This window comes from Microbulbifer maximicatervae (SeqCode) (genome assembly GCF_056232625.1).
Genome location: NZ_CP174324.1, coordinates 2,827,852 through 2,943,194 on the forward strand (window position 1 = coordinate 2,827,852; position 115,343 = coordinate 2,943,194).

Genomic DNA, 115,343 nt, shown 5'->3' on the forward strand with positions numbered 1-115,343 from the left:
TTGCTCGGCGATCCAGGAAGCGATAGTGCGATCGAAATCGTCGCCACCGAGAGCGGTATCGCCGCCGGTAGACATGACTTCAAACACACCCCGAGACAGGCGCAGAATAGAGATATCGAAGGTGCCGCCACCGAGGTCATAGACCGCGATCACACCCTCTTCACCTTTATCAAGGCCGTAGGCGACCGCCGCTGCTGTGGGCTCGTTGAGCAGGCGCAGGACTTTCAGGCCCGCCAGTTGGGCGGCGTCTTTGGTCGCTTGGCGCTGGGCATCATCGAAGTAGGCCGGCACAGTGATCACCGCACCATCCAGCTCACCGCCCGCTTTGCCATAGAGCGCTTCGCGGCCGCGCGCGGCCAGTTTTTTCAGGATTTCTGCCGATACCTGCACCGGATTTACCGGTCCGGCTGCAGTTTCAATCGACGGCATACCGCCGCTGCTCTCAGCCAGGCGATAGGGCAACTGCTCACCAAAACTTTTGATATCTGCAACACCTCGCCCCATCAGGCGCTTGATAGAAATCATGGTGTTGTAGGGATCTTCTGCAGCGCACGCGCGGGCTTCAGCGCCCACGGTAATCGCCTCGGCTCCGTAGTGCACCGCTGACGGCAGGATCACTTCACCCTGCTCATCGGCAATGGCCTCTGCCGATCCACTGCGCACGGTCGCTACCAGTGAGTTAGTGGTCCCCAAATCGATACCCACTGCGTGCTTGCGCTGGTGGGGAGCTGGGCTCTGGCCCGGTTCAGAAATCTGCAGTAATGCCATTAGTTATCTCTTCTTTAAGCGGGGCGCGGTACCGTCTGGCCCTCTCAGTCAGTGCTCTCGCAACTAGTCGTTGAAAAGGTCTTCTTCCAGCTCGTCAATTTGCTTCTCAAGCTTGGCCAGGAACTGAAGCTTGCGCAGCGAGCCCTCTGCTGCGCCCAGATCGCCCCCGTCATAAGTTTCGGCAAAGCGCTGTTCCTCACTGGAGATCAGCCCCCGCACCTCAGCACTGAGCTCATCCAGCGCAGCTGCCGGATCGGGCTGCTCGCGCACTTCTTCCAGGCGCTCGCGCAACATCATCTGCTGCATCAGAAATTCAGTATCTTTGGTGGTCTGCTCAGGTGGCACATCTACCCCGGCCAACTTGAGTAGGTAGGCGGCGCGCTGTACCGGGTCGCGCAAAACGGTGTGCGCCTCATTGATCTGAGCCGCCATTTTGATGGCCAACAATTGTTCGCCCTCGGAATGGGAAGCGTATTTATCCGGGTGGAATTCCCGCTGTAACTCCCGGTAGCGGGTCGCCAGGGCACTGCGATCGACCGCGAACGCGGGTTGCAGACCAAAAACTTCGAAATGGTTCAGGTTGGTTGCCATCTGAATATACCTACTGGGGCACAGCCTGGGACGCGGCTGAAGTTGCCGCTTACTGCTGCACGGCCCCCAACTGTCCGAGGAGCCAATAAAAAGGCCGGTATGCGCAGCGCACCCGGCCTTGTGGGGCGAGAGCGAATCAGACGTGGAAACTCTCGCCGCAGCCACACTCATTTTTTACATTGGGATTCGAGAAGGTGAAGCCTTCATTCAGGCCTTCCTTGACGAAATCCAGCTGGGTGCCGTCGAGGTAAACCAGACTCTTGGGGTCCACCACCAACTTGACGCCGTTTTGCTCAAATACCGTATCTTCGGCTTCGAACGAATCGACAAATTCCAGCACATAGGCGAGACCGGAACAGCCGGCCGTTTTGACACCGACACGAATGCCGATTCCCTTGCCTCGCTTGGCCAATTGACTTTGAATGTGGGCCTCAGCGGCCTCGGTCATACTAATAGCCAAAACAACACCTTCGCTATGTTTAGACGCTACATTTGGACGAAAAGTTAACCCGCCGCAGATTCCTTGGCTTCTACAGCGTCATCAGACTCACCGCGCTTTTCACGGATATCGCGAACCGCAGCCTTGATCGCATCTTCAGCGAGAACCGAGCAGTGGATTTTTACCGGCGGCAGCGCCAGCTCCTCTGCAATGGCAGTGTTCTTGATCTGCTCCGCTTCGTCGATCGTCTTGCCTTTCACCCACTCGGTCAGGAGGGAGCTGGAGGCAATGGCGGAACCACAGCCGTAGGTCTTAAACTTGGCGTCTTCGATAACGCCCTCGTCGCTTACCTGAATCTGTAGGCGCATCACGTCACCACAGGCGGGCGCGCCCACCATACCGGTGCCTACATTGTCCGCCTTGTCGTCCATACGTCCAACATTGCGGGGGTGCTCGTAGTGGTCAATTACTTTATCGCTATAGGCCATGACTTTTCTCCTAACTCTTGCGCGCGCTTAGTGAGCGGCCCATTCAATCTTGTTCAGGTCTACGCCGTCTTTGTACATATCCCAAAGCGGTGACAATTCACGTAGTTTCTCCACTGCCTTGCGCACTTCTGCGGCAGCGGTATCGACATCACTCTCGCTGGTAAAACGACCAAAGCTGAAGCGCAGTGAGCTGTGCGCCAGTTCGTCGTTAACACCCAGGGCTCGCAGTACGTAGCTGGGCTCCAGGCTCGCAGAGGTACAGGCGGAACCGGAGGAGATCGCCAGGTCGCGCAGCGACATGATCAGGCTCTCACCTTCTACAAACGCAAAGCTCACGTTCAGGTTGCCCGGAATTCTCTTCTCGGCGGAACCGTTGATATGGACCTCTTCCATATCCTTGATCTGATCCCAGAAACGGTCGCGCAGAGAGCGCAGACGCTCGGCTTCCTGAGCCATTTCTTCTTTGGCAATACCAAAGGCTTCGCCCATACCGACAATCTGGTGAGTCGGCAAGGTACCGGAGCGCATGCCGCGCTCGTGGCCGCCACCGTGCATCTGGGCTTCCAGACGGACGCGGGGCTTGCGGCGTACGTAAAGGGCACCGATACCTTTGGGGCCGTAAATTTTGTGGCCGGAGAAGGACATCAGGTCAACTTTCATTTCCTGAAGGTCGATCGGCAACTTGCCGGCGCTCTGGGCCGCGTCCACATGGAAAATAACTTTGCGCGAGCGACACAGTTCGCCGATTGCAGCGATATCGTTGATCACCCCAATCTCGTTGTTGACGTGCATCAGGCTCACCACAGTGGTGTCCTCACGCATGGCTTCCTCAACCTGCTCCGGATAGACGATGCCGTCTTCACGGGGATTCAGGTAGGTCACTTCAAAACCTTCCCGCTCCAGCTGGCGGCAGGTATCCAAAACCGCTTTGTGCTCAATTTTGGAGGTAATAATGTGCTTGCCGCGACTCTGGTAGAAGTGGGCCGCACCCTTGATACCCAGGTTGTCGGACTCGGTGGCACCGCTGGTCCAGACAATTTCGCGCGGATCGGCGTTGATCAGCTCCGCCACCTGGCGTCGGGCATTCTCCACAGCTTCTTCCGCTTTCCAACCAAACAGGTGGGAGCGGGAGGCCGGATTGCCGAAATTGCCTTCCATCGTCAGCTGCTCTGCCATTTTCTTGGCGACGCGTGGGTCAACCGGACAGGTAGCCGAATAGTCCAGATAGATGGGAAGCTTCATAGTCATACCGTTTCCGCTTAGTAAATCTCTAATATCTGTCTGCTGGCCCGTTTGGGCCCCAATCACAGGCCGCCGAGTACAGCGACCCTCTCTTCCGGCGCCTCGCGCATATCTTGCCGACGCGCAACTTCCTGCACCTCAGCTCGGGAAACCAGGTTGGCCAAGCTGATACTGCTGAGGAAGCTATGAATCTGATCACTCAAGTCTGACCAGAGGTAGTGGGTCAGGCACTGTTCGCCATTGGCGCAATCCGCATTGCCGCCGCAGCTGGTGGCATCTACAGACTCATTGACCGCATCAATGATCTGCGCCACAAAAATCTCTTCACCATCCCGCGCCAGGCGATAGCCACCGCCGGGCCCGCGCACACTGGACACCAGCCCAGAATGCCGCAACCGGGAGAACAGCTGCTCCAGGTAGGACAGCGATATACCCTGGCGCTTGGATATGTCTGCCAGACTGATCGGTCCGCGATCAGCGTGCAACGCCAGGTCCAGCATGGCAGTCACCGCGTAGCGGCCTTTGGTTGTCAAACGCATATCAGCTCCCAACTGATGTACAGCCCTTTTCCGATCGGGGCGCGAGTATGGAATAACCCACTACTGTAGTCAAGTATATAACCCAGCGGGACACTCGGGTACTCAACTAGTCGGGTCGCCCCTTACCACCAGAGCGATGAATGTAATTCTGGATTGAGGTCAACATACCGCGCAGGATACCCAGCTCCATATCATCGGGGCGCACCCGACTATACAGTCGGCGCAGGCGGGTCATTGTCTGACGGGGGTTATCCGGGTCAATAAAGCCCAGCTCGCCCAGCGCCTGTTGCAGGTGATCGAAATACAGCTCCATATCGCTGGCCTTGGCCGGTGGACGATCCCAATCGGTGTAATTCAAAGGCTCACCCTTTTCCGCTTCCAGGGCCGCCATACGCACTTCGTAGGCAAGTACCTGAACAGCAGTCGCCAGGTTAAGGGAGCTGTATTCCGGGTTGGCAGGAATATGCACATGGTAGTTACAGGCCTGTAACTCTTCGTTGGTAAGCCCTCGATCCTCGCGGCCAAACACCAAAGCAACCGGATGAGACGCGGCCTCGGCGACGGTACGCTCTCCACACTGGCGCGGGGTCAGCAGGGGCCAAGGGATTCGGCGCTCGCGAGCGCTGGTGGCCACAACAAGACCACAATCAGCCACGGCTTCTTCCAGGGTATCCACCACAACGGCGCTATCGAGCAGCTCAGCTGCCCCGGCTGCACGCCAAACAGCATTGGCTGCAGGAAATTCCCGAGGCGCTACCAAGTACAGCTGACTCAGGCCCATATTCTTGAGCGCGCGCGCCGCACCACCAATATTTCCGGGGTGTGCGCTGTTAACCAGAACCACGCGCACATTGTCGAGCGCGGCAAGTGGAGTCGTGTCTAAAGGTGACTTGGCCATACTGAAAGTAATAAATCGGTGTCATGGGGGCGCGCGAGTGTAGCAAAAACCAATCGGAATCCCTACAATCGCGTCCGTCGCAGTTAACCTGCGGCCTGCTTTTTAACCCCTTTAACCACTTTGTGCGGAATAGTTATGGAACCCATGCTAAATATTGCCCTGCGCGCGGCGCGTAAGGCAGGAGAACTGATCGAACGGGCCTGGGAGCGCGGCGACCTGATGAAATTCGAAGAAAAGACGCGCAACGATTTCGTTACTGAAGTGGATAAGGCCAGCGAACAGGAGATTATCTATCACCTGCGCAAGGCCTACCCCAAGCACAGCATCCGCGCTGAAGAAAGCGGCCTGCAAGAGGGCGCTGAGCCCGATTACGAGTGGATTATCGACCCTCTCGATGGCACCACCAATTTTATCCACGGAGTCCCACAGTTCGCTGTTTCTATCGCCTGTCGCTATCGCGGCCGCATTGAGCACGCAGTCGTACTGGACCCCATCAAACGCGAAGAATTTACCGCAAGTCGCGGTCGCGGCGCTGCCCTGAATGGCCGCCGTATCCGCGTCTCTTCACGCCAGGGCATGCGCGGCTCTCTGATTGGCACCGGCATTCCCTTCAACGGCCTGCCGCTGGATAACATCGACGCCTACCTGGCCGCCCTAAAAGATATCGCTGGGCAAACTGCGGGAATCCGCCGCCCTGGCGCCGCAGCGCTGGATCTTGCCTATGTTGCTGCCGGGCGATTCGACGGCTTCTGGGAAATGTACCTGAACACCTGGGATATCGCAGCGGGCTCCCTGTTGGTCAAAGAAGCCGGCGGCCTGATCAGCGATTTCCGCGGTGGTGAAGATTACCTGGACTCCGGCCACCTGGTCTGCGCCACTCCGAAAGTATTTAAGCCCCTGGTGAAAATCGTGGGCAAACATATGGGGCACATACGCTAAAAGCCTGAACGGCACTCCGGCAAATAAGATGCCGGGGTGCTGATTCCAAGAGCCCAGCTCACCTCTTCCCCGTCAAACACTCCACCAAAACTCGCGCAAGCTGCGGTCGATCAAAGTTATCCGGCAAAGCGGTTGTCACCCCCGAGGAAGCCTCTCCTCCCATAACCACCAAACAGGTTTTTTGAGTGACTTGATCCTGCTTGAGGATACTTACCAAATCCCCAACCGACATTCCCGGTAAGGTATTGTGAAACAACACTACATCCGGTGCTTGGGTACGCGCCATAAATATGGCCTCAACAACATCTGCGGCCACAGAAAGCTGTACTTGCGGCGCCCCCTGCAAAAGTTTTTCCACCCGAGCCACACTTTCAGGACGGTTATCCACTAGCAGCAATCTACAGTCGGGTAATGTTGACGGGGCATCAACAGAATTTGCAAATGACAGGAAAGACTCCGCTGCATCGACCATTGGGAATTCAACCCAAAATACTGAGCCCTGCCCTTCCTGACTGTCAAAATCGATCCGCCCCCCCATCGCCTCCGCCAGACGCTTGGCAATTGCAAGACCGACACCCGTACCCTCGATATGCCCTTTTTCCTCCCCCAGACGATTAAAGGGCTCAAAAACTTCTTTGCGTCTCTCTGCTGCAATCCCCTTGCCGGTATCCAAAATATTCAGTCTCAACCAGCCATCGGCCTGCGGCGTAAAATTAATAATGACACGGCCATTTTCACGATTGTATTTCACCGCGTTGCCCGCCAGGTTCAATACAACTTGCTTATAGCGCACTGGGTCCGCACAAATATAAGCGGACTCCCAGCCGAGAGGCTCAAACATCAAACTTACGCGACGGGTTTCAGCCAGGGGCTCGAGCAAACGTTTACATTCTGCAACCAAATCGGCCGGACGAATTAATTCCATCGAGGGGCCCAAACGCCTACTGTCGATTCTGGCCAGCTCCAATACATCGCCGACCAAATGCAATAAATGCTGCCCCGCGCGACGAATTTCTGATAAGCGCTGACGCTGGTCTGCGTTGAGACTCTGATCTAATTCGACAATTTGGCTGTAACCTAAAATTGCATTAAGTGGCGTGCGTAATTCATGGCTCAGGCTAAATAATAAATCTGCCCGATGCGCATTTTCCTCCCGCTGCAACTCCAGCTCCCGCTCCATTTGCGAAAGTCTTTCCCGGCTGCGGCTGACGTCTTGTAAAACTCCCAACACCCGCACGGGCTGACCGCGACTATTTAATTGGGCCTTGCCGCGGCAGCGAACCCAAACCACACTGCTATCCGAACGCCAGATGCGAAATTCCACATCGAGCGGTAACCCCTCGCGCACATGATCCCGCATGGACTGCTCAACCCGAGGGAAGTCCTCCGCTAAAATTCGAGCCTTCCACTGCTCCGCGGCTGAAATACCGATACTGCGTATCGGGCTCACTTCGTAACCCAGAATCCCCCAGCAGGCATCATCAAGCACCATTTCATCTGCGCGTAGATCCCACTCCCATAAACCATCGCCAACTCCAGACAGTGTTTGTAAGGGGCGCTCGCCAGGCAGGTTGGATAGGTAGCGCTGGGCCAAAGTTTCAGTGAAGTCAGCGCAACTTCCAATCACAACAAATCCACTGTCATCCTCGAGGTTTATTGCGCGTCCCCGCAATCGTAACCAGCGCAACTGACCGAGACTGTCGTAGGCCCGAAAAGTAGTATCGAAGTGTCCACCTTTGTTAGTAAGACGACGCCGCACAGTGATAATTCGATCCCGCTCATCAGAGTGAACAGAACGCAATTCATCACCCGTCCACAGGGAAGTCAAAGAGAGTTCTGCAGTTTCTGCAAACAGGAGCCAAATTTCACCCTGAGCACGCTGGGCACCGGAATCCGGATGCCACTCCCACAACCCGCAATCTGAATCTAAAAACAAATCTTGCAAACAAGCGGTATGACGAGGCAGGCGAGATGCATCCAAAGAAGATAGCTCATCGCTGGTTGCCAACTGGAACACTGCGCTGGACGGATTTGGGGTTAGTGACTCTGACACACAGGGCTCGACTATCGAAATTAGCTCATTAATTACCTGGCTCATGCATCCTTGCCATAAAAGAGAGCCTCTCTCCCGGGGCCGTCAAATTTGGGAACGCCTTGGGAGACCCTAAACTAAAGCATTATGAGCTTTGCGCAAAGTGCGGGCAAAAAAAAGGCCCCGCAATGCGGGGCCGTAATCAGCGATGATGAGAGAAAACGGGAAGTCACCCAGTGTTAATGGTTTGCCATAACCCTAAGAAACTCTCCCGAAATGCGGGTCCTTTGCCCCGCACATTTACCAATGCAACCCTTATGCCAACTTTTAAGACAGCGTTTTTTAAGGCCTTAGCTTTCATACTCCAGCGCTTCTGTGGAATAGCGAACCAATGCGATCCTTCAGGCAGCCAAAATGCACCAAAACAATGCATTCAAGTGAAAAGCTACGAAGAAAAAGTAAAATCTGGCCAAAAGAAATACTTCCACCCCTCTCTCAAAATAGTCATAGGCAATCCTCAATAAAGGGGGCCTGCTATGAATGCAACTCCTCTAAGTTCCAGCAATCAGCGAAAACGTTTTTGGATTCCCACAATTTTATTTGCCAGCACAGGCTTGTTAGCACTTACCGCAGTACCGATTTATGGATTTGTCTACGGGTACCACTGGTATCAATGGCTTGCATTTGCCATTTTTGGTGCACTTTGCAGCTTTTCTATAGCAGCAGGAAATCACAGGTTGTGGTCACACAAAAGCTACGAAGCCCACTGCTCAATTCGACTTTTATTTATTTTATTCAGTGCGGCAGCCATGCAAAACACCACTTTAAATTGGTGCGCAAGCCATAGATACCATCATCAATTTATCGACGATAACAATCGAGCCCCCTATTCAGCAGGGCGCGGCTTCTGGTTCTCCCATATGGACTGGATGATGCACGAATATCCCAGCAGTTATCTCGATTACAAAAATGTTAAGGATCTTCAAAGGGACAAGTTGGTAATGTGGCAACACAATAACTATGTTCCCATCATTATCGCCATGAACCTTGGCCTACCTATAATCTTGGGGATCATTACTGGAGACGTTCTCGGTATGGTTTTGCTGGCCGGAGTATTGCGCCTTGTGGTTAATCATCACACGACTTTTATGATTAACTCATTTGGGCATTTATGGGGCCGGCGCCCCTATAAGGGATCAATCAGCGCAAGAGATAACGCTTTCCTCAACCTATTTGTATTTGGCGAGGGTTATCACAATTATCACCACACCTTTCAGATAGATTATCGAAGTGGTATTCGCTGGTTCCAGTATGACCCTACCAAATGGTTGATCAAATCATTGAGCCTTGTTGGACTCACCTATAATTTAAGGATTGCGCCACCTATTCAGATCCAAAAAGTAAAGGTAGAGCAGCTTTTCAAACAAGCCAGGGAGAAAATTGAAAAGATTAAAGATAAAGAGAGCTGGCAAGAGATTCTGGAAAGTGAGACTCGTGGATTCGCCAAGTTATTGAAGAACTGGAAATCCCTTCAATTTTTACGCCATGGAGAAAAACATGGTCAGCCACCCAGCGAGTGGGAACTCACTTCGATCCAAACGAAAATCCAAGAACTTGAATATGGACTCAAAATGCAAGGAAAGCGGCTAAAAACTCTAATTGAAAAAATTCGACCAATCGAAGGGGCGACCACCCCCTAACCAGGCAATAAGTATTGCTTTGCAAGATAATAAAATCGATAAACTATTAGCGGACTTTCCTAGTCGCTGGCAAATTTGCGCATGGAAAATGCCACCCGTTCATCCACATTTTTCCTGAACATTTCTTCATCAAATTTTTCGATAAAGCCCAAGCGCTCGCGCAAGCCAACACCATTGGCGATTTGGATTGCCAATCCCGGGCGCGCATTAGCCTCCAATAAGAGGGGGCCACGTTCACGATCCAGGACAATGTCACAGCCTAAATAACCCAGCCCAGTCATTTCGTAACAGCTTGCCGCCAAGCGGACCAACTCGTACCAACCTGGTACCTGCAATGCATCGAAAGGCACTTCAGTATCCGGGTGCTGGTCAATTCGCAACCCGCGCATTACCGCATGACAACTTTTGCCCGTGGCCAGGTCAATACCAACACCTACAGCGCCCTGGTGCAAATTGGCTTTACCATCTGAGGCGTGGGTTGAGCAGCGCAGCATGGCCATCACCGGATAACCGCGAAAAACAATAACCCGCACATCAGGCACACCCTCAACAGAGTAGCGATCGAAGACCGGGTCAAAGTCCACCAGGGCCTCCACCATCACCCTGTCGGGTTTGCCACCGAGACTGTAGAGGCCGCTGTGAATATTGCTCACGTGCCGCAAGATATCCAGCGCATCAATTTCAGCACCGGATATCTTTTTATATTTGTCACCATTGCGACCGGCAATAACGAGAATACCTTTACCACCCGAGCCCCGTGCCGGCTTGATTACAAACTGCCATAGAGGGTCAATCACCTCCATAACTCGCTTGCGGCTGGCAGGGCTTTCAAATGCCTCGATCAACTCGGGCACAGGAATTCCCGCTTTTTTAGCCGCGCGCTTAGTGTTTAGCTTGTCGTCGACGATGGGATATTTTTTGCGGTCGTTATAGCGCGCAATATAGTCAATATTACGCGCGTTCATCCCCAACACCCCCATGCGGCGCAGGGTCAGCGGAGATACCACTCCGCCGCGAACTTTATTGAAGATATGCTTAACTGAAAATTGCAGCATAACGCCCCCTAGCGAACCAGCGGACGGAAACGCATCAACTCACTGAGTCGATATCCGGTGTAGTTGCCCACCACCAGAATAAAGGCCAGCAATACCAACAGTAACTCGGGGAAGTTGAACGTCCAATGCTCAATATAGCGGTTGGTCATTACCCACCAAGCCAGTATCGCCACTAACAAACTGCCCCCGGACTGCACCACCACTTCGTAGGGGCCATCCTCCTCCCACACAATCGACATACGCTCGATAGTCCAGGCAAGGATAATCATCGGGAAGAATGTCACTGTGAGAGCCTGCTCAATGCCCAGCTTATAGCTGACCACACTGATTGCCCCCATTATTATCACCACCGTCACCACGACGGCGGCGATCCTCGACACCAATAGCAAATTGAGCCTACTGAGATAGAACCTCACCCAAAGGCCGAGGATCAGGATCAAAGTAAAAATGGCTAAACCGGTAATCAGCTGGGTTTCGATAAAGGCAATTGCCAGAAGTACCGGCATAAAGGTACCGGAGGTGCGCAGGCCCACAAATACACGCAGCAGCACCACCACCAGGGCCCCCACAGGCACCAGCAGGATCAGCTTGAAAATACTCTGCTGCTCAATGGGCAAACTGTAGATCGAGAAATCCACCAGCGCATCTTTCTCATCCTTGGTGCTGCGCATAGAGACATCGCGAGCTGGGACATCATTGGCAATCACAGAGAAGGTCACTTGGGAGTTACGACCGCCCTCAAGATCCAAAAGACTCTTGCCACCGCGCTGCCAAATAAAGAAATTTTCCGGCACACCAGGCTGGCCACTGCTGGGTTCAAACACGATCCAACGCTTGCCATCATAGACCTCAAGCAGATCTTCTGGAGATAGTCGACGTCGATCATCCTCCAGGTAGAGGCCGCGAATACGGTGGGCGGGGATATCGGCTGTCGCCAGTACAAGCAAAGCGACATCTACAAAAGAGCGGTCGGCGTAATGGCGGAAGATCAGGTTGCGATCCTGATTTTCATCGTCATTCAGTTCGAATAGTAACTGGGTAGTTAGAGATTCCACATCGGAAGAGCGCTCACGGGCCTGTTCAACCAGGGAGTAAATCGCCAAGCGTACCGCTTCTTGCTCACGGGCCCCCAGGAAGGGTTTTTGTATCTCAGTGCTCAGATCCAGAGGCTGCGCCAGCGCAGCACCGGGACGCTGGTAGACATCCAGCTGATAGAAGAGAGATTGGGGGCCTCTTGCGGCCCGGCGAGACCAAATGGCCCGATAGGCATCATCTTCTCTCGCGATATAGAAACCAAAACCGGAGGAACTGAAGGTCTCCCCCAGTATTTCCATATTGCGCTGTTCGCGCGGGAGGGTCAGTGCGGCCTTTACCGGACCGCCATCGGCATCGAAACCCACTTTTGCTTCGATAGTCCACACGGTGCGGTACTCACCCGGCAACAGCGGAAAACCCAACTCAAGGTTTTTATAGGCGGTCAGGCCTGCTCCTACCAATGCGAGTAACGCCGCAATTACATAAACTTGGACACGCGGCGACATTCGCCATTCCCCGTAACTCTGAGGTCCCAATTAGGAACCCAATTGGATAACTGGCCTATTTAACCCCGTCTATTTGGGGTTGGCCCTGGACATTGCGCCGGCTCACATCGACAACAGCGGCATCTTTGAGGAAGTTGCGTCCCAGCAGCATCAATAAATCAGAGCCGCCCTCATCGGTCAGGTTAACTTCGACTTGGTGGGTTATACGCCCAACGGTCAGGTTAAGCTCCACTACCGGCCTGCGCTGATTATCAAAGCCCAGGCGCTCCACTCGAACATGGCGTTTTATCGGCAGCTCTACCGAAACCGGGTCCATTTTGCTCGACTGAACAATCTGGAACCTGATCCAGTCCCTGCCATCCCGCTCGAACGGAGTCAGCTTCCTGACCCGCAGTGTGGAGGTTGGTGAACCTGTATCGACAACGGATTCCAGGATCAGGCCGGGAGGCTCTATGGCCACTTCTTCTACCGATCCCAAAACCAACTTATCTTTGGCAACGGGCACTTCGACTACTTTTTCTACAGTTCGTTCGATTACCCGCTCAACAACCTTCACTTCCGGTTCCGCACAAATCACTTCCGCAGGCTCTGGGCACTGCATCGCAGAATCTGGTGATTCTACCGGTGGTGCATCTTCCGCTGGTTGAGCGGCCCTGTCCCGCCCCGGATACATCAGTGACTCACAACCGGCGAGCACCGAAAGCGTCAACATTAACCACAGAAGGAAAAATCTCTGCATACCGACCAATTACCTCAAGCCCCATTAGCAATGCCATTCGGACCGCTACAAACGCGCGGTGTTCGCTTATCTGACGGAGAAATTGCTCCCCGCCTCAGGCAAAAGGTCGATATTAGCTCATGAGCGCGGCCACTGCACAGCGATGTCCGCCGAGTCGCGGGACTCAACACTAACAATGTGACATGCCGCCCAGAGTGATTGGGAGCACCGGGCTCAGGGAATCAGAAGCCGGTTAGCCCTGCTGCAGGCGCTGATCGATAGTCTCCAAAATAGCCAGCAATGCCGCAGCATCATCCCGCCCCTTGAAGAACTCCTCGGCAACCGGAGCAATACCACACTGGCCCGGTAGGGGCATCTCCCCTTCAATCAGGACCTGCATACGCGGCAAAAAAATAAATTGAAGCCACTGGGGCAAGGTCAAAGTATCCACACAAAATGGCTCAGTGCTGGCCAGGGCTTCTGCGGGTGGCGCATTATCCTGCCAAACCTGCAGGCCGCGCAGTTCGGATTCAAGGAACAGGAGCTGATCAGCGATTTCAGAATAAATAGGTTGCATAACTCATAGAACCTTCACATTTACAGCCGTGATAATACGCAATAGCCACCTGCCCAATCTGAGTAACAGCGCAAATACGACTAAAGATTTTCTAAATTTTTCGATTAAAGGGCGGCAGTGAATTGAGTATTGCCTGACCATAGCGACGGGTAACCACCCGGCGATCCAGCAAAGTGACTGTGCCGCTGTCCCCTTCTGCCCGCAGTAAGCGCCCGCAGGCCTGCACCAATTTTAGGGCTGCATCCGGCACTGTGATTTGCATAAACGGATTGCCGCCCTTAGCTTCAATCCACTCCGCCAGCGCTGCCTCAATCGGGTCATCGGGCACCGCGAAAGGCAGTTTCGCAATAACGACGTGGCGGCAGTAATCCCCTGGCAGGTCCAACCCCTCGGCAAAACTCGCAAGCCCGAACAGGATACTGCTGCCGCCGCCATCGATAATCTCACGGTGGCTATCCAGCAACTGCTGGCGGGATTGCTGCCCCTGCATCAGGATTCGGTTGCGCCAGGTACCAGGGAGCGCCTCGTAAACCGTCTCCATCTGGCGCCGGGAGGAAAACAGTACCAGAGCGCCACCCTCCCCTTTCAGCAGGTCTGGCAACGCATCGATAATGGCGTCTGTGTGTTGCTCTGCATTGCCCGCATCCACAGCTTCCGGGGGCACTTGCAGTGTTGCACGGGAAAAGTCGAAAGGACTCGGCACCACCTGATAACTGGCATTGTCCGGAGTACCGGCACGCATTTGCAAACGATCAAATTTCCCCAAAGCTGTGAGTGTGGCCGAAGTCAGTACCGCGCCGTAACAGCGGCGCCACAAGCTGTACTCCAGGGTTTTGCCTGCAAGTATCGGTGAGCTGCAAACCTCAAAATCTGTGGAGCCGCCCCAGTCCACCAGGGTGACCCAGCGCGCCTGGGGCAATGCGCCATCAGCATCGGCACGGGCGTAATTCGCCCACAACAGAAGGTTGGCCTCAGCGCGCCCATGCCAACTGCCCAACTGGGGGTACCAGCGCTCCAGATCTGCCAGGGGTACCGGCGAGTGGCCGTCCTCCATCATGCGTTGGGCGGTCTGCAACATCTTGCTGAGCAGGCTTTCCAACTCATCAAAGTCTTCCCGCAGCTTTTCCGCCAGCTGCGACATGGAATCGGGGATTACCCCACCTTCAAAGCGATGGCGGATGGTATTGCCCCGCTCATCTTCAAATTCACACAGCTCTTCAATCAGCGGCCACATCTGCTCCAACCCCTGCTTGGCAGAGGTGAGAACCGCCGGCAGCTGCTCGCCGCAGCGGTCGATCTGGGCGCCGTCACCAATCTCACCCAGCATCTGCCCCAGGGCCTTATTGGTTTGATCCAACCAACCGGTGGAAGCCCCTACGCGACTGTGGTGAGAGAAATGATTGAGAGCCTTTTCCGGTAGATGGTGGGCTTCATCAAGTACATAGATAGTCTCTTCCGGGGGCGGAAGAATCGCGCCACCACCCAGGGCCAGGTCCGCCAGCAACAGGTCGTGGTTAGCAACGATCACCTGTGTCTTGCCCAAGCTCTCTCGCGCTCGGAAGAAGCTGCAATTGGTGACATGGGGGCAGCGGCGGCCACTGCACTGGCGATGGTCAGTGGTAACCCGACTCCAATCATCCGTCTCGATCGTATCCGGCCAGTTATCCCGATCGCCATCCCAGGTACCCGATGTCAGGCTATCCGTCATCTTCTGGTAGAGAGCGACACTCTCCGCTTCCACCTGCGGGAGTTCATCTTCATAGAGACCAAGGGAAAGGCCGGTGCCGGAGGTAGAAAAGCTGGACAAGAGTTGATCCAACTTGGATAGGCAGAGATAGCGACCACGGCCCTTCGCCAGGGCAAACTCAAATTTGAGCCCGCTGTGACGAGCAACTTCTGGCAGGTCCTTGTGGATAATCTGTTCCTGCAGGGCCACCGTGGCGGTGGATATCACCAGGGTCTTGTCCTGGGCTTGGGCCAGGGGAATAGAGGCGAGAAGGTAAGCAACGGTTTTACCGGTGCCCGTACCCGCTTCAACTACACAGATATGCTCACCATCAGTCTTGTCGCTATCGCGCTCACCACTGGCATTCTGGGTGATGGAACCCAGTGAGCGGGCAATGGCGGCTACCATCAGCTTCTGCCCATAGCGGGCTTTCAGCCCTCGACCGGACAGGAATTGGCTATAGGCGCCCTGAATGGCGCTTTTGTGTTTTTCGTTGAGCACGGGGGTGAGGTCTATTCGCTAAGTGGCTGGCGCAGGGGGCGCTATTATCCACTAAGCGCCCTCTCCCCACCAGCTTCTGAACTCAGCGGGCCTTACTCATAGGCGAGGCGAGATACCACGGGATTGGCGTAGGCCTGAATAGCCTTGTCGCGCCAGCGCTCATCGACCCGAGCCATGCGCGCTTCAAACTTCTCCCGCTCTTCTTTATGTGCAGCGGGGTCCCAGGCTTTAGCCGGATATCCCACCGGTAATTGCGGAACCTCACCGTAAACCATCTCGTAGGCAATCATATTGGATGGATGCAATGTGTAGTTGCCGATAACTTGGCGATCTATTTCTTCAGCCAGGCTGTTTACATCGTTAAAATCACCTTCAATCGGCGTGCCGAAGGCGGCATGTACACGGCCTTTGTGACCGACAATGCCCTTACCAATCGAGGCCAAGTCCTCGTTTTTACCCTTCTTGTACTCGTCCTTGTGCTCGGTAACGTAAATTTCCTTGGCCTTCTGTGCATCACAGGGGTCCCATTCGTAGGAAATAGACACCGGAACAATGTGCAACTTGCGCCAAAAATCGGCAAAGGGCGTTTCCCGGTCCTTAGTCATGGCGAACATGGCGCAGAGTGCTGGATTGGTGCGATCCAGGCCATCTTTGGCGCGCCCGGAACGCTGTGCGATCCACACATGCTCGTTATCGTTGACGATGGAGTGATAGATGTAATTGGACAACTGGGTTGCTGCCTGCAGCTTTTCCCGACGACTGCCAGAACTGCGCACCACGGTGAAGCACTTGTTCAACTTCATCAGGTCGCTGGCAAACTGCTTGCTGAGCAGGTTGTCTCCAATCGCAATGCGGGAGGTCTCATGCCCTTCGCGGAACATCGCCTGAATCATCAGCGCCGGGTCCATAGCGATGTCGCGGTGATTGCTGACAAACAGGCAGGCGCGATCCCTGGGCAGGGTGTCCAGACCAGAAATGCTCAGGCCGGAGGTGGTGCGCTTGATCACCTTCTCCATATATTTGCCGACAATCTCTTGAAGATCCCGCACATTGCGAACATTGCGCAGTTCAAAGCGCAGAAACTGACGTACCAACCAGGCGACGGCGCCCTCCAGCTGAGCCAGTTTGGGGACAAGGAAATGCGCCGCTGCGTGGGACATTTCCGGGTCGGCAATTAGCCTTTTGATAACCTCGCGCACTTCATCATCGCGATAGGGGCGCATATCCTCGAATTGAGAGGGGTCTAACTCACTTGCTCTCATGAAATACTACCTGTCGGGCCTGCCTCAGACGGCCCGCACTTATTTATTTTGCGGCTGGATCAGCCGGGACTACTGGGCGCAGAACATACCGGAAGCGTCGACGAACTGCCAGCACTGGACCCGACCAGATAGTTGACCCCAGTGATAAATCCGGTTTCGACGACCAAGTCAACGCCAAAATACAGCGATGCTGCGATGATACAAAGTGGACTTCACCGCCCCAAGCTATGAGAATAAGGCTATTAACCGCCGCCGACGGCAAAACAACGATAACGAATACGGCGCTAGCCACGCAGTCAAGCAGGAGTTCACCTTGTCTCAATCCAACCCCAGCTCAGAGCCGCGCGCTCCCAGCTTAACGGACGCCCTGATCCCTCTCGGGATTCTCGTCGCCCTGTTGTCACTATCCGTATATTTCTACGGTGCAGACTCCTCCTACGGTCCCAATCAAATAGCGCTACTGCTCTGTGCCTGCGTTGTGGCCCTAATGGGGATGAAGAACGGACACAGCTGGAACGACATGGAAGGTGGGATGCTCCATGGCATTGGCCTGGTATTTGGCGCTATTCTGATCCTGCTGTCTGTAGGTGCACTTATCGGTAGCTGGATCCTGGCCGGCACAGTGCCTTCAATGATCTATTACGGCGTGCAGATTCTATCGCCACAGTGGTTCTACGCCGCCAGCTGTATTATTTGTGCCGTAGTAGGACTGAGTATTGGCTCCAGCTGGACCACAGCGGGCACCTTAGGTGTGGCACTGATGGGAATTGCCGGCGCTCTGGGCCTATCCCTTGAGGTCACTGCCGGAGCCGTAATCTCTGGCGCCTACTTCGGCGATAAGATGTCTCCGCTATCTGACACTACCAACGTGGCCGCAGCGGTAACATCCAATGATCTGTTCCAGCATATTCGCCATATGATGTCCACAGCGATCCCGGCCTTCGCGATCGCCCTGGCGGTTTTCGCTTTCCTGGGTTTTACCTCTGAAGCCAGTTCTGCCTCCGCAACTGATATCGAATCATTGCTCACCGCGCTTAGCAGTGAGTTCAAAATTTCCCTGGTTAGCCTGCTGCCTTTGATCTTGTTGCTAGCAATGGCTTGGCGCAAAGTCCCCGCTTTCCCAACATTGATCATCGGCTCCCTGGTTGGCTGTGCCATCGCACTGATTTTCGAACCGGAAGCCGCCCGTCGACTCGGTGGTGGTGAAGGTGCTTTAGCTCCCCTGAAGGGCGCTTGGTACAGTCTGTTCGACGGCTATAAGTCCACTTCCACCAACGAGAACGTGGCTGCATTGCTGTCCAAAGGTGGTATGAGCAGCATGCTCAACACCGTATGGCTGATCACCTCCGCCATGGCCTTCGGCGGCGCTATGGAGCGGGCCGGATTCCTACAGGTCATCGTCCAGGGAGTTTTGTCACTGGTTAAAACAGTGGGCGGCCTGGTAACTGCCACCGTCTTCACCTGCTTTGGAATGAATCTGGCCGCAGGCGATCAGTACATGGCGATTATTATTCCGGGCCGTATGTTCCGCGAAGCCTTCAAGGAAAAGGGCTTACACGGGCTTAACTTGTCTCGTACCCTCGAGGATTCCGGCACCATCACCTCTGTGCTGATTCCCTGGAATACTTGTGGTGCCTTTATGGCGGCAACGCTGGGTATTGCTACCTGGGAGTATTTACCTTTTGCCCTATTCAATATTATCTGCCCTCTGTTGGCGATCGCCTATGGCTGGCTGCACTTTAAACAGAAGCCCATTTCTGTAGCGGCTACGGCATCTTAAGGAAATAGACAAAACCCCTATGAGTGAAAGCGGTACCCTAAGCGCCCTGATCGAGCAGGCTGACTTCAAATTGCGCTGGTTCGATCTGGGCCGGCGCTTGCAGTCGGTTTCGAAATCCACTGCGGCATCCTTCGAAGCAGGTCTGGCTCCCTGGCCACACCCATACTTGCGCCAGGCCTGGACGGGCCTGCTGCTGCAACCAGCCGAAGGCGGTGAACCCATCGTCTGGTTCCTGCGCTTTCCGCTGGACGAGCAGGGCAAGCTGCAACTTCAAGCCCGAGATGGATTACTTCGCGCTCTGGCACAGGAACTCAAGCAGGGACCCGCTTCTGAATCTGCTGCGCAGCTGGACCAGCTGCTGCAGCAAAGTGGCTTGCTGTTTACCCCATCAACTGAGCGGCAGGCAGCATTTCACTCCCAAACAGCGCTTCTGCTGGGCCGCCAGCCCAGCGAACATTACGAGCCTGTCCTGCGCTATTTTGGCGACCCGGAAAATCACCGCTGGGACAACCTTGCGCTGCAAGGGATTGCCGACTTGGCCGTGCGCTGGGAAAAAGAAAGCACTTTGCTAATGCGCCAGATTGGAAAAGTCGCGGCTCCGGTTTTTATTAACATTTGCCATTGCCTGGAAAACCAGCCGGTCGACCACCGTCTTGCAGCAGCCATTATTGAGCGAGCAGAGCAAGAACTGACCGCAAACACGCCGGATATCTCGGTGGCCGCTGCTGCTATCAGGGGTATCTCTCACTCACCAGCCACAGGATTGCGACAGGCATTTATACAGTCACTTTTGGCTGAAGATGCCAGCAACCGGAATAAAGAAGTCCTGGCCGCAATAGGCAGTCGCTGCGTCCAAGATTTGGAAGGACAAGAATTGGCCGCACAGTGGGTTGGCAAGCTGGCCGATGCCGCTGACCAGCAGACTTTTAACTTACTGCTTTCCGATTTAATGTTCATTCCGAAAGTGCGAATCGCCCTATTGAGTGCTCTCCGTGACCCGGCAAGAAAAGAAAGTCTCGCAGTAGCCTTTGGCAATTTTTTGCACGGACCCAAACCGACACACTGAAGGCCTAAAGATAACGCCTCAGCTGGTGCTCCCTCACCCATTAAAGCTACTTTCACGAGTGAGAATTTTTAACAGAAAAACTCTTACTCGTGAAACCATTTTCTTTGCATCGCAAAAAAACTCCCCAATCCATCAAGCGGCATTGTCAGCCACAATAATAATTCTTAGAGTCTGCCTCAAAACTGGCGCGATCAGTTTCAGCGCGTAGATTAAACAACCGAAATTCACCATAAAAAACGGTCAGCACAAATCACATTTTTTAAAAAACCCCTTATTTAAGTAGTTTTTTAAAATAAATTGGCGCACCTCTTTTCATAACTTGATCATTGACAGACATTTAAACCCAACGCCTATTACACTCAAATAGGCGGTACCTTTGTAGAACAGATTTTACAAAGCTGACCAACAGGTGACGTTTTATTGGCTATGCTAATGGCTAACATCAACGGAAAGGAGTTAGGGGATGAATTTCACTCCAGCCAAGTACTTAATTGGAATTATCAGTGCACTGGTTCTTGCAGGTTGCTGTAGCCCTCCGGCACCTCCAGCTTACTGCCCACCCGGCGCTGAACAAATTCCTCTATCCATGGCTTGTCCTGCAGATGCCGACTGCTGGATGGCTTCCGACAGAGTGCGCTGCATGAAGGTGGTCAAGTAAAATCTTTTTCTTGCCCGACAGCGTGGTGATTCATACTAAATGAAGTTTTGACCAAATCACCGCTGACAGACACCCGATTTACAAAGCCTTATTTAGTATGGATCACCACAAAATGCCGCTCTAACGAGCGGCATTTGTCTTTCCCCACACAGTTCCTTATCTCGAAACATTCCCTGTAATAGACTGTGATGCCCGCGGCGCTGGCCCGGCAAAGAAAATGCCGTTAGCATTGCCGCCCAGAAATAATAAATAAAATTTGATTTGTGTACGTTTTAGCCAAGTGGCAATAAAAAGGCTCAGAAGAGAACAAACCGAATACCATGACTAGTGAAACCCTGGCTTTAAGCCGTGTAGCGGCAATCTCACGGTTGAAGTCCCATTTTGACCAACATAAGTGGTCCTTGAGAGAGCTGTTTGCAACGGATCCCCAAAGGACAGATAAGTTCAGCTCAGACGCAGCCGGAATCTATCTGGATTACAGTAAGAACCACTTGCGTGAAGACACCCTTAAGTTGCTGTTGGAATATGCAGAAGAGCAGGGTCTGAACAACCAAATTACTGCGCTAGTGAACGGGGCCATTGTCAACAATACCGAACACCGCCCTGCCCTGCACACCGCACTGCGATTTCAGGGGCAACCGAAAACTGAACAAGAGCGGGCGGTAAAAGATTGCCGCGAGCAAATGAAACAGTTTGCCGAATCGGTGCACAACCATAGCTGGCGCAGCTTCTCAGATAAGCCGATCCGCCATATCGTGAATATCGGTATCGGTGGTTCCGACCTGGGTCCACGCGTGGCGGTAGAGGCCCTCAGTCCTTGGCACAAGGACTCTATCGATGTGCACTTTGTAGCAAATATCGATGGCGCAGACCTTAGCGACACCTTGGCTGGTATCGATGCGGAAGAAACCCTTTTTGTAATTGCTTCCAAGTCCTTTTCCACCTTGGAAACCCGTGAAAATGCGCTGTCCGCACGCCGTTGGATGTTATCTGCCGGTTGCGATGAGTCGCAGTTGGCCAAACACTTTGTTGCAGTGAGCAGTAATATTACTGCTGCTCAGGATTTCGGAATTGCTCCTGAAAACATTTTCCCAATGTGGGATTGGGTGGGTGGTCGCTACTCACTCTGGTCTGCTATCGGCCTGCCTATTGTTCTCGCTTGTGGCTATGAAGTTTTTGAACAGCTTCTGCAAGGCGCCAATGCAATGGACCAGCACTTCGCCACTACTCCATTGGAATCCAATCTACCCGTACTGATGGCGTTGACCCACTTCTGGTACCGCCAGTGCTGGCATACGACCAGCCACGTCGTACTGCCCTACGCGCAGCGCCTGGCCCGATTCCCCGCCTGGTTACAGCAGCTGGATATGGAGAGCCTGGGTAAAAGTGTCGACAAGGACGGGCAGGCGCTGGGCTACCCCAGTGGCAGCGTTATCTGGGGCAGTGAGGGTACGAATGGCCAACACTCTTTCCACCAATTATTGCACCAGGGAACCGACCTTATTCCAGCAGACTTTATCGCAGTCAAGGAACCGACGTCTAAACTCCTCGAACAGCACCGCTGGCTGCAGGCCTGTTGTATTAGCCAGAGCCAGGCGCTACTGCGAGGCAAAAGCCTGCATGAGGCCCGCCAGGAACTGGAAGAAGCTGGTCACACTCATCGTGAGGCCCACGCCCTAGCCCCACATAAAGTAATCCCTGGTAATCGCTCCAGCAACACCCTGATCCTGGAAAAGTTAGATCCTTTCCACCTGGGCTCGCTCCTGGCACTGTACGAGCACAAGGTCTACGTTGGCGGCTGCCTGCTGGGGATCAACCCCTTTGATCAGTGGGGCGTCGAACTTGGTAAGCAGTTGAGTTCAAAAATCCATAAGGCTGCCAAGGGTGAAATTCCTCAGGATGACTGGGATAGTTCAACCCGCAGCCTGATGAAAAAGCTGCTCTAAACTCTACAAAAAAGGCCGCACTAATTAGTGCGGCCTTTTTTGATCTTTGTTAAGGACATCGTTAACTGGATGCAGAGCCCCGCTTCAGCATTGGCTCAATTAGATCCAGTGGCAACGGAAATACAATTGTAGAGCTGTTATTTGCGCCGGCAATATCAATCATGGTTTGCATATAGCGCAAAGTAATCGCGTTGGCATTTTTCGATAATTGATTCGCTGCCTCAGTCAGCTTTAAAGCCGCCTGCGCCTCCCCCTCTGCGTGTATAACTTTAGCCCGCCGCGCGCGCTCCGCCTCTGCCTGCTGTGCGATAGCCCGCACCATACTTTCATCAAGATCGATATGTTTAATCTCTACATTAGTAACTTTTACACCCCAGGCATCTGTTTGCTCATCGAGTATTTTTTGGATATCTACATTTAGCTTGTCCCGCTCACATAACATCTCATCCAGCTCGTGCTTACCCAGTACCGACCGCAATGTAGTTTGCGCTAACTGGCTTACAGCCTCGTGATAAAATTCCACATTAATAATTGCAGACTGTGGATTAATCACCCGGTAATAAACCACTGCGTTGACTTTAACTGAGACATTATCCCTGCTGATAACATCCTGGGTGGGTACGTCCATAACCACAGTGCGCAGATCCACGCGCTCCATAGTTTGAACAATGGGAATGATTATAATCAGTCCTGGCCCCTTCACTGTTTGGAAACGCCCCAGGAAAAATACCACCGCGCGCTCATACTCCCGCAAAATACGAATGGCATACATCAGCAGCAATATAAGTGCGACTACCAGTATCCCAAAAAAATAACTGAGCATCATTGGACTCTCCTTATTCCCACCTTAACTGTTGAGCACTTTCATTAGCTCAACTGATTGCCCTACCTATTCCACCTCTACCCGTAAAACCATACCGTGTTGGGCCACTACTCTAACTTTCTGACCCACCTTCAGAGGCTGGTTGCAGGTCGCCTGCCAAATCTCTCCATCGAGATGCACCAAGATCTCTGCGTCTTTAACTTCGCTTACCACCGCAGAGCGTCCCACAAAAGCCTGGTCTGCCGGGACTTTCGGCTGGCGTAAACTGCGTCCAACAGCGGTCAGTAGCATCAATAAAAAGACACCACTTACACCGGCAATAGCCCCAATCAGCTGTTTGGAAACCTGCATTCCCGGCACATCACTATCAATAAGCATTACAGAGCCAATCACCAATGCAATAATTCCACCGATCCCCAGGGCGCCGAAACTCGGCATAAAAACCTCTGCCACAATCAGCAATGCGCCAACAATAATTAATGCAAGACCAGCGTAATTAATCGGTAAAACTTGCAAGGCATAAAATGCCAGTAACAGGCAGATAACACCAACAATCCCGGGAACAAAAGCACCGGGGCTATACCCCTCAAAAATAAGCCCGTAAATACCCACCAATAACAAAATATAGGCCACTTGAGGATTGGTAATCAGGGCCAGCAATTCATTGCGCCAATCCGGCTCGTAACTTTCACTTTGCAGCTCGGCAATATTTTCAGGAATCGTATAATCACCGATATCGAGTAATACTTTTCGACCAGCAACCTGGCGCAATAAATCGTCATCATTATCCGCAACAATATCGATAACATTCATTTTTAACGCTTCCGGAGCCGTCAGGGTCGCGGCCTCGCGTACAGCTTTTTCCGCCCAGTCTGCATTGCGCCCATGGCGCTGTGCCAAACCCCGGATAAACGCGACTGAGTCATTAACGACTTTGCGCTCCATGGCCGTTCCCGCAAGCGGTTTTTCTTTTTCTCCATCCTCACCGTCTTCCGCCTTTTCTTTTTTCTCCTCCTCCTGCTTTCCCCCCGGCATAGGTGTGCCCTGAGGTCCGCCAATCTGCACTGGCGTAGCCGCTCCCAAGGTGGTAGCAGGAGCCATAGCGGCGATCTGGCTGGCATAGAGAATATAAGTTCCCGCACTCGCAGCGCGCGCGCCGGAGGGGTAAACGTAGGTGGCAATAGGGATAGGAGACGCAAGGATATGCTGGATGATATCCCGCGAGGCCGCATCCAACCCCCCAGGGGTATCCAGATGCAGAATCACCAACTCTGCGCCCTGGTCCACAGCTTCCTGCGTAGCCCGCTTGAAATAATCAGTCGTCGCGGGACCTATGGCGCCATCAATTTTGAGTATGGCTACATGGGGAAAGGGCTCTTCCTGGGCGGCACTTTTGCACACAAAAAGGCTGAGCAGCAGCGCCAGGAAAACCAGGCTGCGAAAGAACAAAACGGGCGAATTCTGCTTCGACATGCATCCATCCCTGATGCGACATCTGGCTCAACGCCAATATTTGGATATTGAGTGCCACAGCGAACAAGCAAAATCACTTTAGCATTCACGACACCCTAAACCGGAAACAAAAAACCCCGGCTAATTCCATCAGATTAACAGAATTAGCTGGGGCCTTGTTTATTTCCACCGGGATTTACGCCCAGTTGAGTAGTTTTATACCCGATTGCGTCGGCTATACCAGTTCACATCGCGGGAATATTTATCTACCTGATTCTCAACACCCAGCAACATGGCAAACAGAGCCATACGCACCAGCAAGCCATTGTCGGTCTGGCGGAAAATCGCCAGGCTCGGATGTTCATTTAGGTCGGTATCCAGTTCATTCGCCTCTGCCCGTGAATCCCGTGGCAGGGGGTGCATAATTACCGTGTTAGGCTCTGCGTGGCGGGTAAAAATAGCCTTATTCAGGCGGAAGCGCCCACGGTAGCGGTTGGCCTCTTCCTGAGAGGCGAAACGCTCCTCCTGGATACGGGTGGAGTAAACAATATCCACATGGGAGATAGAGGATTCCAGCTGATCGGTAACCGTCACCTCGTGCCCGGCCCCGCGCAGCATCTCCACAATCATTTCCGGCATCGCCAGTTCCGGTGGAGAAACCAGGGTAATCTGCACCTTGCCAAACAAACACAGCAGTTTGCACAGGGAGTGCACCGTGCGGCCGTGCTTGAGGTCGCCGATCATGGCGATACGAAAATCATCCAGGGTGCGACCGTGCGCAGCCAGTTCCTTGCGAATGGTGTAGAGGTCCAACAGTGCCTGGGTGGGGTGTTCATTGGCGCCGTCGCCGCCGTTGACCACCGGCACACGACTCGCTTCAGCAAACTCAGCCACCGACCCTTCTTTTGGGTGGCGCATACAAATCACGTCGCTATAGCCCGATAGCACTCGGGCGGTGTCGTAAAGGGATTCGCCCTTTGCCATAGCGCTGGCAGTAATTCCTACCGTTTCACGTACAGTACCGCCCAACAGATTAAAGGCGGCTCCAAAACTCAGGCGAGTACGGGTGCTCGGCTCCATAAACATATTGCCGAGAATCGCCCCTTCCAATACACGCGTTACCTTTTCACGCTGTGCATAGGGGGTCATGGCGTCAGCTACATCAAATACGCGCTCTATGTCGGCGCGCTCAAATTGGCTGACCGACAGAATATTGGCTCCGATAAAGTCCATGGTTACTCCAGTGGTTGCGCCTTGTGGGCGCCGGGTATTCGCGAGCGGCATTCTACTCGGGCACCAGGAAAGAGCCCAGTGGAAGAACAGCCGCTGACGTGATTCGACACATTAGGCGAGTAAGCTATCGCCCCAGTTCTCCAGCTCTGTAATCAGGGAAATGCGCTCCGGGTGCTGCACCCGCAGCTCAGACAGCTGGCGGAAGTAATCTTCCAGGGTGATTGAGGCCCCGGCAGTAGCGTCAGTTAAGCGCTGGAAACACCAGATCTGCCAGCGCTGGTGCTCTTCCTCAGACAGGGTCTCGGGGAAATTGCGCGCCCGCATACGGAATAGCAGCTCGGGTAGGCGCTTATCGGTGAAAGGCACTTCACCCGCCAAAGCTTCCGGACCTCGGGCCGCCAGTCCACGGTGCAGTTCACGGCAGATATCGCGGTCAGAGTCGCTGAGGAATCCACCGTAAAGGTCCGCTTCCACATCTCTCTCAGGGAATTCCCGATCCAGGAATACGTTGTGCAGCTTTTCCGTCAAATCGATATCTTTGAGCTTCTGCCAGTTCGCCTCACAGGTTGTGCGATCGATACCCAGCTCTGCGGCGCGCTTGTCATCCAGCATATTTGCGGGCGCCAATACCGGGCACTTGTTCAAATGCACCAGTTTCAGCCCTACCGGCAACTCGCCCTCACCCAGCTTGTCGCGAGAGGTGTACAGGCGCTCTCGCAGAGTGTCTGCATCCAGGTTGAGTAACGGCTCGGGGTCCATTGCCAGGTTGGCAACAATAACCGCATTGCGATTAACCGGGTGACTGGCCAAGGGCATCACATAGGTCAAGTGACCATGGTTAGCAGAGACCTTGCCGGAAATATGCAATAGCGGGCGGCGCTCGCGCATATCGATCATCTTGGCGGCTTCCTGCTTTCGGCGCAGGCGGAACACATAATCGTACAGCTTTGGTTGCTGTTTGCGGATCAGCCTCGCCATATCAATGGTGGCGTGCACATCCGACAGCGCATCGTGGGCGCCCTCGTGGGAGATCCCATTAGCAGCGGTCAATTCTTCCAGGCGGAAGGACGGCGCACCGTCCTCACGGGTGGGCCACTGGATTCCCTCTGGGCGCAGGGCGTAGGTGAGGCGCACCATATCAATAATGTCCCAACGGCTGTTGCCGGAGCGCCATTCCCGTTCATAGGGGTCGAGCAGATTGCGATAAAGGGTGTAGCGAGTTACCTCGTCATCAAAACGCAAACTGTTGTAGCCCACCCCACAGGTGCCCGGCGCACCCAGTTCGGCGAGGATGTGCTGGATAAACTCTATTTCCGGCACTCCATTGGCCAGGGCTTTCTGCGGGCTAATGCCAGTCACCAGGCTCGCCATCGGCTGTGGCAGGCAATCCACTGAAGGGCGACAGTAAATCATCAATGGCTCGCCGACGATATTCAGTTCTTCGTCGGTCCTGATGCCGGCAAACTGCGCCGGCTTGTCGGCACCCGGGTCTGTACCCCAGGTTTCATAATCGTGCCAATAAAGTGTGGTAGAACTCACGGTACCTCCATAATTTGGCGGCATCATACCACCGAGAACCTCTTCGTCTGGACACCCAAGTCGAGATTTCGAGCACTCCGGACCAACTCCTTTGCCAACGCTGGTTGCAAAGCCGCCACCGCCCATTAAAATTCGGCGTTTCCACGAATTTAAGACAGCACTTCACTCTATGAATATTCGCCAGCTCCTCACCGACAAATTCCAGGCCGCCATGCTCGCCGCCGGTATCCCCGAAGAATGCGGCCCGATTGTGGCACCTGCGAAGAAAGCCGGATTTGGCGACTACCAGGCCAATGGCGCTATGGGCGCTGCCAAGCATATGGGCACCAACCCGCGCGAGCTGGCTGGCAAGATCCTTGAGCAGCTGGATAAAGGCGATATGATCGAAAAGGTCGAGATCGCAGGCCCCGGTTTCTTGAATATTCACTTGAGCGAACAGTGGCTGAGCCAGCAGCTATTGGCCGCCCAAGGCGACAAGCGCCTGAATATCGCCTCGGCTGAAGAGCCCAAGACCGTAGTCATCGACTATTCCCACCCCAACCTGGCCAAGGAAATGCACGTAGGCCACCTGCGCACCACCATTATCGGTGATGCCCTGGCACGCCTGTTGGAGTTCCAAGGTCACAAGGTAGTTCGCCAAAATCATATGGGCGACTGGGGCACCCAATTCGGCATGTTGCTGGCACACCTTTCCGACAAGCTGGCAGACAGTGATGCAGAAGTGGCACTGGCCGACCTGGAAGTCTTCTATCGCGAAGCCAAGGTTCGCTTTGATGATGAAGAAGGCTTTGCCGATCGCGCCCGTGAATACGTTGTAAAACTGCAAGGCGGAGATGAGCAGTGCCTGAAACTGTGGAAGCAGTTTATTGATATCTCTATCAGCCACTGCGAAGAAATCTACTCCAAGCTGAATGTCACCCTCAAACAGGAAGACGTTTACGCTGAAAGCCAGTACAACGATGATCTTCCGGTGCTGGTAAAAGAGCTGCTGGATAATGGAATCGCTGTTGAAGACCAGGGCGCGATCGTTGTTTTCCTTGAAGAGATGGCCGATAAGGAAGGCAACCCCAGCCCGATGATTATCCAGAAGAAAGGCGGCGGCTACCTGTATGCCACCACCGACTTGGCCGCTATCCGCTACCGCGCCAACCAACTCAGTGCCGACCGTATCCTATATGTTGTTGATGCTCGCCAATCCCTGCACCTACAACAGGCCTTTGTCGCCTCGCGCAAAGCGAGCTTCCTGCCGGAGTCGGTTTCTCTAGAGCATTGCGCTTTTGGCACCATGATGGGCGACGATGGCAAACCATTTAAAACCCGCACCGGCGGCACCGTAAAACTGGCAGCCCTCCTGGATGAAGCAGTAGAGCGTGCAGAGAAACTGGTGGCTGAGAAAAACCCGGAGCTGGATGCAAAAACCTGTACAGAAATCGCGCGCAAGGTGGGCATCGGCGCGGTGAAATATGCGGACCTAAGCAAGACCCGCACTAACGATTATATCTTCAGCTGGGAATCCATGCTGAGCTTTGAGGGCAATACCGCCCCCTACCTACAGTATGCTTACACCCGCGTACGCAGTATTTTTCGTAAAGCTGGTATTGAGCCGAGCGAGCTCAAGGGCGATATCCAACTGGAAAGCCCGCAGGAACGCGCCCTGGCAATTAAACTAAACCAATTTGGCGAAGTACTGGACCAGGTAGCCAAAGATACCTTCCCGCACGTACTCTGCACCTACTTGTACGAACTGGCCAGTGCCTATATGAGCTTCTACGAAGCCTGCCCAGTATTGAAAGAAGGCGTAAGTGAACAGCAGAAGCACAGCCGCCTGCAATTATGTAATCTAGTGGCCAGCACTATCGCTACTGGCCTCGATCTGCTTGGCATTGAAGTGATGGAGCAGATGTAAATTGCTCCAGCCCGGTATCACCTTCTGTAACTTTTCAGATAGGCAAACCGGGCAGCACCCGGGTAGGCGGCCTTCAGTTGTGGCCTACCCAACCATCCTGCACCATCTTTTATCCCACTCAGGCCACACGTTTCCCGCCAGCCTGACAAAAGGAAATCACCCGTGAAAATACTGATTACCGGCGCCTCCGGCCTATTGGGGCGCAGTGTATTTAAACAGCTTTCCAGCAATCCGGTTTTTTCTGTTACCGGTACCGCCTTTTCCCGCGCGGGAGAAAATTTAATTCGCCTGGACTTGTCCGATAGCGAAGCGGTGAAGACCTGCCTGCAACAGGTTAATCCCGATATTGTCATTCACTGCGCCGCCGAGCGCTGGCCTGATCGCTGCGCCGACAGCCCCGACACCGCCTGGCAGCTCAATGTCAGCAGCACGGAATTCCTGGCGAAATACTGTAACGAAAATGATACACAATTAGTGTATATCAGCACCGACTATGTTTTTGATGGCAGCACTCCGCCCTACAAAGCTGATGACAATCCCAACCCGGTTAACTTCTATGGCCGCAGTAAATTGGCAGGGGAAGAGGCCGTACTGAATAACGGCAATCACTGGGTTTTGAGGTTACCCTGGTTATTCGGGCCCGTTGCCTATCTGGAGGAATCCGGCATCACCGCCCTACTGGATACTTTGCGCGAGCAAAAGCCAGTCACGTTGGATCACTGGGCTATTCGTTTTCCCACCAGTGTGGAGGAAGTAGCCGAAGTATTGGAGCAATGCCTGCTAAAAATTCGTAGTGGTATGAATTTTGAAGGCATTTACCAGTGGAGTGGCGATACGGCCTGCACACGCTTCGAACTCGCACACATTATTGCCAAGGCTTGCAACCTAAATGCCGAACACCTGAGCGCTGAAAGTGAACCCAATTTTACAGTGCCACGCCCTTACAATTGCCAGCTGGATAAATCAAAACTGACAGGTATGGGAATTAATGGTAGTGAACCCCTGGAGCAACAGCTATTACGAAATTTAAAGCCATTTATTGAGGGCTGATTTAAATATCTTTCAGACAAAGCGCTACAGGGAAGTATCGCTGCCGGCCATGTTCCGGCTCACACCTGTTAATACCGTTAACTCATACAACAAACGGTGCTACAAGGTGGCAATCGAGTAGATCAGGGAGGAGCTATTGGATTGCCGAGTAAAACCACTCGAATATTTAGGGAAGGATAAATGAAATTAAAACACTGGTTCTCTGCAGGAGCTCTGGTACTGGGCAGCCTAACCACATTGGCTTCTTGCAATGCGGATAGCGGACTTCACAGCAAGAAACCACACCAGGCCATCAAGACCGAAAACGCCCAACCCATTATCTGGATTGGCGACTTCAATAACTTTGACGATGCCGTAGCACTGATGCTAATCGCCAAAGACCCACGCTATACCCTGGAACTGGCTGTCGTTGAGGACTCTTTCAATACCGTAGCGCACGGGGCCAACACTGTTTACAACATCCTCGAATGGCTGGGAAATAATGATACCCAGGTTATTCGCGGAGCCTATTTTGCCACAGAGGAAGTCGCCTACGGCGCAAACGGCAAAGCTTCAGTATCTCCGGTAAATGACGATAAGGCCGTTCTCGGCAGAGAAGACTATCAACTACCCAACTCCTCCGATTTCTCCACCGGTACCTGGAACCTGGAGCGCCGCAACGCCATGGGTATCAATCTCTACGGCCAGTATGTACCCGGCCCCTGGCGTGACAACGGCTCTACCTTATATGGAACTGACCACTTAATCCCGCGCGCAAAACAGGAGCACTACCGCTACCAAGGTAACAATGGTGTCTCCTTCAGTTTTGAGCTGGCCGAAGACATTATCCTGGAAACGATGGATAACCTGGAGCAACGCCCAGTAGTTTTCAATACCGGCAAACTCACCACCCTGGCCCGGGTACTTGGCAAAGCCAACGAAGAGCAGCTGGCTAAAATTGACCGCGTTATTATGATGGGCGGTGGCTTTGAGAATTATGAGCCGTTTACCGAGAATCACGAAGCAGCCTGCTTTGGCGATAAATCTAGAAATCTGGGCGGCAATATTTTCTCCCACCCCAGCTTCGGCTGTGACAGCGACTTCAGTACCCATCAGGAATTCAATATTCTGCTCGACCCACTGAGCGCACAATGGGCCTTCGACGCCCTGAGTAAAAATAATATTGAAACCTATCTGGTTCCGACCAACTCAACCGATATGGCCAAAGTACAAGGCAGCACCATCGAAGCCCTCGCAGAGCGCCGCGCAACTCCGGAAGCCTGCTACACCTCCCAACTCCTCAGTTCCATTCGTGAATTTGAGGGTGGGGATTTCCAAGGTAATGGTGACTTCGCCATGGATGCCGTTATTCGCCTGTGGGACATTATTGCTGCCTTGGTACTGTTGGAGCCCGAAACTTTAGATATGGATTTCGTACCCGGATTTATCGAAGTAGACCAGTTAAATGCCGGACTGGCTGACAGTATGACTCCTTATGATCCCATCACCTTCGACCCAACTGTGGGGAAAACCACCCTTGCTGAAAATGGCGAGGGCTTGCCAGTAAATGTGGTTATGGGCATCAACCACGATGCCGCCCGTACTGCGATGATTGAGCGCCTGCGTGATCGTTTTAATGCAGCCCGGAAGGGAGCTAGGTGTCGAGCTAAACAGCATTAACAAAGAGACTGTTAGTGCATAGGAACCTTTTGACTACTCTGTATTGCTCTTGTGGACTATTCAGAGGGTTCCTAAACCCATCAAAGCGTCTATAGCCAACCTGTTCCACTTTCGAGGCCATTTAAACTCCCAGATGACCCCTTTCGTCAAATCCACCCCACCCTGTGTAGAACAAAATCGCCTCAGCCAAAATATCACAGGATTTAACCCACTTTTTGCGCCCAAATTTAGCAGTTTCCTCGATTAAATCCCGCAGATTGCCCCTACTCTCCCCGGTTGCTAAGATGCGCGCCTGCCGCTATGGCCCGGCTTCCCCTTTGGTTTCGTATTGCGACACTGGGGCTGCCAGCAAACCGATTCTCCCAAGCGTTACCCTCGCCTATCCGCAACGCGGAGGCCCGAGGCTTTCCACAGGAAAAGCGGTACTGAGGCCAGGTGCTATTTTTAACCGCGAGCGCACCGCGACGACTCCCTGCGACTACAGGAACGAAGTTTATGACCCAACCATCGCTGCAGCAGTTGGAACAACACGACGCCTTTATCCATCGCCATATTGGCCCCGATGCCAAACAGGTAGAGGCCATGCTGGAAACGCTCGGAGTTGCCAGCCTCGAAGAGCTGATCGAGAAAACCGTGCCCGAAGCCATTCGCAAGACCGATGAGCTGGATCTGGCCGATGCGATCAATGAAGTTGAGGCCCTCGCAGAGCTGAAAGATATCGCGGCGCGCAACAAGATCTACCGCACCTTTATTGGTATGGGTTACCACGACACCATTACCCCCAATGTGATCCTGCGCAACGTGCTGGAGAATCCGGGTTGGTACACCGCCTATACCCCTTACCAACCGGAAATTGCCCAGGGCCGCCTGGAAGGCCTGCTGAACTTCCAACAGATGATTATGGACCTCACCGGTATGGAATTGGCCAACGCCTCCATGCTGGATGAAGGTACCGCAGCAGCTGAAGCCATGGCCATGTGTAAGCGCCAGGTCAAACGCAACAAATCCAACGTCTACTTTGTAGATCGGGACTGCCACCCGCAGACCATCGCCGTAGTTAAGACCCGCGCCGAGCACTTCGGCTTCGAAGTAGTTGTAGGCGATGTGGAAAAAGATATCCCCGCCGAGCTGTTCGGTGCCCTGCTGCAATACCCCGGCAGCACCGGCCGCGTACGTGACCTAACTGACATTATTGCCAAAGTACACGAAGCCAACGCCCTGGTAACCGTGGCCGCTGATCTAATGAGCCTGGTAGCCCTGCGAGCACCGGGTGATATGGGCGCAGACGTAGTTGTTGGCTGTAACCAACGCTTCGGCATCCCCATGGGCTACGGTGGTCCCCACGCCGGTTTCTTCGCCTTCCGCGAAGCATACAAACGCTCCGCACCGGGTCGTATTATCGGTGTTTCCGTAGACAGCAAAGGCAAGCGTGCCCTGCGCATGGCCATGCAAACCCGCGAACAGCACATTCGCCGCGAGAAAGCCAACTCCAACATCTGTACTTCCCAGGTGCTGTTAGCGGTAATGAGCGCTTTCTATGCGATTTACCACGGCCCTGAAGGCCTGAAAACCATCGCTGCCCGCATCCAGCGCCTGGCAGACATTCTCGCTTCCGCCCTGCAGCAGGAAGGCTTTAACCTAGCCCACGAAAGCTGGTTCGATACCCTGAATATCACCGTTGGCGCCAAGCAGGAAGAGATTTACCAGCGCTCCCTGGCCGCTGAGATCAACCTGCGTAAAATTGGTGAAGACGCCCTGGGCGTGAGCCTGAGTGAGACCGCCACCCTGCAGGATGTGTCCGACCTGATCAATGCCTTTATCGGCACCGAACACAGCATCGATCTGCATACTCTGGACAGCGAAATTGCCAGCAAGGGCTCTCTGGGTGTACCCGCCGCCTTAGCGCGCGATACTAAATTCTTGACCCATCCGGTGTTCAACACCTACCACTCCGAGACCGAGATGCTGCGCTACCTCAAGTCTCTGGAAGCCAAGGATATCGCCCTGAATCATTCCATGATTCCCCTGGGCTCCTGCACCATGAAGTTGAATGCCACAGCCGAGATGATCCCGGTCACCTGGCCCGAGTTCGGCAAGCTGCACCCCTTCGCACCAGTAGATCAAGCGGAAGGCTACGCGGAAATGTTCAGCCAGCTACAGCAAATGCTGTCCGCCTGCACCGGTTACGATGCGGTGAGCCTGCAGCCCAACGCCGGTTCCCAAGGTGAATACGCAGGCCTGGTTGCTATCAAGAAGTACTTCGAAGCGAAGGGCGAAACCCAGCGCGACATCTGCCTGATTCCCGCCTCTGCCCACGGCACCAACCCGGCATCCGCCATGATGGTGAGCATGAAAGTGGTTGTGGTTGCCTGTGATGATAAAGGCAATGTGGATATCGAAGACCTAAAAGCCAAAATCGAAGAGCACGGCGACCGCGTTGCCGCACTGATGGTCACCTACCCGTCCACCCACGGGGTGTTCGAGGAAGGTATCCGCGAAGTTTGCGATCTGGTTCACCAGGCTGGCGGCCAGGTTTATATCGACGGTGCCAACATGAACGCCTTGATCGGCGTCGCAGCTCCGGGCCAGTTCGGTGGTGACGTATCCCACCTGAACCTGCACAAAACTTTTTGTATTCCTCACGGTGGCGGCGGCCCCGGTATGGGTCCGATTGCTGTTGGCGAGCATCTGAAGCCCTACCTGGCAGCCCACCCGGTGACTGAAGTACCGGAAACCAAGCTGGATAATGGCACCATATCCGCCGCTCCCTGGGGCTCCGCCAGCATCCTGCCGATCAGCTGGATGTATATCCGTATGATGGGTAAGCAGGGCATGAAGCAGGCTACCGAAATGGCAATCCTGAACGCCAACTACGTAGCCAAGAAGCTGGGTGAGCACTACTCCCTACTCTACACCGGCACCAATGGCTTTGTTGCCCACGAATGCCTGGTTGACTTGCGCCCCCTCAAGGAAGCCAGCGGTATCACTGAAGAGGATATCGCCAAGCGTTTGATGGACTTTGGCTTCCACTCCCCCACCATGTCCTTCCCGGTAGCCGGCACCCTGATGATCGAGCCTACCGAAAGTGAATCCAAAGGTGAGCTGGATCGCTTTATCGAGGCTATGGCAACAATTCGCCAAGAAGTGGAAGATGTCACCAGCGGTAAATACACCCCTGAAGACAACCCGCTGCACAATGCACCTCACACCCTTGAGGACGTGATGAGCGATGAGTGGACCCACAGCTACTCCCGTGATATCGCTGCGCGCCCGGCGGCGTGGTTAAAAGAGCACAAGGTGTGGCCCGCTGCTAACCGTATCGACAACGTATACGGCGACCGCAACCTGATCTGCTCCTGCCCCCCTATTGAGAGCTACGCTGAGTAAAATCAGACACTCTCAGGAAGGATTAAAAGCGGGCTTTATGCCCGCTTTTTTATTCGACCCACAATACTTTTATCGAACTGGCACAAACTCTCACTTCCTGTATAGCTACGTATTTGCAACCATCACCTTTCAACAATATTATTCTGCGTTAACTTAGTTAAAAATCCTCACATAAGCGGCGCCTTACATCAAAGAAACGGTATTAGAAAGTTTTGGAAAAAATTTAGCCAAACTTTCTAATCGCCCCAAGCTTTCAACATCGGAGGTGAAAGTGACCATTAAAGTCTTAAAAGAAATATTAATTGCTAAGGGAAAAGCAGACTCTTACTCTGACGGTCAAACACCCATAGATCTATGGAGAGCTCTGAACAAAAAATCAGACCAAGGTGTCTTCGACTTTATAGAAAAAGGTTTCATTCTGTCTAACGGACGTCCTAGACCAGCAGATATCACCATAGAATACCGCGATGGGACAGAGTGGGTTTGCATAAAAGATCGCCCCAGGGGACTCAGCACTTTTGATAAACTAGGCTTACCAAAAGGCAAAAACTGGGAATACTACAAAATTCCTGCAGGGACAGTTTTGCCAGAAGGAATTGCAATTGTAAAAGATGAATATAACACCAGATTTGAGGCAACACACTATACGATAGCCCCAGCCTACGACATGCCTCTGAATCAATTTAAGAATAAGTTAAAAATACTAGAGAAATCCTTAATTAAGGAAGCTATATAATGGAAGTACCTAATACCTGGGCACCACTACTAATTTCTGCTGTTAGAGATGCCGTTTTGTATCAAGAAAGCCTTTTAAGAAGTGAGACCATAGGCGACAAAACAGATTATGAGGAGCACCACTTACAGCTGACACAATTCCTAGAGTTCCTTAAAGAGGAATATAAAGTAATTGAAAAAGAAACAGGCATACCCCTAGAAAAACTATTATGAAGCTTTCCTTCAGGGTGGCGTCGAACCACCCTGAAGCATATTAAGCTGGACAAATATATTCATACCACTCCCAGCCTATAACTGTATAGGATATCCCCATACAATAGCAGTTAAATAAACATTCCTGCCTGTACTGAGTAATTAGCTTTAGCACATCCCCGCTTCAGCAAGTCACACAAGATTCCACGGGGATTTTTTACTACTTAAGGCAATTCGGGACCGCTGAAGTACCTGGCCATATTGTAGAAAGGTAACTGCTAGAATCTTTAGTCACATTAAATATCATAGTGCCGCCACCAAGGTTATTATTTTCGTTACAGGAGGCCAAAGCACTTGCAGTAGATGCACCATTCATAACAGTGGAAGCTCCAACACCTAGCTTAGACTTATCAACACCCAGATTGATATACTTCTGGATTCTTGAGGTACAACTTGAGCCCAACCAATAGCTCATCTCCCAGCCATAAGTTAGTTGATCGCCCAGTTTCTTGCCATTCCATTCAGCCTGAAAAGCATCGGTATCACTCCAGAGTGCTTTGGAAATGATTTTATTCGGCATTTTCTCTCGCAATGCACTAGTCACTTTTACCAGGGAATCAGAATAGGTTTGGCTGCACTGTGAGTACTCATCATCAATATCAATACCATCCAGACCATATTGATCCACTGCATCTTTCAACTGCTGAGCAAAGTCATCAGCGGATTGCTCATCGGCAAAACAAGACCAACCTGCATTTTGGTGATTTCCGAGAACGCTGAGCACCACTTTCGTACCCTTGTCTTGCAAGTCTTGTACTGTACTCAAATTGTTATTGAGCAAGTCTGACACTTGGTCATTAAAATGCAGTACAGCTTTCTGACCATCGTAATTAATATTTGCCGCGAAGATCACAGCTATATCAAACAACTGGCTGCCATCGCTCTCTGTAAAGCAGCCTGCATTGCCCAGGTTATTACTATTAACTTCTACGTAAGCAACTTTAGGCGCTGACGCACTTTCCTGAGGAGTATCAGATTTACACAGAGTTGAGCCCAGCTCACGGATTTCATTCTTACGTGAACCACACCCATACCCGCTGCCATCCATGGAGGCATTATCGGCAAGATTTGCAATTTCCCAGTCCCCCAGGACGGAACACAGCTCATCCTTATAGATTTGAGCCTCAAGATAGGTGACCGGGCTTGCATCAGATGCACAGCTGCTTCCACTAACAACATGAGGCGCTGAAGGTTCGGATTTACACAATGTCATGGATAATTGGCGACTTTCATTACTCGTCAATTGGCAATTATTTCCCAGATGTTCTATTGAGGACCCGTCTGATAAACCAACCAAATCACCATTACTGAGAAGATCACAAAATTCATTAGGATAATTAAGCGCTTCAGAATAGCTTACTGTTGTAGTGTCCGAGGGACAGTCATCCGAATTGACCACTTCAATATCTGCGTATGCACCAGTCTGAAATAAAATGGTGGCACAAGCAGCCTGCATTGCTCTACGTGTCGATTGTTTCATATTTATGCTCATTTTTATTATGTAGTTATGTAAATTCTGTAATCTAATATCGATAATCAAAAAAAATGGTGTAGAGCTTACACTCTACACCCAATACTACGATCAACGAGGTATTAGAATTTATAGTTTGCACCAATATATAGTCTGCGCCCAGAGTAATTGTTGTATGTCATCCGATTTTTCTGTTTCCAATATCCCTCCGCCACTTCTTCAGTTAAATTAATAATAGAGGCAGAGATATTAAAGTTATCAGTGAAAGTATAAGTTGCATTCAGATCCAACTGTCCGTAGTCCTTATCGTATTCCGCATACCCACGATGCAAACTTGTAACCCTGTCATCCACCCAGTTATAGGAGGCACGAATACCAAAATTTTCAGCCTCATAAAATGCAGATAAATTATATTGGTATCTCGCAGTACCCGGTATCTCAGCTTCGATTGATTCATTAGCAAGAATGATGGTGGAAGTGCCGGTATCGGTAAATGTATAGTTGGCCATGAGACCGAAGCCACTTTCGAAAGCATGCTGGGCAAACAACTCCACCCCTCTAGAAGTTGCGTTTCCTCCCCCTATCTGCCCCTTCATTTCCACTTCAATAGGGCCATTACAACAATCGTGCTCACGTTCAACAATTTCAGTTACTGGAATTGGCAGATTATCAATATCTTTGTCAAATAAAGTTACACCTAATGCAGAACCGTCGGCGTAATACCACTCTAGGCCCAGGTCGAACTGCTTGGAGATCATTGCCTCCAGATCCGTATTCGCAAAGAAGCCACTTCCTCGCCCCGTCCACTCATCCGGAGAAACAATATGAACTGGAGGACCATAAGTTTCGGCCTGCCCCAGATAAGCATAACTTACCCTTGACATGGCTTTAGAGGCTGCAAGTCGCACTACTAGATCATCAGTTAAATCCCAAGCAATATTCAAGCTTGGTAAAAATTCTTTAGTAGTATTACTGCGTGAGTTAGCAATAACTTCATCCGATTCCATTCCGGAAATATCATCATATGTTTCTGTAGATAATTTTGTGCTGACATAGCGAACCCCCAAATTACCACGGAAGTCTCGCCACATAAAATCTGCTTGGGCATAGGTTGAGAATATTTCCTCATCAATCGTATAAGTACCAGATAGCACTGGCACAACAGTGAGATTGAAGTTTCCACTCACATAGTCCATTAAAGCATCGGTATCAAATGCCAAGTAATCAATTGCACCTGTATTACCAGCGCTATTATCGACTAGCTCATCACTAATTAAAGTAGAAGTATTTGGGTGATAATCAGGATTGTGGAACCATTGATCGCCAGGTAACCAACCTCGGTAACCGCCATTATTATCTATTTCGTCATCCCATCGATAGATATCTCTATAGGATCTAGCCTCATGATCTCTATACTTTGTACCCACATAAAACTTATTAACAAATCCCCAGTTAGTATCAAATGCAAAATCTAGCTGGTAGTAACTCTCTTCATCGCTATTTTCCGTAGCATCTGAGCCAAACCAGTCATAATAGGGATAAGCTTCAGTATCTTTAGTGAGATCTGTGGAAACTTCATAACTCGGCTTACCATCTGCAATTGACCAAAGCCAGCTATCCACGGAACCATAACGAGCATCCATATTAGCGTATGTGAGTTCAGAAGTTCCCCCCTCTGCTTCTGTATGCCCAACATTTATAGCAGCGGTATAAAAATCACCTTCATAGATAACTTCAAAATCAAAGGTATTAGATTCCGATTCACCCTTGCGGGTATAACCGGTCAGCTGAGGAGACATCAAACCACGGTATACGTCTACACCGCCATTAACATCTCCATCACCCCAGTTATTTTCATTAAGGTCACCATTGTCATTAAATCCATAGGTGACGACTGTATCTCCATCCACTTTAATGCCATAGTATGCATCATCATGATCATTCCATTCCGCAAATGTCAGGCTTTGAGTATTAGTGGCATAGCCAAGCTTGGAACCAAAATAAGCAAAACCAATCTCCAGGTGTTCAGTAGCGCGCCACTGCACGGCAAGCTGGTATCCATCACGGGTTCGGTCTTCCTTAGAGTTGTGAATACTTACCTGAGTAGGCGCCCACACATCGTTGTAAACTTCATCTGTGGTCTGATCAACAAGGGCCGGCAAATCTGCATGTTCGTCAGTATCTGAGTGCAAGCGCCAGCCACTTGCATAATTGGTAACTCCAGTTACGCTACGGTCCTGGTTGGTGTACCCCACTAAAATACCAAAAGTTTCATTTTCATTTTTCCAGGAGTAGAAAGCGTTATATTGTGGTTCCCATTCTTCAGTAGTATCTGAGTAAGTTGCCTCTGTGCCAATTACCCCTTCTTCAGTATCTAAGTCAAGAGGTTTGTGGCTGTGGAGGATAACGGTACCACCAACACCGCCTTCATCAATTCTTGCCTCGGGACTTTTATAAATCTCTGCCCTACTGATCATAGTGGAGGGAAGTAATAAGTAGTTAAAATTTCTAGAGGGGGCTCCACTACCTGAAGTAGCAATATAATTTCCATTTAGCTGCGTAAGAGTCCACTCAGAGCTGGTTCCCCGAATACTGACCGTGCTACCTTCTCCACCACTACGATCAATAGTTACACCTGGTACACGCTGGAGAGAATCTGCAACATTCTTGTCTGGGAACTTACCAATATCTTCTGCAGTAATGGCATCCACTACGGCAAGCGAATCTCTTTTGATTTCAAGATTTCTGGTAGCACTCTCAAGAATTCCAATTACTTGAACTTCTTCAATTCTCTCATCAGAATCAAAAATATCTTCCGCGACCGTCATACTGCTAACAACCAGCGAGATAGCAGTAACCATAGACTTCTGCGTGAAACCTCTGCTCCAGGTATTAACCCTTTTTCGGTTATTCTTCTTCATTATTTTCATAGCATCCCAACTTTCTATTTTTTCTCTCACCGGTTCAAAAAAATCCAGCCCTTTTCAAAAGTCTGGCGTAAAACTGTCAGAGGACCCTAAACCCCGAAAAGACAGTTCATTTGTTGAGGAATAAAACCCTAAAAAAAAACCTTGATGAAGAGGTAATCAATACTGGGATACTAATGAAACAAAATCGGCGTTTTAGATTTTCAAGAAAAAATAAGCAGTCTCGGAAAGCCAAAAACGAATCGACTAACTAGCTGTTTTAAGGGAGGAGATCCTAAGACAAACTTGAGTCTAGAATTTTCGGAAATGAATGAAATGGGCAGCTGTCAACTCACCGGATGAAGTTGACGTAATACTCTCTCTAAAGTTGCTGAGAAGACTCAGCTTGATTGGTGTTTATATATTGGACTGCACTTCACTGCGATAATTTGCTGGAAGCTGTCCGAACATACCTTTGAAGTGTCTACTGAAGTAACTATGAGATGTAAAGCCAACCCGATAAGCAATTTCAGATATTGGCCTTTGTGTTTCCACTAGCATACGACGAGAGTTCTCTAACCTGACTTCTCGAACGAATTGCATGGGTGTTTTATCTAGATATTTTTTGAAACGGCGCTCTAATGCACTAACCGATAAACTCGCGACCTCTGCCAAATCTTCAACCGCAATTGGCTGACTATAGTTATTTTTTATATATTCAACTGGCCTTTTAAGTTTATCCATTCTAGAAAGAGTCTTAACCGTCTCTTTAAGGTCTCGAGCTACGCCATAGGTCCCGATGATTTCTCCATTGGCACTCTTTAATGGGCGCTTTGATGTCGTAAACCAAACTAACTCACCTGTTTTACCAATATTTAATTCCAGCCGATCTGTAATCGTCTCTCCTAACATCACCCTTTTATCATCCCGTATATAGTTTTTAGCGAGATAAGAGGGGGAGAAATCCATATCGGAACGGCCAACTACCTGATGTAATGACCTGCATCCGACATGCTCAATAAATTCCCGGTTACAATGCACCACGTAGCCGGATTCATCTTTTACCCAGAAAATAATATCTGATATTAGATCAAAAACCGCAATAATCTGCTGGGTAGACACCATTTCCAATATTGATTCAGACTTCATTATTATTATCTACAATAGCTGGTAAAGAGTCCCTGCCTCTTTACATCGGCTTGAATTACTGCGCAGGTCCAGCAAGCAGAAAAGACACTAAAAAGCGCCTTCTCGGCACTCTCCCCGCACCTCACCACCATATGCGGAAATAACCCGTTCAATTTCAAAATAGCCACGCTCACAGAAACCGGTTTCCAACATCTTTTGTTCGAGAGCCCAATCTAAATAACGCTCTACTCGGTCACTTGAACGGCCTCCCAAACCGATAGTATCCCGCTGCATTCGACGTTGAGAACTAGGCTGGTTTGAAACTGGGGGAGGAAGATCCTGCCGATCCTTCTCAAGAGTAAATGTAAAACGCTTAGCTCCGTTTTGAGCAATCTCAGTTACAAACGACTCTTTCATTCCGGGAATCGGCTTGTTACTGGAACAGGCACCGAGAAAAATAGGTAACGCTAGGCCAGCAGCAATAAGTAAGCGGGCCTGAAAACTACCAATATTTTTATTATTCACACAAAATCCTCTCTAAATACCAACCTGCTTTATTACATCGAGCGCAAAGTTGGTACTATTTAGGGCCTTACTATTTAAATACCACTGTTTTATTTCCGTGTATAAACACGCGTTCCTGCAACACTAGTTGCAGCGCTCGAGTCAAAACCAATTTTTCAACATCCCTACCTGCATCCGCCATGGTTTCTGCAGAATAGGCATGATCCACATGTATTACATCCTGTTCAATGATCGGCCCTTCATCCAGATCATCGGTAACAAAGTGCGCTGTGGCTCCAATAATTTTTACTCCACGCTCATAGGCCTGCTGATAGGGCTTGGCCCCAATAAATGCAGGAAGGAAAGAATGGTGGATGTTGATAATGCGCCCACTATAGCGAGCAACAAAATCAGGGGTTAGCACGCGCATATACTTGGCCAGCACCAAATAATCAGGGCTGTACTCATCCACTAAGGTGGCCACTTGCTGCTCGTGGGCCCCGCGCTCCACCCCCTCAGCAGATATACAGTGGAAAGGAATATCAAACTTCTGTACCAGCCCCTCCAGATCCGGGTGATTGCCGATAACAGCCGCGATCTCCACATCCATAGCGCTGGAATAGCACTTCATCAGGATATCACCCAGGCAGTGGGGCTCGCGGGTAACCATCAGCACCAGGCGCTTCTTGCGCTCTATGGATACCAAGCGACGCTCTGCGCCCTGGGGCAGTGTCATATCCAGATCTTCCAGGAAGGTGGCATCGTTAAAGATACCCTCCAGGGCAGTGCGCATAAAGAAGCGCCCCTCAACCCGGTCGACAAACTCATCATTCTTGATGATGTTCAGCTGGTGCTTGTAGCAAATATTGGTGATCTTTGCGATCAGGCCCTTATCATCGGGGCAGTCGGTCAGTAGTATCTTCTTTTCCATGGTCAAATTTCAGGCCAAATATCCAGAGTCCAGACTATACACTATGCCGACTTTACGATTCAGCGATTCATTCCGGGGAGAACATGGATAAAAACCTTTACGCCGATCATATAGCCACCCTGTGCCGCCGCTACGACGAAATCCTCGAGAAGAGCGGGTTTGATACCCTCAACGTATTCAGTGGCGCTCCCAGAGTGCAATTCCTGGACGATAACTATTACCCGTTTAAGGTGAATCCCCACTTTAAAGCGCTGGTTCCCATTACCGACAACCCCCACAGCTGGGTTATCTATCAGCGCGGACAAAAGCCAAAGCTTTTGTTCTACCGTCCAGTAGACTTTTGGCACTATGTACCGCCGGCACCGCAGACCTTCTGGAGCGATTTCTACGATATCGAGCTACTGAGCAAGCCGGCCGATGCCCGGGCGTTCCTGAGCCCGGAGAATGCCGCTTTTATCGGTGAGAGCGACAAGCTGCAAGGCTGGTTACTGGGGGAGGAAAATCCTGAGCTTCTGATCAACCGCTTGCACTGGGCCCGCGCTTATAAAACGCCTTATGAGGTCGCCTGCCTGCGTGAAGCGAACCGCATTGCGGTCAATGGGCACCGCGCCGCCGAACAGGCTTTCCGCAGTGGCGCCAGTGAATTTGAGATCAATCAAGCCTACCTGGGCGCTGCTGGCCAGGGCGAGAACCGTATGCCCTACGGCAACATTGTTGCCCTGAATGAGCATGCCGCAATCCTGCACTACACTCACCTATCTACTGAGCGCCTGCCTGAGCCGCAACTGAAAAGCTTCCTGATCGATGCGGGCGCTGACTGCAATGGCTACTGCTCTGATATCACTCGCACCTACGCCTATGCCGATAATGAGTTCGCAGAGCTGGTAGCGGCTATGGATGAAAAGCAGTTGCAGCTGGTAGACGGCCTCAAACCTGGCCTGCCTTACCCAGAACTACATCGCCACTGTCACTTAAACGTGGGAGAGCTGTTGGCCCAATTTGGCATAATCAAAACCTCTGCCGAGAATGCCGTGGAATCCGGATTAACTCGCCCCTTCCTGCCACATGGCCTGGGTCACTTCCTCGGCCTCCAGGTACACGATGTCGGCGGTCACCAGGCCGGCCCCGATGGAGGCACGACACCCCCACCAGCCGAGTACCCGTTCCTGCGTACCAGCCGAACTATCGAGGAGAACCAGGTATTTACCATCGAACCTGGACTCTACTTTATCGATAGCCTATTGGGAGAGCTAAAAGACTCAGACCTCGCTGCCGAGGTTAACTGGGATAAGGTCGACAGCTTCCGCCCCTACGGCGGCGTGCGTATTGAAGACAATATTGTCGTACACGCAACCGGCAACGAAAACCTTTCTCGCACCCCTTAGTTCATAGACTAAAGCAATATTGTGAGAGTGCTTACAAGTCAGCGCTCTCGCAATACCTTTACCTTACTCCGAAAGTTAAAACATTAAAGAACGCCCTACCGCTCCCGCTTTTCCTCTCGCCGCTTGCGCCCCTAAGCTGCTTGCCCCCTCACCGAAAAAAAGCCAAAGTCCATCACCGGTATTACAACAAGAAAAGGGACAGTTCATGAGAAAAAAAACACTGGCAACGCTTATCGCAGCCACAGTTCTAGCCGCAGCCAATAGCGCTTATGCAAAATCAATCGAGTATATTTTTTACGATAAAGAGGGCATTGCTGGCTCTGAAGTTATTCATCAGGATGGAACAAAGGTATCTGGTGAATTAAAGCTCGGCTGGAATAACCGTCGCCTAAACCTCAAGGAGAGCTTCACTATCGGTGAGGCGGCAATGCCCGAGCAATTATCCATTGAAGGGATCAGCCCATTTGGTGCTCCAGTCAGCGAAGAATTTTCCCTGGAAAATGGTGTCGCTCGCTGGAAAGGTTCCGATGAACATGGCAGCGCAAAAACTTCCGAAGCCCAATTTTATATTCCCAAGAACAGCACCCTTGCTGTACAGGCGCAATTGGTAAAAGCACTGATTGCCGATGCAGATCAAAATATTGATTTACTGCCGCAAGGAAAAGCACGCCTCCATAAGCTTGATAAAGTAACCCTGCAACAAGGCGAGAAAAAGAAAACGGTTCACCTTTACGGCGTAAGCGGCCTGGGCTTTACCCCAGATCTGGCCTGGTATGATGACAATGGGGATTTATTTGCCTCCGATGAGGGGGGATGGTTCGCCATCCTGCGCAAAGGCTGGGATAAATCTCACCTCGAAGAACTGAAAACCCGGCAAGTCGCAGCCGCAGACCAGTATCTGCAAAGTATTGCCAAGAAACATACCCACACATCAACCCAACCCATCCTGATCAGCAACGTCAACCTGGTTGATGTTGAATCTGGCAAACTGCAGAAAAAGCAGCATGTGCTGATCAAAGATGGAAAGATCGCAAAAATTAGTAAAAAACCGATCAAAGCCAACGGGGCAACCACCATTGATGCCCGTAACCATACGCTGATCCCCGGCCTCTGGGATATGCACGCCCACTTATCCCCTACCGATGGTGTTCTGAATATGGCTGCTGGCATTGTTAATGTTCGCGACATCGGTAATACCCATGAAAGTATCATGCGTATTGAAGGCATGTTTGAGTCAGAGCAAATCATTGGCGGCGACCTTTTCCGTGCGGGCTTTATGGACCGGGAAAGCGAAAATGCCATGCGAATGGGCAAGACTGCGGACAGCCTGGAAGAAGCCAAGGATATTGTCGAGTGGTATGCCGATCGCGGCTATCAGCAAATTAAAACTTACAGCTCGATGGAGCCCGAGTGGATCGCTCCCTTAGCCAAGCATATCCACGAAAATGGTATGCGTTTGTCCGGTCATATTCCTGCATTTATGACCGCCGAAGAAGCAGTGGACGCGGGCTTTGATGAAATTCAGCATATCAATATGCTGTTCCTGAATTTTATGGGCAAGATAGATACCCGTAAAAGACTGCGCTTTACAGAAATCGGGGAGCACGCCCACGAGCTGGATCTGGATAGCAAAGAAGTGGCTACTTTCCTGGATAAGCTAGCCAAAAAAGGCACTGTCGTAGACGCAACCACCACCGTATTCAGTTCGATGTTACTGCGCCAGCCGGGCAAAGTAGATCCCGAATTTGCCGATATTACCGACCACCTTCCAGTGAATATCCAGCGCGCCTTTGTTGGGGCCGAACTGGATGTGAAGCCGGAACACAGGGATGACTACGACCTTTCAGCGGAAGCCCTGCTGGCCATGATGCTTAAGTTACACGAGCACAAGGTCACTATGGTCGCGGGCTCCGATGGCATCCCCGGATTTACCCTGTTACGTGAACTGGAGCTCTATGCCAAAGCCGGTATTCCGAATATTGATGTGCTGCGCACAGCCACACTGGTACCAGCACAAGTTATGGGGGCCGACGAGTACACTGGCAGTATTGCGGTGGGAAAAAATGCAGACCTGGTTTTACTGGAGGGAAATCCCCTCGAGGATATCACTGCGTTACGTCGCACTGCACTGGTACTCGAGGGGCAGAATATGTATCGCCCGGATGAGCTTTACACTGCCTTGGGTATTAAACCTTTCCACCCTTCAGTGCCATTTGAATTAAATAACACTACTACAGTAGCCACCAAGTCCCAGTAAGCAAAAAAACAGAAGCGGAAAAAACAGAAAAGAAAAAACCGGCAATCCAAATGATTGCCGGTTTTTTTATTTATAAATTAACTAGGCCAGTTCTGTGCGCACAGTGCGCGCCGCTTCTACCATATTCAGCAAGGATGAACCCACTTCGGCCCAGTTACGGGTTTTAAGGCCGCAGTCTGGATTTACCCAAAGTCGCTCAACCGGCACCACCTGTGCAATTTTCTTAAGTCGCTCAACCAGCTCCCTCCTTTCCGGCACATTGGGAGAGTGAATATCGTAAATGCCAGGTCCAATTTCATTGGGGTAACCACCGGCCTTGTCGGCAAACGCGCTGAGTAGGCGCAAATCGGAGCGAGCTGATTCAATAGTAATTACATCCGCATCAAGGGAAACAATGGCATCCATAATTGCATTGAAATTGCTGTAACACATATGAGTGTGGATCTGGGTTTCCGCTTTTACTTCGCTACAGGTGTAGCGGAAACACCCTACCGCCCAGGCAAAATAATCCTGGTGCTCAGACTCTCGAAGGGGAACCCCCTCACGCAAAGCCGGTTCATCAATCTGGATAATCCCGATACCGGCCGCCTCAAGATCCAACACCTCCTCCCGCAATGCCTTGGCAATTTGCAGACAGCTCTCACTGCGGTGGATGTCCTCCCTCGGGAAGGACCAGTTGAGAATTGTGACCGGGCCGGTGAGCATACCTTTTACCGGCTTATTAGTTAAGCTCTGGGCATAGCCACTCCACTCTACTGTCATAGCGTTAGGTCGGGAGATATCACCAAAAATTATCGGGGGTTTCACACAGCGAGAGCCATAACTTTGCACCCAGCCATTACCGGTGTGTACAAAACCATCCAGTTGCTCCCCGAAATATTCCACCATATCGTTGCGCTCAGCCTCACCATGCACCAGTACATCCAGACCGAGTATTTCTTGACGACGGATAGCTTCGGCAATTTCAGCGCGTAGATGTTCTAAATAATCCGCTTCAGAAATTTCGCTATTGCGGTACTTGCGGCGCACACCGCGCAAAAGATCCGTCTGTGGGAATGAGCCTATTGTGGTGGTGGGCAGCAGTGGTAATTTCCAACGCTTGGCCTGTACTAAAGAGCGATCCTTAAAGCACTGTTGACGCCAGGTATCCCGTAATTGATCAGCAATGGAGCCCTCGGCTACACCACTCTCTCCGCCTGAGACAGGGATCTCTGTGTCCTCATTGAGCAGCTGCTGTAATTGAGCCAACTCCTGAAGTTTCTGGCGGCTGTAAGCGAGTTTCTGTTTTTGCTCACTGGGCAGCTTGACCTCCGTTTCCAGATCCACAGGGCTGTGGAGCAGGGAGCAACTGGCTGATAGCCACAGGCGATCTCCAAACTGTTTCGCCAAAGGCTGCAAAGTGCCCTGCCAGCGGTTGAGGTCTGCTCGCCACACATTGCGCCCATTAATCACACCCGCAGACAGAACCTTGTTCTTACCTGCCAGCTGGGCCGCAGCTTCAAGTTCTTCAGGTGCGCGTACACAGTCAATGTGTACCCCGGACACCGGGAGGGAAAATACCAGCTCCAAATTCTCGCGCAAAGGTGAGAAATAGGTAGCCAGCAGTGTATTCACCCCCGGGGCTACTGCCGCAATCTGCTGGTAGGTGCTATCAAAAGCCCCACGCCATTCATCCGGCAGATCCAGGCCTAGTATGGGTTCATCCAACTGCACCCATTCAACTCCGAGGTCAACGAGCTGAGACAGCAACTCGGCATAGCAAGGCAGGAGTTTTGGCACTAAATCCAGAGGGCTATCCACACCCCGCCCCAGCCATAGGTAAGTGAGTGGCCCGATAACCACCGGCTTGGCTTTGTAGCCCAGGGATTGGGCTTCCCGTACCTCGTCAAGTAACCACTCACTATCTAGGGAGAAGGCTTGATCATTAGAGAACTCAGGCACCAGATAGTGATAATTGGTGTCGAACCACTTGGTCATGGCACTGGCCGCTACCGGCTGTCCCGATGGAGCGCGACCACGGGCCAAGCGGAAGTACTGGTCCAGCTTGTTTTCTGCCACTCCCTCTGCAAAACGCTGACCGACCACACCAAACATCAAGGAGTGATTCAGAACCTGGTCATACCAGGCGAAATCCCCCACAGCTACACGGCTCAAGCCGGCCTCACTTTGGGCCTGCCAGTTACTACGGCGTATCTCTGTGCCCACTTGCAGCAACTGCTGCTGGGGCCTATCACCGCGCCAATAGGCTTCTTGCGCTTTCTTTAGTTCGCGATTGGCTCCGATACGCGGATAGCCGAGGATATGTGTTTGCACCATGGCCGCCTTCCCAAGCTCTTTCCTGTGAGGGGAACAAAGTTGCCCCGTTGAAAAATACCCCGCAGCTGCGATCTCGGTAACGGCCGCATTAGCGAGAGTCCTGACTTGATTGTGTGCGTACAGTACTGTTCAATCAATTTCATATTTTTTGCAAATAACATGAATAATTTTAATGATGATTGAATTGCGCCATTTGCGTGCGCTGAGTGTTTTGCGTGAAACAGGCAGCCTGGTACGCGCAGCGGAGCGCCTTCACCTGACCCAGTCGGCTCTTTCGCACTTATTTCGCGAAATGGAGGACCGGCTCGGCCAAGAACTGTTCAAACGCAAATCCCGACCTCTGCGATTTACCAGTGCCGGTCTGAGGCTGCTGCAATTGGGCGACGACATACTGCCCCAGGTAGCTATAGCACAGCGGGACCTGTCCCGGCTGGCATCGGGGCAAGCGGGCAGGCTTAATATCGCTATCGAGTGCCACAGCTGCTACCAGTGGCTGATGCCCGCACTGAATACCTATCGGGACGGCTGGCCAGAAGTGGAACTGGACCTGTGCAGCGGCTTCCACTTCGCTCCCCTGCCCGCACTGGTGCGCGGCGATCTGGACCTGGTTGTCACCTCCAACCCGGACCCGAACCTCAAAGGCCTGCACTACGAGCCGCTGTTCAGCTTTGAAATGTGCCTTGCCATAAGCCGCAAACACCCACTGGCGCAGGAGAGCAAACGGCGCTGGGTAGAACCGCAGGAGTTAGCTGGTGAAGTCCAGATTACCTACCCGGTTGAACGAGAGCGGCTGGATATCTTCCAGCACTTCCTCGACCCCGCTGGAATTGAACCTGCAGAAGTTCGAACCGCAGAACTGACCGTGATGATGGTTCAGTTAGTAGCCAGCGGCCGAGGGGTTTGCGCCCTCCCCACTTGGGCGCTACACGAGTACCTGCAAAAGGGGTTTGTTTCCCAACTCCAGCTGGGTAAAGAGGGCCTTTGGAGCACTCTCTATGCGGCAGTGCGGGAAGATATGCTCGAGCAACCTTATCTCACAGACTTCCTCAAAACCGCACGGGATGCCAGCTTTGCCAATCTGCAAGGTGTGAGAGCGGCCAAAACCAGCCCCAGTGTGGCAGAACCTGCCTAACCACTTACAAAAGTTAACTGGGCGGCTTAAGCCTTTGCGGAAATAATGACTTATTCAACCTCAGCACAATTATCAAACAAACTGAATATTTTCAGATCAAACAAATCAATGGTTTGGTCTGGCCGGAGAGGCCGGTAAAATCACACAAATAACTATACGGCAGTGGCCTGTACCCGGCCAAATGCCTGGACTTTGTAGGAGACCCTCTATGTCAAACCCGGTTGAACGTTGGAACTCAGTGAGTAAAGGACTGCACTGGCTTTTTGTAATCCTGCTGCTCTCTGTGTGGGGAGCAGTTGAACTGCATGAGTTTTACGAGCGCGGCGACCCCATGCGCGGCTGGTTTATGCAGCTGCACTTCTCCCTGGGAGTCGGTGTCCTGATGCTTTTGGCCCTTCGCCTCTACTGGCGTGCGCGTCACAAGCGCCCACAGATCGAAGGCAAGAAGTGGCAGAAGGCACTGTCCAGCCTGACCCATGGTGGGCTCTACCTGTTGATTCTGGCTATGCCGGTATCCGGCATCGTGATGCGCCAACTGTTTGGGCGCGATACCGAGTTTTTTGGCCTATTTGCCGTTCCCAACCTGTTCGCCAAAAACCCGGACCTGGGCAAGCAAATCGCTTTCCTGCACAAAGATGTAATGTGGCCCGCCCTTCTCGTACTGGTTGGACTGCATATCGCCGCAGCCCTGTGGCACCACTTTATTGCCCGCGATAACACACTCACCCGTATGCTGCCACAGCGCTAATTCAAGTCAGGGAAGAAATAGAAGAAAGGAAACTGAATGGGAGAGCGCAGGCCTGCGCTCTCCCGGAATAAACCTGCTAAAACAGGTGCGACTTACTCGTCGTTATTGCCGCGCTTGGCTTTGGGCTTGCCTTTGGGCTTGAACTTAGGCTTACCCTTGGGCTTCCCTTTCGGTTTCACCGCCGCTTCATCGAAGCGGGTGATTTTCATCGGCTTACCGGAAACACGCACCTTCTTCAGGTGTTGAAACACTTCTTTCGGCATTCCCTGAGGCAGATCTACCGTGGTGAAATCGTTGTAGATTTCGATACGGCCAATATAGGAGCTGTCCAGATCCACCTCATTGGCAATAGCGCCAACAATGCTGCCGGGACGCACGCCCTGCTCGCGGCCGATCTCAATACGGAAGCGCTCCAGCCCTTCATCGGGCGGCGGCAGCTTGCGATCTTTTTCGAAGCTTTCCTTCTTGCGACGGCGGCCACCATCAAAGTCATCATCGCGCTCGCGACGCTCTTTGCGCGGTCTCTGCTCTTTCTCTTGAATCAGCAGGGGCTGATCACCTTGGGCCATTGCAGCCAGCGCGGCGGCAACATCCAGTGGATCAACCTCATTCTGCGCCAGGAATTCCTCAACCAGCTGGCGATAGGGCGCCAGATCAGTTTGGCCTTCCAGGGTCGCGGTGATGCGCTCGCGGAAGCGCTGCATACGGGCACTGTTAACCGCATCTGCGCTGGGCAAATCTAGTTTTTCGATCGGCTTCTTGGTCGCTTTCTCGATGACTCGCAACATACGACGCTCGCGGGGCGCCACAAACAGGATCGCATCGCCTTCGCGACCGGCGCGGCCGGTACGACCGATACGGTGAATATAAGCTTCGGTATCGTAGGGGATATCGTAGTTAATCACGTGGCTGATACGCTTCACGTCCAGTCCGCGAGCCGCAACATCGGTGGCTACAACAATATCGAGCTTGCCATTTTTCAGCTTGTCGATCACGGCTTCGCGCAGGTTCTGCGCCATATCACCGTTCAGGGCGGCACTGGCAAAGCCTCTGGCGGCCAACTTATCTGCCAGTTCCACGGTGCTGTTTTTGGTGCGCACGAAGATAATCGTGGCGTCCACCGGCTCCGCTTCAAGAATACGGGTCAGTGCATCCAGTTTGTGCAGGCCGCCAACCGGCCAGTAGCGCTGGCGAATGGTTTCCGCAGTCTCAGTCTTAACACGGATTTTTACTTCAACCGGCTCATCCAGATGCTCGCGGGCGATGCGGGCAATCTCTTTTGGCATAGTGGCGGAGAACAGCGCAATCTGGCGCTCTTCAGGAATCTGCTCCAATACCCACTGCACATCATCGATAAAGCCCATGCGCAGCATTTCATCCGCCTCATCCAGCACCAGGGTGCGCAGATTGGACAGATCCAGGGAGCCGCGACGCATATGGTCCATCACCCGTCCGGGGGTACCTACCACCAGCTGAACGCCACGCTTCAACTGCTGTATCTGGCCGCGGTAGTCCGCGCCACCATAGATAGGCGCAACGTGGAAACCTTTCAACTTGGATGCGTAAGACTGGCAGGCTTCAGCCACCTGAATAGCCAGTTCGCGGGTCGGTGCCAGCACCAGTGCCTGAGGGCGACGATCCTTCAGGTCCAGCTGGGAGAGTAGCGGCAGCGCAAAGGCTGCGGTCTTGCCAGTGCCGGTCTGGGCCTGGCCTAGCACATCCCGCCCCTCCAGCAGGGACGGAATAGTTTGTGCCTGGATCGGGGAGGGAGTCTCATAGCCGAGCTTTTCGATGGCGCTGAGAATTTCAGACGGCAGACCCAACTGGTCGAAGCCGGCCGCTTTAGGGGTATCGGTCATTTCGGAATTCACTTGAAGCCAAAGTCCCTATCGCGGGACCGGAGCGGTGGGTAAAAGGCCGCGCAGTCTAACAGGTTAGACGATCCAGATCAGCCTGTTTTTTAAACAAGCTGTGATGAAGCGTGCGAGCAGAATGAAATACCTGAAATGGGAAGGGAAAGAACGCAAAATCCCTAATTTCTAGTCCACGTCCATGTAAAAGGATTAACCCACACTATTTCCGCTTTTGATAGAGAGCTTGGCCTGGGGGCTACCCTCAGCAGCAGATTCTATGCGTTCAACCACCCCTTCAATAGTGGCGCCAACCGCCTTGGAGAAGCTACCGTCTAGTTGAGTTTGCTCATATAAATAAGTATGAAAGCGTCTGAAAAAAGCAATATCTACGCTCTCAGGCTCAGCCCAGAAGCTGGATAGTTTACCTTGATGAGTCAGGCCAGGAATGTCATATAGCGCACGCCCAAGTACTTTCGTGGGTACCTTATGAAGAAGGGCAGAGATACCGACGGTACTATTAATTGTAACTACCCCACGAGCATGATCGAGAAGGGTGGGCAAGTGCAGATCATGACAATACATAACTCGTCCCTGGATACTATAGCGAGCTTCTAAGCTATCAATCAGCTTCTGGTAATGACAAAACCCACGATCCATCGGGTGATGCTTTAAAACGATCACCGCGTCCTTTGGCGCGTTCTTGGCAAATGACTTCAATACTCGATCAATGGCATTTTCAATTGAGAGAAGGTCCGAGTGCTGTCTTAATTGAAAATCATCTCGAGTCTGTAAGGGAAATAAGAAAAAACGCCGGCTTAGCTTTCCCGTAAGCTTAGGCGTCAAACTGCGCTCTGTTACTTTATAAAGCCCTTTTCGTGCAAAGCTCTTCAACCAACAAACGCCTTCGGCTTTCCAATCTCGATTTCTATGATGGTGATATGCCTGAAATTCGGAACGCGCGAGGCGCATCGCTGCGTAGTAACCCATAGCGAAGCAAGCACGATGCCAGAATGTTTGCCCTACTGGTAACCCACAAGGTCTGCTCTGGACCGGTTCATACTTTTCGATCTCCTCGCGCGTCCAGTCGATTTGAGAGAAAGCATTAACTCCCCCCCATTCCAACGTAACAAAATCTGGACGCAAATACCCCTCTTCAAATACCCCAAAAGCAACACCCAAAGATTCACAAACACTTCGAGCTTGAGAGTGATAGCGACGACAGTCACCATAAACAAATACAGCTTCTGCATTATGTTTTAGCAAATAGGACTTAAAGAAGGGTGACCAATCACTTTCGCTTCCCGTGAAATCAATCTGAAAATCAGCCCAAGCAAAATAGCGATCGCCGCCATTGAAATTAATTTTATGCGTAGTTATGCCTTGATGTGAGAGTCTCTTTGCCAGCTTCGCAAAGAACGGGCCATGAGGCCCCTGTAAAAAGACTGCCACAGACATTATTCAACCTACCCCTAAATCTTGCTATTTAGCGCTTAGAAATTGAGCACATATATATAACGGGTCAAACAAAAACCATTCCCATGTCGCACATTAGCCACTTCAGTCATTGACACATCACTATATGTCACTCTGTGGCTCAATAGGCCTAACAGGAAATTGATCAACTAAACGAACAAGAACAGGTATTGGAGTACCAACTGGCGCAAAATTCTACCAAATAGAACAATAATCTTCTACAGTTGTTAACTTCTTCCTAATCTCAGAAACTGGTAGTGACAAAAACCTCCCGCACCAGAGAAGCATAGAGTATAAACAGGGAGTACCTTTCTCTGTTTAGAGCACTAAGTTCATTTTTTTGAAGCTTCAGAAGCCATTTTATCAGAACAAAAATTTTACTTTACATCGGTACCCATCATAAACGAAGCTGGCGAACTTGCCATCAAAAAAGTTTGCGGCCAAGTCGGAATTTTAGTTGGATGGCCAGCCATTTCAACTGACCAGATCACAATTCATCCACCAATCAAGAGGTCATACTAAGGCCTAACTAACATCATACCAGTCAACCCCAAAACATTATTTATTAAGTAAAGGCGTTTCCCACTGGCAATAACTACCAAAGACCTACGCGATATATTTAGAGGCAAGCGCAAACAAAATAGCAAGATTAATCCACAGCTTCCGCGCACTGAGAACGAGCTAAGCGACCATAATAATTTCGCTGCTCTCCACTATTAATCTTGCCTTTATCCAGCCGTTTTAAGGCCACTTTCCATACTGTTTCGAATGCTTTAGCTGCGCTGTTAGGGAAAGGGGTAAATAATGGATTAAAGGGGTTATCTCTAGCCTGCATCCACACCGTCATACGCTTCGACTTTTGGAGCGCCTCACCGCGACAGTGAAAACCGTACACATTACCAATCACTAAAGTATTCGCAGGAACAGATAGCTTTTTCACTTCATATCCCATTTTTTTCAGATCTTTGTCATTGACCCGAAAAGACCCATCCCAATAACGTCCAGATGGCCGTTCGTTGCCCTTTTTACAAGCCTCTAGACTCTCTCTATACTCCCACTTCAACCTTTTCCAGGATAGCTTGTGAGAACCTGGTACATAGACGTAAGCTCCATTATTATCACTCGTCTCATCAATATATAACCACCCTTTAACACACGGGTGAAAGGTATCCGCATGTAAGTCGCGTTGAGGGTCTGGCCGGGGATTCACATTCTCATGGTTGCAGAGGTTTTCTATATAGAATAAAGGCGGCCGATTCTTCGATGAGCAGTACCGCATCAAGCGATTCAATAGCTGATTTTCAACTAGCCGCTTAAATTCTGGAGCTCTTTTTCGCTCCTCGTAATCCATAAATATCCTCTGGGTTACAGTCGTACCTTCAATTATTTCCCTAACAGGCCCCTCGAACTGATCAAGCTCATTAACCAACTGTAAAAACTGCTTATTATCGAGAAAATTTTTCTTTAAAATATAACCATTCTCAATAAATTCTCTTCGGTATTCCGAAGGAACTATTGGAGAAAGGAGAAATAATCGGAACCGAAATAGAGCATGAGTAACTACAACCCTAAGGACATGTAACCCGAAAAAATTCAGCCAGAAACTCCCAATAATAGGATTGTTCTTAAAGCTTTTCCCCCAGCTCACCAATTCAAAAAGCCACTTTGGTATTTTCCAAACTAATCCAATTAATTGCCTTAGCATTACCACTCCCTAAACATATACATTTAAATCCATATTTTCTATATGGCAATATAATTATATTTTCTTACCGGCTAAACTAAATCCCCATCAACATATCTATTAGTAGCGGAGAAATTTTTCTCTATACCAGAAAAAAAGTTTAAATAAAAAATTTTTATTTTTATTTTTATATAAAGAACGCCTATTTTGCAGCAGTTTAACTGTACTCTCTGCATCAATATAGTCTCCTGTTGTAGCATCAGCATACACAGGATAAAGCAGTAACGTACCTGCAATTAATTCATTTAAAGTTAGCTTACGACGCCTTCTCTTTTTAAAAACATCAAAATCAGCCTCATTACTTCTTGAGATAGAGAGTAATGTATCGTGCGTTAAACCCCACCCAGAATAAAAAGGCAAGCCATAGGTCACAACCTTGACTTTTCGAAGTAAAGCTTCGAAACCTGCCAAGGAACTCAAAGTATGTACTTCGTCAACCTGATCCAACAACATAGAGATATCCCCATCAGCAACAAGTAAATCATAAAATTGCTGTGACTCCTGAGGTACCTCTCCTAAACGAGCACCAGCAACCACATCAGGGTGTGGTTTATAAATAATAAATGCATCTGGGTTATCTCTCCATACATTCTCTAAAAGAGAAAGATTACTCTTTATTTCAGGCGATCCATAAGCAATTGAGGCATCACTTTCTACTTGCCCGGGTACCAAAATAATTTTCTTATCGGTAGGCAAGGAAAGGTTTACTGAACCTTGAATATTATACTTTGTTACTCTACTTTTAATCAGTAAAGAGTGCAGTTTTTTTGCTCTGTTAAGAATTTCATCACTAAAATTAGTATTACTTAAAATCACTTCAAGATCACTTGGTGATCTAGCATCAAAATAAATACCTCGGGAATCGAATACTAAAGAAATCGGAGCAACCAAGTCAGCACCTAGTCCAGCTGAACGTATAAACCCATCTTCAACCTTCCAAAAGTGAGCATTTACTTCCTCAACCCTTTCCCGCAAAGAACCCATTGTTCGGCTAGCCCAAACAAAAACGTTAATTCCCTCTGAGCGCAAATTTATTGGGTGTTTACCTTTAACAAAAGAAACATTTTCTACCCCGCCAAGGAAGCTGGGAATAAATTTCTTTTTCCAGGGCGAAAACCCAACACCTAGCCATTCACCTTGAAATCTAAGCCATTGCCGCTTTTGCTCTGCAATTAAAGCAACAGTGTCTTCGAATTCACACTTCTCGCCAGTATATGGGTTTATATATCGACAGTAACGTAGATAGGCTGCGCAAAATAACTCTAACAGAGATCTGCCGGCATTGCGTCGTGTTATATTCTGCCTGTCTTGGGTCAACCCCCAACCTGAATAAAAGGGAATACCAAAACAGTGTACCTGTTTCCCCGCAATTAGGGCGTCGAATCCAAGCTGACTAGTGACTACGTAAACTTTTTCAACATAATCAAAAACAGCCCAGGGTGAGATATTCTCTGAAATAATCTTACAGCCTTTTTTAGAGGCCATATCTAACAAAAAACCCTTTTTCTCTCCAGCTATAACATCTGGATGTATTTTGACACATATCTCTGCTTCAGGGTTATCTTCAATAGCACTCTCCAACATTTCCCTGAAATGTAATTCCGAAGCCTGACCAGCTCTAATAGAGACATCGCCAAAAGTTTGATCTACAACTAAAACCCTTTTCACGTTAGTTGACCAACCTAAGGGTTTATCTATCGATTGATTATACTTACAAAGCCGATTGGTCCGTAAGAGTCTCACTCCTCTCTTCGCTCGCTCCAGTTCTTCTGAAGTGAAATCAGCCTCTGCTATCAATGTCTCCAGATCGCTAGGACAGGAGGCATCATAATAGATCCCAGTTCTATCAACTATCAAACTATGTGGAACCGCCCCATTAACCCCCAGGCCCAATGAACGTAAAAAACCATCTTCTATACACACAAAGGGAAGTCCCGCCTTTAAGGCGATTCTTTTTGCTTTCTTCGAAGTTGGCTTAAGCCCCCAGCCAATCATATAATTTACATGATTAGAGGGCTTGAAGGTCACATACTGGCTACGGGCATCCAGCAAGCTTTCTAGAATCGGGTGCTTCCGCAAACCTAAAGAACAGTGACCGACTACAGACATTTTCGTGCCTCAGTCAACATATTCTCTCGCAATACATGATCCTCTGCTAAAGAAAGAATTCCATCTATCCATTGCGAACGATTCATGGGTAAAAGTAAACCATTTTCACCGTGACGAATTACTTTTCCGTAAATATCACCTGCAGCGTAAATGCCTACAGCGCCAGCTTGAGTAATATCAAAGAATTTTGTGTGAGACCTTGCTCTATTAAAAGGCGTGTCTAATAAAGGGGCTAGACCTATAGTTCTATGCTGGCTCCTCATGGCAGTTAAGTAAGTCGGCCATTTCATAGGGTGTAGAACCTGTACCCTGGGAAGGTGGTTAAAAAGTCGATTTACCTTTGAATCCCCAATTATTTCGAAAGTAAGCTTTGAGTTTATTGCCATAACCTCATTAATAATCGGTCGCAGCCATAAAATATCGTGCTTATGTGATGCGGAGCCATGATAAAAAATATTGATATTTCTTGATTCATCCCCCACCAGGGGTTTCGCACACAATTTTACAGGTGCCCAGAAGCTATACTTCTTTTTTAAGTACGTACTTGATACTAAAAGCTGAGAGTTAATTGACTTTAGCCAGCTCTGCTTTGACCAACTAAGGCGATAAATTTTACTCTGATACCGTAAAGGCATATCTGAAAATGCCCGCCAGTCAAACAAATCATCATCAATAAAAATACAAACCCTACCAATTTTATCGATATTTTTATTAACAAATGACTTCCAACGGCCATTAACATATCTTATAAATACTATATTACAATTCAGTACTTTTTCTTCCGATGGGAGGTTATCTAAAGACACACGCTCCCAGCTAACGCCCGCTTCCGTTAGAAACGGAAGAATAAAATAATCTGAGGAGGGGTTTGCCCCCTCCTCAACAATTAGCCAGTGGCCAGATAAGTCCAAACCTAACTCCAAACGCCTCAAATATAAAAAGGAAATACAATTGGTAATAGAAAAAGAACTGTAAATGAATAAACAATAGTTAAAGGTAATCCAGCCTTTAGGAAATCTTTTAAGTGATAACCCCCAAGGTTTTGGACAATTAAATTTGTTTGATAACCAAATGGGGTCAGAAAACTTGCACTAGCTCCATATGCAACAGCCATAACAAATGGCAACCAGCTAACACCGAAACTCTCCGACAAACTCCATGCTAATGGAAATGTAAGGGCTGCCGCCGCAGTATTAGTCATTAACTCAGTTAGTATTAATGTTAACAAAAAAACTCCAATCAAGCCTGCATATGGACCCATACCCTCGAGTAAAATACGTATTCTTAGCGCTAAAAGATCAGCAAGCCCACTAGCAGAAAAAGCTTCAGCTAAAACTAATGCACTAGCTATAATAATCCATATTTGAAAAGGAAAACGCCGCTGTAACTCAGAAGTGGTTACAACATTTAAGAAAATCATTACTCCAAGCAGGACGACTAAACCTTTTAAAAGAGAGAAAATACCTACCGCAGATGCACATATTACAGCAGCAAAACCAAGTCCAAGTAACCAGCTATCTCTGCGTGATAATTGGCGCTGAATATTCGTACCACTAATCACATAGAAATTCTTGTCAATATTTCGATGATGTTTAAAATCAGGTCCAACTGCCAATAGCAGCATATCACCCGCTCTTAATTGCATTTCACCTAGCTTACCAGACAACCTGTCTCCACCTCGCCGCATAGCAACGACAGCAGAATCAAAGCGGGTTCGAAACTGACAGCTCTTAAGCGATTCACCAATTATACTTGAACTGGGAGTAAGCACTACCTCGGTTAGATCCATGTGAAGGGCTGCGTCATCTAGAGCAAATAACTTCAATCCTGGAATTTTTTGCAATCTAGTGAGGTCCCGTATGTCTCCACTAAAAATTAGCTTATCTCCACTACGCACTATTTCCGTCGGAGCAACTGGGCTGATATTTTGATCTCCGCGTACAATCTCGATAAGGTATAATGTTTCTAATTCCCGCAGCCTATTTTCTTCGACACTCAGCCCATCTAGTGGTGAATCAGGTATAACCTCAGCTTCCAACAAATACTGTGCAACTTCATCCTCCGGAATATTTCCAGAGGGTAATAGTCGAGAGCAAACTATAATTGTTGTTAAGCCGGCAACTACAGCCCCCACTCCAATAGGAAAAAAGCTAAAAAATTCCAGTGAGGGCAGGCCTCTATCTAAAACAAAGCTATTTACAATTAAGTTAGTAGAGGTCCCGATCAAAGTTAGCGTGCCGCCTAAGATCGCAGCGTAAGATAAAGGTAATAAGAGCTTTCCCGCTGGGTGATTTCGTTGCATCTTTACACTCGATGCGAGCGCCGCCACAACAGCTGTATTGTTCAGAAAAGCAGAACTTATCGCAGTAGCACTTAGCAACTTACTAAGTGAGAGCCTAAACGGTCCACTTATCAGTCCATCTGATACAACTCGCAGCCAACTCGCCTTCTCCAACCCAATTGAAGCCAACAATAGCAGTACAAGAGTAATCAACCCAGTATTAGTCAGCTTCTGTAAGGCAATGTCAGGAGGAACAATACCAAAAAGGAAAATAACACCAGCCGCAGCTGAAAAAATTATAGATGGGCCAATACGTGAAAAAATAAGAGATAATAAGACAGTGCCAAAAGTAAAGGCAACAAAAGTTTGATCGAGAGTCATACGATTAGTTTGCCAGTAAAAATTGTAGAATATTTATCCCTATAACCTACCCACAACAAATTAACAAATACTATTACGCGTTGGCTGAGAATTGTGAAAGGCAATACATAGGTTAATAGCCCCTTATATAAAACTAGGTTACACGTGATAAGCTGTAACTTTATGAGGCTCATTGCTGGGCCTGAATACAACTGGGATTTTATCATATTAAAGCTAGCTTACCGAACCAATGGCGCAGAATTTCTCTCATATAAACCAAGAGAAAAATCCTCTCTTACATGAGTCAAAAACGGGCTATATGCCGGATCAACTTCTAAATCAGATACCCAATGATTACGAAGGTATTTGGCCTCTTTATTGAATCGACTTCGCTTTTCTTTAGTATTATCCATTCCGCGACTAATTGACTCATGATGGTATAACTTAGCCCAAGGAGTCCAAAGATTACGATATCCGGCATCCTGAACTTTCAGACATAAATCTACATCATTAAAAGCAACCTTTAGATCCTCTTCGTTCAATCCTCCAACCTCATTGAAGACCGGCTTCCTTATCAAAAGACATGCAGCTGTAACAGCAGAAAAATTCTGTGTGCAAACTAGCCTATCCATATAACCATTACTACCGCTATCGTAGAATTTATGTGCATGTCCCGCTAAACCACCTAGTCCAACTACAACACCGGCATGTTGTATACGGCCATCGTCATAATAAAGCTTAGCCCCTACACATCCAATGTCTGGACGAAGTACGTGTCCTATCATTTCTGAAAGCCAGTTGGAATTTATTACTTCAATATCATTATTTATTAATCCAATTATTTGACCCCGAGCATGTTTAACCCCAAAATTATTAATTGCAGAATAATTAAATGGAGCATCGTAGCGTAAAACTCTAACATTCGCCCTGGATTTCAACTGTTCGAAATATTCTAAAGTTTCAGCTTCTTTACTTTGATTATCCAAGATAATAATTTCGTAATTGCTATACGAAGTTTTATTAAGAATACTATCAATACACACTCTGAGTATTGGCAGCATATCCCTAGTTGGTATCAAAAGAGATACCAGTGGGTTTTCAGGAGGAACTGGCCAACATAGTTGTAAAGATTTTTCATTCTTCTGAATCTTTACTGGTGAAAGACTTGAACTCCTCAAATAAATAGATAAATGCCTTTCACATGCAGTCAAGTAGCCTGCACTATCAACTTGATCTTTAGCTGTAGAGTGGAATAGTACACGCGAAATATGGGAGACCAAAATATCATTTATTCCAATCTTATGGATCGCCGCAAGTATTAGCGCATAATCTAAAGCCTCATCAACAAACATGTTTGCCAACGCATTTGAATCCAAAACACCTGGAGAGTAAAGAACACAGCTGCCAATATAATTTTTAGACAAAAATAAATCGATATTCCAAGCCGGTTTAAAATGTGGGTTTTTCCTCCTTCCACTATCAGTGATACAATCATTATCGGAATAGAAAATGTGCGATTGGGGACTTTCTGTAATAGCTTGGAAAAAACTATCAATGGCTCGATCAGCCAACTGGGTACCAGGAAAAACAGTTAAACAATAAGATTGTGTCGTTACCTTATTTTCAGAAAAACCTAGATTCAGGTGAATTCGTATATCGTCCAAATACTTTTCTAACTTATCAACAATGACCTGATCAATTTTTCCTGTGTTTAGTATCTGCAAGTTCCATCCACTTACATTTTGATTCAATATCGAATTAATTGACGCTTCTATTGAACTCCAACTATCCCGGTCTCGCAAAGGCATTATTATATCAATTATTAAGTTTCCATTTTTTGGTATATCTTCATATCTATAAAGAGAAGGTTCCAAATTTTTTACCCAGCTTAGGTAGGAGGAATCAAACTTACCTGGTTGAAAGCTTCCATTGTATTTATTCCATAGCTGGCAAATTCCTGGAGGAATATTCAAGAAGCGTTTTGACAGTCTGGATCTCATCCTGTCCAACGCAAAAAATTTTGAAACTCTAACTAGATTAAACTTAATAATATTAAAATTACAGCATGGAGAACCCAATGAAAAACTCAAGCTTTCCCCACCCCTTGGAAACCAAATTAATCTTTTTGTTAATCTCCCTGAACGTAAAGGGAATGTCATATGGGTAGCTTTACGAGAACCGAAGTGATTCAATGAAAAAGAAGTATCAAGATAGCTTTGATCGGCTTCGATTAGAAGCTCAACCATATACCACGAACTTTTATTTATTTCAGCAGATATATCGAAATAGGACTCAGTAGAAGAAACTATACCACTTACAGTACAATCACTATTTAAGCATAAAGATAGATCGCCCATAGGGATAAGCCTAGGGCGAAGGTCATATTTTGATAAGTGTGGCACACCCGCCAATAACAATTTGCCTGAGTATTTACTGCTCATGAAAATTTAAACCGCTATTAAAGTACATCTATCTCATGTCGAGTTTTTTATAAAATAAACTCACACAATTGCCGTAGTTATTTATGTTGTCATATACATGGCAATATGCTTATTATAACACTCTATACCAGACTCGGAAGTCAGGTCAAGCCAGCTTTCTTAGCTTTAGTGAATTTTTAGCTAAAAATAAACATAAAGCGGTGAGACTTCAATAATATAATAATTTTTAATTGTTATATTTGTAACGGGCTACCTCTATGGATTGTTTGAAATTCAAGCAGAATTGTAAATTAAGTGTTTTAATAAATCTCAAGCTTGTATATCGAACAACTAAGCTGATGCCTAGGCATAGTATTGTAGAGAAATAGATTGCTATATATTATTTAGCCTAAAAATAACTTTTAAAATAACAATTTAACCAACAATCACTTAAATAATTACTTCAACAGTCACCTTACAAAAAACAAACCAAAGCTCACTGAAGTCGGTGTAACAGAAAGGAGCTAGCGCGGGAAGGTTCGAGCTTAAAATATCCCTTAGATATTAGTCGAGCTATTTATAGAGCAGCTCTGGAAATTACTACATTTTTAATATCTAGCATCAATTTCCCCCTCCCAAAAAACCTACTTCCTCAAAGCTTTTTTATTCATCTAGCATTAAAAAACTGGAAATAAACTTTAGATGGCTACTAATAGACACCTTATAACTATTTAAAACAACCAAGAGGGAACTCTATATGCCCCACATAAAATCGGGGCATAAACTCAACACTTAGCTATTTTTATATTCAGAATTTAAATAGTCAGTGAATTTATGAAACTTCTTGCCGTTAAATAAATCACCAACCAATCTCGATTCTGCTTCTAAAAACTCATCGCCCAATATACGATCATAGTGATAAGTAAACTCCGTAAATGGCCCAGGACGAGGAGTAAATTCATTAAAAATTGGTCCTCTATCAGATTTCATGAAATCTATTCTGACAAAAGGGGCCGGAATTTCCAAACTCAAATCACTCACGAGCTTAAGTACACTAGCGTCAATACCCAAGTCTGAAAAATTAACATCCTCAACTATAGATTTGTTCTTTCTTGGTTCGACTTGATTCCCTTGGGTCGTCCACCATGAGTTTACTGTTACTGGGAATCTATTAACATTAAGAATAAGTGCGATTTTCCCATAAAAGCAATAAAACTTTAAATCTGTAGATATAGATTTCTTTTCACTATCTCCAAGAATTAGCTCTTCAACTATCCATTTATCTGAAGAAACAACCCCCTTTTTAAGAAGGCCTTCCATTCGATGTCTCATATCCTTTTTACAGGTCAATTTTTCCGATGACTGAGCCTCAATAATACAGTCATCTGCATATACTAGGAACACACCTCTCGAGCCAGCCCCATTCTTTGGCTTAATTGCAATCCCAGATAAATCAGGCAAAGTCTCAACAGAGAATACATCGCTAAAAATTTTTGGCCTAGATATGCCTAAAGAGTCTATAAATCTATATGATCTGATTTTATCATTCAGAAACCACTCAAATGATGACGACTTATCAAGTTGCTTCTGCCGTGTTCTAAGTGATATCAAGCCCCTGAAGGACGAAATGTTGTTTAGGGTGCCAAGTTTCTTTGCATTTACTACAGCTTCAGCAGGTACCCTTTCAGCAAAGCTATGCTCAGAGATCGCCTTAAGTAAACTGTTCTTGGAATCAGGAAATTCCTGAATAATATTTCTATATTGTGCTTTTATTTTTTTTTCTAGTTTTTCAAAACTATCTTTCTGGGAGGTAACCAGTTTTTCAAACTCTAAAATCTTTCCGGCTTTAGAGTCAGGAGAAATTTCATCTTTCATAAAGTGTCAACAAGTAATATTTATGCTTACTACGCGTCTAAGTGTACAGATTAGTAGATTGCTAAATTTAACACATAGACATTTTTTTAATTCTATCACCTATTCAGCTAGAATACAAAATACCACTACAGATAAATACGTAGAATAAATGCAAACCACTTCATAGTTTAAAAATTATATTAAAGAATTAAAAAAATCAATTATTCTAATTAGCTTAGTATTCAAGGTAATATCCACATGTCGAGTTAAGTTAGTTGACTCCTCTCGCTCACTTAAAGAGAGTTTCTCGCATATTTGATTTGACAGGTTATATTGACTTGATGGTGGTTGAATAACAAAGCGACCATTAGTTTGCGCTACCATATAATCAGGTTCAACTGCCTTTAGGGCAGCCTCATCAATATTTCCAGCGGAATGTATAAAAATGATATTTTGAAATATTCTAAACAAATAATTAAACATAGAATATGTTGATGAGGAACCAAAAATAAGGCAATACTTATTATATATCGCTTTATTGTTATGTATAATAATTACTCTTCCATTATTTGAAAGCTTGTTATCATATATTACTGATCTCCTATAATTGACATTTTTAATCAACCATTCTTCCGCTGCAATAGGTGGGATGATTTTATTCCCTAAATCGCCAATACAGTTCTTGGGCCTATATTTATCTGTAGAAAAAATATTCACTATTGTGTTTAAGTCCAAATCGAACCTATGAGACAAGGCTATTGTGGTTTCTTTAGCACCGTGATGGGACCAGTGTGTATCAGTAATTCTGAACGATCTCTGTTCAGAGTTTTTCAGGGCAGCTAGGGGGTATAGGATAGTTTCTATACTTTCATCTAATTTAAGTATTTGTTCGATTGGTGTTTTGCTGCCTTTCTCAATGGGGTAAAATTCAGGTACAACTGCCTCCTTTGCTGGGGCAATTAACAGGGTGGCCTGGCAGCTATATTTTACTTTTAAGTCATTTAATCTTAATAAATAAGATTTCCACTCTTCCAACTGTTTGCTATTTAGCAAAAATTTACCGCTATACTGATCGACACTTCTATTTGTGTCATTATCCAAGAATAGCCAATTATCCTTACCTTTCAAAACTTTAAGGCTGGTATTAATTTCCACCTGAGCAACATCAAACTCCTGCCCACCATAAATAAAACCTAGCCGATAATCACTACTGTTTATATTAATGTCAGCTTTAAATCCACATTTTAATTGCGGGTGTTTTTTTGACTCTTGTTTTAATATTTTTTTTATCACATCCTTTCTATTGCTATTCAAATGAAGATTTTTCGATTCATTTTTAGATTTAATATATGGAAATATATTTTCTCCAGATAATGAGACGACCCAGCCTTGAAGTAACATTTCAGTAGGGTTTGTTGCATTAATACTTAGCTTGTCATTATCTTTGGGGAAATCTAAACACCAACGAATATTACGCGGAAGCTTAACTATAAGATGTTTAACTCTGATCGTATACAACTGTAAGTTCTCAATCTGTCATTTTTAGTGTTGATTTAAAATTCTGTGACTCTGCACAAGTAAAAAGTTCAGAAAAAACATTGTGAAATAATTTTTTTGCGGCTGACGAGCTATAGTGTTGTTCGGCCATTTCAATACCGCGAGCACCCATTTTCTCTTTAAGTGGTCGGTCTGAGAATAACTGTAATATTCTTTTAGACACTAAATGATAGTTGCCAAGCTCCACTAAAAACCCGTTATATTCATTAACGATCAATTCGGGAATAGCCCCCCATGAATATCCGATTACTGGAATTCCTGATGACATACCTTCTAAAACTGTTCTACCAAAAGACTCTTTAAAGTGTGATAAATTTAGCAAGATATCAACTTCTTTATACATAGCATGAGCCCCATCTTCGTAATCAATAAATTTTAGCGCCGTAACTCCTTCAGCCTTTACACTTTCTTTCAAGGTTCTTATATATTCATTATGTGGGCCGGCAAGGATAAAATCTATTGGGTAATTACGCAACAATTTAGAAAGTTCAAAGAAATCATAAATTCCTTTCTTTGGCAAGTTGCTACTTATAAGTCCAACTGTAAATCTACCGCCATCTCTCAAAGATCTATTGCTTAAAGGCGGCTTATTTTCTCTGCTAATGAAATTCGGAATTACACGAGACTTTGGGCTGTCAATCCATCTATTAACCAGCTGAGAATTTGCTATTATCAAATCGGACGACTGGATAACTGTTTCTCTAATATAATCAGATGATGCACATAATAAATCACATAAATCTCTGTCCGATTCAGGGTATTCGCGTACGTGGGTTATCGTTTTAATACCGCAATATTTTGCTGCCAATCCTGCCAAGTCAACAGTACATGTGTTTGTATAGCACGCATCTACTTTAAAATCTTTAATTATATTGACAAAATTGCTGTGACCCACTTCACACGCTTTCACTCCAGCTTTCCACCAAAGGTACGGAAAAATAAATAAATAGGAGCAAAATTTCTTTATTGTATTTATGTAAGGTATGTTACATCCACTAGGCAGGGTCACTAAAATATTGAAGTTTAGTGAGTAAAGGATACTTAGTACATCTATGAGGCTCCTTTCGGCACCAAAGAGCTGTGCGCCGGCCTGATGTCCACAAATAAGAAGTGTTTGATTTTTATCAGAGAAAGATATATTTCCTCTTAACTTAACGGTGCCCGTATAATCAATATTAGATTTCTCAGTGAGAAACCTATAAATTAGCTCTTTTTTACTTAGCGGGCTATTCTGATGCAATAAAGAATAACCTGAGACACTAAACGTTGGGCTTGGATCTTTACCTAATTCACAACCTGTGTTCCAGAAATGCTCAAAGAGGTCAATCTTTGAATCAATTAAACTTGGGTTTGCTTTGGCGTACCAATTAGGATTGAAAATTCCTGATTGCTTAACTAAATCTATAGGTTGTACATTATCTACAGTTTTTTGTTCTGAAAGAATTTGCTTAGGGGCAATAAACTTTCTCTTAGTTTGATCACTTTTTATATACAGATCGCAATTTTTGCTAGCCTCCTTATGCCAATTTTGTGCTGAATCTATATACCATTTTCTGATTCCATAAATACTACTAGAAATATGAGTCGAACTAGTTTGGGTGAGTGAATTTGGATGAGTTCTACCAAAAGATAATGGGCAACTAGGTAAAACTTCAACAATTGCATTTTCACCATATGCAGCTATAATTCTGTAATAATATTCCGTATCAGCGTTAATTTTTACAGCATCCCAGAAACCAATTCGATCTACAACAGCTCTCCGAAACATTAGAGAAGATACATTTCGATGCACTAAACTGCCATCGATTCTCCAGCTATCAAAAAATAAATCTTCACTACATCTACTCCAAGAAGAAACGCTGGCTACAGCATCTCTATTTTTTTGTAGAGCTAAAGCCTGCCTTTCAATTTTTTGGGGATGCGACCAGTCATCGCTGTCATGTATTGTAATCAGATCTCCTTGGGCGATTTTAAGCCCAATATTTCTCGATAAGTAGGTCCCTATGTTTATCTCATTAGTAATTATAACCAACGACATTTTACTGAGCTTTTTGACGTGAGAATCAAGCTCATGTAAATACTCATAGGTTCCATCATTACTCCCATCATCTACAATGATAATCTCAATGTTTGCCCATGTCTGACGCAAAAGACAATTAATAGCTGTAGGTAGTTGCCCAATTGAGTTGTACGTAGGTACTATTACTGAAACTTTGACAGGATTAAAATTATAAGCTGTTTTGTCTACAATACCTTCTAAGCAATCTATTGTTGCAGATTTCTCATGGTGAGACTGAAGTGTAAGTAAATTATTCTGTTTAAGGAGAGCGTTAAGAATATTAATTTTTTTTGCTTCATGTTTTTTTGAAAAACAGTTTGCCAGAAGCAGGTATTTATCTACACCCAAGTCATTTGGAATAATAGATTTCTTAAGTAGCCCTTCAGCTATTGAAGCTCTACCCTGTTTAATAAGGAAGTTAAGATAGAATATATATGCATCTTTATTGATGGAAAAGAAATAGTTATTCTCCGATAAGGGATGTAGATATTTGGCGACTTTACTTGCGTTTGCACTAAATGAAAACCATCGCACTAGACTCCAACTAGCGTAACATCTCTCATATTGGTTTGGATTGCTTGGTAAGGCTAGTTTTTGTAGTTCCGGAACTGCAACCTCCTCACAACCACGCCAGAGATGATAGTCCAAGAAAGAGCTTCTATTTTGACATGGAGTTCTGCCTTCGTTGCGGCCATACTTTACATAGTGCTGCCAAGGATCTATTCCTGCTCTTTTCACATCTGGATAGTTGGTTATATACCAATTTGAATCGAAAATGTCCTTTTCTGAGTCCAGTATGTATCCCTCTCTTCTGATGAAATTTTTCACAAAAGATAAAAGTAAAGTATAATTTTTTTTCAGAGAAAGAGAAAACAAAAGAACCTCTTTAATTTTTACTCAATTTAACATCCGCAGATTTACACCTGCTTGTAATTATTTAAGAAGTGGATGAGCGGATTTATACCCTGCTCTTTTACCTCGGGATGTTTCTCAAGGTAAGACGCAATATTAAAATTAGGACTGGGATCCCTACCTTCAAACCCCCCATATTTAAGGAAATGCAGCGCCGGGTTCTTTCTTAGAGAGCGGTTCGCATACACGTCAGGATTTTTCGAAAGGTACCATGAAGCATCGAAATATCCAGAACTCAAAATAGAATACACTTCTCTTTTTGAATAATCTATTTTCCTTATTATAGCCTTAAGACGCCGAAGGTTTAGCGCCGATTTTTTCTGCACGGCACTTGTATTGTTGTTAAGATTGCTAATTGGAGTTGTAACCAAAGCCTTACTTTGATTCGCCCCATCTGCGTTATCTGAAGGCTTTAAATTCCTATATGATTCAAGCTCTTGTGTAAGAAATGCAATTTCTTTGAACCTCTCATTAAGCTGCGCCTCTACTTTACATAGTTTATGCATGAGAGAATTATTTTCGAAAAGTAAATCTTTATATTTATGTCTCTCTTTACTTAATTGTCGCTTTAAAGAGGACACATTATCATTGCCTTTCACAATGTCACTTTTCTTAACACTTAACATTTTCACCCCTTTATTTAAAGACATTTATCGATATTAATGTTTTCATAATGGATTTCGGGCGGCACTCCAAAAACCTCCTCCGAAACCCTATAACATTTTTCTTTCAACTCATTTTTTAGATTTTCGTCAGAAAAAATTATGCCCTTCTCTTCTACCGAAAATTCTGGGTAGGCATCTAGTTTATTTGCAAGTAGAGTCGGGGAGCATGCTAGATAAAACTTGCTAGCAACTTTGTCTCCAAAAACAATTGGAAACGCTTTGCCCTCTGATATTAATTTAAAATATCCATCACTAAGCCTGTATTGTTTCTCATTAAACATCGGCCAGTGGAATAGAGCCAGCCTATAACCTTTCTCATAGAGTTTTTCACAGGCCTGTATGAGATCATGATCTTGATTTTTGCTTGAAAAATCAGAAATAATGATAAAATCATATTTTTGTAATTCATGAGCTTTCCTTAGCATTCCTTTAGGAATACTAACTGCCCTTACAGTTTCATTTTCAGCTTCTGAAAGTAAATTTTGAGATTCTCTATGCTTCCATGCACAAATTTCTCTATATATATGTCGTAGCCCATAATAGACAGTTTTAACATGGGTCGCCTTTGTCCTGGTTAAAGAGCCCTCGTCGTCAAGTGCTAAAGCTAGCGGCACATTTGGACAAACTTTCTCGATTGAATCTTTGCCATAGGCTTGCTCCACTCTCCAAATATATTCAGTATCAGCGCCTATACGTACTTCATCCCAAGAGCCCAATTCTTGGTAAACCGAACTTCTAAACATAAATGAAGAGTGACTCCAATGGATGAGGTGGTCACTGGGCCGCCAGTTTTGAGTGAAATTTAGATTTTGGTGACACCTAATCCAATGAGCAATCACTCCTTTAAGGCGTGGAGAATTGTTTAATGCTTTAACCTGAATTTCAATTTTTTGAGGGTGCGACCAGTCATCAGAATCGTGCGTAGTAATGTAATCTCCCGTCGCATACTTCAATCCTATATTACGGGCGGCATAGGCGCCTCCATTTTTCTCAGCACGGATAGCTTTTACGCGACTATCTTTCTTTTCATATTCAGCAGCAATTTGATATGTATCATCTGGACTGCAGTCATCCACTACGATTATTTCGATATTCGTCCAAGTCTGATTGAGGAGCGATTCGATTGCCACATTAATTCTATCGGCCGCAGAATAAGCAGGGATAATGATAGAAACTTTTTTCGCGCTGTCGTTAATGACTGAAGGTTGAGCTTTCTTTCCTACAATATTAGTGAAGGTAAGAGGAGCATTCCTGTTTATTAACTCAATTCCTGAAAAACCGTTATCTTCATAAATCGAATTTAATATTTTTATTCTCTTTTTATCGTTACCTATATAGCCATTCATCAAGAAAAATTTGGCATCGCTATCATGAGGATTAACTTTTAGAAAGCTCTTCAAGAGCCTTATAGTTTTCTGCGGCTTCCCAAACCTTTGTAAACAAACTGAATTTAATAGGACTCTAGCTTTGTCTAATTTTTTGAATGGCAATAGCTGAGCCATTTGGTCGGCTAATTCTTTTGCTTTACTATCTTCCCCTATGAAAGAGTACCACCGGGCAGACTGCCAGGCAGCTTCGTACCTCTCGTAAAGGTCTTCAGTTTCATCTTGTCGAATTGAATTTAATTCCTCTAAGGCACTAGTTGAGTGCCCTCCCCATAAATTATGGGACATAACTTCAACTTTGCCGCGCCTCGCTCTCCGGCCCTCTTTCTTCCCATATAAAACAAAGTGGAGGAGAGGGTTAATCCCGCTCTCCTTCACATCAGGGTACCTATCCAAATAGTAAGAAGTATCGAAATTTTTTCCAGGATTACGCCCCATCTTTGCACCATAAATAATATAGTGCATTGCTGGATCCATCCCAAGAATGGCCACATCAGGGTAGCTTTTCAAATACCAGTTTTTATGTAAATGCTTTGACTTTTTTAACAGTATTGCCTGACTTCTCAGATTCATAACTAACTTACTACCGTTGATACCATTATATTTGAAATTTAACTTTAGTCTTTTCCAAACAAATCGCGAGTATATATTTTCTCAAGAACATCTTTTAAATCATCGGTAATACGATTAGCAAGGATTACATCGCATCTAGCTTTAAAATCTTCTAAGTCATTCACTACTTCCGAGTGAAAAAATTCTTTATCTGATAAGACAGGCTCATAAACTACTACTTCGATTCCTTTTGCTTTAATCCTCTTCATTACACCTTGCATCGCGCTAGCCCGGAAGTTATCTGAGCCTGCTTTCATGATTAACCTATAAACCCCAACTACTTTTGGATTTCTTTTTACAATGCTATCAGCAATAAAGTCTTTGCGTGTTACATTAGCATCGACTATCGCTTGTATCATATTGTTGGGGACGTCTTGATAGTTTGCGAGAAGTTGTTTTGTATCTTTCGGCAAGCAATATCCACCATAGCCAAAAGATGGGTTATGGTAATGCGTACCGATTCTAGGATCGAGGCCTACGCCTTCAATAATTTGGCGAGAATTCAAATCATGTGTTTCTGCATAGGAGTCTAATTCATTAAAATAAGCTACACGCATTGCAAGATATGTGTTTGAGAAAAGCTTTATTGCTTCAGCTTCAGTACTATCAGTAAATAAGGTAGGGATATCACGTTTATTAGCTCCCTCTTGCAGTAAGCCAGCAAATTTTTCCGCTCTTTCTGATCGCTCGCCTACAATTATTCTAGAAGGATTTAAATTGTCATATAGTGCTTTGCCTTCTCGTAAGAATTCTGGTGAAAATATAATATTTTCAACTTTTAGGAAGTCTTTTACTTTCTGCGTGTACCCAACAGGCACCGTTGACTTTATAACCATCACAGCCTGTGGGTTCAACTCCATTACATCCTTGATAACAGACTCAACACTTTTTGTGTTAAAGTAATTCGTTTCTGGATCATAGTCAGTTGGTGTGGCAATTACTACGAAATCAGCACCTTCGTACGCTTCATGCTTATCAAGCGTTGCTCGAAAATTCAACTCTCTATTACCAAGGAACTCTTGAACTTCAGCGTCAACAATTGGCGACTGCTTGTTATTAAGCTTTTCTATTTTGCTCGCATCGATATCTAACGCTACTACTTCATTGTGTTGAGACAGCAATAAAGCATTTGAAAGCCCTACATAGCCAGTACCTGCAACTGCAATCTTCATGTGCAACAAACTCCTACACCCAAAATTTATTAAATAAATATTATTACGTTTTAAATTTAGAATTTAATTAAGAAGTAAGGCGACTCCACCATGCTTCATTATCCAAATACCACTGCACTGTTTTTTTAATACCTGTATCAAAACTTTCTTTCGGCTTCAGCCCAAGCTCAACTATGGCTTTTTCAGGGTTTATTGCATAACGCCTGTCATGTCCAGGTCTATCAGCAACGTACTGTATTAATTCCTCTGACTTTCCTTCTGCGACTTTAGTAGCATTCGGAAATTTTTCAGAAAATTCATTACGGCTTAAAAAGAGTTCATTTAAGGTTCTACAGATTAAATGGACAATATCAATATTCGTCCATTCGTTCATACCACCAATGTTGTAACATTCACCTATACGACCTTGCCTTATTACCTTATCAATACCGCGTACATGGTCTTCAACATATAGCCAATCTCGGATTTGTTTACCGTCACCATATATCGGTAGTGGTAAATTACGTAAAACATTGGTGATTACTAAAGGAATCAATTTCTCGGGAAAATGATAGGGTCCGTAATTATTGGAGCAGTTACTTGTAGTAATTTTCATGCCATATGTATGATGGTACGCACGAACCAAGTGATCTGATGCCGCTTTACTTGCTGAATAGGGGCTATTCGGAGCATAGGCCGTTAATTCACTAAAGGGTTTATCACTTTGGGAAAGCGAACCATATACTTCATCTGTGGATACATGATGAAAATGGTGATTTTCCGTATTGTACTTCTCGTCTAGCCAAACTTTTTTTGCAGCTTTAAGTAAGCTATAGGTGCCAATTACATTCGTTTCAAGAAAAGCATCAGGACTGTCGATTGATCGATCTACATGACTTTCAGCTGCAAAATGCACCACCGTATCAACAGCATATTCCCTAAGTATATCTTCTACTAATTGTGTATTGCAGATATCTCCATGCAAAAAACGGAAGTTATCTCGCCCCTGAACTGGCTTAAGATTTTCTTGATTACCCGCATAAGTTAGTGCATCCAGGACGATTACAGTATCCTTTGGATAATTATTCATCCAGTAATGTACGAAGTTGGCTCCAATAAACCCAGCTCCACCAGTTACTAATACGCTTCTCACGTTTCTTTACACCTAAAAATCTATATTTAAGATTTATGAAATTCAGTTGGAGCTTCTATAGCTTTGAAGCTAAAGCCAATTTCAATGAACTCTTCCAGCCTCTAAGGTTAACTCCCAAGTCACTCATTAAGCGCGCTTTATCTAACACGCTATACTTGGGTCTTTTTGCTGGTGTAGGGTAATCTTCTGTAGGTATAGCAATTATTTCCGCACGATTTAAGCTTGAAATCAGTCCAGTTTTAAGAGCTTCCTCTTGTATTGCACAGGCAAACTCATACCAGCTAGCTTCCCCAAGATCTGAACAATGATAAATACCTCTTAAACTGGGTCTTTTTATTAAAGCAAATATCACTTCTACTAAAGTTCCGGTCCAGGTGGGCGTTCCTATTTGATCGGAAACTATCCGTAACTGATCGTTTTCTTTCAGCAGTTTCAAAATTGTATTTAAAAAATTCCTACCATAGGCCCCATACAACCAAGATGTCCTGAGTATTATTGACTCTGGCAATACCGCCTGAATTGCTCTTTCTGCCTCTCCTTTAGTTTGGCCATACGCATTAACAGGATTTATACTGTCAGTTTCCTTATATGGACTTGAGCTCTTGCCATCAAAAACAAAATCTGTGGAGATATGAAACAGGCGAGCACCGTACTCTTTCGATGCCAAGGCTACATTTTTAGCCCCTGTCGCGTTAGTTAAGTAAGCAAGGCTATAATTCTCTTCTGCTTTATCAACCAGAGTGTAGGCAGCCGCATTGATAACCACCTCGGGCCCAATTTTTTCAAAAGCGCTAAGCACCTTTTCTTGATCTGAGATATCCAGGTTATCGCGGGACAAGCAAAAGATTTCAAATTCTGGTGGACACATGACTTTCAATGCATGCCCCAGTTGTCCATTTTTCCCTGTTACTAAAATTTTCATAGATGTTAACTTTAACCACCTTTACCATCTACTGTGTGGTTATGTAGCTTACCGATCAATTAATATATTGTTTTAAAGCCAGAATTTACTTCTGTGTACCGAACTTTTAACAAAGTTTATAGCTGAATCTTTACTTCTAAGAGAAATATACCGAGTCACGGAAACACTTCCCTTTACGATCCTTGTCCGACAACTGCGGTTTTTGTCCTTTAGTAATTGGCCACTTAATATTTAAATCAGGGTCATTCCAAATAATCGAATGCTCGAAACTCGGTGCATAATAATTTGTGCACTTATAGCTCACCTCTGCTGATTCACTCATTACATAGAAGCCATGGGCAAACCCTTCAGGAATCCATAATTGTTTTTTATTTTCTGCTGAGAGGCAAACCCCCACCCACTTACCGAAGGATTCAGAATTTTGGCGTAGGTCAACTGCAACATCAAAAATTTCACCACACGTGACTTTTACCAACTTCCCTTGAGCTTGCTCAGTTTGATAATGTAATCCGCGTAAAATGCCATGGCATGATTTACTGTAATTGTCTTGTACAAATTTTCGATCCGCACAAGATTCTCTAAAAATATCTTGACGAAAGGATTCGTAAAAGAAACCACGCTCATCACCGTGTACTTTTGGCTCTATAATTTTTACATCTGGAATAGCGCTTTCAGTAATATTCATACAACTTTACCCTTACGACCCTTCGAAAAGAAGAAGTAGCGTCTAAATTAAAACCTGCCACTTTATGAGGCGGTCTGTCATTTATTCGACCTAGAAGCTCTCACTATAACGACGTTTGTTAAGCAAGGAACCTTCGCCGCTCTCTAGAAGAAGCTGCATTAAATACTTTCCATAGCCACTTTTCATTAGTGGGGCTGCTTGTTTCTCAAGGTCTTCTGCTGAAATAAATCCTTTGCGATACGCTACTTCTTCTGGACAGGCAATTTTTTGTCCCTGTCTTCTTTCAATTGTCTGAACAAAGTGTGCGGCATCAAGTAAATTATCGTGTGTTCCAGTATCAAGCCAAGCACTCCCACGCCCTAACAGGCCGACTTCCAATTGCCCTTTGTCTAAATATATTTTGTTGATATCTGTAATCTCAAGTTCCCCTCTGAAACTTGGTTTAATCTCCCGGGCAAAATCACAAACTTGATTGTCATAAAAATACAAGCCTGTCACTGCATAATTTGATTTAGGAGCTTGAGGTTTCTCCTCTAGGCTCATGACCTTGCCATCTGTATCAAACTCAACAACGCCATAGGCCTCGGGTTCGGCTACTCGATAGCCAAATACAGTCGCTCCCTTTTCCTTCTTACTCGCATTTTGTAATACTTTTGTGAAATTCTGGGCATAAAAAATATTATCTCCCAAAACTAAAGCGCTGCTACCATTGCCAATATGCGAGCGCCCAATTAAGAATGCTTGTGCCAGACCATCTGGCGATGGTTGCACTGCATAAGAAATATTTATACCCCATTGAGAACCATCTTCCAGAAGCTGCTGGTAAAGATGCTGTTCGCTAGGCGTGGTGATTATCAGGATGTCTTTAATATCTGCCAGCATTAAGGTTGTTAGCGGGTAATAAATCATCGGTTTATCATAAACAGGCATAAGCTGTTTACTAACACTTTTGGTCAGAGGGTAAAGACGTGTACCAGTACCACCTGCGAGTATTATCCCTTTTCTGCTTGACATTTCATTAGTAGGCATTAAGGCCTATCCTCGATTTTGCACCTTGTATATCCCCGTCACACAATCTTAGAGGATAGAAATATCGAAAAGGCTGCTGGTCATAAAACCAACAACCTTATCCAAAATTATTCGATGCGTATGGTTACATATTATGGGAGCAAACTGTATTACACGCACCTACACCATGATACGTGCCTTGGTCCATTTCCTGGCGAAACATGAAATAGACCAAAGTCAAGCTTGCCTGTTAGAAAGATAAGACTGCCGCAGCTCCGACAGCGATTCGATAAAGTATTTCGGTAATATCCTTGGTTACCTGTAACTCACTAGACTGGATTTTTGGCATGACCATAATTTCATCGCCTGGACGCAGCCTATCGCCTAGCCTATTGTCAAAATCGCTGCTTTTAATACGGCTAATTGTGCCGTCAAGGTGCAAAATGACAAGTTCTTTACGATTTGCGTTGTTGGCAAATCCTCCTCCCAATTCTATATAGTCTTCCAGTGTATTTTTCTTGTTGTACACCAAAGATGTAGGAAAAATCACCTCACCCACAATAGAAACAGTAGAAGAGCGGAGCGGCACAATAAGCTCATCTCCATCCTCTAGTAGCAGCTCTGCTGCATTCGGGTTGTTGGCTATAACCACTTGCCCCTTCGGTTCTGCTTTTCGTGCTTGCTTTATGAAATTCTGTATCATGACCGCACTATCTTTCTGCGCGGATTTTTCTAAATCAGTATTTGGCTGGCGAGTGAGTACTTCCATCTGTAGAGCATCTAATGACCGCTCTAAAGCAGCCTTCTGTCTTTCAGCGACACTCTTCCTGTAGAGCTGAATAGAGTCAGTATCAGCATTTTCACGGAACTTTAACTGTTCCGTAAGTTCTTCCAGGGTTGCTCCATAAGGTAATATGTAAGTAGCAGGACCATTCAACTCGCCTGATACACGCACTGAGATGGACTCAATATCATTATCGCGTACCAACTCAACTTGGGCTCCAGGGAAGAGGCGAGTAGTCATCGCTTCGGCCAATGGGGAATAACTAGCCTGCTGAAGCCCATCTACTATTTGAGTGATCCTGGCAAAGTTAGCCTGGGAGTCAGGCTTTGTAATTAGGAGTATTTCTCCAAGTTGGGTATATGGTCCCAGAAATTCAATCTGGGCAGACTGTTGAACAGCCCCCTCAATGGTAATTGAGCTATTTCGCGCCCCAACCACTACGACATCTCCATTGCGAAGCTGTAGCGCCGGCATAATACCATCGACCAAGAAGTGATAGAGGTTCACATTCTCTACCAACTCCCCTTGCCTCATAACCTTAATATTTACAAAGCTTCCACTTTCGGGGTCGATACCGCCAGCACTATCTAGATAATATAAGATAGAGTCAGAACTAAACCCGTTGTAAAGGCCAGGATTGTTTACAAATCCTGTCACGAAGACCTTTACAGGCTGGCTGGCTTCAAGGTTCGCATAGGCCTGCACGTTATTCTTAAAAACACGCTTCACATGCCGCAGAACAAAAGCATTAAGGTCTCCGTTTTTTTCCCCTGCAACATGAACCGGTCCCACTTCAGGAATAAATATGTTCCCTTTTGGGTCCACAGGTAAGGTAGCACTGAAACTATAGGCCCCCCAAAGCTGCAGATTTACTTGATCACCAATAGTAATCCGATAATCTGGGTTAAAGCCAACGAAAGGCTGATCCTTAAACCCTCCCTGAAAAAGTGATTGTCCAAAAACCGGTGCACTTACCTCTGGCAGTTCGATATTCTCAACATCATCTATGAGTTGAGTTTCAAGTGCCACTACCGGAGCACAAGTGAGGGAAGCCAATAAGGCAAGGCCCAAGCCAACTCTTTTAATTTTCCCTTTGATCATTTGCACTAATCTTTTCAAGTAAGTAAAAATAAATGTAGGCACTTCGAAGAGCTATAGAAAGCTCGATTCAAAGCAAAGCTTCATATTCTATGATCGCGAATACTTGCTATCAGCATCCTGCCAATTCCATACAGCAACAGTAAAACAATAGCGAAACTCGCTAAGTTATAGAGTTTATGTGGATACTCTGCCTCTTCAGCAATCGATGGACGCGTAACTACCATCAGGTGTTTCAGTTTGCCTGAGGCCTCCATCCGTGCAGTCTCTAATGCCTTAAGAGAGGCAGCATACGCATCAGTTGCAAATTGAAGATCGAGTTCTAAGTTCTGAAAGTGGGCCCCCAAACTATTCAGGCGCTGCTCACCTTCGCCATCTGCAATTCCTACTAAGCGGACTTTCTCTATTTCAATTTGACTCTCCAAAGCCCCGATTTCCGCTTGCATAGAAACAACTTGAGATGAATCAGAGTTGAGATAAGTCTTTGCAGCAGTTAGCTTTGCTCGTTTTTCGGCCAACTGGGCCTCTAAGCCTTGTATAATGCTGCTGATACCGCCAATTATTTCATCTGGACTTACCACATTATTTCGATTTTGAAAATCAAGAATTTCTTGCTTAGCGCTACGCAACTTACTCTGAGCAAGTTCGACCTCACTTTCCACAAATGAAACTTGCTTGTCCGCCAATTGGTTACTTATGGCGTTGACAAAATCTTCAGATTTTTGTGTTACTGTTTCAACAAGAACCTGTGCAAACTCAGCATCAAATGCTTGCATCTCGATCGTAATAATCCCAGTTACTTCATCGTAACTAGCTCCAATATGCTCTCGGTAATACTCTAAATACTCTTCTTGAGTTGCATCGGATGCTAGACGCGAAAAAATATCAAATTCCTCCTTTTGATAATACTTCGCAAGCTCCAACTCCTCATCCAAGTATTTAGCCATGTCAAGGGACTGAATATAGTTCACCACCAAAAAGGAGTCCTGGTTGTCAGAACTCATTCCAGGCATAAGAAAGCCCAATGCAGGAGATGTAGCTTGGGAGGAGGAGCTATCTTTTACAATTAGCTGTGTGTTACTTACGTAGCGCTCAGAAACTCCAAATAGATAGTAAGCACTTAATATAAATAATGGCACAACAACTATGGCTGAAAATCCCCAGCTCTTTTGGCTTTTAATTTCTTTTACTTTTCCTCTTAGTGTTCCATCTCGACCAACGAGCCTTAAGAGAGCGCTACTTAACTTTTGAAAAAAACCCATCTTGCCCCTTCTCTGACATCCTGCCCTTTAGAGAGCAATTTTTGTTGATTTAGCCACAGATCCCTCAGCACTAGCTGCTGGTTTGCCCTTTGGTTCTTTGCCTTCGTACTTTTCAATGGCCTCTTCTACTGTATCAAAAATCGTCAACCCACCATTTTCTAAGTAAATACCGACATCACAGTTTTTCTTTAGCAGCCCCATAGAATGGGCCACAATAATAAAAGTTGAGATTTTTCGCTTTTCCGCAATAATCTCTTGACATTTTTTCCTAAAATGAGCATCACCTACAGACATAACTTCATCGACGAGGTAAGTGTCAAACTCAATAGCAGTACTCAATCCAAAGGCAAGCCGGGAACGCATGCCGGAGGAATAGCTTCTGACAGGTGCATCAAAGTAGTTTCCTATCTCAGCAAAATCTTGGACACGGTCCATTACTTTTCGCTGCCCCGCACCCCAAATACCATGTATACCGCAAATAAATGCAACATTTTCACGGCCTGATAGACTCCTCTGAAAACCTCCAGCAAGTCCCATAGGCCAAGAAATCCGTTGGTCCGTCACAACTCGCCCCGAGTCGGGGTAGTCAATCCCCCCCATTATTCGCAGCAGCGTTGACTTACCGGCACCATTTCGTCCGAGTATCCCAATATTAGCGCCCTCCGGGAGAGTTGCCGTCACCTCCCGAAAAAGTACCTTACGGCCATGGGGGGTTCGATAAGACTTAGTAAGTTTTTCTAACCTGATCACCGGCTACTCACCAAGTCACGCCAATTGGCTCTATAAGTGAGCAAGCCAAAAGCAAGTGTAAATATCGCAATAAATGCCAAGTATACGAGGTTACCAAACATGCCGTGGTACTCGGCATACAGACCTTCTCTTGTAAGCTCAATCACGTGTAAGAGCGGATTCCAAACCAAGTAGCCATGGTACTCTTTAGGTATTTGTTCAAGTGAAAAAAATACGCCGGACAGGAAATACAGTGGCCTCACCACTAGCGGGGACAACTTGGCCACTTCAGGCAACTTCACCCCGACCACACATACAGCCAGACTTAAACCAAAACAGAAACAAAAGAACAGAACGTTTACAGCCACTAGCAATAGGAAATTGTTAAATGGAGCTGAAACCCCAAACCAAGCCAAGACAAAAAGCAAAGTAACCATTGAAGCTAAGTAAATTGCAAGCTCCAGCAAAACTCTCGTGAGGACCGCATCAAATGGCCTAAGCTGCCGATAATTAAATAACCCTTTATTAGTTTCAACAGCAGCCAACCCTTTGTTGAAGCAATGACTGAAGTACAAAAAAGGGGCAATCCCGGCTAACATGAAAAGAGGCGTTGGTACTCCAGGATAGAATTCACGCCCGGCCAGACTGAATACAGCTACTAACACCATAATATGCAGCGCCGGCTCAAGCAGCACCCAGGCATATCCAAGTCGCCACTTGCCAAAGCGAGTTTTCATTTCTCGCATCATCAGTGCATGAATGACATCACGCTGAATCTGCCAGATCGTGCGTTGAACTGTAGGGCCCATATCGGTGTTATTCTTCAGTAAATGTGAAACCGTCTCACTAAAAACGGAAAAAGATCAAAGATAATTCAACTTCTAGGAAATTTCTTCATCTGCAGGCTCGCCAAAAGGGTATTTTCTTCAAAACTACCCTATGGGGTCTTTATGAGTAACGTAAATCTACACGTTTATAGCCAAGATTCCCAATAACTCCAATTTTACACTTAGATTTCGCGGCATCCTACCCCAACTACTCGACAGTAGTCAGCCACAACCAATTACGCGTCATTACGCAACCGAATACGTTAAATGAAAACTGGCGACTAGTAAGATATACCTCTCAAGTTCTTCTCAATATCTACCCGCTGTCATCAACTGACAACCCTGAAACCTTTGCAGTTCACGCTGCTCTTAATTTGGCAAGGGCTATTTCTGGAAAGGAAACCTCTTAGAAATATGCCAGCGCAATAGGGTAAAAGTTGGAAGGTATCGCACTTATTCCTTGATTTCTGTGCCGCCACTTGTCAATGGAGTGTAACCCATTGAATTGTATGCAAAAAAAAAGAGCTTTTACAACGGTTTATAGCTCGTGGGTTTTTATCTACAAACACTATAAACAGCTGCACTTTGCAACTTCATTTTCTAGAACCGACCTGGACCCACCCAACAGGATGCCTACCATCATGCAATTGAACGCAATTCAACCACCCCGCTCAAATTTTAACCTTAACCGTCAGACCAATCATCTCCTCAAGGAAAGACATTTGATCCTCAACCATGGCTAAACTGAAACTGGTAAGCTCCGTTCTACGCCAACAAATCGGAAAGCCACGTGTCAAAACTCAAATCGGTATGAGCGCAGCAGGTACCGTCATCTCCTGCCCATCGAGGCTCAGGCCTGAGAGAACACTTTCAAGAAGGTTCTCAGTAAGCACCTGACTACGCACAGATCTATATTTGGACCTGTATAAAAAACAACCACCCAGATAACCTCTCAGTCGTAAATCAACAAACGACTAGCTTTAAGGCTCAGCCTTCCAAATTTTCAAACCACCTATAGCATCGGACAACTTTATGTCTTCTTTTATGCCGGATGAGTTTAGAGGCCAATCAGGAAGATCAGGGCAATCCGTGTCAAAGTAAAAGCGTAGTAAGCGTTTAAATCTCTACTCCCTCAAATCACTTTTAACTGAACAATTCCTTCCAGCAGGGGGAGACTACTCGCTTCTCAATTACAACCACCGGAGCCCGGGAAAATACGAGTCACAAGACGCAGCAACCCATAGTGTCCACATCTAATGCAAATCTATCGCAGCACCAGGCTAACTGCCTAATTGACAACACTCCTATTAACGCATACTAGTTGAAATTATCTCTTCCCACCTCTCTTACTTCTTTAATACTGAAAAGAAAACGGTTAAAAGATTAACTCACCACTAAAAACTTTAATTTACTAACTCCCTCTAGCTTAAGCTTCAAGCAAAAGTGCCAACGCTTCTGACGATTTAGTCGGTACAATTTGAGTTACTTCATAGCTAGCCAACCCTTCACGATAAAATGGATCCTGTACAAGTATCTCATCTAGAATTGAACGACTACTCACTGTTACCAAAATAATACCACCCGTACGAGGTTCCTTTCGGCCAGAGAGCTGGAAGTGTCCAAGCTTGTAATGCTTATTAAGAAATTCAATGTGCTCAGGAATAAACTTATCCACTTCCTGAATGGGTTTAATATAGGTTAAAGATACTAAGAACAAAGCAGATACCTCTTACTCAACATTAAAAAATCTCCCCTCATAGAAAATCAAAAGATCATTTGTCTAACCGCCAGAGGCAAGCACCACAAGAAACAATAGAGTACCTCTTTGAACCCTAGCTTACCTTACCTGACACCTACAGATCAGCGACAAATAGGGACAAAAAACGTAGGTTTAAAACCTAAAGCTGAGGATAAAACTATCAGCCGCTCAAAGCACCAACTACTAACCCCATCCAAGTCTCATGCAGAACAATCCAACCTATAATACGTTTCGACAGTGCTTAGGTTGAGACCCTAGCAAAAGGGAAGCACAGCATTTCAAATGCACTAAACTAAGATTTCACAGTTAAGGTTTCGATATCTTTACCAGTTACAGCTATAACCTGGTTGTTACTAAAAGGATAAATATTTATCTCACTTGAGAAACTGGAGATAATATGCTCGGCCGCACCTTTAAAAGGCTCATTCCCATAGTGAGGTAGAGGGTAGAAGTCCACTATGTTTAACCCCTCGCAAGAGCCCAACTTTTTTGCAGCATCAGGATTATCCATCGCCTGGATATACGCAATATTTGGCGACAGGATCACAGTGCCTGCTGACTCACCGATATAAGATTTACCAAGTCTAATTTGCTCCAGCAGGATTTTGTCGGCCCCACTTCGCCTAAGCTCCTGAAGTAAAAAATAGGTGTTACCACCGGTTATATAGACATATTCGTTATTTTGAAGCTTAAGTTCTATTTCAGCAGTATTTGCAGTAGAAACATCTAATTCATCTACGATAAGACCTAATTCCTCCAATGCTTTCTTAGCATCTTCCACATAAAAAGTTATCTCTTCGGGAAGGCTTGCAGTCGGGATAAATGTAACTCGCTTTCCCCCAAGACTGCTGTCGTAATCCCTAATTACATTAGCAACCTCAGCAAAATATGAAGTCAAGAATAGCTTGGCCATATAGTTTAATCCGTTAAAGTAATAACCTAATTAATTGCTTCGTATGGACATCATCTACCCACGACTAAAATAGGTCAAGTTACACTATCGAATATGACTGAAAAGGCCAACACTCACCAAAGCGTGACCCCACCTAGATACCAGATAGAGCTAGCTTTGCACATCACGCTGCGCGGTATATGAAATGGCGAGCGGAGAATGACCCACGCTTACCCAGCAAGGCCAGCTGGCGCAATCGCTGTAACGCACTCAGACGATTTGGCGAAGACTTCGAAGTGATCCCCATTCACAAAGCCAAACTGGCTGATATACGCAAGTGGTGGGAATCCCTCACCTATCACCAGCAACATGCGCGCCGCGCAGAGCTTAATAAATTCTTTAATTTTCTAATGGCCGAGGGATTATGCAAACTAGAAAGCAATCCTTTTACCACAGCTGATGACCGACCGCGCCTGCTGGAAAAAGGAAAGCCCACAAAGAAACGTCAACGCTTAACCCTGGAAGCTTACTGGAGCATCTATGAAAAGGCCGGCGAGTTAGGCTATGAAGCGCTACAGGTTGCTATGGGTATCAGCATGCTAACCACTATGCGCCGCGCTGATATTTGCGAGCTGAACTTTGAGAAACAACTGCAAGGTGACCATCTACGCAAGACAATTAATAAATCTGAAGCGCAAAGGGATAGCCTTGCCGCCAGCCATTTAAGTTTCAATTTAAAAACCCACCAGCAACTTGGCAAACTTATATACCGCGCAAGAGAACTCAGCCTAAGAAATTACCGCTGCCCCTATATACTGAGCCACACACCCAAGCAACGGCGCACAGGAAAAATTAAAGAGCATGTTTGCCAGGTAATCCCCGACCGGTTGAGCGATATGTTTACCGAGGCCCGCGATGCTACCGGACTCTATATCGGCCTACCCAGAAACCAAACTCCACCCAGCTTCCATGAAGTACGCAGCCTTGCCTCAGACCGGTTTAAGCGAATGGGGTATGACGTGAAGTCGGTGCAACAATTGATGGCGCATACTGATGAAAGGGTTACTCAATCTTATCAGGCGGGGCATGGTATTGATTATGAAGAGATTAGTATTTACCTGGATGAAAGGGCTATAGGTAGGACGTTTTGAAATAGATAAAACCAGCATTTAAATTAAAGGAATTTCCAGCCTTCCACTTCTATCAAATTTCACGATTCCAAATATTAAAAATTTAAATTTACACATGAATGCAACATCTCACCTGAAAAAGTACTTTTAACTTATTCTACGAAAAAAACTGTAAAGCTCACACAGCCCACCTATAAAACTATATACTCAACTCAAAACCATCAAATCTTTTGTTTTCTATCCCGAAGGAATGATTTGTTCGCCTTTTTGGCGTTAATGATTATAGGCATTTCTTTTACATCAAAAGTTATATCTGATAAATGATATGCATTTGCTAATACATCCGAATAGCCTGCCCCCCAAAGATACATTTTCACCCCATAAAGAGTTGGCGTCACATAGAAACCTTCATCGGCTGACTCTCCAATAAAGCTAAAAATCTCCTTGGAGCCATATAAACCACAATCTGCAATCAACCCTTTTCGTTGAAGCGCACTTAATGAGTCTGCCAAGACACTAATTGGACTTTCCTTTTCATTAACTTCAAGGGCATCAATAATTTCCGAAAGTGGGATATACGTTCCAAAATATAAAGATGGAATCCCATCCTGCAAATGGGTTTGATCTCCACTAAAAGCTTTTCTTATTGCCGTATAAAATAGGTAGTGCAGCCTTAAGTCATATGAAGTTAGCGACCTAATATCCGCTAGCAAACTCAACCCTCTTTCATTTGCTATGCGGCCAGACCTTGAGGCAGCAAGAACTCCCCCCAAATATTCAGTTACGAACTCATCTTCATTAAAAGATGCATCATCAATCACTGCTTTAAGCAATCTAGGCGTAACTTCTCCCGGCTCATCAACGCGAGGCCCTAATTTCTTATGAGCATTTTGAAACACACCTTCAATGTTAAAGTCACATTTTTCAACAAGACCCCTTGTCTTTTCACCAAGGTATTCTGCTGTTGGCCCTAACATCTTATTCAAAACATCCTTAGATGCGTAAATTGCTAAGGATGTCACTATTCCAGTCGCCGGCTCCATATTTTACCTCATAACCTTATGTAAAATCACACACATATGCCCCTAGCGACTACCCCTCTCAGACTTATATTTACCTGCCAACTTGATCAAATTTAATTTCGAATACCTTTCCTCTGTTTTAACAGGGTATGTCGAGTACACATAATCAACGAACTCATTAAAATGCATAGATTGAGTTTTTTTAATTACTGCATTTAAGATTTCTCTTTCATGATCCTCAAGGCCAAGATCTTCTTTATCGCCATTGTATGAAATTACATACTTTGATGTTCCATACATAGTGCTTTGATGTTCAACCTTAAATCCAGATGTGCTCTGTGCCATATCAACAACATCATCAACATATGGACCGTAATGGTTAAAAACCCACTCAATATCGGTTAACTGCTTACTCTCCAATAGCGCTGAGAACCAATCAGCAAGGTAAACCATTTTAGTAAGTCTAGCTTTGGTTATTTCCAATTTGTGGGGATATTCTAAGCATAAATAAGCTATTATTCTCTGTAGCTTCTTCATTTTATATCCTTCATCATTTCAAGAAAATCATCTTCAACAGCAACACTTTTACCTTCTCGCTTAATATTAATTTCCTTATCATACATTAAGCCATCTCGAACAAACTTTGAAAGTTGCCCCTGATACTCTTTACAATAATCATCAATTTTTATCTGTAGATCCCTCTCGAAGAAGCCAACCTCCGTTCCTTCGAAAAGAATAACCCCTATGTGAACATCCGCATCTATAATTGCTTTCGCATAATATCTGCAGCTTTTCATCGTTAAAGATTTAATTTTTTCTTTGTCATAGCCGTATTTTTCGTAATGATATTTCACATATTCACTATAAGAAGTAGAGCCGGGGCATTTATCCTCAAGATGGCTTTCAAACTCCCATGCTTTACTTATTACCCCTTGATTTAATGGGAACTTTTGCCTATGTACTTTTGAGTAGGTTGGATTTCTAGAATACCTTTCTAAAAGATAAAATTCTTCATCATGCTCATAGTAAATCGTAACTCTAGAATTACTATCAAGATTTAGGTGTTTTGACATACCTTTTAGCCAAGTTTGTACCAGCTCACCGTGCAACTCTATTACTCTCGACTTACTCTCTTGCAATTCTTCTTGAACAGAATTCAGTGCAGATTTGGTGTCATCTAGCATCCTACTTTCAGCACTTAATTTTAATATCTGTTTACTTTGACGATCTTGGTCTAAGTACGTTCCCCTCGCCCCAATTAAAAGTAAAACTGAACCAGATATGAAAGCTGCGTAAGGATTCCATAAAATTAGCTTAAGACCTGTCAAGAAGTCTTTAGCCAACCTCAAATCATTTAAAAAAGTGGAGTCTCCGACAAATGCGCCGCCAACTGTTAACAATATAGTACCTATGGCTGCACATATGATAAAAAAACCTTTCCCAACCCCTTCTCCAAAGTTTTTGAAAAAGTCTGAATCTCCACTAAAACCAAATTTTTCGAACAAAAACATACTCCCTTACCTGTTCAAACATACAGTATAATAGCTCAAGTACTCAAGCCCTACTGGCAAGCCTTACCAGTTAACTTCAAGGAAACCCCCTTGTACCAGCTGGCTCTGCTACTCCAAAATTAAGTCTTTCAGGTAATAAAATACCAGTAATATGAATGAAGCCGTTAGCCCTAAGTAGTACATCTATTATTAAGTAGATATTCAGCTGCCTAATAATACACCAGCACCCTTGGCAATAAAGATAATGTGCGAGGCCCATTAGATATCAATGTAATGGTACTTTTCGCTAGCAGGTTAATAAAGTTACTTTTGTGCTCTTCCATAAAAGAACGGATGACAAGCAGGCATAACACTAATCAAGACGAAATTCGAGAATGCCAAACTCTAAGAAAAATGCGCTGAAAAGAGACAATTCAGGTAAAAAAAAAGGGCCGCTAAGGCCCTTTTTTCATCCCCGCAAGTTTTTGTGCGGGTTTTTGTGCAGTTTTTGTGCACCTTGCAGAAGTCAATTTCTCTTCTTCTACAACCCCTTGAAGTACAAGGGGAATTTGGTGGAGCTAAGCGGGATCGAACCGCTGACCTCAACACTGCCAGTGTTGCGCTCTCCCAGCTGAGCTATAGCCCCAAATTTTGTTGCTTGACGTTTCCGTCGAAAGCGGGGCGCATTTTAGCAAGGTTTAGGCGCCTGTCAACAGAAAAAAATAACTTTTTAATCAATTAGTTAGCTGCTGACACCACAGGCCCCCGGAGGCTGCCGCTTCCAGGGGCTCACCAACGCGAATCAGCCTTACTTGAGTCCAGCGTACTCTTTTTCCCAGCGCTTCAGCACCTTCTTCCCGGCACCGCCCAATACGTCGATCGCCTGGCGCAGGCGGGCGCGGCTGAGGTCGGGGCCCAGGAGCACCATGGCTTCCATCACGGAGAAGGACGCAGTGGTGCCGCTGATGGCGACAAACAGTGGGGCGTTAAAGTCTTTCAGCTTGATTTCCATGGCTGTGGACAGGGCCTTCACTGCCTGGAAGATACTGTCCTTGTCCCAGGCGCGCAGGGCTTCCAAGCGCCACAGGGTAAATTGAAGCAGCTTCTTCTGGTCATCCAGGGGCAGCTTGTTACCGTTGAAGCTGTCTTCGGTCAGGGGCAATTTGCCAGAGGCGAGGAAGCTAACCAGCGGAGCAAAGTCACCGAAGGTTTCCATGCGCTCTTTCGCCTGGGGCAGAACCTTAAGCAGGTTGTCGCGGTTAAACATCCACTCGGTCAGGCGATCGGCGAGTTGCTCGTTTTCCAGTTCGCGAATCCACAGGCCGTTCAACCAGGACAGTTTCTCTACATCGAATACCGGGCCGCCCAGGGAGACACGTTGAATATCGAAATGCTCCAGCATCTCTTCGAGAGAAAACTTCTCGCGCTCATCCGGCATGGACCAACCCATACGGCCGAGGTAGTTAAGCAGTGCTTCGGGCATAAAGCCGGCGCGCTGGTAATACAGGATAGAGGTGGGGTTCTTGCGCTTGGAAAGCTTGGTCTTGTCCGGGTTGCGCAACAGCGGCAGGTGGCAGAGCACCGGCATTTCCCAACCGAAGTATTCGTACAGCAGTTTGTGCTTAGGTGCGGAGTTGATCCACTCCTCACCGCGAAGAACATGGGTGATCTCCATCAGGTGATCATCCACCACATTCGCCAAGTGGTAAGTGGGCATACCATCGGACTTGAGCAGAATTTGTGCGTCTACCTGGGCCCAATCAATTTCAATAGTACCGCGCAGCAGATCTTCCACCACACAAGTACCGCTCTCAGGCACATTCATACGCACTACATAAGGTGCTCCGGCAGCGCGACGCTTTTCAACTTCCTCTTCCGGCAGAGCCAGGTCACTGGGCTTCAGTGAAGTACGCCCCGCTTCGCGCAATCCTTCACGGAGTTGCTCCAGTTCTTCCGCCGTACGGTAGCAGTGGAAGGCGTGCCCTTTTTGTACCAGCTCATCGCAGTAAGTTTTGTAGATATCGCCGCGCTCACTCTGGCGATAGGGGCCGTGAGGGCCGCCGACATCCGGTCCTTCCTGCCAATCCAGCCCGAGCCAACGCAGGCTGTCGAGAATGGCTTTCTCCGATTCCGGGGTACTGCGCTGCTGGTCGGTGTCTTCAATACGCAATACAAACTGGCCGCCTTGGGCGCGGGCAAAGCACTGGTTGAAGAGGGCAATATAGGCTGTACCAACGTGGGGATCACCGGTTGGAGACGGTGCGATTCGGGTTCTTACGGTCATGATAAACCTGATTGATAAATGGAGGACTCGTTAAACCGCAGGATTATAGCGCTGGCCAGCCTCTTGGCACAGGCGGGGTTTTCTCCTCAATAAGAATATTTACGCGCCATAACTTCATTATTGTGAGCTAATGACGTGACATACATCACGAAAAAAGTATTATTGCCGCCATAAAGAAGGAATGGCTTGACTAACGTATTACCCCAAATTCTGCAGGGGTTTCCGCGAGCAGCTTCTCCCTAAGAACGATAAATTAATCGCTCAGGATGGCATACCATGCAAAAAAATGTAGTTCGCACACTGTTTTCTGCTATTGCAGCAGGTACCCTTTTCAGCATTTCTGCCGCTTCAATGGCCGCTACTGATAGTGCAAGCAGTGATATCACCCTCTCTTTCACACCCACTATTGAGATCACTCGTGTAGACAACCTCACGATTACCGATCCCACTTTGGGTACCGATGCCGTAGGCACCGAAGATTTCTGTGTGGGCGGCCTCGGGTTCTCCACCTACAGCATTACTTTCGACAGTAATGACGGTGAGAATGACACGGAATTTACCCTGACCGACGGCACCAACAACGTGCCCTACAGTGTTGGTTTTGATAACAGCACCTCCGGTACTTTTACTACTGTTATCGAGGGCGATGCGCTGACAGGCCAAACCCGGAATATCGCTTCCTGCGGCTCCAGCGATAACGCGCGCTTCCAAATCACTGTGGCCAACAGCGCTTGGGAAACTGCAACTGTGCTAAATGGCACCACCTATACCGATACCCTGCTGATCACTGTCGCCTCCGAGTAACAGTAAAGAGTGGCTGGCCCTGCCAGCCATAGCTCAATATGGCAGGACGTCATCTGGGGCGCCTTGCACTGGCTTTGTGTCTGGTGCAAGCCTCCTGCCCCGATACCCTTGCAGCGACCGCAGCGACTTTCCTACTGGAAACCTCTGCTCCTGAAGGGTTTGATGATCTCACCGAACCCCAGCAACTCGTGGTGGATCTCTACTACGGCGGCCGGGAAATTGGTGCTGCGCAAGTCACAATAGATCCGCGCTTTGTTCGCTTTGACTCCCCGTCTGAGGTACTCGAACTGTTGCCCGAAGTTCGCGATACCGAGCGGATTCTCTCCATCCTCGAACGACCGCAAATAAGAAACAGTCACCATGTATGCCGCTCAAACCGGCAGATTGGCTGTGGCTACTTAATGCCATCGGAGTTTGCCGTTATTTACGATGAGCAGTTCTACCGGCTGGATCTTTTTTTCTCACAAGAGCTGTTGCCGCAACAAGCAGCAATCAATGATCCTTATTTGCCGGAAGCGAGTTCTGACTTCTCTATCGTGCAAAACCTGAGCGGTTCCTGGAGTGGGGTTGAAAGTGATTGGGGCCCGGACAGCTATAGCGCTGCATTAAATGGCAACACCATAGTGAGCTTTGGTGAGAGCGCTCTGCATTCACAATGGTCTGCGGCCTCAGAGCAGGACAGCCGGATCCATAGCCTGTATTGGAGTCGGGATTTTCGGGGGCAAGCCTATTCGGCCGGCCTTTTACAACCCCAGGGTGGCTTTGGCTATTTCCGGCCCCAGGAAGCGATCTATGGCGTAGAGCTACGCACTTCCCAGCGCACCCGAACCGATATCAGTTATCAACAGGGAGCGCCGGTTGAAATAAATATGCCGGTGCGCGGTAGAGTCGAGGTATATCGGGATGAACGACTTATCCACACCGAACTACTGGAGGCCGGCAACCGCCTGTTAAACACCTCTACCCTACCCCACGGCGCCTACGATATTGAGGTGCGCACCTACGATGAAGCGGGGCGGGTATTAAGCCGGCATATCGAATTCTTTGCCAAGGATTCGCTATTGCCAGCCCCAGGCGAGTGGTTTTGGAGCTTGCAGGCAGGTTTGCCCACCCGCAGTTTTTGGGACGACACTCTGCCGGACCAATACGACGATGGAATTATTACGGCCTCTATCGCACGCCGTTTAACGACCGGATTGGGTCTTTTTGTTTCTGGTGCCGCAACCGAGGAGCAGCAATTGTTGGAAGTCGGCGGTCGCTGGATTGGCGAAGGCGTTGAAGTCTCCCCAAGCTTGGTGACATCCGGTGATGGACGCAGTGGATACCGATTGCAGGCATTACTTAAAATGCCCTACGGGACTTTTAGTGCAGTAAAAACCGAGCTGGATGCCAATAAAACGCCGTTCAATAACGATAAATATACATTGCTGCCGGGCAGCTATTCCCAAACAAGTCTGAGTTTGCGCACAGCAGTATTGGGCGGACAGCTATCCCTAAGATTCAGCGAGCGGGACCAAAACCAACTCCCCGGCAGTATCGACAACGGCGATTCACTGAGCAGTGCCCAGAAGTTAAAAACCCTGGAGTTCCGCCACCCCATTTTTAAGAGCACCCGCTGGCTCGGCAACGCCACTCTGTCCCACAGTGATGCAGACGGCGATCAATACACCAGTCTGGAATTCCAGTTCCGAATGCGCTCCAAACACTGGCAACACACCGCTAATCTCTATAGCGACAACAGCGAACAAAGCACTAGCAGCGAGCGATTTGCACTACAAAGCCGCTGGTACGACCGGGATTTATGGGCGGCTGAATTTGAACAGCAGCTTTCTATGGAAGCATCCCCTGAAGCCAATTACCTGGAGGCCCGTACGCATTTAGCGGGACATCACGGATATTTGAATACTGCAGTTGGGCTTTACGATGATGATGAAGGCCGTGCGATCAACTACCTCGGAGGGTTCAGCACCAACCTAATTGCCACAAAAAATTCCCTCAATTGGGGCGGTGAGCAAAATCTCCAGAGCGCAGTTATCGTAAATATCGAAGGCAGTGAAGATAAAGATTTTGAAGTTTTGGTTAATGGCAGCCGCCGTGGATACGCCAAAGGCGGCACAACGTCAGTGATTAATTTACCGGCTTATCGCAGTTACGACCTTTCCCTCCGGCCCCTGGAAGAGGGCTTTTTCGATTACCGGGAAACCTCCGAAACCATTACCCTGTATCCGGGCAATGTGGGCGCCAGCAGCTACCAAATACTGCCACAAATCCTGGTACTGGGCCGATTAACCAGCCTTGGCCAGGGGCTGGCAAATACAGAAGTAATCATTGGCGAACACTCAGCGAAAACTGACCAATACGGCGTTTTCCAAATGGAATTCCACGGTGAACATAACACCATCCTAAATACAGAAGTTCGCTGGGGAAATTGTAAAGCCTCAATCGAGGCCACTTCATCAGGTGATAGCTGGCTCAACCTGGGAACCATAGAAGAGTCAGAGGCCAAATGCCAGACTGGGCAAATAGCAGAGGTAAGCCGTGTCCATAACTAAGAAGCTGCAAAAACTTGGCCTAGTCTCTGCGCTGTTGATTCCGCTATTTAATATACCAGTACAAGCCCAGGTAAATTGCTCCAGCAATGACGATTTGCGAGTTTGTGGCTTGGAAGATTCACACACTATTGATTACGAATCAGAACCTAAAGAAATTCAGTTCACTACCCGAAGCCTGCTGGGAAGCTGGACCCTACGCTACGATGTAGAAGTGAGTCCGCTCAGTGGATCTACTTTCGCACTATTTGCGGACAGTGGTGAACAGCTGGATATTGATATTTCATTTCGAGCCAATAACGGCACCACGGAAACACTCAGTCCAGGAACTCAGTCCGCTACTTTTGCCGGCACCAGCGACGATGCAGATACTTATTTAGTGATCGAGCTGGACAGCAGCCAAATACCCTCTTCCAGCCGCTACTCCGCCAGCTTTGAGATGACACTGAATAATTATTTTATTATTTGGACTGCCGGCACCGAAACAGTTCAGTTTGACATTGTGCTGGACGTAGAGCCAAACATCGCCATTCGCAATCTGGGCGATATAGACCTCAGCAACAGTGGCACCCTGTTTGGACAGGCCATTGAGGGCAGTGAGGACTTTTGTGTTGGCGGTATAGGATTTAGCGGTTACACAGTAAACCTGTCCAGCGCCAATGGCAGCACCGGGGGATCAGGCAGTAGTGCCTATGAATTGGGGGGAAACAGTGAACAAATCCCCTACAGCGTTGCCTTCTCAGACAACCTGGCTGCAACTTCAGGCATTTCCCCGGATAGCCTTGGCGATATCTCCGGCAGTTTTAGCCGAACTTCGGATGAAAACTGCCTTTCTGATAATGCGCGAATTTATATTTCCATTGCGCCCTCAGACTGGGAAAACGCGGGCGAACCTCTCTACACCGATGTACTCACAGTAACGGTGAGCAGCCAGTGAGCTAAATACAAAATAATCCTTTAATCCGCCCAGCCTGCTATAGGCAAGCAACCAATTCTAATTAGCCACTAAGAGGAAAACGAACCCGCTCACTCTGCTGCCCTCGCAGTAAAACTTCCAGCTCGCCGCCAACGGGTTTACCCGTTACTTCGATACTGGTGCCAGCGTATAACCGACCGGTGGCCTCAAGTTTTTCACACTTCTCTTCAGTCACACAATGACGTACTTCCACGACTTCTACATTAATATTGCCACTATTCGTGAGTCGGTAATGATCCCCTTCAGCCACTAAATCAATTTTATAAGCTCCGCCTTTTGGCTGCACAAATACCAATGCCTGATAAGCTACAAGGATTTTTAGTGCCGTTCTGTCACTCTTGATATCACCTACAACAGGTTTAAAAGTCACCCGGTAGACTTTTTCCTCTTCAAGATCTCTATCTAAGGCCATTAAGCGAAAGCGCTTTCTCTCTCCGGGAGCCAGGACAGCTCTTGCGGGGCTGACAAGGAGTTTAAATTCATCGGGATTTATCACCCTGACTCGACTCTCATTATCATGGCCGGGGTTATCCACACGGAATATTTCAGTTTGGATATATAGCGTCTCATTATCTGGATTGCTGACGAGAACATCATCCCGGGCGCTGGGAGTATCTTCCAGGTAAAGGACAATTTTATCCACAGACATAGCTGCCATTACTGGCTGGACGACAAAGAATAGCAGTGAAAGCAGTACTTTTTTCATAAAGAGCGGGTACTCTTAGAACTTCTTATAGTAAGCGCAATATCGGGCTGTTTTATCCACAAGTCAAATCGGAACCTAATGAGCCTCCCTTAAATCAACATCACCAGCCCCGCTAGTAAATAAGAGGCAATACTGATTTGCCCTACACCGCCTGAAAAGTAAAACACTGCCAACGTAATAGATCATCCTGACGGGACATACCGCTAGCTAACTTAGTGGCGCGCTATCCATATGGGCAGTATGCAATCGATTCAGCATCATCACTATGTAAAAACCCCAGCCCTCCATTGATAGCCCTCTGGTCCCATATTTCCTCCCCGTGAACCTTGCAACAGCGGTGGCACCGTCTATTTTTCCTGTATGACCCGGCTCCAGCCAGGGTCCGGTTCATCTCTGGGCAAAGGCCAAATTACGCCCAATTCCAGACGACAATAACACCCGCTTTTCGGACCAGATTCACATGTTAATTGCTCATCGCGGCGACAAGACCCGCCAACCAGAGAATACGATTGCCGCTTTCGAGGCGGCCCATAATCTGGGGGCCTGCGCTATTCAGTGCGATATCCGTTTCAGCGCCGACGGCACCCCCTGGTGCTTCCACGAGGATAGCCTGCACATCCCCGGCAATGACCAGTCCCAGGTCTTCCACTCCCTTAGGGACTCACAGTTACACCACCAGTCGATCAATCGCTTTATCGAGCTGGTGGACTGGGCCAGCTGCCATCGCCACCTGGATTGGTTTATCGGTATCTCACCTGCCAATATCGCCGCCACTGGATTTGTCACCGCCGTTAAAAAGTTAATGGAGCTGATGCGCAGTGAGAATGAGTCATTCGCTCTACTCACCGCAGACTGCCGCAGCCTCAGAGCCGCCCGCAATATGGGCTGGCATCGGGTTGCCCTTGAGATCAATAGTGTCTCCCGGTGCCTATCTGCCGACATTGTTACTTTGGCGCCAGAATATCTACTAATTCGCGACAGCCAGGTTGAATGTGACGAATTGCCCCCAGGCCCCTGGCAATGGGTTGTCTATGAAATCAACTCGACAGAAGAGGCAGTACTCTGGCGCAAGCGCGGTGCTCACCATATTCTCACCGGCAACTTGCCGCTGCTGATGCGCTCCCGGGAAGCGAGTGATGTCTACGGATTTTGATGTCTTGGTAGTCGGCGCAGGTATACAGGGAGCAGGAGCCGCTGAGGTTCTGGCCACAAATCACTATTCCGTGGTGATACTCGAACAGCTGGGTATCGCCGCCGCCACTTCCTCTCGCTCCTCCAAACTCATTCACGGCGGCTTGCGTTACCTGGAGAGCGGCCAGTTCCGTTTGGTCTACGAGTGCCTGCGGGAGAGAAAGTGGCTACTGGATAACAAGCCTGAACTCGTGAGAATGGTCCCTTTTTATATCCCTATCTACCAGCACAGCAGGAGACCGGCCTGGCTGGTCCGCTTGGGGTTGAGCCTCTACAGCCTGTTGTCGGGAATAAACAACAGCGATTCCCGCTTTCGAAAAGTCCCTAAATCCCAATGGGACAGCTTGCCGGGTCTGAATCGGGAAGGCCTGAAGGCTGTATTTCGCTACTACGATGCACAAACCGACGATGCCGCTTTAACCCGTGACGTTGTGGCTTCGGCAGTCGCTCAAGGCGCTCAAATAATTTGCCCTGGCAGTTTGGTAGGCGCTGAAGTCACCCGCGACCATGTCCGGATTGATTATGTAGCAAACGGCAAGCTCAACACCCTGCGCACCCGTGCACTGGTCAATTGCAGTGGCCCCTGGGTAGCCAATACCAATGCTCGCTGTACGCCCCCAGTAGATATTCCACCTATCGACTTGGTTGCAGGCACCCATATCTTGTTGCCTCTATCACTGGGCGACAAAATCTACTACGTCGAAGCTGATGACGGACGCGCAATTTTTGTAATGCCCTGGCAAGACAAAACCCTGGTAGGGACCACAGAGCGGCCCTATTTCGGCGATCCTCGCGACGTAACACCGACTCTCGAAGAAGAGAGCTATCTCTTACAGGCCGTACAGAAATATTTTGCGCAAGCCCGAGGGCTGAACGGCGAGGACATTTGTGAGAGTTATGCGGGGCTGCGAGTACTCCCTGAAATGGAGAAGAGCCCCTTCGCGCGATCCCGGGAGTCCATTATTTGCTGCGATGACGATAAGAAGCCACGGATGTTGGCCGTAGCAGGCGGCAAATTGACCAGCTACCGCGCTACTGCCCGCAAGATACTGAAAAAACTGGAGCCCACCCTCCAGGCTGGTCGATCGATTGCTACAAAAAATACCCCGACCAAAACAGAAGATAGTTCCTCCGAGAGAGAGCGAAATATTTAAATACATTTTGAATGTGCAGTTTAATTTTTCGACTTCAAGTCACTTTAATATCAACCCAAAATAGTCATCTGACAAATAAATTATCTCTTCACCTTTTTACCGTAAATGTGCCCAACCAAATAGAAAGCGAACGGTATAATCAAATAGCTAATAATCGGTACTATAATCGCCACAGCAGTAATTACTTGTAACAATTTATGATCTGGCAAAATTAGGGCTAAGCTGTCGGGAATAAAATAAACCAAAGGAATCAGGGATAAAAAAGTAATTAATGTAGCAAAATGCTTATTGTGATGAACCATAGATATACTCCCGCCCTCCCGTAAAAATGAGAGGGGCTTTGAATTACTTTTGGTTTGCTGCAGTAAGGTAGCTGTTATATACCCATCGATAGGTCGTGTGTTGAGCTAATATGCCCCCAAGCTCCGTGCCGTGATCACTTCGCCAATCATCCATCATCTCAGCCAACACGGATGACCAGGTAGCAACTTTAACCCCCGCCTGCGTCATACGATGCATAGCAGCTTGTGTCACTGTACTATTCCAAGTACCAGAAGCATCCACTACGGCATATACATCATACCCTTCGGCTACAGCAGAGATAGCGGGAAACATCAAGCAGACATCCGTAACGATGCCAGCCATAATTATTTTTTTACGCCCGGTTGCCTCAATAGCTCGCTTAAACTCCGGACTTTTCCACGCGTTTATCTCACCTTCACGCTCAATTATTTCACTGCCCAAGATGGTTGTTATCTCTGGCATAATAGGACCATTAGGGCCTTCAGGCATACTCGCGGTAACAACAGTGGGTAAACCTACTGCTTTCGCAAGATTTGCCAATCCCTTTATGTTCTCCGTCATCAGATGCGGATCCAGATCCCGACAACTCACCAATAATCCCGTTTGATGATCAATTAATGCCAACACAGAATTGTCTTTAGTTAAGGTCTCTGAAAACTTATTCACGGTGCCACCTACTTATTTAATGTTTTAACTTTCTAATAACAATTGCACTTGTATTAACATCTGCAATTAACTTACCGCTATAACTCCTAATTAAATCTCCATCCTTCACGTTTTCTTTTTGCCCAGATTCAGAAAAGACTCCCCAGCCTTTAGTTAGGTAAACCAGAGTTTCACCATTAAATGAAATTTGCTCAGCTGCATTTAAATTGGCGATCTCGATAATCGTACTGTTATCAAAGGTCACTGTTTGATCATCGCGGCCCCCATAAACCCGGGTGACCTTATTTGGGCTGGGCATGTAATACTTGTAGCCTGCGGCTTGACCAGAGACAGTTGGTAAGACCCATAACTGGATCATTCGATTTTTTTTACTATCCGGGTTCACCTCGTTGTGCGTAAACCCCTGGCCTCCAGCTCGCTGGACTTGCACTCCTCCTTTATCTAAACCTTTTCCATGCTCTAAAGATCCCTCATGTTGTATTCGTCCATCCACCATGACCGAAATCACATCTATCTCACGGTGAGGGTGCATGCCTGTTTCGCCTTTCGGGTTGAAGCGGGCATCGGCCAGATATACAAAATTATCGAGCCCTTCAGAGGTATGTGGATGTTTGTGTGGACCGAATACCTGGCTATCCGTGACCAACCTGTGCTCGGTAAGCCCAGCAAAACCGCCAAGTGGTAGTGAGTCACGCTTGAGGATTTTCATGATATGCCTCCAAAATATGTAAGCGATGGAGGTATCTTAGGTACAACTTATTGTTTTATATATACCAAAATCAGAATATAACTATCTCATTTTCAACAACAATAGATTTCTATGAGCCAAGATCTCAAAGAGATGATGGTGCTTTTAGCCGTGATGGAAGCAGGTAGCTTTATCCAAGCCGCAAATCGCCTGGCTATACCAAAAGCCAACCTAAGTAAGAAAGTCGCCCACCTGGAGGGTCAGCTATCAGTCAGGCTCTCAAAGTTTAAAGGAGATGGGTAGGAAGTATTTAAATCACTGTCTGCATATTGAAGAAGAGGTGATATTGGCCGAAGGGGAAGTGTCTGAAATCCTGCAGGTTCATTACCGACCCAGCTCACCTTAAAATATGAAACTCCTACGAAAATTAAAGGTTAGGAGAATCATCGAAAGTTATTTAATTAGCGCCCTGGTAAGATCCTCACCATAATTTCGCAGTATGAAATAGGTGCTTGAGAAAATATAAATCTAAATTTTTCGGATGACTTCTAAATTATTAATCAAGGCACTGTTGACAATCTATTGCAAAATTAGAGCGTGGGATGAAAGATCATTTATGCACCACGTCCATAAAATAGAATCAAGATTGCTTAAATCTTTGCGTTTATCGGGGCTCTACCTGAGATATTTAAACAAAGAAAACTATGTAATATCTGGCCGCAAGAATAGCGGACGAAAAAATGTTATTTCTAAGCAATTAAACTTCTGACTTTCCACTACGGAAAGTTAAGTTAAAAAAGAAGCTGCTATTTAATAACGCCATACAGAGTCCATGCTCTCAATAAACTGCTGGCAAGATAATACTCTGACCTTACCCCAGTTACTCACCACTTAGGCGAGCCTATTAGCGCTAAGTATTCACCAAAAGAGGCCCCGGTTCTGGAGCTTCACTACCAGCCCAGCAAGCATACGTTGCCCAGCGGGACAGCTGTCAGCCCCATGCAACCGGTACAACTGTTGGGCACAATAAATGCTCAAGAGGTCAAAATACCCTCATCCAGATACATTTCCACATGGGGTCTACGTTTTACATCCCATATAATGGCGGGCTACTCTGTTTTTATTAGTCTGTTACACCGTAGTTTATGTCCGATTTTAGCCCCCATCGCTTTTGTACCGCTCCGCTTCTCGATTGGAGCGACCGCCATTGCCGCTATATGTGGCGCCTATTGAGCAAGCATGCACGCCTGTATTCGGAAATGGTGACCACTGGGGCAATACTGCATGGTGACCAACAGCGACATTTGCAATTTGATGCAGCTGAACAACCTGTCGCCCTGCAGTTAGGGGGCAGTGACCCTCAAGAACTGGCTGAATGCGCCCGTATCGCCGAGGAGTGGGGCTATAGCGAAATCAACCTTAACTGTGGCTGCCCCAGTGACCGAGTCCAGTCCGGGCGCTTTGGCGCCTGCCTTATGGCGGAACCGGATGTGGTAGCCGCAGGGCTCACTGCCATGCGTGAAGCAGTATCTATTCCGGTTACCGTCAAGCACCGTATCGGCATCGACGATATGGAAGACTACCCAGGCCTGACCCGCTTCGTGGAGGCCCAGGCCAATGCCGGTGTGGATACCTTTATCGTCCACGCGCGCAAAGCGTGGCTAAAGGGGCTAAGCCCCAAGGAAAACCGTGAAATTCCTCCGCTCAATTACGACATGGTTTACCAGTTGAAGAAGGATTACCCCCAACTACAAATTGTTATTAATGGGGGGATCAATTCAATTGAGGAATGCCAGCAACATTTAAGCCACGTGGATGGTGTTATGCTGGGGCGCGCGGCTTACCAAACCCCGACAATCCTGGCCCAGGTGGACAGCCAATTATTTGGCGGTGAGACCGGCCCGGATGCCATCCAGGTGGTAGAGCAGATGCTGCCCTATATCGAGCAGGAAATGCAGCGTGGACAGCGCTTGAATTATATCACCCGGCATATGCTCGGGTTATTCCAGGGGCTTCCTGGTGCTCGGCGCTTCCGCCGCCATTTGAGCGAAAATGCCCACAAGCCGGGGGCGGGTCCCGAGGTGCTTGAACAGGCACTGGCCCAGGTCACCCAAGCCGCTTAGACCGCTTTCAATATGTAGACCAGTGAATAATTAAGGGAGGAACCATGAACAAGTTGGAGCAAGTCAAACAGCGCAGCCAGGTTGTAGCAGATACGGGAGACATTGAAGCGATTCGCCGATATTGTCCTCAAGATGCAACAACCAATCCCTCCCTACTGTTTAAGGCCGCCCAGCTCCCTCAGTACGACAACCATATCGCCGAGGCACTCCAGTGGGCCGAGAGCCACCAGGGAGGCTCAAGCCCAGAAAACATTGCGCGGCTGGCCGCCATCAAACTGGCTGTCAGCATCGGCACGGAAATCTTGCAGTTGGTGCCCGGAGTGGTATCCACCGAGGTCGATGCTCGCCTCTCCTTTGATACCCGCGCTACTATTGATTACGCACGCCACCTGATCACCCTCTATGAACGCGCAGGTATTGCCAAAGAGCGGGTATTGATCAAGATCGCGTCGACATGGGAAGGCATTGCCGCCGCATCAGTACTGGAGCGCGAGGGAATCCACTGCAACCTGACCTTGTTGTTCAGTCAATCCCAGGCGATTGCCTGTGCCGAAGCCGGGGTAACTCTGATCTCCCCCTTCGTCGGTCGAATCCTCGATTGGCATATCGCCAACAGCGGCCGCGAGTCATTCCCTGCGGAAGAGGACCCGGGCGTAATCTCGGTGCGCAATATCTATGAGTACTACAAGTCCCGAGACTACAAAACCATTGTGATGGGCGCCAGCTTCCGCAATACCGGGGAGATCGAGGCCCTGGCTGGTTGCGATCGACTAACAATCAGCCCTCAGCTATTACAGGCCCTGGAGGACAGTGAGGCACCTCTCGCTGCTGGCCTGCCACCGGTATCCGCAACCAAATCCCGGCCGACACAGGATCTGGCTGAAGCCGAATTCCGCTTTCAATTGAATAGCGATGCCATGGCCACTGAAAAGCTTGCCGACGGCATCCGGAACTTCGTGAAGGATCAGGAACGTTTAGAGCTATTGTTACAGAACCGAGTAAAGGGACAGCAGGAAATTCATGCTGCAACAAATCCGTAAACTGTTTGAGCAGATAGGAAATAGCGTTGATGTTGAAGCACGTGATGAAAAAGATGTGCGGATGATCAGCGCTGCGCTGTTAGTCGAGGTCGCCACTGTCGATCAAAAGCTCGATGAGTGTGAGCGTGAAACGCTCACACAACTCCTATGCCAGCACTACTCTCTCGACCAGACTAGTGCCACAGAAATAGTCAGTGAAGCTATTAGCCAACGGGACAGAGCCACATCCCTGTTCGAGTTCACCCAGGCGGTGAATGAACAGTTCAGCGAGAGAGATAAATACCTGCTGATTTTGCAGATGTGGCAGGTAGCTTTTTCAGATGATGTTATCGAGGCTTTCGAGGAGCACCTGATTCGCAGGGTGGCAGAGCTAATTTATCTGCCACACGGACTCTTCACCAAGGCACGCGCCGAAGCGAGGGATATGAAGCGTTGCTAAGAAAGGGAGATTTCCAGGACTCGGGATTAGGAGAGAATAAGCGCTAGTGATAATGCGCCGAAGATTTGGCAACCGGGGAACATTCTCGCTCCAGGGTATGTACCAAGTCGCGAAAAGTCTCGGCGTTTTGCTCGTTCATGCTCATCAATACCCGGTGAGCTTCCAGCACCTTTTCCCGCGCAGCACATTCGTCGGGGCTATTACATACCAAAGGCGTGGTGGGTACGCTCATATCGTGGACCGTATCGCTGATTTCAACCAACGAATCAAAGCCCATAGCGTCCAATAGATGGCGGATACCTTTACCCGCAGAGAATACCAGCGGCTTATCACAGCCCCGCTCCAGAGCGCGAATAGCAATCTTCGCCATCAGGCCGAGGGTCGTACTATCAACACCTTCTGCACCACCGAGATCAAATGCCACTCCGGCAAAATCACCCCGTGCAAACATGTTGTCGATAAAGCTATCAAATGAGGTACAAAGGTTGAGACGAACATCACCTACTAACTTGATGACGTAGATGCCCTGGTGGGCCCCAACCATAATTTGCCCGGACTGCATAACAACCCCTGGCTCACCCGAATACACCTTTTGATAGAAGTGCAGGCGGATGGCAAAAGTTCACTGGTAGAGAACACAATAGCATTTGACGTTTTTGGCGCCTAGTGCAATTTTGTGCATAAAGTGGGCGGAGCTTACTCCTGACTATGCAGACTGACAAGTGCGATAAAGCACAAAATTCGACTTCATAGTCGAAGACTATCGATAGAAGTTTTAGGCATTATTGGCGGCCTAAAGTGAGAATCGTAATATCGTCCGGAAGGGCACCAAAAGTATCCATTTTTAGAGACTGACAGAGCCTGTCGAGTTCTCCCCCACTCTCTGAAATAGCCTGCAAAAGCTGGGCCTCTTTATCGAGCAGATCGCCCTGTAATAATTCAAGTACACCGTCGGAACAAGCGACCAGGCGCCAAGCGGGCGGCAGCTCAGCACGCATCACTTGCCAATCACCCCGTTCAAAAATACCCAGGGGACGCCCTTTTCCCGGCAACCAGTCTGCACCCGCCTCACTAACCAGAGCCGGCATAGGTATTTGCCCGGCGACGGCATAGTGCAATTGCTGAGCACTACTATCCACAACCCCGACAAACATACTGGCGTGCTTGCCCAATTTTGTGGATAACAACTCGCCATTGACCAAATTAAGGACATCCAACAAGTCATCACTGAGGGAGTCCAGCTGGGCAAATAAGGGGCGCTCCCGCAAGCGATGCATAATACTGTGCTTAATCAGGGCAGTAACCAGCGCAGAAGAGACACCATGGCCCGACACATCGACCAGGTAAAAGGCTACAAAGCGCTCACCGAACAAGCCGTAATCAACAAAATCACCACTCAGGTACAGGGAGGGAACCAGCCGGTAGGATGCTTCCACACCGCTGGGGTAGTGATAGGGGGTACGGGGAAGTAAATGCTGTTGCAGTAAACGGCCAGCTTCCTGGTCTCTGCGCAGCAGCTCGACATGATCCCGCAGTTCACTGTTGCGACGCTCCAAGGTCACTTTATATTCGCGATTCTGCTTCGCCAGGTTTTCTTCACCGCTGATACGGCAGATCATACGATCAATAGCCGCTGCTTCTTCCAGGGGTTTAACCAAGTAGTCTTTGGCTCCAAGGCGCATCGCTTGGAGTACATCATCGGCAGCACTGTCTGAGGCAATAATTACTGCAGCCACTTCTGGGGCTATGCGCTTTATCCGCCGCAACACTTCCAGCCCACTCATATCCGGCAAATAGCGATCAATCAATACGATATGGAAAGCACCGGGGCTGAACTGGCCGATGCCATCTTCCCCGTTGTTGGCAACACTTACCTGGAAGCCAAAACGCGAAAGCGCCCCTCGCAAAAAATTGCGGGAGCGCTCATCGTCGGTAAGCACCAGGCTACTGGGGCCGGCCATATAAAGGCTCTAAAAAGTTATCTGCCCTAGGTGACAAATCAGTAGTCGGAAGCCTCTTCCACTTCACCCTGATCAATTGCCTCTGCGGCCTCTTCTTCGGTTTGAACATCCATTTCACCATCGACAATCAAATAGTCGCGGCGCTGCAGGTAAGCATCCCGCAAGAGTACATAGCGATCACCATGTAACAGGGACTCCGCTTGCAGCAGGCTGGCACGGCTCTGAATGATATCTGTACCCTTCAATGCATATTTGGTCGCGTCGTCATTTACATAGGTCAAGGGGTTGGTGTAGTAATCCACGACCCTGGCAGGGGTATCCCGTACAGTGGACGGACCCAGTAGCGGTAAAACCAGGTAGGGGCCAGAAGGGACTCCCCAAACAGCCAAGGTCTGGCCAAAGTCCTCGCCATCACCCTGCTCGAGACCCATATGCTGGGCAACATCCAGAATACCGGCAATACCCACCGTAGAATTCACCAGGAAACGACCGGCGTCATTGCCCGCTTGGCCCCATTTACCCTGCAGAACATCATTAAAGGTATTGGTAACTTCGCGCAGGTTGTCGAAAAAGTTGCTGACACCGTGCTGCACGAAAATCGGAGTAATTTGGCGATAGCTGACAGCGGCGGGCTTCAACACATAGCGATCTGCGCCATCGTTGAAGGAGAATATGGCCCGATTAAAACCTTCCCAGGGGTCGCGAAGTGATAAATCTTCGCCCTCGGCACCACCAAATTCATCGGCAGGATCAAAGCCGTACTCATCCTCGAGAGACAGGCCCCCGTCATCGGCACTGGCATCCTCTGCTCCGCTGGTATCTACCGCAGCCGGGTTTTGAGCTACACCACCAAACGGATCTTGTTGCGCTAGCGCCCCTACTGGAGTAACAGCTATCAGAGTTGCCATTAACCAGGGCGATAAAGTTTTGCTTCCAAGCACAACCCTGCTCCTCTTATATCAAACTAATGAGACCAAGGATTCTAACGCCCTAGTAATTCGTAAGCTACCCTCGGCAGCATAGCAGCTGGGATTTGCCAAAGATAAAGGAGTTTCAGGCAATCACAGGCTAAGCCTTTAAACCGGCAATAACCCCTTTATTCAGTAGTTTTTCTAATAAATCGGCACCAAAATCAAATAAGGAGTCACGACTAATATTGGGTAATTCCTGAGCCATCTGTTCCAATATTTGTAAGCCGGTGTAATCGCCCGCAGAGACCAACTGCAACAATCTGGCGGTGACGGCATTGATCTCCATAAAATTCACTTTGTCGGAATGATCCCGGTAAACGAAAAGGAACGTCGGTACCTCCGGCGGCTCTTGGGGCTGAAAATCCGGCCCCAGGCGATGCACTGGGTAGCGGTAGCTGAGGCTCCAGACAAGAGGGGAAACTACAGGAACTTGCTGTAAAACATCCCCCTCTATCGCCAGCCCTTCCGGTAATTCCACATCACTGACATCTAAAGCCAACTCTACCCACTCGTAGTGGGCAAGTTCCAACAAAAAGGGAGGATCTTGTGGTTGTTCTCCCCGTTCGTTCTGTAAATATGAGAGAAACTCTTCACTGATCTGCAAAAAATACGGGCTAACGGATGTGTGTTTGTGGACAAAATCACGCACCATTTGATGCCAGTCTTCGTCGCTATAAAGACTGCGCAATACCGGGAATCCACTGGCAACAAAGGACTCAATATTGTTGTAAATCAAATCTCGATAAATAGCGACACGCCGGTCCTCAATTTCTGCCGGCGGCGCAACTTGATCCGGTGCGCGCAAATGGGCAGCAAAGTCCCGCTGCACACTTTTGAATGTCTCGGGCTTATCGACGACTGAGGACATAATTCTCTTCCACCTGGTGACTGGCCTGAATGGTTTTAATATGTCCTACTTCTTCGAGTAATTTGGGAATCGGCGGAATATTAAAATCCCGCTCAAGTAGCGTCGGCATCACACCGTGAATATCGTAGGCGCGATCCAGAAGTTCCCACACAGGATCAATAACCGGTGCACCATGGGTGTCCACCTTTAAATCCTCTGCCTCATCATAGTGCCCGGCAATATGTACGTAGCGAATTCTTTCAGTAGGTAGTGCAGATAGAAAGTCCAGCGCATCGTAGCGATGGTTAATCGAGTTTACATAAATATTGTTCACGTCCAGAAGCAAATCACAATCGGCCTCTTCCAGCACCGCATTTAAAAAAGCCAGTTCAGTCATCTCCTGGCCCGGCGCCGCATAGTAGGAGACATTCTCCATTGCAATCCGTTCTTCCAGTGCGTCCTGGACCATACGGATTCGCTCGGCAACATACATCACCGCTTCTTGCGTAAAGGGAATGGGCAATAAATCGTACAGATGGCCGTGATCTGAGCAATAACTCAAGTGCTCACTGTAACCGTGAATATTGTGTTGCTTGATAAATTTTTTAATGGCTGCAACCAATTCCATATCCAATGGTTCTGGTGCACCAATCGAGAGAGATAAACCGTGAAGTAAAAAAGGAAAACGCTCTGTATATTCCTTAAACCAGCGCCCATAGCGACCGCCAACACCAATCCAGTTCTCAGGTGCTACCTCCAGAAAATCTACGGCATCTGTATCAAGGTTTTCACCCATCATTGAGCGGCGCAATCCAAACCCAGCGCCTTCTACGGAAAACTCGCGCAACACTTTCAGGTCTCACTATTTTCAGCGATCAATAAAAAACAGGGTGGATCGCTAAAGCGTATCCACCCTCTTTGAGTACAACGAAAAATTACCCGCCACACTTACCTTCGCCGCACTTACCTTCTTTTTTCTTGCCTTCGCCGCACTTACCTTCGCCGCACTTGCCTTCTTTTTTCTTACCTTCGCCGCACTTGCCTTCGCCGCACTTACCCTCTTTCTTTTTATCATCACCATCGTGATCAGCCAGCGCCACGTTGTAGCCTGAGCTCAGGTCTGCTGCGGCAAAGGGGTTAGCATTGCTGTTGGCAGCAGATACATTCATAGCGGCAGTGGCGATAAACGCTGCGCCAACTGCGGCGGCTACAGGGGAAAGGTGCTTCTTGTTCATAGTGAATCTCCTAACTAGGTGTCCTTAGCAATAAAAAGTACAAGAGACTTTTTTCCACTCCGCAGAAGTATAATGCTGCGAAACAAAAATCAGTCATTGAATAGAACCCGCCACAAAATAACCGGTATCAAGGGGTCATTCTGGGCTCCAGGCCTGCTTTCAGTACTTCTGTCGGGCTCTCCATCAAATTCTTACACTTGATCAAAATTTTTTTTGTGATCTCTTTTCCATAGAGAAAATCAACCAAGCAAACCTTTCCCATCAATTCCTGCCCATGACTTGCTTAAGCGCTTGGATGACACCGGCATCAGGGTTTTTAGAGTCTGCGCGAATAAGGAAACACGAAATTCCTCCAACATCCAGCGAAACTCACGCAATTCTGCCTCTGCAGAGAGTTCTCTGGGTGAATATTTCTCCACTTGCGCCAAGTAAGGCTCCGCCGCCTTCTGGTATTCAACTTGCAGTTTTCGGTCACGGTTAGGGTCGAGAGCGGCCTTTTCCAAGCGCATTGCGATCGCCTTCAGATAGCGGCCGTACTGGCGCAGCCATGACAGCGGAGTATCAAACAGGCAGCCTCGGTAGAAGAGCCCAGCCAGTTGCTGCTGGATATCCCCCACCGCCATTGCGACCGCCAGGTTTTTCTGCTGTTTGATTTGTTTGCGCAGTGGCACCAGCTGAGCCAGGGCCTTGACCAACAGATCACCAATCTCTTGGGCCACCCCCACCAAGTCACCGTCATTTCCCAAAGCGGCCAGGAATTCAGCTTCGGTGCGCGGCAACTCCTCTTTGGGCCAGAAAACTTCGCGCACGGCTGCCATCAGGATGTCGTCAGCTACCTCCTCACGGCGCCCCAGATCCGCTGCAGAAAGCCCCAGCTCCTTACCTCGCAACAGCTCTTTGCGCAGATACTTCACCTTCTCCGGCAAGTGCAACAGAGCCAAACGACAAATACCGGCGCGAGTAAGCCTGCGAGCCTCACTGGGGTTATCCAGTAGCTTCAGGGAAACACTGTCTTTTCCTTCAACCAGCGCGGGGTAAGCCCGCACCTTGAGCCCACCCTGGTTGAGGGTGTGGGTCTCTGGAAGATTACCGAAGTCCCAGCGGGAAATACCCTCCCGCTCAAAACTGTCGCCAGCTGTTGCCAGCCCCTGCTGTACCCGATCCCGGTAGCGCGCCTGCAATAGGGCCAAATCCCGATCTTGATCCAGCAATTTACCGGCTTCATCCATCACCTGGATATTGAAACGGTAATAATCTTCCAGGGCCTGTTCCGCAGACTCCCACACCTCATCTGGCAGCTGCTGTGCTGTCTGGCGCTTCAGCTCCAGAGCCAACGACTGCCACAACGGAGTATTGTCTGCACGCAGTCGGGGCAAAGCCTTATCTATCGCAGCCGGCACTGGCACAAAATACTTGCGCCACTGCTTGGGCAGGGCTTTTACCAAAGCGATGCACTTGTCCCGCAAGATGCCCGGCACCAACCAGGAGAGGCGAGCTGCCGGCACCTGGTGCAGCGCTGCAACCGGCACCTGGATACTGACGCCATCATCCACACTGCCAGGCTCAAAGTGATAGCTGAGCGGATAGACAATACCGCTCGCCTGCAACTCATTGGGGAATTGGGCCTCTCCCACATGATCGGCACTCTGCTGCATCAATAAGTCGCGGGGAATAAACAGCAGCTGTGTATCGCTGGATTCCGCTTTCTTGCGCCAGTGCTCAAATCCAGCCAGGTTGACGATATCCGCCGGGATACGCTCATCAAAGAAACGGTACACCACTTCATCATCCACCAGAATATCCCGGCGACGGGATTTGGCTTCCAGCTCTTCCAGGGACTTCAACAGGTCGAGATAGTGCTTATAAAATCGGCCCTTACCGCGATAGCGTTGCTCCACCAGCGCCTGGCGAATAAACACTTCCCGAGAAGTTTGCGGGTCCAGTTTGCCGTAGGGAATTCGGCGTTTTTCCACCAGCACCAAACCGTAAAGGGAGACCTTCTCAAAGGCCATCACCTGCCCGGAGCGCGCGTCAAAATGGGGTTCAAAATAATTGCGCTTAACCAGGTGCTGCGCGGCGGCCAATATCCACTCGGGCTCGACCTTGGCTACGGTATGGGCGAACAAGCGGCTGGTCTCCAGTAACTGGGCAGACACCACCCAGCGGGGAGGTTTTTTAAATTGGCCAGAGCCTGGGAAAATATGGAAACGACGATTGCGGCAGCCGTTAAACTCCTTGTTTTCATCCCGCGCGCCAATATTGCCCAGCAATCCCACCACGATGGCTCGGTGTATCGCTTCGTATTCCGCCGGCTCTTTGTTTTCTTTAACTTCGAGATCGCGACAAGCTACGCGCAACTGATGGTGGATATCTCTCCACTCACGCATACGCAGCCAGGACAGGAAGTTTTTCTGGCACCACTTGCGCAACTGATTTTGACTCAGTTCCTGACGCTGGACTTCAAAGGCATCCCACAGCTGAACGAAGGATAAAAAATCCGATTGTTCATGCTGCCACTGGCGATGCTTTTCATCCGCAGCCTGGCGTTTTTCTGCCGGGCGCTCGCGCGGGTCCTGCACGGCCAGAGCGGCGACAATAATCAAGAGCTCCCGCGCACTGCCATTCTCTGCCCCCGCCAATAACATACGGCTCAGGCGCGGGTCTAAAGGCAACCTAGATAGGGATCGCCCCAATTTAGTGACCCGGCCCTGCTCATCTACCGCCTGTAATTCCTGCAGCAATTTATAGCCGTCATTAATCAGTCGTGGGTCCGGCGGATCGACAAATGGAAACTCGCGGATATCACCGATACGCAACTGCAACATTTGCAGAATGACTGCGGCCAGATTCGTACGCAAAATTTCCGCATCAGTAAATTCCGGGCGCTGCTCAAAATCCCGCTCTTCATACAAGCGCACACAAACACCGGCGCTGACACGGCCACAGCGACCGGCACGCTGGTTGGCGCTGGCCTGGGAAACCGGCTCTATAGGCAGCCGCTGAATTTTACTGCGATAGCTGTAGCGGCTCACTCGTGCAGTACCCGGGTCGATCACATAACGGATACCGGGCACCGTAATAGAGGTCTCCGCCACATTGGTAGCGAGTACGATGCGGCGGCCTTTATGGCCATGGAAAACTTTGGCTTGCTCCGCAAGGCTCAAGCGTGCATACAGGGGCAGGACTTCCAATTGCGCTATCTGCGCATCCCGCAAAGCCTTGGCGCACTCGCGGATTTCCCGCTCGCCGCTCATAAATACCAGGATATCCCCACCGCGCCGACTGCTGGACTTTTCCTCGTGCAGCAACTCCTCCACAGCAGTGACCACCTGCTCGTTGAGATCTGCATCCGTATCCGCTGCGGGGCGATAGTGAACTTCCACCGGGTAAGTACGACCGGAAACCTCGATAATCGGCGCATCGCCAAAGTGCCGGGAAAATTTTTCTAGGTCGATGGTGGCCGAGGTAATTATCAGTTTCAGGTCAGGGCGCTTGGGCAGTATGGTTTTCAAATAGCCCAACAGAAAATCAATATTAAGGCTGCGCTCATGGGCCTCATCGATGATCAACGTATCGTATTTATTTAACAGGGGATCGCGCTGAATTTCAGCCAGCAGGATACCGTCTGTCATCAGTTTGACGTGGGTATGCTCGGTGCTGTGGTCGGTAAAGCGCACCTGGTAACCGACGGACTCTCCCAGGGGCTGCCCCAGCTCCTCAGCAATTCGATTGGCTACAGTGCGCGCGGCAATCCTGCGCGGCTGGGTGTGGCCGATCTGGCCATAAATTCCCCGGCCCAGTGACAGGCAAATTTTTGGCAACTGAGTGGTTTTACCAGAACCGGTTTCACCGGCAATCACTACAACCTGATTTTTCTCGATCTGCTCGGCGATTTCCTCCCGCCGCGCTACCACTGGCAACGACTCCGGCCACTGCACTTCCGGCAACTTGCGCCGGCGCTCCTCCACCAGGGTCTCAGACGCTTGGAGCTGTTGCTCCAATTGGGCCAACATGCGATCTACCGGCTTGCCCTCTTTCTGGCGCCGGCGCACATTTTTGACAGTCCTGCGCAACCCATAGCGGTCACGCCCCATGGTCGCGGAGATTCGGGCCTGCAGCGCCCCCAGTACTTTTTCTGCTTCGGTGTGACTCATAATTCGTACAGCAATGGCAAACGCGGGATTATACCCCCTGAGCACCGCAGGGCTATCAAACCTTATTGTGGCGCTCATCTATACTGGTGCGAATAGCACTTCTTCTGAGGGGCACGGCCTTTACTGCTGGTGCAATTCCTCAGGGTCATACCTTGCGAGCAGTACTATGCAAGAGATCAAGCCCAAGCCCCCCGCCAGCGCAGGCCAGCTATTTGGCCACCCCAAAGGACTCTTCCTGTTGTTTGGTACTGAGATGTGGGAACGTCTCAGCTACTACGGCATGCGTGGTATTTTTGTCTTCTACCTGACCTCTACAGCGACTGCCGCAGTCTTCGGCTGGGAACAACTGACCGATACCGAATTGCAATCCAAAGCCCTCAGCTACCTGGGCTGGTATGCAATGCTGGTCTACCTAACCCCCATTATTGGCGGTTGGATGGCAGATAATCGCTGGGGCCAGCGCCGCTGTATTATGTTCGGCGGCACCTTGATGATGCTGGGGCAGTTCGCCCTGGGATTCCCCCACGGTTGGCTGCCAAATGGCAGCCAAATTTATATGCTATGGATCGGGTTGGCATTGCTGATTATCGGCAACGGTTTCTTCAAGCCAAATATCTCTACCATGGTCGGGGACCTTTACGAGGAAGGTGACCACCGCCGGGATACCGCCTTTACCATTTTTTATATGGGCATCAACCTGGGCTCTATCCTCGGTTACCTACTGGTGGGCTGGATTGGGGAAAAGGTGGATTACCAGCTGGCCTTTATCGTCGCTGGCCTTGGCATGTTAGCCGGCCTAATCCTGCAGATGACCCAAGCCAAGCGCTACCTGGGAGAAATCGGTGTAGAACCTTCTGCGCACCTGGAACTGAAAGACAAGAAAGATGAGGACGTCGATAAGCGCCGCCCGTTGACTCAGGAAGAGCGCGACCGCATCAAAGTTATTTTGGTGCTGGGTGTGTTTATCGTGATTTTTTGGGCCGGCTTTGAGCAGGCTGCCGGCTCAATGAACTTATTCGCCAAATATCGAACCGACCTGAATGTACTGGGGTGGGAAATTCCCGCCAGTTGGCTGCAGATGGTAAACCCTCTGTTTATTATTATCCTCGCGCCAATTATGGCCAGTATCTGGGTAGGCATGGGGGATCGGGAACCTAGCTCACCGGCCAAATTCAGTTTGGGGCTGGTTTTTCTCGGCGTGGGTTTCTTATCCATGTGCGGTGCCGCCCTGCAAATTGGCGATTCAGAGACCATTAAAGCGAGTATTTGGTGGCTGGTATTTGCCTATATTTTCCACACCATTGGCGAACTTTGCCTATCGCCAATTGGGCTCTCTGTCGTAACTAAATTATCTCCGCTGCGCTATTTATCCCTGATGATGGGGCTTTGGTTTGCCTTTATTGGTATTGCCAACAAAGGAGCCGCAGAGATCGGTAAACTCGTCGGTGTATCCGGTCCACTCGCAACCTTTGGCGGAGTAGCCCTGGCCGCTATTATTGCCGGAATTATCCTGTACTTTATTCGCGAGAAACTGGTGGACTGGATGCACGGTGCAGAAGAGGTTCATGTAAAGGTGGGCGAAACCACCAAGGAGGAACTGAGCATCACCGCCGATCACGACGGTGTACCGCCGAAGCATTTTAGCGGTAATGACAAATAAGGGAGCCAACCCATAAAAGGCGTATTTTGCGAGCACGGACCTCGCTCTTTAACGTTATCAGATTCCGGACCGCTAACAGGCGTACGTTTAGCGGTCAAAGATCTCTTTCAATTGAAAGGGGAGAAAAATACGGCAGGCAGCCCCGAGTGGTTCAATACTCACCCTCCTGCCAATAAAACCGCACTTAGCTTGCAGAAATTACTGGAGGCCGGCTCAACCTTTACTGGGTTTACTCACCTTGATGAACTCGCCTACAGCATGCAGGGGAGTAATTTACACTACGGTTCTGCCGACAACCCTAAACTGCCCGGCTATTTTTGTGGGGGTTCCTCTATGGGATCGGCCGCCGCCGTGGCCTCAGGAACAGCCGATATTGGCTTAGGCACCGACACCGGCGGATCGGTGAGGGTACCTGCAAGCTATTGTGGTTTATTCGGCATTCGAACCAGTCACTCACTTATTCCTACCGACGGTGTTATCGGTTTAGCACCCTGCTTTGATACTGTCGGTTGGTTTAGTCAAACTCCTTCATTACTTGTAGACGTCGGCAAAATTCTAATCCCGTCACAGCATTTATCCGCAAATAAAGTAACCCGCCTGGTTACTTGCCCCGAGATCAGTCAACTGGCAGATACGCCTATTCAATCAGCAATCCAGGAATTTATTCCTACATTAAATAATCAATTTTCTATCTGCGAGATTAAACACCTGTCTGACATTGAATTACTGGGCGAGCTGGCGGATGTATTCAGAATTTTGCAGGGCCGCGCCATCGCCAATACTCACGGAGACTGGTTGCGAAAATACCGGCCGGTATTTTCAGAGGACATAGCCACAAGAATTACTATGGCCCTATCAATTACCGATGATGAGATATCCTGGGCCAACGAAAAACGACAACAGTGGTGCAAGTTGATGGAAACATTACTACCGGACAACAGTAGCGTTTTACTAGTACCAACCACCCCCACAACCGCAATTAAGAAAGGGACCGATAGTGAATCCAGAAAATTACAAACAAATCGCCAGCGACTATTGGGTTTAACCGCTATTGCAGGGCTTTGGGGCGCCCCCCAGTGTCATCTGCCGTTGTTTTCTATCGTAGAAAATGGGATT

At 48.0% G+C, this 115,343-nt stretch carries 89 protein-coding genes and 1 tRNA gene (2 of these 90 only partly in view); 28 read left to right on the top strand and 62 right to left on the bottom strand.

The genetic code is table 11. From position 1 onward, the window contains the following. The 7 genes from hscA to trmJ all read right to left on the bottom strand — a co-directional run. A protein-coding gene (gene hscA / locus ACJJI6_RS12370; protein ID WP_444895048.1) for a Fe-S protein assembly chaperone HscA crosses the window boundary here: on the bottom strand, positions 1-768 show its beginning. Its footprint begins 1,104 nt before the window's first position; only the first 768 of its 1,872 coding nucleotides appear in the window; its start codon is at positions 766-768; its stop codon lies beyond the left edge, outside the window. Positions 769-831: 63 nt separating this feature from the next. Beyond that, positions 832-1,359 (bottom strand): co-chaperone HscB, encoded by a 528-nt coding sequence (gene hscB, locus ACJJI6_RS12375; protein WP_444926852.1) that lies wholly within the window; start codon positions 1,357-1,359, stop codon positions 832-834. Positions 1,360-1,495: 136 nt separating this feature from the next. After that, complete coding sequence (gene iscA / locus ACJJI6_RS12380) at positions 1,496-1,807, bottom strand: iron-sulfur cluster assembly protein IscA (protein ID WP_444895049.1); 312 nt, start codon at positions 1,805-1,807, stop codon at positions 1,496-1,498. Between the two features lie 56 nt (positions 1,808-1,863). Continuing rightward, positions 1,864-2,286: a Fe-S cluster assembly scaffold IscU gene (iscU, locus tag ACJJI6_RS12385; protein WP_108731985.1), complete on the bottom strand. Its 423-nt coding sequence runs from the start codon at positions 2,284-2,286 to the stop codon at positions 1,864-1,866. 27 nt (positions 2,287-2,313) lie between these two features. Then, complete coding sequence (locus tag ACJJI6_RS12390; protein WP_444894792.1) at positions 2,314-3,528, bottom strand: IscS subfamily cysteine desulfurase; 1,215 nt, start codon at positions 3,526-3,528, stop codon at positions 2,314-2,316. 62 nt (positions 3,529-3,590) lie between these two features. Next, positions 3,591-4,067 (bottom strand): Fe-S cluster assembly transcriptional regulator IscR, encoded by a 477-nt coding sequence (gene iscR / locus ACJJI6_RS12395; RefSeq protein ID WP_282934079.1) that lies wholly within the window; start codon positions 4,065-4,067, stop codon positions 3,591-3,593. 106 nt (positions 4,068-4,173) lie between these two features. Next, a complete protein-coding gene (gene trmJ / locus ACJJI6_RS12400) occupies positions 4,174-4,965 on the bottom strand; it encodes a tRNA (cytosine(32)/uridine(32)-2'-O)-methyltransferase TrmJ (RefSeq protein WP_475708656.1) in 792 nt (263 codons plus the stop codon). A 135-nt stretch (positions 4,966-5,100) separates the two neighbouring features. Here trmJ and ACJJI6_RS12405 point away from each other — a divergent pair, with 135 nt between their 5' ends. Next, a complete protein-coding gene (locus ACJJI6_RS12405) occupies positions 5,101-5,904 on the top strand; it encodes an inositol monophosphatase family protein (protein WP_282934081.1) in 804 nt (267 codons plus the stop codon). Between the two features lie 58 nt (positions 5,905-5,962). Here ACJJI6_RS12405 and ACJJI6_RS12410 read toward each other — a convergent pair whose 3' ends face one another. Beyond that, positions 5,963-8,002: an ATP-binding protein gene (locus tag ACJJI6_RS12410; protein WP_475708657.1), complete on the bottom strand. Its 2,040-nt coding sequence runs from the start codon at positions 8,000-8,002 to the stop codon at positions 5,963-5,965. 470 nt (positions 8,003-8,472) lie between these two features. Between ACJJI6_RS12410 and ACJJI6_RS12415 the strand changes: the two genes are divergently transcribed. Beyond that, a complete protein-coding gene (locus ACJJI6_RS12415; RefSeq protein WP_475710650.1) occupies positions 8,473-9,636 on the top strand; it encodes an acyl-CoA desaturase in 1,164 nt (387 codons plus the stop codon). 59 nt (positions 9,637-9,695) lie between these two features. Here the strand turns inward: ACJJI6_RS12415 and ACJJI6_RS12420 are convergent, their stop codons facing one another. From ACJJI6_RS12420 to ACJJI6_RS12445, 6 genes are all read right to left on the bottom strand, one after another. Further along, entirely contained in the window at positions 9,696-10,691 is a 996-nt protein-coding gene (locus ACJJI6_RS12420; RefSeq protein ID WP_444892899.1) for an alpha-L-glutamate ligase-like protein, read from the bottom strand. A gap of 8 nt (positions 10,692-10,699) precedes the next feature. After that, positions 10,700-12,232 (bottom strand): inactive transglutaminase family protein, encoded by a 1,533-nt coding sequence (locus tag ACJJI6_RS12425; protein WP_108731979.1) that lies wholly within the window; start codon positions 12,230-12,232, stop codon positions 10,700-10,702. A 55-nt stretch (positions 12,233-12,287) separates the two neighbouring features. Continuing rightward, complete coding sequence (locus ACJJI6_RS12430; protein WP_475710653.1) at positions 12,288-12,971, bottom strand: ATP-dependent zinc protease family protein; 684 nt, start codon at positions 12,969-12,971, stop codon at positions 12,288-12,290. A 232-nt stretch (positions 12,972-13,203) separates the two neighbouring features. Continuing rightward, positions 13,204-13,527, bottom strand: coding sequence for a YqcC family protein (locus ACJJI6_RS12435; RefSeq protein ID WP_475710654.1), 324 nt, complete (start codon positions 13,525-13,527; stop codon positions 13,204-13,206). A gap of 91 nt (positions 13,528-13,618) precedes the next feature. Then, on the bottom strand, positions 13,619-15,754 hold the full coding sequence (gene dinG / locus ACJJI6_RS12440; protein ID WP_444926845.1) for an ATP-dependent DNA helicase DinG: 2,136 nt from the start codon (positions 15,752-15,754) through the stop codon (positions 13,619-13,621). Positions 15,755-15,846: 92 nt separating this feature from the next. Continuing rightward, positions 15,847-17,016: a 1-acyl-sn-glycerol-3-phosphate acyltransferase gene (locus tag ACJJI6_RS12445; RefSeq protein ID WP_413664551.1), complete on the bottom strand. Its 1,170-nt coding sequence runs from the start codon at positions 17,014-17,016 to the stop codon at positions 15,847-15,849. A gap of 313 nt (positions 17,017-17,329) precedes the next feature. Here ACJJI6_RS12445 and nhaC point away from each other — a divergent pair, with 313 nt between their 5' ends. The 4 genes from nhaC to pgi all read left to right on the top strand — a co-directional run bounded on the left by nhaC (position 17,330) and on the right by pgi (position 22,466). Next, a complete protein-coding gene (nhaC, locus tag ACJJI6_RS12450) occupies positions 17,330-18,796 on the top strand; it encodes a Na+/H+ antiporter NhaC (protein WP_413665846.1) in 1,467 nt (488 codons plus the stop codon). 19 nt (positions 18,797-18,815) lie between these two features. After that, on the top strand, positions 18,816-19,862 hold the full coding sequence (locus ACJJI6_RS12455; RefSeq protein ID WP_475708661.1) for a DUF3549 family protein: 1,047 nt from the start codon (positions 18,816-18,818) through the stop codon (positions 19,860-19,862). A gap of 463 nt (positions 19,863-20,325) precedes the next feature. Next, positions 20,326-20,520: a hypothetical protein gene (locus tag ACJJI6_RS12460; RefSeq protein WP_157533369.1), complete on the top strand. Its 195-nt coding sequence runs from the start codon at positions 20,326-20,328 to the stop codon at positions 20,518-20,520. 320 nt (positions 20,521-20,840) lie between these two features. After that, a complete protein-coding gene (gene pgi, locus ACJJI6_RS12465) occupies positions 20,841-22,466 on the top strand; it encodes a glucose-6-phosphate isomerase (RefSeq protein WP_444956842.1) in 1,626 nt (541 codons plus the stop codon). Between the two features lie 61 nt (positions 22,467-22,527). Here pgi and ACJJI6_RS12470 read toward each other — a convergent pair whose 3' ends face one another. The 4 genes from ACJJI6_RS12470 to sbcB all read right to left on the bottom strand — a co-directional run bounded on the left by ACJJI6_RS12470 (position 22,528) and on the right by sbcB (position 27,537). Continuing rightward, complete coding sequence (locus tag ACJJI6_RS12470; RefSeq protein WP_413664548.1) at positions 22,528-23,292, bottom strand: slipin family protein; 765 nt, start codon at positions 23,290-23,292, stop codon at positions 22,528-22,530. A gap of 63 nt (positions 23,293-23,355) precedes the next feature. Continuing rightward, on the bottom strand, positions 23,356-24,762 hold the full coding sequence (locus ACJJI6_RS12475) for an NfeD family protein (RefSeq protein WP_475710655.1): 1,407 nt from the start codon (positions 24,760-24,762) through the stop codon (positions 23,356-23,358). A gap of 195 nt (positions 24,763-24,957) precedes the next feature. Next, the gene (locus ACJJI6_RS12480; protein WP_413664546.1) at positions 24,958-25,974 is read right to left on the bottom strand and encodes an aspartate carbamoyltransferase; all 1,017 of its coding nucleotides are present in this window, start codon (positions 25,972-25,974) and stop codon (positions 24,958-24,960) included. A gap of 111 nt (positions 25,975-26,085) precedes the next feature. Beyond that, positions 26,086-27,537, bottom strand: a complete 1,452-nt coding sequence (gene sbcB, locus ACJJI6_RS12485) for an exodeoxyribonuclease I (RefSeq protein WP_475713452.1) — start codon at positions 27,535-27,537, stop codon at positions 26,086-26,088. Positions 27,538-27,682: 145 nt separating this feature from the next. On the opposite strand from sbcB, the gene argS reads away from it, so the two are divergent. The 6 genes from argS (at position 27,683) to ACJJI6_RS12515 (ending at position 36,463) form a co-directional block, all read left to right on the top strand. Then, complete coding sequence (gene argS / locus ACJJI6_RS12490; RefSeq protein WP_475710656.1) at positions 27,683-29,419, top strand: arginine--tRNA ligase; 1,737 nt, start codon at positions 27,683-27,685, stop codon at positions 29,417-29,419. 162 nt (positions 29,420-29,581) lie between these two features. Next, the gene (locus tag ACJJI6_RS12495) at positions 29,582-30,469 is read left to right on the top strand and encodes a dTDP-4-dehydrorhamnose reductase family protein (RefSeq protein ID WP_475710658.1); all 888 of its coding nucleotides are present in this window, start codon (positions 29,582-29,584) and stop codon (positions 30,467-30,469) included. 180 nt (positions 30,470-30,649) lie between these two features. Continuing rightward, on the top strand, positions 30,650-32,128 hold the full coding sequence (locus tag ACJJI6_RS12500; RefSeq protein ID WP_475710659.1) for a nucleoside hydrolase: 1,479 nt from the start codon (positions 30,650-30,652) through the stop codon (positions 32,126-32,128). Between the two features lie 495 nt (positions 32,129-32,623). Then, positions 32,624-35,515 carry an aminomethyl-transferring glycine dehydrogenase gene (gene gcvP, locus ACJJI6_RS12505; RefSeq protein WP_475710660.1) on the top strand — a complete coding sequence of 964 codons (2,892 nt, stop codon included), beginning with the start codon at positions 32,624-32,626 and terminating at the stop codon, positions 35,513-35,515. A gap of 271 nt (positions 35,516-35,786) precedes the next feature. Beyond that, entirely contained in the window at positions 35,787-36,251 is a 465-nt protein-coding gene (locus tag ACJJI6_RS12510) for a Tse2 family ADP-ribosyltransferase toxin (RefSeq protein WP_445363381.1), read from the top strand. Continuing rightward, complete coding sequence (locus tag ACJJI6_RS12515) at positions 36,251-36,463, top strand: hypothetical protein (RefSeq protein WP_282934107.1); 213 nt, start codon at positions 36,251-36,253, stop codon at positions 36,461-36,463. Before ACJJI6_RS12510 ends, ACJJI6_RS12515 begins: the two co-directional genes overlap by 1 nt. 199 nt (positions 36,464-36,662) lie before the next feature. Here ACJJI6_RS12515 and ACJJI6_RS12520 read toward each other — a convergent pair whose 3' ends face one another. The 5 genes from ACJJI6_RS12520 to purU all read right to left on the bottom strand — a co-directional run bounded on the left by ACJJI6_RS12520 (position 36,663) and on the right by purU (position 43,442). Then, on the bottom strand, positions 36,663-37,982 hold the full coding sequence (locus ACJJI6_RS12520; protein ID WP_475710662.1) for a glycosyl hydrolase family 18 protein: 1,320 nt from the start codon (positions 37,980-37,982) through the stop codon (positions 36,663-36,665). Between the two features lie 113 nt (positions 37,983-38,095). Then, positions 38,096-40,933 carry a TonB-dependent receptor gene (locus ACJJI6_RS12525; protein ID WP_475710664.1) on the bottom strand — a complete coding sequence of 946 codons (2,838 nt, stop codon included), beginning with the start codon at positions 40,931-40,933 and terminating at the stop codon, positions 38,096-38,098. A 363-nt stretch (positions 40,934-41,296) separates the two neighbouring features. After that, positions 41,297-42,028, bottom strand: coding sequence for a PAS domain-containing protein (locus tag ACJJI6_RS12530; RefSeq protein WP_475710666.1), 732 nt, complete (start codon positions 42,026-42,028; stop codon positions 41,297-41,299). Positions 42,029-42,115: 87 nt separating this feature from the next. Then, positions 42,116-42,532 (bottom strand): hypothetical protein, encoded by a 417-nt coding sequence (locus tag ACJJI6_RS12535; protein ID WP_475710667.1) that lies wholly within the window; start codon positions 42,530-42,532, stop codon positions 42,116-42,118. A 70-nt stretch (positions 42,533-42,602) separates the two neighbouring features. After that, positions 42,603-43,442, bottom strand: a complete 840-nt coding sequence (purU, locus tag ACJJI6_RS12540; RefSeq protein ID WP_475710669.1) for a formyltetrahydrofolate deformylase — start codon at positions 43,440-43,442, stop codon at positions 42,603-42,605. 83 nt (positions 43,443-43,525) lie between these two features. Between purU and pepQ the strand changes: the two genes are divergently transcribed. Both pepQ and ACJJI6_RS12550 read left to right on the top strand, forming a co-directional pair. After that, entirely contained in the window at positions 43,526-44,827 is a 1,302-nt protein-coding gene (gene pepQ / locus ACJJI6_RS12545) for a Xaa-Pro dipeptidase (protein ID WP_475710671.1), read from the top strand. Between the two features lie 205 nt (positions 44,828-45,032). Continuing rightward, complete coding sequence (locus tag ACJJI6_RS12550) at positions 45,033-47,084, top strand: amidohydrolase family protein (protein ID WP_475710673.1); 2,052 nt, start codon at positions 45,033-45,035, stop codon at positions 47,082-47,084. Positions 47,085-47,165: 81 nt separating this feature from the next. Here the strand turns inward: ACJJI6_RS12550 and metE are convergent, their stop codons facing one another. Further along, positions 47,166-49,400: a 5-methyltetrahydropteroyltriglutamate--homocysteine S-methyltransferase gene (gene metE, locus ACJJI6_RS12555; protein ID WP_475710675.1), complete on the bottom strand. Its 2,235-nt coding sequence runs from the start codon at positions 49,398-49,400 to the stop codon at positions 47,166-47,168. A gap of 172 nt (positions 49,401-49,572) precedes the next feature. Here metE and ACJJI6_RS12560 point away from each other — a divergent pair, with 172 nt between their 5' ends. Together ACJJI6_RS12560 and ACJJI6_RS12565 are read left to right on the top strand one after the other, a co-directional pair. Next, positions 49,573-50,532: a LysR family transcriptional regulator gene (locus tag ACJJI6_RS12560; protein WP_475710677.1), complete on the top strand. Its 960-nt coding sequence runs from the start codon at positions 49,573-49,575 to the stop codon at positions 50,530-50,532. Between the two features lie 208 nt (positions 50,533-50,740). Next, a complete protein-coding gene (locus tag ACJJI6_RS12565; protein ID WP_413664530.1) occupies positions 50,741-51,280 on the top strand; it encodes a cytochrome b in 540 nt (179 codons plus the stop codon). A 92-nt stretch (positions 51,281-51,372) separates the two neighbouring features. Here ACJJI6_RS12565 and ACJJI6_RS12570 read toward each other — a convergent pair whose 3' ends face one another. The 23 genes from ACJJI6_RS12570 to ACJJI6_RS12680 form a co-directional block, all read right to left on the bottom strand. Further along, positions 51,373-53,139, bottom strand: coding sequence for a DEAD/DEAH box helicase (locus ACJJI6_RS12570; protein WP_475710678.1), 1,767 nt, complete (start codon positions 53,137-53,139; stop codon positions 51,373-51,375). Between the two features lie 204 nt (positions 53,140-53,343). Beyond that, a complete protein-coding gene (locus ACJJI6_RS12575) occupies positions 53,344-54,582 on the bottom strand; it encodes a capsule polysaccharide biogenesis protein (protein ID WP_475710680.1) in 1,239 nt (412 codons plus the stop codon). Positions 54,583-55,255: 673 nt separating this feature from the next. Continuing rightward, the gene (locus tag ACJJI6_RS12580) at positions 55,256-56,311 is read right to left on the bottom strand and encodes a phytanoyl-CoA dioxygenase family protein (protein WP_475710681.1); all 1,056 of its coding nucleotides are present in this window, start codon (positions 56,309-56,311) and stop codon (positions 55,256-55,258) included. Positions 56,312-56,410: 99 nt separating this feature from the next. Beyond that, the gene (locus ACJJI6_RS12585) at positions 56,411-58,459 is read right to left on the bottom strand and encodes a capsule polysaccharide biogenesis protein (protein WP_475710683.1); all 2,049 of its coding nucleotides are present in this window, start codon (positions 58,457-58,459) and stop codon (positions 56,411-56,413) included. Beyond that, positions 58,450-59,370 (bottom strand): glycosyltransferase family protein, encoded by a 921-nt coding sequence (locus ACJJI6_RS12590; RefSeq protein ID WP_475710685.1) that lies wholly within the window; start codon positions 59,368-59,370, stop codon positions 58,450-58,452. The genes ACJJI6_RS12585 and ACJJI6_RS12590 overlap by 10 nt, the downstream gene beginning before the upstream one ends. A gap of 17 nt (positions 59,371-59,387) precedes the next feature. Then, a complete protein-coding gene (locus ACJJI6_RS12595; RefSeq protein ID WP_475710687.1) occupies positions 59,388-61,121 on the bottom strand; it encodes an SLC13 family permease in 1,734 nt (577 codons plus the stop codon). Between the two features lie 218 nt (positions 61,122-61,339). After that, entirely contained in the window at positions 61,340-63,541 is a 2,202-nt protein-coding gene (locus ACJJI6_RS12600; protein WP_475710689.1) for a glycosyltransferase family 2 protein, read from the bottom strand. Between the two features lie 771 nt (positions 63,542-64,312). Beyond that, positions 64,313-65,395, bottom strand: a complete 1,083-nt coding sequence (locus ACJJI6_RS12605; RefSeq protein WP_475710690.1) for an ATP-grasp fold amidoligase family protein — start codon at positions 65,393-65,395, stop codon at positions 64,313-64,315. 174 nt (positions 65,396-65,569) lie between these two features. Continuing rightward, positions 65,570-66,892, bottom strand: a complete 1,323-nt coding sequence (locus ACJJI6_RS12610; RefSeq protein WP_475710692.1) for an alginate O-acetyltransferase AlgX-related protein — start codon at positions 66,890-66,892, stop codon at positions 65,570-65,572. Between the two features lie 10 nt (positions 66,893-66,902). Then, positions 66,903-69,866, bottom strand: coding sequence for a glycosyltransferase (locus ACJJI6_RS12615; protein ID WP_475710693.1), 2,964 nt, complete (start codon positions 69,864-69,866; stop codon positions 66,903-66,905). A 41-nt stretch (positions 69,867-69,907) separates the two neighbouring features. Next, on the bottom strand, positions 69,908-70,528 hold the full coding sequence (locus ACJJI6_RS12620) for a hypothetical protein (RefSeq protein ID WP_475710694.1): 621 nt from the start codon (positions 70,526-70,528) through the stop codon (positions 69,908-69,910). A 14-nt stretch (positions 70,529-70,542) separates the two neighbouring features. Next, positions 70,543-72,525, bottom strand: coding sequence for a glycosyltransferase family 2 protein (locus tag ACJJI6_RS12625; RefSeq protein ID WP_475710696.1), 1,983 nt, complete (start codon positions 72,523-72,525; stop codon positions 70,543-70,545). Between the two features lie 44 nt (positions 72,526-72,569). After that, a complete protein-coding gene (locus ACJJI6_RS12630) occupies positions 72,570-73,736 on the bottom strand; it encodes a nucleotide sugar dehydrogenase (protein WP_475710698.1) in 1,167 nt (388 codons plus the stop codon). Positions 73,737-73,803: 67 nt separating this feature from the next. Further along, the gene (gene rfbB, locus ACJJI6_RS12635; RefSeq protein ID WP_475710700.1) at positions 73,804-74,868 is read right to left on the bottom strand and encodes a dTDP-glucose 4,6-dehydratase; all 1,065 of its coding nucleotides are present in this window, start codon (positions 74,866-74,868) and stop codon (positions 73,804-73,806) included. 55 nt (positions 74,869-74,923) lie between these two features. Continuing rightward, on the bottom strand, positions 74,924-75,790 hold the full coding sequence (rfbD, locus tag ACJJI6_RS12640; protein WP_475710701.1) for a dTDP-4-dehydrorhamnose reductase: 867 nt from the start codon (positions 75,788-75,790) through the stop codon (positions 74,924-74,926). A gap of 136 nt (positions 75,791-75,926) precedes the next feature. Then, positions 75,927-76,475 (bottom strand): dTDP-4-dehydrorhamnose 3,5-epimerase, encoded by a 549-nt coding sequence (gene rfbC, locus ACJJI6_RS12645; protein ID WP_475710703.1) that lies wholly within the window; start codon positions 76,473-76,475, stop codon positions 75,927-75,929. A gap of 90 nt (positions 76,476-76,565) precedes the next feature. Continuing rightward, positions 76,566-77,504 (bottom strand): glucose-1-phosphate thymidylyltransferase RfbA, encoded by a 939-nt coding sequence (gene rfbA / locus ACJJI6_RS12650; protein ID WP_475710705.1) that lies wholly within the window; start codon positions 77,502-77,504, stop codon positions 76,566-76,568. A gap of 229 nt (positions 77,505-77,733) precedes the next feature. Continuing rightward, positions 77,734-79,368 carry a polysaccharide biosynthesis/export family protein gene (locus ACJJI6_RS12655; protein WP_475710706.1) on the bottom strand — a complete coding sequence of 545 codons (1,635 nt, stop codon included), beginning with the start codon at positions 79,366-79,368 and terminating at the stop codon, positions 77,734-77,736. Between the two features lie 80 nt (positions 79,369-79,448). Next, the gene (locus tag ACJJI6_RS12660; RefSeq protein WP_475710707.1) at positions 79,449-80,627 is read right to left on the bottom strand and encodes a KpsE/RkpR family capsule polysaccharide export protein; all 1,179 of its coding nucleotides are present in this window, start codon (positions 80,625-80,627) and stop codon (positions 79,449-79,451) included. Between the two features lie 27 nt (positions 80,628-80,654). Beyond that, positions 80,655-81,377, bottom strand: a complete 723-nt coding sequence (locus ACJJI6_RS12665; RefSeq protein ID WP_475710709.1) for an ABC transporter ATP-binding protein — start codon at positions 81,375-81,377, stop codon at positions 80,655-80,657. Further along, the gene (locus tag ACJJI6_RS12670; protein WP_475710711.1) at positions 81,374-82,165 is read right to left on the bottom strand and encodes an ABC transporter permease; all 792 of its coding nucleotides are present in this window, start codon (positions 82,163-82,165) and stop codon (positions 81,374-81,376) included. Before ACJJI6_RS12670 ends, ACJJI6_RS12665 begins: the two co-directional genes overlap by 4 nt. Before the next feature lie 1,444 nt (positions 82,166-83,609). Continuing rightward, a complete protein-coding gene (locus ACJJI6_RS12675) occupies positions 83,610-83,900 on the bottom strand; it encodes a YciI family protein (protein ID WP_475710713.1) in 291 nt (96 codons plus the stop codon). Positions 83,901-84,234: 334 nt separating this feature from the next. Beyond that, a complete protein-coding gene (locus ACJJI6_RS12680) occupies positions 84,235-84,855 on the bottom strand; it encodes a Type 1 glutamine amidotransferase-like domain-containing protein (RefSeq protein ID WP_475710715.1) in 621 nt (206 codons plus the stop codon). A gap of 179 nt (positions 84,856-85,034) precedes the next feature. On the opposite strand from ACJJI6_RS12680, the gene ACJJI6_RS12685 reads away from it, so the two are divergent. Next, the gene (locus ACJJI6_RS12685; RefSeq protein WP_475710717.1) at positions 85,035-85,985 is read left to right on the top strand and encodes a tyrosine-type recombinase/integrase; all 951 of its coding nucleotides are present in this window, start codon (positions 85,035-85,037) and stop codon (positions 85,983-85,985) included. 200 nt (positions 85,986-86,185) lie between these two features. Here the strand turns inward: ACJJI6_RS12685 and ACJJI6_RS12690 are convergent, their stop codons facing one another. From ACJJI6_RS12690 to gltX, 5 genes are all read right to left on the bottom strand, one after another. Continuing rightward, entirely contained in the window at positions 86,186-87,007 is an 822-nt protein-coding gene (locus ACJJI6_RS12690) for a hypothetical protein (protein ID WP_475710719.1), read from the bottom strand. A 42-nt stretch (positions 87,008-87,049) separates the two neighbouring features. Continuing rightward, positions 87,050-87,523: a Panacea domain-containing protein gene (locus ACJJI6_RS12695; protein WP_475710720.1), complete on the bottom strand. Its 474-nt coding sequence runs from the start codon at positions 87,521-87,523 to the stop codon at positions 87,050-87,052. Then, the gene (locus ACJJI6_RS12700) at positions 87,520-88,491 is read right to left on the bottom strand and encodes a hypothetical protein (protein ID WP_475710722.1); all 972 of its coding nucleotides are present in this window, start codon (positions 88,489-88,491) and stop codon (positions 87,520-87,522) included. Before ACJJI6_RS12700 ends, ACJJI6_RS12695 begins: the two co-directional genes overlap by 4 nt. A gap of 555 nt (positions 88,492-89,046) precedes the next feature. After that, positions 89,047-89,122 (bottom strand) — tRNA-Ala (locus ACJJI6_RS12705). A 162-nt stretch (positions 89,123-89,284) separates the two neighbouring features. Further along, positions 89,285-90,760: a glutamate--tRNA ligase gene (gene gltX, locus ACJJI6_RS12710; protein WP_475710724.1), complete on the bottom strand. Its 1,476-nt coding sequence runs from the start codon at positions 90,758-90,760 to the stop codon at positions 89,285-89,287. A 276-nt stretch (positions 90,761-91,036) separates the two neighbouring features. Here gltX and ACJJI6_RS12715 point away from each other — a divergent pair, with 276 nt between their 5' ends. From ACJJI6_RS12715 to ACJJI6_RS12725, 3 genes are read left to right on the top strand one after another with little or no spacing between them, the layout of a single operon-like run. After that, positions 91,037-91,564 carry a hypothetical protein gene (locus ACJJI6_RS12715; protein ID WP_413664496.1) on the top strand — a complete coding sequence of 176 codons (528 nt, stop codon included), beginning with the start codon at positions 91,037-91,039 and terminating at the stop codon, positions 91,562-91,564. A gap of 38 nt (positions 91,565-91,602) precedes the next feature. Further along, positions 91,603-94,116, top strand: coding sequence for a TcfC E-set like domain-containing protein (locus tag ACJJI6_RS12720; protein WP_444926754.1), 2,514 nt, complete (start codon positions 91,603-91,605; stop codon positions 94,114-94,116). Then, entirely contained in the window at positions 94,103-95,050 is a 948-nt protein-coding gene (locus tag ACJJI6_RS12725; RefSeq protein WP_475710726.1) for a hypothetical protein, read from the top strand. The genes ACJJI6_RS12720 and ACJJI6_RS12725 overlap by 14 nt, the downstream gene beginning before the upstream one ends. 61 nt (positions 95,051-95,111) lie before the next feature. On the opposite strand, the gene ACJJI6_RS12730 is transcribed toward ACJJI6_RS12725, so the two are convergent. Next, positions 95,112-95,795, bottom strand: coding sequence for a fimbrial biogenesis chaperone (locus ACJJI6_RS12730; RefSeq protein WP_444934989.1), 684 nt, complete (start codon positions 95,793-95,795; stop codon positions 95,112-95,114). A 460-nt stretch (positions 95,796-96,255) separates the two neighbouring features. Here ACJJI6_RS12730 and ACJJI6_RS12735 point away from each other — a divergent pair, with 460 nt between their 5' ends. Next, positions 96,256-96,948: a glycerophosphodiester phosphodiesterase family protein gene (locus ACJJI6_RS12735; protein WP_413664492.1), complete on the top strand. Its 693-nt coding sequence runs from the start codon at positions 96,256-96,258 to the stop codon at positions 96,946-96,948. Then, positions 96,932-98,140, top strand: a complete 1,209-nt coding sequence (locus ACJJI6_RS12740; protein ID WP_444906338.1) for a glycerol-3-phosphate dehydrogenase/oxidase — start codon at positions 96,932-96,934, stop codon at positions 98,138-98,140. Before ACJJI6_RS12735 ends, ACJJI6_RS12740 begins: the two co-directional genes overlap by 17 nt. A 345-nt stretch (positions 98,141-98,485) precedes the next feature. On the opposite strand, the gene ACJJI6_RS12745 is transcribed toward ACJJI6_RS12740, so the two are convergent. Together ACJJI6_RS12745 and ACJJI6_RS12750 are read right to left on the bottom strand one after the other, a co-directional pair. After that, positions 98,486-99,109 (bottom strand): isochorismatase family protein, encoded by a 624-nt coding sequence (locus ACJJI6_RS12745; RefSeq protein ID WP_444912166.1) that lies wholly within the window; start codon positions 99,107-99,109, stop codon positions 98,486-98,488. Positions 99,110-99,125: 16 nt separating this feature from the next. Further along, entirely contained in the window at positions 99,126-99,818 is a 693-nt protein-coding gene (locus ACJJI6_RS12750) for a pirin family protein (protein WP_444926752.1), read from the bottom strand. Positions 99,819-99,929: 111 nt separating this feature from the next. Between ACJJI6_RS12750 and ACJJI6_RS12755 the strand changes: the two genes are divergently transcribed. From ACJJI6_RS12755 to ACJJI6_RS12770, 4 genes are all read left to right on the top strand, one after another. Then, complete coding sequence (locus ACJJI6_RS12755) at positions 99,930-100,100, top strand: LysR family transcriptional regulator (protein WP_413664488.1); 171 nt, start codon at positions 99,930-99,932, stop codon at positions 100,098-100,100. 842 nt (positions 100,101-100,942) lie between these two features. Continuing rightward, positions 100,943-101,920 (top strand): tRNA dihydrouridine(20/20a) synthase DusA, encoded by a 978-nt coding sequence (dusA, locus tag ACJJI6_RS12760; RefSeq protein WP_475710727.1) that lies wholly within the window; start codon positions 100,943-100,945, stop codon positions 101,918-101,920. Between the two features lie 44 nt (positions 101,921-101,964). Then, entirely contained in the window at positions 101,965-102,960 is a 996-nt protein-coding gene (gene tal, locus ACJJI6_RS12765) for a transaldolase (protein WP_475710729.1), read from the top strand. Further along, positions 102,941-103,399, top strand: a complete 459-nt coding sequence (locus tag ACJJI6_RS12770) for a tellurite resistance TerB family protein (RefSeq protein ID WP_413664485.1) — start codon at positions 102,941-102,943, stop codon at positions 103,397-103,399. Before tal ends, ACJJI6_RS12770 begins: the two co-directional genes overlap by 20 nt. 43 nt (positions 103,400-103,442) lie before the next feature. On the opposite strand, the gene ACJJI6_RS12775 is transcribed toward ACJJI6_RS12770, so the two are convergent. The 7 genes from ACJJI6_RS12775 to hrpA all read right to left on the bottom strand — a co-directional run bounded on the left by ACJJI6_RS12775 (position 103,443) and on the right by hrpA (position 112,567). Beyond that, positions 103,443-103,961 carry an STAS domain-containing protein gene (locus ACJJI6_RS12775; protein WP_282934161.1) on the bottom strand — a complete coding sequence of 173 codons (519 nt, stop codon included), beginning with the start codon at positions 103,959-103,961 and terminating at the stop codon, positions 103,443-103,445. Between the two features lie 220 nt (positions 103,962-104,181). Then, a complete protein-coding gene (locus tag ACJJI6_RS12780; protein ID WP_445363291.1) occupies positions 104,182-105,360 on the bottom strand; it encodes a PP2C family protein-serine/threonine phosphatase in 1,179 nt (392 codons plus the stop codon). Positions 105,361-105,398: 38 nt separating this feature from the next. After that, positions 105,399-106,301, bottom strand: coding sequence for an MlaA family lipoprotein (locus ACJJI6_RS12785; RefSeq protein WP_444934937.1), 903 nt, complete (start codon positions 106,299-106,301; stop codon positions 105,399-105,401). A 127-nt stretch (positions 106,302-106,428) separates the two neighbouring features. Next, positions 106,429-107,199 carry an HvfC family RiPP maturation protein gene (locus ACJJI6_RS12790; RefSeq protein WP_444934936.1) on the bottom strand — a complete coding sequence of 257 codons (771 nt, stop codon included), beginning with the start codon at positions 107,197-107,199 and terminating at the stop codon, positions 106,429-106,431. After that, positions 107,180-108,025 carry an HvfB family MNIO-type RiPP peptide maturase gene (locus ACJJI6_RS12795; RefSeq protein WP_475713453.1) on the bottom strand — a complete coding sequence of 282 codons (846 nt, stop codon included), beginning with the start codon at positions 108,023-108,025 and terminating at the stop codon, positions 107,180-107,182. The genes ACJJI6_RS12790 and ACJJI6_RS12795 overlap by 20 nt, the downstream gene beginning before the upstream one ends. A gap of 88 nt (positions 108,026-108,113) precedes the next feature. Next, positions 108,114-108,413, bottom strand: coding sequence for an HvfA family oxazolone/thioamide-modified RiPP metallophore (locus ACJJI6_RS12800; RefSeq protein ID WP_108731896.1), 300 nt, complete (start codon positions 108,411-108,413; stop codon positions 108,114-108,116). Positions 108,414-108,652: 239 nt separating this feature from the next. Beyond that, entirely contained in the window at positions 108,653-112,567 is a 3,915-nt protein-coding gene (gene hrpA, locus ACJJI6_RS12805) for an ATP-dependent RNA helicase HrpA (RefSeq protein ID WP_475710731.1), read from the bottom strand. A gap of 166 nt (positions 112,568-112,733) precedes the next feature. Here hrpA and ACJJI6_RS12810 point away from each other — a divergent pair, with 166 nt between their 5' ends. Both ACJJI6_RS12810 and ACJJI6_RS12815 read left to right on the top strand, forming a co-directional pair. After that, complete coding sequence (locus tag ACJJI6_RS12810; RefSeq protein ID WP_413664480.1) at positions 112,734-114,227, top strand: peptide MFS transporter; 1,494 nt, start codon at positions 112,734-112,736, stop codon at positions 114,225-114,227. Positions 114,228-114,239: 12 nt separating this feature from the next. Continuing rightward, on the top strand, positions 114,240-115,343 hold the 5' portion of the coding sequence (locus ACJJI6_RS12815) for an amidase family protein (RefSeq protein ID WP_475713454.1). 144 nt of this gene lie beyond the right edge of the window; 1,104 of the gene's 1,248 nt are visible here — the first part of the coding sequence; it begins with the start codon at positions 114,240-114,242; its stop codon lies beyond the right edge, outside the window.

Coding starts and splice junctions, on each gene's coding strand:
- ACJJI6_RS12600 (WP_475710689.1), bottom strand. CDS start 63,541: ATGAGCAGTAAATACTCAGGCAAATTGTTATTGGCGGGTGTGCCACAC.
- ACJJI6_RS12430 (WP_475710653.1), bottom strand. CDS start 12,971: ATGCAGAGATTTTTCCTTCTGTGGTTAATGTTGACGCTTTCGGTGCTC.
- ACJJI6_RS12580 (WP_475710681.1), bottom strand. CDS start 56,311: ATGCTAAGGCAATTAATTGGATTAGTTTGGAAAATACCAAAGTGGCTT.
- ACJJI6_RS12715 (WP_413664496.1), top strand. CDS start 91,037: ATGCAAAAAAATGTAGTTCGCACACTGTTTTCTGCTATTGCAGCAGGT.
- ACJJI6_RS12775 (WP_282934161.1), bottom strand. CDS start 103,961: ATGCAGTCCGGGCAAATTATGGTTGGGGCCCACCAGGGCATCTACGTC.
- ACJJI6_RS12405 (WP_282934081.1), top strand. CDS start 5,101: ATGGAACCCATGCTAAATATTGCCCTGCGCGCGGCGCGTAAGGCAGGA.
- ACJJI6_RS12415 (WP_475710650.1), top strand. CDS start 8,473: ATGAATGCAACTCCTCTAAGTTCCAGCAATCAGCGAAAACGTTTTTGG.
- ACJJI6_RS12800 (WP_108731896.1), bottom strand. CDS start 108,413: ATGAACAAGAAGCACCTTTCCCCTGTAGCCGCCGCAGTTGGCGCAGCG.
- sbcB (WP_475713452.1), bottom strand. CDS start 27,537: ATGCCGCCAAATTATGGAGGTACCGTGAGTTCTACCACACTTTATTGG.
- ACJJI6_RS12730 (WP_444934989.1), bottom strand. CDS start 95,795: ATGAAAAAAGTACTGCTTTCACTGCTATTCTTTGTCGTCCAGCCAGTA.
- iscA (WP_444895049.1), bottom strand. CDS start 1,807: ATGACCGAGGCCGCTGAGGCCCACATTCAAAGTCAATTGGCCAAGCGA.
- ACJJI6_RS12435 (WP_475710654.1), bottom strand. CDS start 13,527: ATGCAACCTATTTATTCTGAAATCGCTGATCAGCTCCTGTTCCTTGAA.
- pgi (WP_444956842.1), top strand. CDS start 20,841: ATGACTAGTGAAACCCTGGCTTTAAGCCGTGTAGCGGCAATCTCACGG.
- ACJJI6_RS12735 (WP_413664492.1), top strand. CDS start 96,256: ATGTTAATTGCTCATCGCGGCGACAAGACCCGCCAACCAGAGAATACG.
- ACJJI6_RS12695 (WP_475710720.1), bottom strand. CDS start 87,523: ATGAAGAAGCTACAGAGAATAATAGCTTATTTATGCTTAGAATATCCC.
- rfbA (WP_475710705.1), bottom strand. CDS start 77,504: ATGCCTACTAATGAAATGTCAAGCAGAAAAGGGATAATACTCGCAGGT.
- ACJJI6_RS12680 (WP_475710715.1), bottom strand. CDS start 84,855: ATGGCCAAGCTATTCTTGACTTCATATTTTGCTGAGGTTGCTAATGTA.
- ACJJI6_RS12755 (WP_413664488.1), top strand. CDS start 99,930: ATGAGCCAAGATCTCAAAGAGATGATGGTGCTTTTAGCCGTGATGGAA.
- ACJJI6_RS12750 (WP_444926752.1), bottom strand. CDS start 99,818: ATGAAAATCCTCAAGCGTGACTCACTACCACTTGGCGGTTTTGCTGGG.
- hscB (WP_444926852.1), bottom strand. CDS start 1,359: ATGGCAACCAACCTGAACCATTTCGAAGTTTTTGGTCTGCAACCCGCG.
- ACJJI6_RS12740 (WP_444906338.1), top strand. CDS start 96,932: ATGTCTACGGATTTTGATGTCTTGGTAGTCGGCGCAGGTATACAGGGA.
- ACJJI6_RS12660 (WP_475710707.1), bottom strand. CDS start 80,627: ATGGGTTTTTTTCAAAAGTTAAGTAGCGCTCTCTTAAGGCTCGTTGGT.
- ACJJI6_RS12470 (WP_413664548.1), bottom strand. CDS start 23,292: ATGATGCTCAGTTATTTTTTTGGGATACTGGTAGTCGCACTTATATTG.
- gltX (WP_475710724.1), bottom strand. CDS start 90,760: ATGACCGTAAGAACCCGAATCGCACCGTCTCCAACCGGTGATCCCCAC.
- ACJJI6_RS12585 (WP_475710683.1), bottom strand. CDS start 58,459: ATGTCTGTAGTCGGTCACTGTTCTTTAGGTTTGCGGAAGCACCCGATT.
- gcvP (WP_475710660.1), top strand. CDS start 32,624: ATGACCCAACCATCGCTGCAGCAGTTGGAACAACACGACGCCTTTATC.
- ACJJI6_RS12605 (WP_475710690.1), bottom strand. CDS start 65,395: ATGAAAGATGAAATTTCTCCTGACTCTAAAGCCGGAAAGATTTTAGAG.
- ACJJI6_RS12655 (WP_475710706.1), bottom strand. CDS start 79,368: ATGATCAAAGGGAAAATTAAAAGAGTTGGCTTGGGCCTTGCCTTATTG.
- ACJJI6_RS12550 (WP_475710673.1), top strand. CDS start 45,033: ATGAGAAAAAAAACACTGGCAACGCTTATCGCAGCCACAGTTCTAGCC.
- iscR (WP_282934079.1), bottom strand. CDS start 4,067: ATGCGTTTGACAACCAAAGGCCGCTACGCGGTGACTGCCATGCTGGAC.
- purU (WP_475710669.1), bottom strand. CDS start 43,442: ATGGAAAAGAAGATACTACTGACCGACTGCCCCGATGATAAGGGCCTG.
- hrpA (WP_475710731.1), bottom strand. CDS start 112,567: ATGAGTCACACCGAAGCAGAAAAAGTACTGGGGGCGCTGCAGGCCCGA.
- iscU (WP_108731985.1), bottom strand. CDS start 2,286: ATGGCCTATAGCGATAAAGTAATTGACCACTACGAGCACCCCCGCAAT.
- rfbC (WP_475710703.1), bottom strand. CDS start 76,475: ATGAATATTACTGAAAGCGCTATTCCAGATGTAAAAATTATAGAGCCA.
- trmJ (WP_475708656.1), bottom strand. CDS start 4,965: ATGGCCAAGTCACCTTTAGACACGACTCCACTTGCCGCGCTCGACAAT.
- ACJJI6_RS12500 (WP_475710659.1), top strand. CDS start 30,650: ATGAAATTAAAACACTGGTTCTCTGCAGGAGCTCTGGTACTGGGCAGC.
- ACJJI6_RS12810 (WP_413664480.1), top strand. CDS start 112,734: ATGCAAGAGATCAAGCCCAAGCCCCCCGCCAGCGCAGGCCAGCTATTT.
- ACJJI6_RS12565 (WP_413664530.1), top strand. CDS start 50,741: ATGTCAAACCCGGTTGAACGTTGGAACTCAGTGAGTAAAGGACTGCAC.
- ACJJI6_RS12570 (WP_475710678.1), bottom strand. CDS start 53,139: ATGACCGATACCCCTAAAGCGGCCGGCTTCGACCAGTTGGGTCTGCCG.
- metE (WP_475710675.1), bottom strand. CDS start 49,400: ATGGTGCAAACACATATCCTCGGCTATCCGCGTATCGGAGCCAATCGC.
- ACJJI6_RS12560 (WP_475710677.1), top strand. CDS start 49,573: ATGATGATTGAATTGCGCCATTTGCGTGCGCTGAGTGTTTTGCGTGAA.
- pepQ (WP_475710671.1), top strand. CDS start 43,526: ATGGATAAAAACCTTTACGCCGATCATATAGCCACCCTGTGCCGCCGC.
- ACJJI6_RS12720 (WP_444926754.1), top strand. CDS start 91,603: ATGGCAGGACGTCATCTGGGGCGCCTTGCACTGGCTTTGTGTCTGGTG.
- ACJJI6_RS12475 (WP_475710655.1), bottom strand. CDS start 24,762: ATGTCGAAGCAGAATTCGCCCGTTTTGTTCTTTCGCAGCCTGGTTTTC.
- tal (WP_475710729.1), top strand. CDS start 101,965: ATGAACAAGTTGGAGCAAGTCAAACAGCGCAGCCAGGTTGTAGCAGAT.
- ACJJI6_RS12770 (WP_413664485.1), top strand. CDS start 102,941: ATGCTGCAACAAATCCGTAAACTGTTTGAGCAGATAGGAAATAGCGTT.
- ACJJI6_RS12480 (WP_413664546.1), bottom strand. CDS start 25,974: ATGGACTTTATCGGAGCCAATATTCTGTCGGTCAGCCAATTTGAGCGC.
- ACJJI6_RS12390 (WP_444894792.1), bottom strand. CDS start 3,528: ATGAAGCTTCCCATCTATCTGGACTATTCGGCTACCTGTCCGGTTGAC.
- ACJJI6_RS12520 (WP_475710662.1), bottom strand. CDS start 37,982: ATGAAACAATCGACACGTAGAGCAATGCAGGCTGCTTGTGCCACCATT.
- ACJJI6_RS12530 (WP_475710666.1), bottom strand. CDS start 42,028: ATGAAGTCTGAATCAATATTGGAAATGGTGTCTACCCAGCAGATTATT.
- ACJJI6_RS12690 (WP_475710719.1), bottom strand. CDS start 87,007: ATGGAGCCGGCGACTGGAATAGTGACATCCTTAGCAATTTACGCATCT.
- ACJJI6_RS12790 (WP_444934936.1), bottom strand. CDS start 107,199: ATGTCCTCAGTCGTCGATAAGCCCGAGACATTCAAAAGTGTGCAGCGG.
- ACJJI6_RS12620 (WP_475710694.1), bottom strand. CDS start 70,528: ATGTTAAGTGTTAAGAAAAGTGACATTGTGAAAGGCAATGATAATGTG.
- argS (WP_475710656.1), top strand. CDS start 27,683: ATGAATATTCGCCAGCTCCTCACCGACAAATTCCAGGCCGCCATGCTC.
- ACJJI6_RS12445 (WP_413664551.1), bottom strand. CDS start 17,016: ATGAGAGCAAGTGAGTTAGACCCCTCTCAATTCGAGGATATGCGCCCC.
- ACJJI6_RS12420 (WP_444892899.1), bottom strand. CDS start 10,691: ATGCTGCAATTTTCAGTTAAGCATATCTTCAATAAAGTTCGCGGCGGA.
- ACJJI6_RS12515 (WP_282934107.1), top strand. CDS start 36,251: ATGGAAGTACCTAATACCTGGGCACCACTACTAATTTCTGCTGTTAGA.
- ACJJI6_RS12410 (WP_475708657.1), bottom strand. CDS start 8,002: ATGAGCCAGGTAATTAATGAGCTAATTTCGATAGTCGAGCCCTGTGTG.
- ACJJI6_RS12780 (WP_445363291.1), bottom strand. CDS start 105,360: ATGGCCGGCCCCAGTAGCCTGGTGCTTACCGACGATGAGCGCTCCCGC.
- rfbD (WP_475710701.1), bottom strand. CDS start 75,790: ATGAAAATTTTAGTAACAGGGAAAAATGGACAACTGGGGCATGCATTG.
- ACJJI6_RS12670 (WP_475710711.1), bottom strand. CDS start 82,165: ATGGGCCCTACAGTTCAACGCACGATCTGGCAGATTCAGCGTGATGTC.
- ACJJI6_RS12455 (WP_475708661.1), top strand. CDS start 18,816: ATGAGTGAAAGCGGTACCCTAAGCGCCCTGATCGAGCAGGCTGACTTC.
- dusA (WP_475710727.1), top strand. CDS start 100,943: ATGTCCGATTTTAGCCCCCATCGCTTTTGTACCGCTCCGCTTCTCGAT.
- ACJJI6_RS12595 (WP_475710687.1), bottom strand. CDS start 61,121: ATGACTCTCGATCAAACTTTTGTTGCCTTTACTTTTGGCACTGTCTTA.
- ACJJI6_RS12460 (WP_157533369.1), top strand. CDS start 20,326: ATGAATTTCACTCCAGCCAAGTACTTAATTGGAATTATCAGTGCACTG.
- ACJJI6_RS12630 (WP_475710698.1), bottom strand. CDS start 73,736: ATGAAGATTGCAGTTGCAGGTACTGGCTATGTAGGGCTTTCAAATGCT.
- ACJJI6_RS12625 (WP_475710696.1), bottom strand. CDS start 72,525: ATGAATCTGAGAAGTCAGGCAATACTGTTAAAAAAGTCAAAGCATTTA.
- ACJJI6_RS12685 (WP_475710717.1), top strand. CDS start 85,035: ATGAAATGGCGAGCGGAGAATGACCCACGCTTACCCAGCAAGGCCAGC.
- ACJJI6_RS12425 (WP_108731979.1), bottom strand. CDS start 12,232: ATGTCGCCGCGTGTCCAAGTTTATGTAATTGCGGCGTTACTCGCATTG.